The following is a 115343-nucleotide window of genomic DNA, read 5'->3' as shown; positions in this document are numbered from 1 at the left end:
TGCATGGTGTGCGCGCGCCCATGGGCGCGCGCCCGACAGCCACCATGGATCAAGCCGCCGCTCCGCTCCTCGCTCGCCTTCCGCCGTCGCCTCACGACTTCACGGCCGACGACCTCCTGAACGGCTTCCTCGACTACGTCGCCGAGCGGGGGCTCGAGCTCTACCCGGCGCAGGAGGAGGCCATCCTCGAGATCTTCGGCGGCAAGAACGTGATCCTCAACACGCCGACCGGCTCGGGCAAGTCGCTCGTCGCGGCCGCCATGCACTTCAAGGCGCTCGCCGAGGGGATGAAGTCGTACTACACGTGCCCGATCAAGGCGCTCGTCAGCGAGAAGTTCTTCTCGCTCTGCAACGACTTCGGCCCCGATAACGTGGGCATGTTGACGGGCGACGCGGCCGTGAACCGCGACGCGCCGATCATCTGCTGCACCGCGGAGATCCTCGCGAACATCGCGCTCCGCGAGGGCGAGAAGGCGCTCTGCGACTACGTGATCATGGACGAGTTCCACTACTACTCGGATCGCGATCGCGGCGCGGCCTGGCAGATCCCGCTGCTCACGCTGCCACAGGCGAGGTTCTTGCTCATGAGCGCCACGCTCGGAGGCACCGAGTTCTTCCAGGAGGAGCTCACGCGCCTGACGGGCGAGCAGACCGCCGTGATCAAGTCGACCGTGCGCCCGGTGCCGCTCGACTTCGAGTACCGCGAGACGCCGCTCCACGAGACCGTCGCGACGCTCGTGAAGAGCGGCAAGGCGCCGATCTACATCGTGAGCTTCACGCAGCGGGGCTGCGCCGAGGAGGCGCAGAACCTGATGAGCCAGGACTACTGCACCAAGGAGGAGAAGCGGGCGATCACCGCCGCCCTCGCGGGCGCAGGGCCGGGGTCCGCGTTCGGGGGCCCCTTCAAGTTCTCGAGCCCTTACGGCCGCGAGGTGCAGCGCTTCGTCAGGCACGGGATCGGGCTCCACCACGCGGGGCTCCTGCCGAAATACCGGCTGCTCGTCGAGAAGCTGGCCCAGCAGGGGCACCTCAAGATCATCTGCGGCACGGACACGCTCGGCGTCGGCGTCAACATCCCGATCCGCACGGTGCTGTTCACGAAGCTCTGCAAGTTCGACGGCGAGAAGACGGCCATCCTGAGCGTGCGTGATTTCCAGCAGATCAGCGGCCGGGCCGGCCGGAAGGGGTTCGACAACCAGGGGAGCGTCGTCGCCCAGGCGCCGGAGCACGTCATCGAGAACATGAGGCTCGAGGCGAAGGCGGGGAACGACCCGGCCAAGCGGCGGAAGATCGTCAGGAAGAAGCCGCCGGAGAAGGGCTATGTGCACTGGGACCGGCAGACGTTCGAGAAGCTGATCCAGTCGCCGCCCGAGCCGCTCGTGTCCCGGTTCCAGGTCACGCACGGCATGCTCGTCAACGTGCTCGGGCGCGAGGAGGGCGGCTGTCTGGCGCTGAAGCGGCTCATCCGCAGCACCCACGATCGGCCGGCGGTCCGGCGCCAGCACGGCAGGACGGCGATGCTCCTCTTCCGCTCGCTCGTGGAGGCGCGCATCATCGAGTTCGTCCCCAGGGAAGACGGGCCGGGCAAGCGCATCCGCATCAACGCGGATCTCCAGGAAGACTTCTCGCTGAACCACGCCCTCTCGCTCTACGTGCTCGAGACGGTGGGCAAGCTGGATCCCGACAGCGGCACCTATCCGCTCGATCTCTTGACGCTCGTCGAGTCGATCCTCGAGAACCCCGACCTCATCCTGCAAAAGCAGCTCGATCGGCTGAAGACCGAGAAGCTCGCGGAGCTGAAGGCGGCGGGCGTGGAGTACGAGCAGCGGATGGAGGAGCTCGAGAAGCTCGATTATCCGAGGCCGAACCGCGAGTTCATCTACGGGACCTTCAACGACTTCGCGCGGCGGCACCCCTGGGTGGGGCAGGAGAACATCCGTCCGAAGGGCGTCGCGCGCGAGATGTACGAGCAATACCTGTCGTTCGGCGAGTACATCCGGGAGTACAGCCTGGAGCGGGCGGAGGGGCTGCTCCTCAGGTACGTCTCCGAGGTGTACAAGGCGCTCGTCCAGACGGTGCCCGAGTACGCGAAGGACAGCGACACCATCGACATGATCGCCTATTTCCGGGCGCTCATCCGCGGCGTGGACTCGAGCCTGCTCGACGAGTGGGAGCGGCTGCGCGACCCGTCGTTCCAGCCGCGCGCGGCGGCCCCGGGCGGCGCCGTGGAGCAGGCCGCGTTCGACGTCACGCGGAACGTCAAGGAGTTCACGGTGCTCGTGAGGAACGAGCTCTTCTTCTTCCTGCGCGCGCTGGCCCGCCGCGACTACGAGGTCGCCGCCGAGATGGTGGAGGGGGAGGAGGCGCCCTGGACGGCGGAGCGGCTGGACGAGGCGCTCCGGGGCTATTACGCGGAGCACGCAGCGATCCGCACCGATCCGGCGGCCCGGAGCCCGAGCAACACGATCATCCACCCCGCCGAGGACGGCGGCTCCTGGGTGGTCCAGCAGATCATCGCCGATCCGGAGGACCACAACGACTGGATGCTCGACTGCAAGGTGGATATCGATCGCTCGCGCGAGGCGGGGCGGCCAGTCATCGTGCTCCGGCGCATCGCGAGCTGACCGAGAGGGAGCGGCAGCGCTGACGGGGATCGACCATCGCATGGGATGCTCCAGGGCCGAGACGGAGCAACGCGCGGAGAAGGGTAGGGTTGAACGATGCTGAGGCGGGTCCGCCTGGTACGGTTCAAGAACTTCGAGGACGCGACGCTCTCGCTGGGTCCGTTCACGCTGCTCGTCGGGGCGAACGCGGCGGGGAAGAGCAACGTGCGCGAGGCGCTCCGTTTCCTGCACGGGGTCGGGCGTGGGTACACGCTGGCAGAGATCTTCGGGGGCAAGTACACGGCCGGCGAGCGGCAATGGGACGGGCTGCGCGGTGGCGTGCGGGAGGCGAGCTTCCGGGGGGGCGGGGAGCTTTGTCCTTGAGGTGGACATCGATCTGGCCGCCGAGGGGGGCGATGTCCATGATGCGGGACGATACTCCATCGAGGTGGAGATAGCTCCGTTGCCACGGGTTGCTGCGGAGTCGCTTCGCTCTGGCGGAACGAGCCCCATCCTCGTCTACGAGGCACGCCCGTCCCGCAATACGTCCGGAGGACAGCTGCCGGAACAGCTGATCATCACGGTCAATGAGCCCGACTCGATCGAGGGGCCCGACTCCTGGATACAGTCCGAGCGCTCGGATGCTCCAGTGCTGACGAGGCTCCTTGGCGAGCTCCCTGACGCCGTGATCAGCGCCGAGCGCGCGCTCGGGTCGATGCGCTTCATCGACCTCGCTCCCGCCGCCATGTGCCAGCCGAGCGTTCCGGGACAAGCCAACCTCTCCGATCGTGGGGAGAACTTGTCCTCCGTCCTGCAGACCCTTTGCTCGCGCGAGGACACCAAATCGGAGCTCCTGCACTGGCTCCGCGCGCTGACGCCGATGGACGTGGTCGATCTGAAGTTCCCAGCGGATCTTCGAGGGCAGGTGCTGCTCGTCCTCGTCGAGAAGGACGGGACCGAGCTGTCCGCGTACAGCGCCTCGGAGGGCACGCTGCGCTTCCTCGGCCTCCTCGCCGCCCTCCTTTCACCCGAGCCGACGCTCTTCTTTCTAGAGGAGATCGAGAGCGGCCTCCACCCGAGCCGGCTGCGGCTCCTGCTCGACCTCATCAGCGCACGGGCGCGCGACGGCCGCGTCCAAGTCGTCGCGACGACGCACTCGCCCGCGCTCCTCGCGCAGCTCGACGACGAGCTCCTCGCGCACGCATCGCTCGTCTACCGACTGGAGGGAGAGCCGTCCGGTCGCATCGTCCGCCTCGTCGATGTCCCCGACGCGGAGCGCGTCCTCCGCGGCCACGATCGCGGTGATCTGCTGGCGTCGGGGTGGTTCGAGGACATGATGGAGTTCGCCGCATCCCCGAGGGAGCCCACGAGAATCCTTTTTCGCGAGCTTCCTGACACAGCACCGCAAGATGGCTGCTGATGCTGCTGGCCGGGCTATCGTCGCGGAAGATGCGGCGCGCTCGATACGACGTATCCTCCAGCTCTGCCCGGAGGACCTCGGGCGCCTCGCCGCGCGGATCCGCGCGCGGATCTGACCCGGACGACGCGGCGGGCAGCACTGTTTGACATCTCGGCGGCAGCGGGAGAGATAGCGGACATGCGAAGTCCGCTGCTCCCCGCTCGCTGGTGGTCGCTCTCCGTTCTCCTGGCCGCCGCCTGCGCCCCGCCCACCGGCTCGTCCCCGCCGAGGGCCGCCCCGCCCGCCAAGGCCGCCCCGGCCGGGGCCGCCGCGGCGGTGAAGCAGGCCGCCTCGCCGGACAAGGCGCGCATCGCCGGGCCGGAGGCGAGCCGGATCACGTACGCCCACCTCGGCCGGCAACCGCCGCTCGGAGCGCGGCTGCCCAGGGCGATCGAGTACGCGCCAGGCGGCAAGCTGATCACCTACCTCCAGCGGCAGGCGGACCGGCCGGAGCAGTCTCTCTTCGCCTTTGACACGGCGTCACGCGAGACACGGCAGCTCGTCGCCTCGGGCGACCTGCTGAAGGACGCGAAGCCGCTGTCCCGCGAGGAGGAGCTCCGCCGCGAGCGACAGCGCATGTTCTCCAGGGGGATCACGGCCTATTCGTGGGCGAAGCGGGCAGAGGTCCTGCTCATCCCCTTCGGCGGCGACCTCTTCGCGCGCGACGTGCGCGACCCGAAAGGGGCGATCGCGCGGCTCACCGACACGCCCGAGCCGGAGATCGATCCGAAGGTGTGCGACGGCGGCGAGCGGGTGGTGTTCGTCCGCGGGCGCGAGCTCTTCATGATCGACGTCGCCTCGCGCCGCGAGACGGCGCTGACCCGGGGGGCGCCCGAGGGGGTCTCGCGCGGCCTGAGCGACTTCAACGGTCAGGAGGAGTTCGATGAGCCGAGCGGCTTCTGGATCTCCCCCGGCTGCGACCGGGTGGCTTACCTGGAGGTCGACGAGCGAGAGGTCGAGAAGGTGCCAGTCCTCGGCTTCCGCGACGGCAAGGAAGATCTCATGATGGCGCGTTACCCGCGCGTCGGCGGCAAGAACCCCCGCGTCAGGGCGGGCATCCTCGATCTCGCCACCAGGAAGACGACCTGGCTCACGTGGAAGGGCGGCGATGGCGAAGACGAGCGCTACCTCGGCCGGTTCGCCTGGGCGGAAGACGGCAAGGAGCTCTGGTTCCAGACCCTCTCGCGCGACCAGAAGCGCCTCTCGCTCCTCCGCGCGAGGCCGCGCTCGGGCGAGGCCGCCGAGGTCGTCGTCGAGACATCGCCGACGTGGGTGGACTTCGCCGACATGCGGCTCCTCGAGCGCTCGCCGAGGTTCCTCTGGTCGACCGCCGAGGGCGGCCACCGCCACCTCGCGCTGCGGGACGCCGGCTCGGGCGCCGAGCTCGCGAGGCTCACCGCGGGCGACTGGGACATCACCTCGCTCCTTCCGCCGGACGAGGAGCGCGGCCTCGCGCGCTTCGTGGCGACGAAGGACGGCCCGACCGAGCGCCACCTCTACACCGTGCCGCTCGCGGGCGGCGAGGTGAAGCGGCTCACGTCCGACCCGGGGATGCACCAGATCACCGTGGATCCGAGGGGGCCGGGGTACGTCGAGCTCCACGCGGCCCTGGATCGCCCGTGGAAAGGGGCGGTGAGGGGCGCGGACAACGCCGAGGTCAGCGCGCTGCCGGCGCCCGTGGACCGCGAGCTCGCGGAGCTCGAGCTGCGCGCCCCCGAGATCGTCGAGGTGCGCGCCGCGAGCGGCGACACGCTCTACGGCGCGCTGCTCGCGCCGCGGAGGATCGAGCCCGGCCGCCGCTATCCGGTCGTGGTGAGCGTGTACGGGGGGCCCGGCGTCCAGACGGTCTTCAACTCGTGGTCTCCGTGGCTCCTCTGGAATCACCTCGCGGACCGCGGGGTGGTGGTGTTTCAGCTCGACAACCGCGGCTCGGCGAACCGCGGGCGCGCGTTCGAGTCCGCCATTTACGGGCGCCTCGGCGAGGTCGAGCTCGCCGACCAGATCGCGGGCCTCGATTTCCTGAAGACGCTGCCTTACGTCGACGCGGGCCGCGTCGGGATCTACGGCCACAGCTACGGCGGCAGGATGGCGCTGGAGGCGCTCCTCATGGCGCCGGACCGCTTCCACGTGGGCGTCGCGGGATCACCGGTGAGCGACGATCGGCTCTACGACACGGGCTACACGGAGCGGTACATGGGTCTCCTCGACAAGGAGGCCGCGCGGTACGAGGCGACCGATCTCACGAAGCGCGCGGGCAACCTGCGCGGCAAGCTGCTCCTCATGCATGGGCTCATGGATGAGAACGTGCACTTTGCGCACACGGCGAAGATGATCGAGGCGCTGATGGGAGCGGACAAGCGGTTCGACACCCTCGTGTTCCCAGGCGAGCGGCACGGCTACCGGTCGCCGGCCGCGAGCCATTACGCGAACCGCGCCATCGTCGAGTACCTGACAGAGCACCTCTGATCGCTGCGCGCCGCGCCCGGCCGGCGCTCTGCCCGCCTCGCAGGCGCGGCGCGCGGCGGCCTGCGAATCGCATGCGCCCCGGTCGGAGGCATTTTATGAAGAAGCTTGCACAGATGAACAGGGACAAGGCCATCGACCTGCTCAGCGAGCGGCTGACCTTCGAGCGCGCAGGCGTCAAGCTGTACGACTCCATCGTGGAGAAGATCGGCCGCGCGGCCGATCCCCTCCTGATGACCCGGCTTGGTCAGCTCAAGGAGCACCGGGACCAGGAGAAGGAGCACGAGGAGTGGCTCGAGGCGCAGATCCGCGCGCTGGGCGGGGACGCGCACGCCGAGACGGACATGTCGCGGCTCGTCACGGTCGAGTCGCGGGGCATCGAGCAGATCGTGCTCGACGGGGACATGAACCCGACCCACCTCTTCCACGCGCTGCTCACCGCGGAGCTCGTCGACAACTCCGGCTGGCAGCTGCTGCTCGAGCTCGCCGACGAGGCGGACGACACCGAGGCGAGGCAGGCGTTCCGGCGCCGCCTGCACGAGGAAGAAGATCACCTGATCTTCACGCGCAAGGTCGTCGAGCGGCTCACCCGCAAGGAGCTGCTCGGGTCGCCAGGCGAGCTGTTCACGACGTCGCACCCGTGATCCAGTGCCGGACGGCGCGTGTGGCGGAACTAGCGGGCTAGGCTCGCTTCGCGGCGGCGGCCTTGGCGGGCTTCGCAGCGGCCTTGGCGGGCTTCGCAGCGGCCTTGGCGGGCTTCGTGGCAGCCTTGGCGGGCTTCGCAGCGGCGGCCGGCTTCGCCGGCTTTCTGGCCCAGATGTTCTCGATGTAGGCGGTCGCGTCGGGCGTCTTGCAGCTCGTCTCGCCGTGGTCGATCTCGACCTTGCCGATGCGCCGCGCCGCCGTGAGCGCCATGCCGCGCAGCGGCTCGTTCCGCGCGCCGATGCTGATGAGCGCGTTGTTCATCCCCTCGCGGACGCGGTTCCTGGCCCGGTGGATCGACGCCTCGATCGTCGATAGCCGCTCCTCGAACACGCTGTCGGGCAGCGACGGGTCCTCGGTCGCGAGCAGGCCGAGGAGCGTCCAGCCCGCGCGGCCGAGCCACTCGTCCTTCGACGCGGTCCAGCGCGCCATCGCGTCCCGGGCGAACGGGGTCTTCAGCGCGACGCGCTTCATGAGCAGGTCGATGAGCACCGGAGAGCGCAGGCCGTCGAGCCACGCCTCGAGCTTGTCCCAGGTGAAGCGCTCCGGATCGGCGATCGCCACCGCCAGCGTCCTCGCGTCGGCGTTGCCCGTCGCCCAGAGCGCCTCGGCGAGCTCGTGGTCGCGCTTGATCCGCTTCTCCAGCGCGTTCATGTGAGCGAAGCTCACGCCGAAGAGCGGATCGGTCATCCCGTGACGCCGGTACACCTTGCGGTTCTGCTCGGTGCCGAGCCGCTCCAGCTCGCTCATCACCTCGGCGAGATCCATGGGCCACACCTAGCCCTTCTGGCCATCGTGCGCCATGGCGCGCTCGCGCCGCCGCGCCCTCTGCGGCGCCGCGGTCTCGGTCCGCTCCACGAGCGGCCGCTCACCGCGTCGGCGGCAGCCGCGTCCCGGGGCGCTTCGGGCGGGCGCTCCCTGTCGGCCCGTTCCCCTCGCTGATGCCGAGCAGCGCCCGGCGCACCAGGACGCCCCGCTCCTCGGCCACCCGGACTTTTTCCTCGAAATGAGCCAGCAATTGCGGTTGGTTCCGCTCCGCCGCGCGCGCCGCCATCCTGCGCGCCAGCGCCGCGCTGTCCTCGATCGTGCGGAGCGCGATCCACAGCGCCGCGTCGAGCGCCGAAGTCTGCTCGTCCTCCAGGCCCTCCGGAGAGTAGCGATGGCCGACCTTGCACCTGAAATGGAGCATCGCGCCGTCGTCGCTCCGGATCAGGTTCCCGCCGCACCCCGGACAGGTGAAATCGCTCTCGATCGCATCCACCGTCGCTCCCCCCGCCCCCGCCGGCGCCTCCGCGGGAGCTCCGCCAACCTTCTGGTGCACCAGATCCATGAGCAGCGGCGGCAGCCGCGCCAGCGGGACACAGTGGTCCACCGGGACGTTGTCGAGCGCGCTCTGCGGCATCTCCGAGAACAGGGCGTCCTTCGGATCCTGGACCACGGCGATGCCGCCGCGGCGCTTCACGTCCAGGAGCCCGGCCGTTCCGCAGTCGCGCATGCCGGAGAGGATCACGCCGATCACGCGGTCTCCGTACACCTCCGCCGCGGTGCGGAACAAAGGACCCCCAGCCGACGCTCCGATCGTGATGATGTCGTGTTCCGGCACAATGCGCCTCATGGAGAAGAGGGGAAGAGGCGAAGAGGAGAGAAGAAAGACCCGGCCTCGCTCGCAGGCGCTGCCTACGAAGATGGGCCGATCACCCGTGCCATCGTGGAGAGGAGCACGCCCATGCTCGCCGGCTTCTGGATCACCGCCGCCGCCGAGAGCTGCTCGGCCGCTATCCGGAGATCATCGGGCGTCCGCGCCGAGAAGATCACGATGGGCGGCCGCTCCGACAGCCCCCGCAGTCGCTCGATCAGCTCCTCGGTCGTCGCGCCGGCCACCGTCAGATCGAGCAACGCGGCGTCATAGCGCCGCTCCGTCATCGCGGCGATCGCCTGGTCGGCCGTGTCGGCGGACTCGACAGCATAGTCGGCCATCCGCAGCATCTCCCGGAGCATATCGATCGAATCGCTGTCGTCTTCCACCACCAAGATCGTCCCCTTCATGAGCCTGGTCCCTCCCCGCAGCACCGCTCGCCCGGCGGTGCGCGAGCGCAGGAGCGCAGCGTCGATTCAACGCATCGATCGCGTGCCTATCGGTTCTCGATCAGGGGCAGCCTGACCGTGAAGGTCGCCCCCTTGCCTTCCGTGCTGCGCACGAAGATCTGGCCGCCGTGCGCCCTGACGATCTCCCTGCAAATAAAGAGCCCGAGGCCCATGCCTCCGCCGGAGGAGTGGCCGGCGCTCTCCACCTGGTAGAAGCTCGAGAACACGTGCGGCAGGCTGGCCGCGGGGATCCCCGGGCCGTAGTCCTCCACGTCGAGCTCGGCGCCCCCGCCGGCGCGCCGCAAGCGCACCTCGACCTGGGGGGTGCCGTTGGCGTGCTTGAAGGCGTTGACGAGCAGGTTCATGAGGACCTGCTCGAGGCGCGCGGCGTCGCCCTTCACCACGAGCGGCTCTGCGGTGTCGGGGGGCAGCGCGACGTGGACCTTCGGCGTCGCCGCGATCGACTGGGCGCTCTCGGCGGTGCTCGCGACCAGAGGGACGAGGTCCACGTCCGCGAGCTGGAAGAGCTCGCCATTCAATTGAAGAGCACGCGGGCTCATGGTCCGCTCCTCGAACGAGCGCTGTTGCGCCTGCGCGGCGTCGACCCCGCGCACCAGGTCGCGCCTCGACTCTGCGGGACAGCGATCCCCTTTATCCCGCCTGGCTCCCCCGGCTCACCCGCTTCCGCTCCGCGCCTCGCGCTCCTCCCGGAGCGCTTCCGGCAGCGCCGACGCCACGGCGGTCCTGCACGCCTCCATCGCGGCGCGGAGCTCCTCGAGCGACGGCCCCGGCGGGTCGAGCGGCGGGTGCACCACGACCCGCACGACGCCGGGCGCGGCGGCATAACGGCCCTTTGGCTGCAGCGCACCCGCGCCGTCGATGGTCACCGGCAGGACGCGCGCGCCCGCGGCCGAGGCGGTCCGGAACGCGCCCAGCCGGAAGGGCAGGAGCCGGCCCGTCGCGCTCCGCGTCCCCTCCGGGAAGAACACCGTCGACCACCGCTGCATCACGTTGCGTCGCGCCTCGCCGAGATCCGCCACGGCGCCGCGGGCGCGCCGCCGGTCGACCGGCGTGTGGCCGTACAGGCGCATGCCCCAGCCGAGCACCGGCACGTGGAACAGCGCGCGCTTCGCCAGGAACCGCATCGGCGTGCGCCCCTGCAGCACGACGAGCAATGCGAGGATGTCGAGCGTGCTCTGGTGGTTCGCCGCGATCACGTAGCGCTCGCCCTGCCGCACGTGCGCCACGCCCTCGGCCTCGACGCGCACCCCGACGAGCCAGAGCGCCCCGCGCGCCCAGACGACCGAGAGGCGGTCGTGCATCCGCTGCCTGGGATCGAAGGGAAAGCAGATCAAGCCGATGGGAAGCAGCACGACGAGGAACAGCATCGCCCAGGCGTGGGCGAGCGCCGTGCGCACGACCTCGACCGCACCGGCCGGCGCCACCGCGGCGCCCACGTCACGCCCACACCTTGCAGCCGAGGCCACCTGCGCGACGACCGGCGGCCCCTGCTCGCGCAGCCCTGCTTGCTCGGCGTCCCCGGGCGCCCGCTCGGCGCCGTCGTCCTCCGCCGTCACTTGGCGACCGGCGGGGCCTCCGGCCCGTCGAAGCGCGGGACGAAGCCCTCCACCGAGGCCAGCGTCTCCAGCAGCGTGACGTGGCGGAGGCGCGGGATCGCCACGATCGTCGGCCCGCCGAGGTCCTCCTCCGGGACCGCGATCGTCGCCGCCGCCGCGAGCTCCGCCACCGTCGCGCCCACGACCTGCGTCGTGCCGACGTTGCACGGGCCCGCGCTCCGGACCTCGCGCGGCAGATCGGCCCAGTACACCCGCGGGTGGCCCTGGAACGCCGCCTCGGCCGGTACGCGCGGCCAGAACGTCGGATCCGTCAGGCCGAGCTCCTCGACGAGCGCCGCGCGCTCGGCGCGGACGCCGCTCGCCGCCCCCTCGTCGCCCAGCGCGTCGAGCGCCTCGGCGCAACGCTCGAGCGCTGTCACCAGCAGCGTCCGGTTGCCCGACGCGCGGATGAGATCGAGCGTCTCCCGGCCGTACGCGGCGAGCTCGCCGGCATGGCCAGCGTCGCCGGCGTCGTCGGCGAGCAGCGCCCGCGCGTGCATCCGGCCGACCCGGCCGAGGCTCACGGCGTACGCGTCGCCCGTCCCCGCCGAGCCGATCTCGATCGCCCGCTCGTAGGCGGCGAGCGCCTCGCGAAGCAGGCCCTGCACGAAGTACACGTCGCCCAGGTACCCCTCCGCCCAGCCGCGCCCCATGCCGATGCCCAGCACGCCGCTCAGGTTGACCGCGTTCGCGATCAGCACGCGGGCCCGCGTGAGCTGGCCCATGTGGAACTGGTGCCGGCCCGCGTACATCGTCCCCATGTACAGGTAGAGCCCGCTCAGGCCGTGCTCCTCGGCGTACGAGAGCAGCTGCGCTGTCGACCGGACCCCGAGATCCCAGTCGAACCGGCCCTCCGCGAGCACCGCGTGGTAGAACCACGTGCCGAGCAGCCGCACCGGGTCGCGCAGGCGCTCGGCGAGGCGCGCGGCGTCCGCGGCGTTCTGCTCGGCCTCGGCGTAGAAGCCGGACTGGCTCAGCGCGACGCAGAGGATGCCGCGTGAGTGGCAGAGCTCGACGTACTCGCCCGCCGCCTCCGCGAGCTCGCACCCGCGGCGGAGCGGCTCGGTCGCCGGGCCCACCTTGCCGGCCGCGCACAGCGCGCGCCCGAGGATGTTCGCCGGCAGGCACTGGTACGGGCGCAGCTCCGGGCTCGCGCCGATCGCCTCGAGCGCCCTGCGGCTGTGCGCCACCGCGTCGGCGAACTCGCCCCGCACGTAGTGCACGCGCGACAGCGCGCTGGAGAGGGCCGCCGTGACGAGCGGCGTCTCCGGCAGCGCCCCCTGCGTGCGGCGCAGCAGATCGAGCGGCTCCGCCGTGCTGCCGAGCAGGCACGCCACGCGCGCGAGCTCGTGCGCGCAGCGGGCCCTGAGCTCGATCCGCGCCGGGTCGAGCGGCAGCCGCTCGAGCAGCGCGAGCGCCTGCTTCAGCCGGCGGCTGGCGCCGTGCGGATCCTGGAGCCGATCGGCCTCGCTCGCCGCGAGCAGGTACGTCGACGCGGCGCGGTCGAGCTCGCCGGCGCGCTCGACGTGGTGCGCGAGCGTCCCCGGATCGCCGCCGCGCAGCTCGATGCGCCGCGCGATGCGCCCGTGGTAGTCGGGGCGCTCGTCGGGCGGCACGCGGGCGGCGAGCTGCTCGCGCGCCGCGTCGTGCGAGAACGACGCGAGGCCTCCGTCCTCGCCGAGGCAGACGTAGTGCGCCGCGGCGTTGCGCAGGGCGCTGTCGACCTCCGCCGGGTCGAAGAGCCCGAGCTCGACCAGATCGTCGCGCAGGAACTGGCGGCCGATGAGCGCGGCGACGCCGAGGACCTGGACCGTCGTGGCATCGAGCGCGTCGATGCTGCGCGAGAGGACGTCCGAGACCGAGGCGGGCGCGAGGTAGTGCGCGTCGGCGCGGGAGATCTCGAGCGCGCCGCTCCGGCTGCGCTGCAGGAAGCCCTCGGTCTCCATGTTGCGGACGACCTGGATGTTGAAGAGCGGGTTGCCCGCGGCGAGCAGCGGGACGCGGCGCACGAGCTCCTGGACGAGGTCGTCCCCCGCGCCGCGGCCGAGCGCGGAGAGGAGCGCCCGGTTCGCCTCGGGCCGGAGCGGGCCGAGGTCGAGGCGCTCGACGTCCTTCCACGCGAGCCACCCCGCCGTGCGCGGCGTCATCGGCGACGAGCCCGGGCCGCGCAGCGCGGACGAGCCGGGCGGAGGCAGCGACGAGCCGGGCGGAGGCAGCGACGAGCCGCGAGCGAAGGGCGGCCGCGCCGTGCCGAGCAGCAGCACCGGCATCTCGCCGAGCTGATCCGAGAGGCGCAGCAGCACCTCCTGCGTCGCCTCGTCGGCCCAGTGCACGTCCTCGATCGCGAGGACGACCGGGATCTCCTCGGAGATCGCGCCGAGCAGCCGCAGGATCAGCTCGGCGATCCAGCGCGTTCCGCCCGGGCCGATGGCGCCGCCCTCGTCGGCGAGCCCGACCGCGCGCGTCAGCTCCGGCACGAGCCCCCGGAGGAGGGCGGCGTCGTCGGCGATCACGAGGCTCACCAGCCGGCGGATGCGCGCCGCCCGGCTGTCGCCGTGCCGCTCCAGCCAGAGCGCGATCTGCGTCAGCGCCTCGCGGATCGCGGAGTAGGGCACGAGCCCGGAGAGCTCCCTGCACCGGCCGTACGCGACGATCGCCGTGCCCGCCTGCTCGGCGCTCCGGAGCAGCTCGGCGACGAGGCGGCTCTTGCCGACGCCCGTGTCGCCGACCACCACGGCCGGCCGCGGCTCGCCGCGCACCGCGCCCTGGACGAGCTCGATGAGCCGCCCGAGCTCCTGCTCGCGGCCGACGAAGGGCGCGTCGTGCGCGTCGTCGAAGGTCTCCGGCGCGGCGGCGTCGCGCCCGTGCGCTTCGTCCTCGGCCCCGGCCGGGGGCTGCGAGGTGCCGTGGAGCGTGACGTAGTAGAGCTCCTTGAGCCGAGCGCAGAGCCGGGCCGCGCTGGAGAAGCGCCGCGCCGGGTCGCGCTCCAGGAGCTCCTCGACGAGCGCGACGACCGGCGCCGGCGTCTCGGGCGCCGCGTGGGCGAGCGGCACGAGCGTGCCGTAGACCTTCTGGTTGATGACGCTGTTGACGGTGCCGTCCGAGAACGGGAGCCGGCCGGCGAGCAGCTCGTAGAGCATGACGCCGACCGCGTAGAGGTCCATCCGGGGGCTCGGGCGCCCGAGCGCGCCCCGCTTCAGGCACTCGGGCGCCAGGTACGCGATGGTGCCCGCGTTGACGCGGGCGTGCTCGGGCTGAAAGCTCACGGTGAGCGTCGCCAGGCCGAAATCGAGGATCTTGAGCCGGGGCTCGTACGGATCGGTGAGGACGATGTTGCTCGGCTTGAGGTCGAGGTGGAGGACGTTGAGCGCGTGGCAGTGCGCGAGCGCCTCGGCCACGCGGCGCGCGATGCGCAGGGCCTCGATCGTGTCGAGCGAGCCCATCCGTGCGAGGTACCGGTCGAGCGTCTCGCCCTGCACGAGCTCCATCGCGAGGTAGAGGCCCACGCCGTCCAGGACGCCGTACGAGGAGAGCTTGACGAGCGAGGGGTGGCGCAGGCGGAGCAGCGCCTCGATCTCGTTCTGCTGTGCGAAGAGCTGCCCGGCGTTCTGGGCGCTCACGTCCTTGAAGATCTTGATGGCGGCGTCGTTGCCGGCCCCGTCGCGGCCGCGGAACACGGCGCCGAAGCCGCCCTCGCCGAGGCGATCGTCGATCGTGTACTCGCCGATCCTGGCGCCTCGCTCGATCAAGGGATCGCCGACCATCGCTCCTGCCCTTCCGAGTACCCCGTCATCGTTCGCCGACGCACCATGATACTCCGGACGAGCGCCGCGACAGCGCGCAATGGCCTGGCCGCCTCCCGGAGGCACGCCGCTTTGACGGCTTGCCGCATCGCGGCTGTCTGGCCAAGAAACCTGCCTGCAACGTTGGGCGGCGCATCCGGCGCCGATCTCGACCATCGTGCGCCGCGCGCCGCGCGACCGGAAAGGTGAGCTCGCATCCAGATCTGCGCCGCGAGCCCGGATTCGGCGCCTGAAATGACGACGGCGGCAGCCCCCGGGAGGGGACCGCCGCCGCGTCCGCGCTCAGGCCGCGCCGGGGATCAGGTCCCGCCGCTGGCCGAACCGCTCGCCGAGCCGCTGACGCTCGCGCTCGCCTTGATGTTGACGTCGATCGAGGCCGTCGCGCTGGCCGACGCGTCGACCGCGGCCGCGACGCAGGCGACCGCCTTGCCGCCGGCCTTGAGCGCCACGTCCTTCACCTCGACGCCGGCCTTGCCGACGCCGGACACGGCCGCCGCCAGCTTCTTGCCGGAGCCGAGCTGCACCTTCGCGATCGCCGGGAGCGACGTCCGGAGCGCGGCGACGAGCTTCTGCGCGTCGGCGTTCACCTTGCCGCTCGCCACGATGCGGACGTTCGGCGCATCGCACTTCGCCTCGCCCGCGGTCTTCGCCGTGCACTGCATCTGGCAGCTCGGGTCGACGCTCGGGGGCTTGAACTCGCCCGAGCACTTCGGCTCCTTGATCTCGGCGCTGCAGCCGCCCGAGCAGGAGCCCGAGCACTTCGCCGCGGCCTTGACCTCGCAGGAGCCGGAGCAGCTGCCCTCGCAGGTGCCCGAGCAGGAGCCCTCGGCCTTGGCGTCGCACTTGCCCTCGCAGGTGCCGGCGCACGCCGCGCCCTTCGAGTCCTTGCCGTCGCACTTGCCGTCGCACTTGCCGCCGCAGGTGCCCTTGAAGCCGACGTCGCACTTGCCCGAGCAGCTCGCGTTGCAGGTGCCGGTGCACGCCGCGCCGGCCTCGACGCTGCACTTGCCCTTGCACTCGGCGTCGCACTTGCCGCTGATCTCGCCGCCCTCACAGCTCGCCTCGAGCTTGCCGGGCTGCACCGGCGACCCGCAGTCGCCGAGGCACTTCTGCATGGCGGTGATGTCGGCGTAGCACTTCGGCGGATCGATCTGGACGGTGATCTTCGCCTCGGCGTTCGCCTTCACGGCGGCGTTCACCTTGGCCGAGACCGCGCCGCAGACCTTCTCGGCGCCCTTGCCGCCGCCTGCGTCGGCCTTGAGCTCCGCCTCGCTCATGCCGAGGTCCTTGCCGAGCTTGCCGCACGAGGCGATGAGGTCCGCCTCCATGGCGACGGTGAGCTTGTCGAGCGACGCAGCCGCCTCGAGGAAGCCCTTGATCTTGCCCTCGACCTCGGCGCCGCCGTCGAACTTCAGGTTCGCGATGCCGCCGTTCTTCATCTCGTCGCAGCCGCCCGCGGCCGACGCCAGGTCACCGGCGGGGCCGGGAAGGCTGTCCGCGCCAGGGATCCCCTTGCCGCCGCAGTTCACGAGGAGAGGCGAAGCCAGGCCGAGAAGGGCCACGGGCATCGCAAACAACTTCCATCGATTGACGCTCATCTCAGAATCCCTCCGGCACCTCGATCGGTACCCCATGGAGCGCGGACCCTACACCAGCAGCCGCGACCTTGAAAGCTGGGACAGCCGCGATCTTGCGCGACGGTCACTCGTAATGCCGAGCAGCCCCGCACCGCGGGCTCCAGCGACGGACGGCCCTCATTGCCCCAAGTCAGGATGGCTGTAAAGAATCAAGCTGAGCTCATCGCGCGGGGACGGCGGTCTGCATCGCAGGTGGCGCGAGGCGTTTCACATATATATATCGCCCGAGGGGCTTCCCATGGCGCGCGCGGCATCTCGCCCGCGGCGTCTCACGCGCGGCGTGCCGCGCTTCGAGCGCCCCGTCCCTTGCCCGCCGCGCCCTCTCGGGCGCCGCTCACTCGTCGTCCTCGTCGAAGGGGAGGTTCAGCTGAGCGAGCGGGCGCGCGCCGACCGTGGGCCCGCCCTGCTTCTTGAAGAGCAGCTGCTCGCGCGCGATGTCGGCCTCGATGAGGTCCTGGTTGTCGTACGCGAACGCGAGCGCGTCGAGCACGCGCGCGGGCCCGAGGTTCGGGTACCGCTTGAGCAGCGTCTCCACCGACGCGCCGCCGCGGTGCCACGCCCAGAGCCGCCGGACCGGGACGCGCGACCCGAGGACGTGGGGGCTCCCGGCGAGCACCTGGCTATCGCTTCGCACGTGGGGGTGGGGGACGCGGATTCGCGGGAGCACCGGCGCGGCCATCGCGCGGAGCAGCCTAGTACCGGTCGCGATCGGATGGAAGGGCGCCGCGAGCCGGCGGGCACGCTCGGCGCGGGCGGCGGGGCTGCGCGGGCACACTCGGCGGGCGCGCTCCGCCGGCACGCCCGCGCGAGGTCGTCGTCGCGCTCGTCGCGCTCGTCGCGCTCGTCGCGCGACCTCCGGCATCGTTCTCGCATCGTTCCGCGCCCGCGCGTGCGATCCGGACTACCCTACGCCGCGGAGGCGCGCGAGCATCGTGCCCGTCGTCGTCACCGACCGGAGCTCACCCACCATGACCCAAGCCGAGAAGAACCCGCTTCGCGAAGGGATGCCCGAGGAGCGCACCGCCTCGCCGGCCGCGCTCGTCATCTTTGGCGCCTCGGGCGACCTGACGCGGCGCAAGCTGCTGCCCGCGGTCTACAACCTGACGCTCAGCCGGCTCCTCACCGGCGGCTTCGCCGTCGTCGGCGTGGCGCGGCGCCCGAAGCCGGATTTCGCGAAGGAGATGCGCGAGGCCGTCGGGAAGTACTCGCGGCGCCCGCTCGAGGAGGCGACCTGGAGCGAGCTCGAGAAGGGCATCAGCTACGTCCAGGGGGCGTTCGACGAGGCCGAGACCTACACCCGGCTCGCCGCGGAGCTCGAGCGGCTCGACGCCGAGCGCGGCACCCGCAAGAACCGGGTCTTCTACCTGGCCGTCGCCCCCGACCAGTTCGCGCCCATCGTGCGCGGCCTGCGCGCGGCGAACCTCGTCGCGCCGCCGTCGCACGAGAAGGACGCGCCGTTCCAGCACGTCGTCGTCGAGAAGCCGTTCGGCGAGGACCTGGAGAGCGCCCGCGCCCTCAACCGCGACCTGCTCGCCCACCTCGCGGAGTCGCAGATCTACCGGATCGACCACTACCTCGGGAAGGAGACCGTCCAGAACCTCCTCGTCCTGCGGTTCGGCAACACGATCTTCGAGCCGCTCTGGTCGCGCCAGCACGTCGATCACGTGCAGATCACCGTGGCCGAGGAGATCGGCGTCGAGGGCCGCGGCAAGTTCTACGAGAAGGTCGGCATCACGCGGGACATCGTGCAGAACCACGCGCTCCAGCTGCTCACGCTGGTCGCGATGGAGCCGCCGTCGTCGTGGGACGCGGACGCGGTGCGCGACGAGAAGGTGAAGGTGCTCCGCACGCTGCGGCCGATCGCGGGCCCGGACGCGCTGTCGTCGACGGTGCGCGGGCAGTATGCGCCCGGCATGGTGCGCGGCGAGAAGGTGCCCGGCTACACGGAGGAGCCGGACGTCGCGAAGGACTCGACGACGGAGACCTACGTCGCGATGAAGCTCCACCTGGACAGCTGGCGCTGGGGCGGGGTGCCGTTCTACCTGCGCGCCGGCAAGCGGCTGGCGAAGCGGGTGGCCGAGGTGGTGCTGCACTTCAAGCCGCTCCCGCACGGCCTGTTCAAGGGCGCCCCCGGCGCGACCGAGGAGCCGAACGCGCTCGTGATGCGCCTCCAGCCCGACGAGGGCATCTCGCTCCGCTTCGCGGCGAAGATCCCGGGCGGCGGCATCGCGATCCGCGGCGTCACGATGGATTTCCGGTACGGCGCCGCGTTCGGCTCCAGCACGCCCGAGGCGTACGAGCGGCTCCTGCTCGACGCGTTGCGCGGCGACGCCACGCTGTTCACGCGCGCCGACGAGGTCGAGGCGCAGTGGGGCTTCGTCGATCCGATCTTCGAGGGGTGGCGGACGCAGAGCGCGCCGATCGCGCGCTACGCCGCGGGCAGCTGGGGCCCGCCGGAGGCCGACGCCCTCGTCGAGCCGTCGTCGGATGACGTGCGCGCAGTGTGCGGGGCGGGCGACGGGGGGAAGGCGCCCGAGCGGGCGTGGAGGCGGCCGTGAGCGCGGTCGCCGAGATCATCAAGCGGGTCGAGTCGGAGCTCGCCGAGTTCTGGTCGGCGCCGGACGAGTCGCGGGCGGAGCCGGCCCCGAAGACGCGCGCGTCGACGATGAACTTCGTCGCGGTGGGCAGCCGCGCCGAGGTCGAGCGCCTGAAGGAGCAGGCCGAGGACCTCGCCGAGACGCACGCGGGGCGCACCCTGCTCATCACGCTCGACGACCGGCTCGACCCGCTGAGCGTCCAGGCCGACTGGTCGGCCACGTGCCGCCGCGCCGGCGAGGTGCCGATCTGCTACGACCGCGTGGAGCTCACGTTCGGGGTGGCCGCGGCCGAGCGCGTCGCTTCGGTCGTGAGCGCGCTCACGATCTCCGACGTGGCCGTGATCGTCGAGCTCGCGCCTGGCGCGCCGAACGTGCTCGGCGACGCGCTCGCGCCGATCTGCGATCGGCTGGTGTTCGACTCGGCCGAGACGTGCATCGAGCGCATCGCGGAGGTCGCGCGCGGGACGAGGGCGCCGCTCGCGGACCGGGCGTTCGTGCGGACGTTCTCGTTCCGCGAGCTCGTGGCCCGGTTCTTCGACGACATGCCGGAGGCGTGCCGGGCGATCCGGCGGGTGGAGATCGCGCGCAGCGCGGGGGCGAAGCCGGATCCGGCGGCGCTGTTCCTCGGCTGGATGGGCTCGCGGCTAGGCTGGACGTTCGAGTCGCGGGGGCCCACGCAGCCCGGCGGCGGCGTGGTCGGCCGCGCCCGCGGCGCCGATGGCGCGCCGATCGAGATCGCGCTGATCGACGGGCCGCCGGCGCCGGCGGACGCGCAGGCGTGGCGGCGGCTCGACGGCGTGCGCCTGTGGACGTCGCTGCGCGGCGAGCCGCTGACGCTCGGCTGCGTGCGGCTCGACAAGGCGCCCGGCACGGTGCGTTGGACCATGGAGGGGGCGCGGTCGGCAGAGCACCTGCACCCGCTCGGCTACCGGGACGAGACGTGGGTGCTGGCGAAGACGATCGACTCGCTGGAGGGCGATCGGCTGCTGCGCGAGGCGGTGCTCGCCGCGGCGAAGTGGAGCGCCCTTTGACGAGGGCCGACAGGAGGACCGAGATGAACGGTGGTGAGGAGACCCTCGTCGCGGCGGACGCGGCGGAGCTCTCGCGGCTCGGGGCGGAGCTCATCGCGCGCGCCATCGCGGCGGCCGTCGACGCGCGCGGCGTCGCGCGCGTCGCGCTGTCGGGCGGGAGCACGCCCTCGGAGGCGTACCAGCGGCTCGCGGCGCTCTCGCTCCCGTGGGCGCAGACCGAGTGGTTCTGGGTGGACGAGCGCGCGGTCGCGCCCGATCACCCCCGCTCGAACTACGGCGCAGCGCGCCGGGATCTGGCGGCGGCCCCCATCCCGGAGGAGCGCTTCTTCCGCATGGAGGGCGAGTCGCCGGACCTCGCCGGGGCCGCGGCGCGGTACGGGCGGCTCCTGCGGGCGCGGTTCGGGGTCGCGTCGGCGGTCTCCTTCGACGTGATGACGCTCGGGATCGGCGACGACGCGCACACGGCCTCGCTGTTCCCCGGGACGGGGGCGGCGGGCATCGAGGACCGCCTGGTCGCCGCGATCCCGGCGCAGCCGGACAAGGGGCTGGAGCCGCGGCTCACGCTGACGGCGCCGGTGATCCAGGAGGCGCGGCTGAAGCTGCTCCTGGCCCGCGGGGCGGGCAAGCGCGGGGTCGTGGCGCAGGCGAAGCGGCCCGGCCCGGCCGACGAGGTGCCGGCGCGGGTCGTGCGCGGCGGGCCCGGGCGGCTCGTCTGGCTGCTCGACGCCGCCGCCGCGCAGGCCGGGTGAACGTCACGTCACGACGGGGATCGCGCACTGCTCGCGCAAGAACTCGGCGAGCGCCTCGGTCTTCATGAAGCCGCGGTCGCTCCCGTCACGCAGCCGGACGGTGGCGCCCTTCGCCTCGACCTCCTTGTCCCCGATGACGAGCATATGCGGGATCTTCTCGACCTGCGCTTCGCGGATCTTCGCGCCGAGCTTCTCCGAGCTCCGGACGAAGCTCGCCCGGATGCCGTGAGCGCGCAGCGCCTGGGTGACCTGCTCGGCGTGGTCGTTGTGCTTGTCCGACACCGTGACGACGCGCGCCTGCTCCGGTGAGAGCCACGCCGGCAGGGCGCCCGCGTGGTGCTCCAGGAGCACGCCGATGAACCGCTCGATCGAGCCGAGGAGCGCCCGGTGGAGCATGATCGGCTGCTCGAGCTCTCCCTTGGCGTTCACGAACCCGAGGGTGAAGCGCTCGGGGTTGTTGAAGTCGTACTGGAGCGTCGAGCACTGCCACCTGCGGTCGAGCGCATCGACCAGCTTGATATCGATCTTCGGCCCGTAGAACGCTCCGCCGCCCGGGTCCACCGTGTACTCGAGGCCGAGGGCCTGGAGGGCCCCCGCGAGGGTGCTTTCGGCCTTGGCCCAGTCCTCCAGGCCGCCGACGTACTTCTCCGGTCGTGTCGAGAGGTTGATGTCGAACTGCTCGAACCCGAACGTGCGGAGCATCTTCAGGATGAAGCGGAGCACGCGGTGGATCTCCTGCTCGACCTGGTCCGCGCGGCAGAACAGGTGCGCGTCGTCCTGGGTGAACCCCCGCACGCGCATCAGGCCGTGCATGACGCCCGCGGCCTCGTACCGGTACACGGTCCCGAGCTCCGCGAGGCGCATCGGGAACTCGCGGTAGCTCCGCGTCCGGCTCTTGACCATGAGGATGTGAAACGGGCAATTCATCGGCTTGCAGCAGTAATCGTGGCCGTCGACCGACATGGGGGAGAACATCCCCTCCCGGTAGAAGTCCCAGTGGCCCGAGGTCTTCCACAGGTCCGCCTTGGCGATGTGCGGCGAGTAGACGATGTCGTAGCCCTCCTCGAGGTGCATCTTGCGCCACTGGTCCTCGATGATGGTGCGCAGGAGCCCGCCCTTCGGGAGCCACATGACGAGGCCGGCCCCGATCTCCTCGACGAAGTGCGGCTCGAAGTGCACCTCGACGTCGGCGTCCTTCCGGGCGCTCACCGCGGCCCTGAAGGCGCTCTTCGACTCCTGCGCCGCCGCGCCGCGGAGCCGGACGTGCAGGCGCGGGCGCGCCTCGTCGCCGCCGCCCGCGCCGCCCGGAGGCGCCTTCGGCGCCTCGCCGAACTTCACCGTTCGCCGGAGGGTCCGCCCCGGGAACGCCGAGGCCGCGGCGCCGAGGGTGTGCTCCACGAGCGCGCGGTCGAGGGGCGCCTCCGCGTCCACGCCGACGTAGAGGTCGATCTCGTCCTTCTCGGAGTACGCGTGGGTGTCGTAGCGCTCGGAGACGAGGTAGAGCTCGAGATCCCGCCCGAGCGTCCTGTGGTCGCGCTTCTTCGCCTCCTCCAGGCGGCGCACGTACTTGTCGAGGTCGTCCTTGTTGGGGAAGGCCACGCCGCGCACGCGCTGGAGCGACTGCTTCGTGGCGTCGGCGCGCCAGTAGGCCGCCGAGGACGACGTGATCTTGAACCCCTTGATGAACCCCGCGTGGGGCAGGTGCGGGCCGCGGCAGATATCCACGAACTCGCCGCAGCGGTAGATCGACACGCTGTCATCGGGGATCCAGGACAGGATCTCCGTCTTGTATTCGTTCTTCTGCCCGTACCCCTCGAAGACGTCCAGCGCGTTGTTCTTGGCGACGAGCTGCCACTCGAACTTGATCTTCTCCGCGATGAGCTTCTTCACCTCGGCCTCGATCATCTCGAGGTCGGAAGGGGTGAAGGTTCGGCCGGCAATGTCGAAGTCGTAATAGAACTCGTCACCATGGCTCTTCGGGCCCATCGTGACCTTGGCGCCCGGGAACAGCCGCAGCACGGCCGTCGCCATGAGGTGCTCGGCCGAGTGGTTGATCGTGTCCCTGCCCTCGGGCGTATCGGCCTTCAGCAACTCCAGCTTCGCGCCGTCCCGGAGGGGCACGCGGAGGTCCTGGATCTCCCCGTCGACGCGCGCGACGACGACGACCTCGGCGAGCCTCGGCGAGATGGCCCGGGCGGCGTCGAACGCCGTGTTGCCATCCTCGAGCGCGAGGACCTTCCCATCAGGTAGAACGACCGAAGTTGCCATGACGTGACCTTCTTTTCTCTTTCCCCCGACTGTACGAGCGTCAGGTGTGTCGGTCTTAAAGCACCATGGCACCAACGTGTCAACGCCGCGAGGCCGCGCGCGGCCGCTCGATTCAAGCCAGAGGCCAAGCCTGGGGCCAAGCGTGAGGCCGAGCGCGAGGAGCTCGTCCGCTCCTGCTCGGAGCCTGCCTGCCACGACGCGGCGCCGCGCGATATGGCCTCTCGGCACCTCGGGGCGAACTGGCGCTCATCCGCCATGGACCGCCGGCGCCGACTCGATCGGAGGCATGGAGTCGCGCGCGCGACTCCAACCCTCCGTCGTGGGCACGAGGACACGGGGCGTCAGGACCTCCGGGCCGCCGGGCGGGCCCGGGGCTGCTCCGCGGCGGCGAGGTCTCTGGCGACGGCGAGCGCGCCCCGAACGCCGACCAGGGGATCGGTGACCACCGCGACGGGCACCTCCTCGAGGAGCGGCGTGAGGCGCCCCTTCTTCACGAAGGACTTCATGAACAGCTCGCGCCGCTGGGGGACGAGGTTCCTCGCGATGTTCCCGAGGACGAAGACCCCGCCGAGCGCGAGCTCGCGCAGGGCGAGGTTGCCGGCCTCGGCGCCGTAGATCTCGACGAACAGGTCGACCGCGCGCGCGGCGGGCCGGAACGCGCGGGCGAGCCCGAGCTCGGCGATCGCCGCGTTGCGGTCGCCCTCGGCGAGGCGGCGCTCGATCGCGCGCGGCACGCGGGCGGCGCGGGCGAAGAAGTCGAAGAGGGCGCCGAGCCCGTCGCCCGAGAGGACCCGCTCGTAGCTCACGTGGTCCGGGTGGCGCTCGGCGAGGAACTGCCACAGCTCGGCCTCGACCGCGGAGCGCGCGGCAAAGTCGGCGTGACCTCCCTCGGTCGGGAGCGTGACGTGGCGGGCGCCATTCCAGAGGAGCCGGGCCTCGCCGAGCCCCGTGCCGGCGGCGATGACGGCCACGTTGTTCCCCTTCGGCCGCGGCCTGCGCTCCGTGAGCGGCTCGATGGACGCGCGGGCGACGTGCAGGCAGCCCGTGGCGCCGACGACGAGGTCGTTCACCAGGAGCACGCGCGCGATCTTGAGCCGGCGCGACAGCTCGCGCTCCGCGAGGCGCCAGGGCAGGTTCGTGACGGTGGCGACCTGGTCCTTGATGGGGCCCGCGACGCCGAGCACGGCGACGGCGGGGTGAGGGGCGTCGCTACGCACGAGGAACGGGAGGGCGATCTCCTCGAAGCTCGCGTGGTCGCGGCTGCGGAAGACGGCCTCGGAGAGGGGGCGGCCGCCGGAGCCGGCGTAGAGCGCGAGCCGGGTGTTGGTGCCTCCGATGTCGCCGACGAGCAGCGACGGGGCCACCGATCTGTTGGTCCTTGCCACGCGGGCGCCCTGCCAGCGCCGTGCCTCGGCGGCAAGGCGATCGATCGTCGAGCGAGCGCGGGGATCGAGGATTCCGGGCGGACTCGAGCGCGCGTGATCGCCTGGAAGCGACGACGCGTGGCTCGCGGGCTGCCTGCCGAGGCCGTTTCGCGTCCTGCGCCGCTTGACCGGCGGCCTGCCTCCGGCCGAGAGTGCCTGGGTGCAGCGGCTGTTCTCCGCGCTCCTGGTCGCGCTTGCCGGCCTCCTCGCTCCCGCTGGCGCTGTTTTCGCCGGGCCGGCGCAGGCCGCGCCGTCGCAGGCCGCGTCCGCGCCGTCGCAGGCCGCGTCCGCGCCGTCGCGGGCCGCGTCGGCGCAGGCCGCGTCCGCGGCGGCGCAGGCCGCGTCTGCGCCGTCGCAGGCCGCGTCCGCGCCGTCGCAGGCCGCGCCCGTGCCCTCGCAGCTCGCGCCCCCGCCGGATTCTTCGGTCCAGCCGCCGCTCGTACAGGTCTTGCCACCGCCCGCGGAGGCCCCTCCGGCGTCTGCGCAGGTCGTGCTGGCGCCCGCCCCGGTCGCGCGGCCTCCCGCGCGGCCGCCTGCGCCGGTCGCGCCGGCGTCCGCGTCGGTCGGGCCGCCGGCCCCCGCCCCTGACCAGGGCGAGCCGGCGGCTCCCGACCCCCAGCCTTCGCCTCCCGTGGTCGAGCAGCCCGAGGCGCGTGTCGAGCTGCTCGGCAGGACGGTCTTCGCCCTCCGCGTGCACCGGGGCAGCCTCTCTCCTCCGGAGCGCGCCCGTGAGGCGGCGCGCGTGCTGGAGCGCGCCGCCCAGGAGAAGGCGGTCCCCGAGGTCCGCGTCGACGAGCAGGACGGCGTGGCGGTCGTCTACGTCGGCGACCGCCCGCTCGTCCACCTCGGCCCCGAGGACGCGGCGGCGGCAGGCCACACCACGGTCGCGGCCCACGCCGCCGCGGTCGCCGGCACGGTGCGCGACGTCCTCGCCAAGGAGCACAGCAGGAGCCGCCTCGCGACGAGCGTCTTCTCGTTCTCGCTGCTCGTCTTCTCGGGGCTGATCGCGCTGCTCCTGCTCCGCAAGGTCGGCGAGCTCGTCGAGCGAGGGCGCGCCTGGGTCGCCGAGCACCCGGAGCGGCTCCCGGCGCTGCACGTCCGCGGCATCGAGATGCTCCGGCCCGCCGCGTCCCAGGGCGCGCTCTCGGTCGCGCTCGGCGCCGCCGGCGTCCTCGTTCGGCTGGGCATCGCCTACATCTGGATCCTCTTCGCCCTCTCCTTGTTCGCCTCCACGCGCGGCACCAGCGAGAAGCTCACCGGCTTCGTGCTCGCGCCCATGTCGGAGCTCATGGGGCGCATCGCGCGGAGCGTCCCGGTGCTCGTGCTCGCGATCCTCGCGACGCTCGCGGTCATCGTCCTCATCCGCTTCGTGGGGCTGTTCTTCGGGAGCGTGGGCCGGGGTGAGACGTCGCTGGGGTGGCTCCCGTCCGATCTCGCGGTCGCCACCGGCGTCCTTGTCCGCTTCGGCATCCTCGTGGCCGCGCTGCTCCTCGCGGCCCCGCTCATCACCGGCACCGACGAGGGGGCGTTCACGCGGATCGGCTTCGTCGTGCTCGCGGCGGCCGGGCTCGCCAGCACGCCGCTCATCGCGTCGGCGGCCGTCGGCCTCTCGGTCATCTACGGGCGGCGCCTGCGCGTCGGCGATATCGCCGACGTGGGCGGCCGCGCCGGGCGGGTCCGCGAGCTGACGCTGTTCGAGGCGCGCCTCGAGGACGAGGACGGCTGCGTCGTGCGCGTGCCGCACCTGCTCAGCCTGTTCCACCCGACGCGCATCCGCGGCCGCCCTCCGGTCGTGGCCGTCGAGATCAGCGTCGACCCCGCCGCCGATCTCGATCGGGTGCGCGAGCTGCTCCTGAAGACGGGCTCGGGCCTCGGCAGCCGCGCCCGCGCCGCGCTCGTCGCGATCGACGAGGGGGGCGCTCATTTCCGGGCCACGATGGCCTGCGACGGCGACGACGTGCGCAGCCGCTGGCTCACCGCGGTGGCGCAGGCCCTCGTCGCCGCGGACATCCCGCTCGGGCGTGCGCCGGCGTCCTCCGTCGGCGCGCGGCGCGCCGCGCCCGCGCCCGCGCCCGCGCCGATCGACCGGAGCGCCGCCTCGTGAACGCCGTATGGCTCCTGATGGGGCTCCTCGTGCTGTCGTACCTCGGCAGCTCGCTCGTCAGCGGCCGCGTGCTCCGGGGCATCGGCCTCCCTTCCGGCGCCGAGTACGTCGTGCTCGGCTTCGTGCTCGGGCCCTCGGCGCTCGGGCTGCTCGAGCCCTCGTCGCTCGCCGCGTTCGAGCCCGTGGCGGGCGTCGCGCTCGGCTGGCTCGCGGTGGTCGTCGGCCTCGACTTCGGCTTCGTCGGCAGCCGCCGCGTGCGGCCGTCCCGGATGGCGCTCTGCGTGCTCATGAGCCTCCTGACCGGCGGCGCGGTGGCCGCCGCGGTCTGGTTCGCGGCGGCCCACGTCGCTCCCTCGCTCGATCGCGGCGACCGCGTGCTGCTCGCGGCGGGCGTGGGCGCCGTCTCCGCCGAGACGACGCGGCACGCGGTGCTGTGGGTCACGCAGCGATACAGCGCGAGCGGCAAGCTCTCGGACCTCATCGCCGACATCGCCGACTGCGACGATCTCGGCCCGCTGCTCATGATGGGCGGCGCGTTCGCGCTCGTCCCGCAGGCGACGGCCCAGTGGCCGATCCCGTTCTGGGGGTGGACGGTCGTGACGGCGCTCATCGGCGTGGTGCTCGGGCTCATCGCGGTCGTGCTCCTCGGGAGCGATTTCCGCCTCATCCAGAGCTGGGGCGTGCTGCTCGGGGCCTCGCTGTTGACGATGGGCACGAGCGCCCGGGTCGGCCTGTCGCCGCTGTTCGCGGCGTTCGCGATGGGCGTGACGATCGCCGCCTTGTCGCGGCACCGCGACGAGATCGTCGCCATGGTCGCGCCGACCGAGCGGCCGGTCATCCTGCCGGCGCTCCTGCTCGCGGGCGCGCACGTGAACCCGAAGGCGGCGCCGTTCCTGCCCTGGATCGTGGCGATCGCGCTCGGGGCGAGGCTCGTGGGCAAGCTCGCGACCGGGCTCGTCTTCCGCGTCGTGTCGCCCGACGCGCGCGAGACGTCGCCGTGGCTCGGCCTCGGGCTGCTCTCGTCCGGCGCGGTGGCGATGAGCGTCGGCCTCGCCTTCGCGCTGCGCTTTCCGGGCCCGGTCGGGCACACCGTCCTCTTCGCCGCGACGGCCGCGGCCGTGTTCGGCGAGCTCGTCGGGCCGCAGGCGCTTCGCGCCACGCTCCGCAAGGCCGGCGAGCTCGCCGCGCCCGAGCGGGAGTCGCTCTTCTTCGGCCGCGGCCTGGCCCGCGCCGGGCGCGGCGCCGCGCCCGGCGAGGGAGGCGGCCCGCCGTCGCCCGCGGCGCCGCGTGGGGGAGGGATGAGGAATGAAGAGGTGTCACCGTGAGCGCCGCAGCACTCCCTGACGTCGAGCCCGCCTCGCCCGCCGGATCGGCCGCGCCGGCCGATCCGGTCGCGCCCGCCGAGCAGCAGGGCGCGCCCTCCGCGCGCCACCACGGGTCGGCCCCCAAGGGGCCGCTGAACCACCTCACCCACGCCGTCGCGCTCGTGATCCTGTTCGGGCTGCTCTACGCCACGACGCGCGCGGTCCCTCACGAGCACGGGCCCGCAGGGGCGGTCGCTTCGATCGGCTTCCTCCTGCTCGCGGGCACGCTCGCGAGCGAGCTCGTCGAGCCGCTCCGCCTGCCGCACATCTCGGGCTACATCTTCGCGGGCATCGTCGCCGGCCCGCACGTCTTGAAGCTCGTCGACCACCACGCCGTGGAGGAGATCTCGCGGGTCAACGCGCTGGCGCTGGCGCTCATCGCGCTCGCGGGCGGCGCCGAGCTGCGGATCGACATCGTCAAGAAGAGCCTGAAGAGCATCCTCCTGCACAACCTCGTCCAGACGGCGCTCGTCTTCGTGGTGATGACGGGCGTCTTCTACGCGGCGCGCTCGCTGGTGCCGTTCGCGGCCGAGCTCTCGACCACGGCGGCGTTCGGCGTGGCCGTCCTGTGGGGCGTCATCGCGGTGACCCGCAGCCCCTCGGCCGTGCTCGGGATCCTCTCCCAGACGCGCGCGACCGGCCCCGTCGCGATGCACACGCTCGCGTTCGTGATGACGTCGGACATCATCGTCATCGTCGTGACGGCGGTCGCGCTCTCCACGGTGCGGCCGCTCATCGAGCCGGGCGCGACGATGTCGATGCACGAGATCGAGCTGCTCGGCCGCGAGATCCTGGGGAGCATCTCGATCGGCACGACGCTCGGCCTCGCGCTCGCGGCCTACATGCGGCTCATCGGCCGCCAGCTCATCCTCGTGTTCGTGGCGCTCGGCTTCGGCGCGACGGAGGTGCTGCGGTACCTCCGCTTCGACGCGCTGCTCGTGTTCGTGGTGGCCGGCTTCGTCGTCGCGAACCTGTCGAAGCAGGGCGAGAAGCTGGTGCACGCGGTCGAGGACGCCGCGAGCGTGGTGTTCGTGCTGTTCTTCGCGACGGCCGGCGCGCACCTCGACCTGCCCCTCTTGCGGCAGATGTGGCCTGTCGCGCTGCTCTTCGGCGTCTCGCGCGCCCTGGTGACGTGGGTCGCGAACCGCATCGGCAACCGGCTGGCGGACGATCCGCCGCTCTTGCGGAGGTGGTCGTGGTGCGGGCTGGTCTCGCAGGCCGGGCTGACGCTCGGGATCAGCCTGACCATCGAGCGCGCGTTCCCGAGCCTCGGCGCCGGCTTCCGCGCGCTCGTCGTCGGGTGCGTGGCGCTGAACGAGGTGTTCGGCCCGATCCTCTTCAAGTACGCGCTCGACCGCGCCGGCGAGACGGCGGTCGAGGCCTCGCGCGGGTCGCTGCCGAACCTCGGGCGCCACGGGTGAGCTGAGGCCCTGTCACGGGGTGAACCGGAGCGAGTAGCTCACCACGGTGGCGCCTCGCCTCGGCTTCAGGAAGTCGATCTGCTCGAAGACGCCGACCACGCACTTCGTGAACGCCTGGCCCTTGAGCGCCGTCCGCGGCTTGCGCACCTCGGCCTTGCCGCCGTCCTTCTCGATGCGGAGATCGATGCCGAAGTCGCCGCCCTTGGTCGGGTCCTCGGCGAGCGCGAAGCAGCGGCGGAGCTCGTCGAAGTGGGGCGCGACCGAGCGCTTGATCGGCTCCTTGGTGAAGTCGTCGTGCGGGCCGCCGCCGATGTGCATGCCGATGTTGGCGACCTTGACCTTCGGGAGCGGCCCGGCGTCGGCTGGCGCCGCCGCATCGGGCGCGGCGCTGGCGGCGGGCGCGGCGCTGGCGGCGGCGACCGTCGTCTCGGCGGCGGGCGCTGCGCTGGCGGCGGGCGCGGCGCTGGCGGTGGGAGCAGCGCTCGAGGCCGAGGCGGCGGGGTCGGGGGGAGCGGACGGAGCGGCGGTCGCGGAGGCGGCCTGCGTCACTTCGGCCGGGGGCGCGGTGCGGGGCGAGCAGCCGGCGGTAGCGGCCGCGAAGGCGAGGGGAGCGGAGAGCGTGAGGAGGAACGGAGCGGGACGGCGCATGATGGCGCGCGAATCTACACCGCGGCGCGCGCAGATCCAGGAAGCGGGGCGCGGCGCGACCAGGACCGAGGCGAGGAGAGGAACGACGCCCCGATCTCTCGAGGATCCGAGGGCGGGTCAGTAGGGCTGGTCGCCGACGATCCCGGCGCGCTCCATCTTGCGCACCGCAGGCCAGTAATCCTGGACCGCGTAGTGCTGGGTGCAGCGGTTGTCCCAGAGCGCGACGCTGTTTTTCCTCCAGCGGAAGCGGACCTGAAGCTCGGGGATCGCCGCCTGGCTGATCAGGTAGCTCAGCAGGTGGCTCGCCCCGGGCGCGAAGTCCTGGCCGACGCGGACGTTGTCCGGCGTGTGGAAGTTGACGAAGTGCGTCGTGAAGCTGTTGACGAACAGGACTTTTTCGCCGGTCTCCGGGTGGGTGCGCACCACCGGGTGCTCCGCGTCGGGGTAGCTGGCCTTGAGCGCGTGGCGCTTCGCCATCGGCAGGGCGGCGCCGAAGGTGGCCTCCGTGCTGTGCCTGGCGCGCAGCCCGGCGATCTGCGCTTGATGTGCTCGGGCAGTCGCCGGTACGCCTCGACCATGTTGACCCAGATGGTGTCGCCGCCGACGTCCGGTGTCTCGACGCAGCGCAGGACGCAGCCCATCGGCGGCGCTTCGCGCCATGTAGCGTCGCAATGATAGGAGTTCTCGTAGTGCTCCGGCGGGCTGTTCAGGTCCTTGTAGATGCGAACCAGCCCCGGATGATCGGGATCGCTGCCGACGACGGGGTGGTCCTCGAGCTCGCCGAAGCGCCTCGCGAACGCGACGTGGTCGGCGCGGGTGATGTCCTGGTCGCGCACGAACAGGACCCGGTGCTTCAACAGCAGCGCCTTGATCTCGGCGAAGAGCGCGTCGTCGCGCGCGGCGTCGGCCAGGCTCACGCCGCGGAGCTCGGCGCCGATGGTGCAGGTGAGCGGCTCGACCTGGATGGAGCCGCGCGTCACCGCGCGGACGGCGCCCGAGCCGGCGGTTGCTGAGCTTGTCATGTCCGGTCCTCCTGGATGCGTTGGCGTCGGCGCGGCGATCTGCGGTCGCAGCACGCGCTACACGACGAAGATCGACGAGCCCGTCGTCTTGCGCGACTCGAGATCCCGGTGCGCCTGCGCCGCGTCCTCCAGCCTGTAGCGCTGGTTGATCTCGATCCGGATCCGCCCCGCGGCGACGTGGTCGAACAGCTCGCCTGCGAGCGCTCTCTTCTCCTCGGGATCGGCGATGTAGTCGGCGAGCGCCGGGCGGGTGACGAACACCGACCCTTTGGCCCCCAGCAGCGCCACGTCGAGCGGCGGCACCGGGCCCGAGGCCGCGCCCAGGCACACGAGCAGGCCGCGCCGCTTCAGCGAGCCGAGCGAGCCGGCGAACGTGTCCTTGCCGACGCCGTCGTAGGCGACCGTCACGCCGGCCCCGCCCGTCAGATCGCGCACGCGCCTGGCCACGTCGCCGCGGCCATAAATGAGGATGTGATCGGCGCCGTGGGCGCGGGCGATCTCCCCCTTGGCCTCGGTCGACACCGCGCCGATCACCGTGAGCCCGAGGAGCTTTGCCCATTGCGAGACGATCAGGCCCACGCCGCCCGCCGCCGCGTGCAGCAGGATGCTGTCGCCGGCCTTCAGCGGCCAGATGCGGCGCATCAGGTACGCCGACGTGAGGCCCCGCATGGTCATCGCAGCGGCCGTCTCGTGGCCTATGCCCTCTGGCAGCCGGATCAGCGGCGCCGCGAGGACGATCCGCTCGGTGCAGTATGCCCCGAGCGTGTCCAGGAAGCCGGTGTACGTCACCCGGTCGCCCGGCGCGACGTTCGTGACGCCCTCGCCGACGGCCTCGACCACGCCGGAGGCCTCGACCCCGATGCCGCTGGGAAGCGGGACGGGATAGACCCCGGCGCGAAAGTAGGTATCGGCGAAGTTGAGCCCCACCGCGACGTGCCGGACCCGCGCTTGGCCGGGGCCCGGGCTGCCGACGACGGCGTCTTCGCAGCGCAGGACTTCCGGTCTGCCGGTCTCGTGGAATCGGACTGCCTGTCCCATGAAACGTCCCCCCCATTCCGCGCCGCAGCGCTCTCTCTCGTCCCCGGCGGCTCGGAACGCAAGGGCACCGCGTGGATGAGCACGTCCGAGGGCGCAGCTGCGCTATCCCTTGGACGGGCTCGTCTCGTTCGACGGCTCGCTCTGGACGGCTCCGCGTCGGTGCCCGAGGGCGCCGCCTCGCGCAGGAGAGCTGCCGTGTCGCGCCGCCCGCGCCTAGGGCGCCGTCGCGTCGCGGCGCTTTTGCACGGCGTCGTTGTGGTCGTCCAGGCTCTCGCTGAAGCGATGGCGACCGCCGCCCGCGGCCACGAAATAGAGGTACTTCGTCGCCGCGGGCGCCAGCACGGCCGCGATCGACGGCGCCCCAGGGTTGGCGATCGGCCCGGGCGGCAGCCCCGGGTGCGCGTAGGTGCTGTAGCGGTTCTTCGGATCCCGCACCACGGCGGGCGTGGGCTTGCCGCTCCACTCGGCGCACGACGGCGCCTCCTCGGGCCAGGCGACGCAGCCGTAGAGCGCCGTCGCGTCGGACTGCAGCTTGCGAGAGCGGAAGCTCGGATCGAGGAGCCGGTTCAGGAACACGCTCGCGATGAGCGGCCGCTCCTCCTCGACGACCGCCTCCTTCTCGATGATGGAGGCCAGCGTGAGCACCTCGCGGCGACCCCAGCCGAGCGTCGCCTGGAGCGCCGCGAGCCCGTCCTTGCTCTGCGCCGCGAGCGCGCTCCACCGCCGGTCGGACTCGGCGACGAGGCGCCGCGCCACGTCGCGCGCGTCGGAGTCCAGCGCGAGCTCGTACGTCGCCGGGAAGAGGTATCCCTCCGCGCTCTCCGCGCCCACGGCGCCGCCGCGCTCGATGCCGAGCGCGTCGAGGAACGCGCCGTCGGTGGTGGCCGCGAGGAACGTCTTCCGGCCGGCGATGCGCAGCTTCTCCAGCCGGGCGGCGATGTCGAAGCGGCTGAAGCCCTCGGGGATCGTGAGCTTCGCCGTGGGGCGCCCCTCCGCGCGCGAGAGCAGCTGCCGCAGCTCCCGCGGCGTCGCGCCCTCGAAGAGCAGGTGAGGGCCCGGCACGAACGCCTCGGTGCCGCCGGTCGCGCCGAGGTAGAGCGCCATGGCGCGCTCGCTCTCGACGAGCCCCTCGGCCGCGAGGAGCGCGGCGGCCTCGCCCGCGTCGAGCCCGCCCGGCCAGTTGATCTCCACGACGCGCCCCCGGTCCGGCGCCCTCGCGCGCCCGAAGCCGAACACCAGCGCGAGGAGCGCGGCGCACGCCGCCATGACCACGCCCGCGAGCCCGAGGAGCAGCGCGCGCCCGCGCCCGGCCCGGGGCTGGACAGGGCGCCGCGACGCCGGCGAGCGCTGCCCCGCGCCGCGCGAGCGCCGCGCGGGGGTCGCCTTCCGGGTCGACGGCGGCTCGCGCGGCGGCGAGCCCTGCGCGCCGTCGCCACCCGTCCGGCGGTTTCCCGGCCGGCTCGCCCTAGGTCGAACGCCCACCGCCGGGAGTCAAAACCCGAAAGCCCGACGCGTGTCAACGCCCCGCGTCGCCGCGGGGCAGGGGCCGGAGCGCGCCGTCCGCGTCGCTCGCGCCGAGCGCCGCGCGTCAGCGCGCCAGATCGAAGGCCTCCGCCTCGTTGCGGCGGACGGCGCTCTTGCCCTGGCGGGACTGCGCCGGGGCGGGCCGCGGCGCCGCTGCCGCCGGGGCCTGCGCGAAGCCGCCCGGCTCCGCGCCGGCGGCCGGCGGCGGCGTGGCGAACGCCGGCGGTGTGGCGAAGTCCGTGCCCGCCCGCTCCAGCGCGGCGAGCTGGCCCTCGAAATCGGACGCCACGTCCTTCGCGCGGTTCGCCGGGGCGCTGCGCTTCGCCTTGTCGGCCGCCTTCTTGAGCGACTGCTGCTGCGCGTCGAGCTTGCTGCGCGCCTCGTCGAGCCGCCCCTGCTCGAACAGGAAGTTGGCCTGCTTCAGCGCCGCCGCCGTCTCGCTGCGCTGCGCGCGCCCCGCGACGAGCGCGTCGAGCTCGCTCGCGTCGGCGTCGCTCTCCGCGATCGCGACGCCGAGCTTGCCCACGCACCGGGCGTCGGTCCTCGCGACGAGGTCCCGGTAGGTGAGGCCCACGTCGGCGATGGGGGAATCGCCGCGCGCGTCGCCGCCGGGGCCGCCGAGGCCGCCGAGGCGCACCTTGAGCAGGACCGTCTTCACCTCCCCCGCCGCGAACGCGCCGAGCGGCACGATGACCTGACCGCCGGCCCGCCGGAACGAGCGATCGAAGACCCGGTCGAGCTCCACGCCGGGCGCGAGGTCGATCGCGAGCTCCGCGCCGCTCGCGACCGACGTCGTGAGCTGCTCGGCCTCCGCCTCGAAGATGCGCGCGAGCGCGGCGTCGTTCTCGACGAAGTAGTGCCGGCCGTTCGAGTCGAGCGCGATTGCCGACAGGATCTTCTCGTTGTAATCGACGTCGACCCCGATCGTCGTGATGGCGACGCCGCGATCGCGCGCCCGCTGCGCCATCGCGCGGAAGCCGGGGACGTCGCGGACCCCGTGGTTGGCGTCGCCGTCGCTGAGGACGAGCATCCGGCTCACGCCGGCGCTCGTCTGACCGAGCAGCGAGAGGCCCTCCTCGATGCCGCACGAGATGCACGTGTCGCCGCCGAGCGAGATGCCGCGGACGCTCGCGAGGATGCGGCCGCGCGTCTCCGGCCCGACGGTGGTGGGCGGTACGACCACGCTGGTCCTCGTGTCGAAGGTGACCACCGACACGACGTCGCCGTCGTTCAAGCGGCTCACGGCGGTCGTCGCCGCCTGGACGGCGTTGGTGAGGCGGGTGCCCTTCATCGAGCCGGAGCGATCGATGACGAGCGAGAGGTTCGCCTGCGCCTGCGACCTCGCGGGCGACCCGTCGCCGCGGACCTCGAACATCAGGAACGTCTCCTGCGCCGAGCGAGGCAGGCGCGCGTGACCGACGCGCCCCTCCAGCATCAGCCTCGACCCGGTGGTGAAGCGGCTCGGATCGACCGCCGCCACGGCGCCGCCCGTCACCTCGGGGACCTGGCGGGGCGGCTCGGTGATCACCTCCGGGACCGCCGTGACGGAGCTCCCGCCCCCGGACGGGGCCAGGGAGTAGACGGAGAGGCTCGTGAACATCATGCCGAGGGCGGAGAACAGGGCGACGTGGGTCGGCTTCATGGCTCCTCCAGAGAACGGCCTGGGCTCCCCGAGCTTACGATGGACTCACGGCGCGGGGACCGCGGGCGTGGTCCCTTGTACGTCGCCGAGCTCGGAACGATCTGAGGGCTCCGCGGTCGGCCGGACACCAGCGGCGCGGAGGGCGCTCCACGGCGGGATGCTCCCGATCAGGACGAGCACGGCGTCGCAGGGGTGCGTCCGGGCCCCCGACGGCGACGCGAGGGTCGCCACGAGCGCGCCGCCCCGATCTGCGGCGAGGGCGGAGACGTCGGTCTCGAACAGGAGCGAGAGGCGAGACGCCGCCGCAAGCCTGCGTAACTCCTCGATGTTTCGGGTCTTCCCGCGGCGGAACCCGGCGCCCCGGTAGACGACGGTGACGTCGGTGGCCGGCTGGCGGGACAGCGCGATCGCCGCTTCCATGGCGACATCGCCGAGGCCGACGATCAGCACGCGACTTCCGGCGAGGCTCCGGGCGTCGGCGAGGTGGTAGTACACCCGACCTTCCACCTCGGCGGGTAGCTCGAACGGAAGCCGGCGCGGTGAGCCGCGCTGGCCGATGGCGAGCAGCACGCGCCGTGCATGGCGCTCGGTGCGGGGTCCGCCCTCGCGCGGCTCGGTGACGACGACGAAGCCGGCCGTGGCCTGCGCCTCGGCGGGCGCGCCTCTGCCGGCCGCCGCGCCGACGGCGGGCGCGTGGGCGCCGGCCGCGCGGGCGACCGACACCATGCGGGTGTCCTGCAGGATCGGGAGCCGCTCCTTGCGCACGACGCGGAGCCAGTGGGAGAGCAGCTCCTCCTTGGTCGACTCCTTCAGCCACAGCTTCCCGGTCATCGGCAGGTCGAGCGGCTGATCGAAGACCAGCTTGCCGCGAGGGAAGCTCTGGATGCTCTGCGCCACGCTGCCCTGCTCGATCACCTCGAACGAGAGGCCGAGCTCCTTGGCGCGCAGCGCGGCGCTGATCCCGGCGGGCCCCGCGCCCACGATGATCAGATCGAGCTCCTGACGGCTCGCGCCGCGCGGGCCGGCCTGCCGCAGGTCCTCCGCGATGCGCGTCGCGGCGTGCGCGCCCTGGTGGATGGCGTTCTTGATGAGCGGGAGCCCGGTGACGTCGCCGGCGAGGTGCAGGCCTGGCACGTCGAGGCTGCCGAGGTCGTCGCCGAGGCGCGGGCGATCGGCGATCGGCGCGCCGCCCTCGATGGTGAGCGACCCGTTGGGGCAGCGCTGCTCGCACAGGGTGAGGCCGCAGCACGCCTCGGGGCGGGCCACGACCGCGACGTACTTCTCGATGGCGAGCACGTCGTACGGGCACGCGTCGACGCACGCGTAGCAGCCGAGGCAGGTGGTCGTGTCGATCCGGGGCAGGCGCACGCGCGCCGCGGGGCGGAGCATCGCGTCCTCGCCCCCGGCGTCGCGCCCCGCTCGCCGCGCGCGGCGCGCGCGCAGCGCCTGGCCGCCGCGGGCGCCCGCGAACGCGAGGGCGGCGGCGGCGAGGCCTGCGCCCATCCAGAGCAGGGCGGGCGCGCCGGGCGTGGCGCCGGCCTTCACGACGGGCAAGGCCGCGGCGGCGTCGCGCGCCGCGTCCCAGGCGAGGGCGCGGTCCTCGGTGTGCTGGCCGCTGCAGACGCCGGCGGGGCTCGTGTCGCCGCCTGCGCGACCGGCGTTGCGGCCGGCGGGGCGTGTGCCGCCGCCTGCGCGGCCGGTCGCGGCGTCCTCGGGGAGGGCAGGGCGGTGCTCGTCGAAGCAGGTGATCGGACGGGCGTCGCCGAGCGGCGCCTGCGCCGCGACGAGGCAGCGCGCGATGGGATCCCGCGGCGCGGCGAGGTCGTGGCACGGCGCGCAGCTCCCGGCCGTGACGATCGCCACGGTGGCCGGCTGGCCCGGGCGGAAGGCCGACCTCGGGAGCTCGGTCTCGGCGCCCGGCGCGAAGCGCACCGGCGGCCTCGCTGGATCGAACACGACGCCCTGATCGCCGCGGTGGATGGGGTGGCAGGTGGCGCAGCTCAGCGCGCCGCTCGCGAGCAGCTGCCCGTGGCTCCTGCGGGTGGAGCCGTGGGCGCCGTGGCACCCGACGCAGGCCTGATCGATGCGCGCGCCTGCCGCGGCTCCGCGCGAGGGCGCGGCTTCCCGGGCCGCGGCGGCCTCCCGCGGCGCGGCGGGCGCCTGTTCGGCGTGGCACGACGCGCACGCGAGCTGCGCGCGCGCGTGGGGCAGCGAGAGCGGCCCCGGCGCCGCGTGCCCGCCCGGCGGCGGGAAGAGCAGCGCAGCCGCGCCCGTCGCGACGGCGCCCGCGAGCGTGGCCGGCAGCACGCCCCGGAAGCGGGTGACGTCGGAGGTCGCCTCGGCGCGGCGCGCGGCGCGCCCCCGCACGACCTCCCGCGGCTGGGCGGCGCGCTGGCGCGGATCGGAGAGATCGGCGCGGTAGAGCGTCCTCGAGGGATCGGGAGGGCGCGCTGCGTCGTCCGCGCCGCCGACCGGCGGCGCCGCCGGACGGCGGCCTCCGCCGGTCGGGCTAGAGGAGCGTGACATTCAATCGATAGAAGAAGGTCGCGTCGGGGACGAGGGACGCGGCGCGGAGCCTCACATAGTACGTGCCCGCGGCGAGGTCGGTGAGCGAGGCGTAGGAGCAATTGCCGACCCCTCCATCGTCGTCGGATGCGAGCACGGTGGTCCCGTCCTCCCCGAGGATCTCGATGTAGCTATCGATCTGCCCCTGCTGGCAAGCGTTGGTGCCGTTGTCGATGACGTTCGCGTGCAGCGTCGAGCGCGGCCCTGGCACGGTCACGGCGATCACGTCGACGTCGCCTGCCGGCGCGATCTCCGCGAGCCACGGGTCCGCATACGCATTGGCCTGCGCGGGGGCGTTGTTGGGCTCCGTCTCGTGGAGCTCGAAGCGGCAGGTGGCGCTGCATCCATCGAGGGGATCCGTGTTTCCGTCGTCGCACTGCTCGCCGGCGCTCATCGTGCCGTCCCCGCAGATCTCGGGGACGAGCGTCACGTCGAGGCGGTACGGGAACGTCTCCGCCACGGAGCCGAGCACGGACGTGACGCGAACATAGTAGTCGCCCGCCGCGAGCGCCGGCGCGACGGCACGGGCACAAAGGCCGTTGTCCCCGCGGTCGCGTCGCACGATCAGCCGGCCGCTTCCATCGAGGATCTCGATGACGCTGTCGAGCCGGCCGGTCAGGCAGTCGGAGCTCGTGACAGCCGCGGTCTCCGCGGTGAGGACCGTCGGCCCGCTCGGCACGGTGACGCGCACGACATCCACGTCGTCGGCCGGATCGATCGCGGCGAAGAACGGCGCGTCGTAGGTGTTGGCGGAGGCGATCTCGCCGTTGGGCTCCACCTCGGTCGGTTCGAGCTCGCAGCTATCGCTGCAGCCGTCGCCCGGCTGATCGAGGGGGTTGTCGCACTGCTCCGTCGGATCCTGGATGTTGTCCCCGCAGACGGTCTGTCGGCTTCGCACGCCGAGGTCGAACGCCCCTGTCTGGCTCGCGTCGGCTCCCGTGATGATCACATAGAATGCATCGCCCTCGCGGACGGGCACGGTCAGCCGGTTCTCGATCCCCGCGCCGGCGCTGGGCCTGCCGCACTCGCCCACCCTCGTCGAGGGGTCGGCGCAGGCGCTGCGCAGCTCGGCGACGAGCTGCGCGTCCGTTCGTGGGGTCAGCACCACGTCGAGGAACCCGGTGGTCGTCGCCGTGAACGTGTAGGCGACGCCCGGGCTCCCCGGCCAGCAGTCGCCCTCGACAGCCGCGTGGCCGAAGGTATTGCCGGTCGCGGTCCCGGGATCCGGGAGCGCCACGGGCGCGGCGCACATGTCCGCGCACGCCGCCTCACACTCCGGATCGCCGCAGTCGATGCTGTCGTCTCCGTCGTTGTCCCGCCCGTCCTGGCACACCTCGACGCCCGAGCAGCTCGACGCGTCGAGGGTGCACTCGGGGCTGCACCGGACCTCGCCGCTATCGAACCCGAGGCTCTGGCAGGTCGCGCCCCCGAGATCGGGTCCGTCGCACGCCTCGTCCTGCTCGGCGACGTCGTTCCCGCAGTCGCCCGGGGGGGCGCCCCCGCCGCCCGCGCCCCCGCCGCCGCCTCCGGCCGCGCCGGCGCCGCTCGAGGCCGACGGGGGCCGCGGCCGCGACGCATCGTCATCTCCGCTGCACGCCGCGACCACCCCCGCAGCGCAGAGCAGCGCGGCCACCATGGTGCTTCGGCTCATTCGGTATCTGGACATGAATACGTGATCTCCCAGTCCTGCACCTGAACGCCGCCCCCTCCGCTGCTCGTCGGATTGAGCCTCATCCGGACCTCCAGGTACTCTGTTCGAGCGTCCGGCAGCTCTTGCAGCACGTCGAAGAGATCGATCGCGCACGCCGGCATCGAGCCCTCATCGCAGATCCGGGTGTCGGTCGGCGTGGCGTGGGCGGTCGCGGCGAGCCTGACCGTCGCCGAGGCGAGGTCGGCGGGATCATCCGCCGCTCTCACGAAGAACTCGACGCTCGAGTCGCCAGGGGTCGTCGTCCTGTACCTGAGGTATCCCCACTGGGTCTTGGTCCCCGGCGGGCAGACGCCGTGGTACTGCTCCCACGCCGTGGTCATCGCCGTGACGCTTGTCGTCGTGCACGGCACGACGGCCCGGACCTTCCCGCCCGGGTTCTCGCGGACGGTGGAGCACGTCGCCGGACAGAGCTTCACGTTCGTGTTCCCGGAATCGAAGTACCAGCCCCCCGCGCCGCAGCTGCCGACCCCGGCCCGGGGCGTGAGCGTCGTCTCCACGCCGGCGGCGTTCTCGTAGACGACGGACACCGACGCTGGATCCGAGACGCCCGCGATGGGGACGGTGACGTCACAGGGCAGCGCCTCTCCGCGGATCGAGAGCAGCGCATTGAGGAGGGTACCTTCCAGGCTGGAGCCAGCGCTGAGGTTGAACGCCTGTCCTCCGCCTTGGTCCGCGATGAGGTTGATGATCTCCGCGTTCGAGTTGCCGAAGCCCACCGCGTGCACGCGGACGCCGTGGTTCACGAAGGCGTTTCGCGCCAGGTTTCCGATCGCGTTGGGGACGGTGTTGCAGCTCGACGGGATGCCGTCGGTGACGAACACGACCGCGACCTCCTCCTCGGGATGGGCGTCCTTGTAGTTGTTCGCCCAGGTGGTGGCGCCGTCCAGCGCCGGGTACATCGGCGTTTCGCCGTTGGGCGTCGGGAAGTTGATGAAGGCCTGCATGAGCTTGATCTCTTGCTGATCCCCCATCGCCGCGGACTCCTCGGTCAACCTGTCGGCCGCGGCGCCGTTGAACGGGACGAGCGGCAGCGCGCAGCCGCCGCCGCCGGCAGGCGGACAGGAAGGGGTCTCGTTGCACGGGCCCGGGTTGTCGAGCGGCCAGAACCGGAACGCGACACCGAGCCCGGCCGACGCCGGATCCTGGAAGAAGGACTTCAGCGCGTTCGTCGCCGGAATCCATCGATCCGCGCTCACGTCCACCCCCGACAGCGTCTGCCGCATCGAGGTGGATCGATCGAGCGCCACGAACAGGGTGACCGGCCTGACCAGCGACACGCTCGCCGTCGCGATGCAGGCGGGCGACTCGCACATGGCCGATTGATAGATGCTCCCGTTGTTCCCGCACCGGCACTCGGGGATCTGCATAGCGCCAGGGGGATTGACGATGAGCTCCATCCCGTCGGTGACGCCGGTGCAGCCGGCCACGCTGATGCACTCACCCGGGGCGATCGGCTGCGCCGTCGTGCAGGCGAGGGTGCCGCCCGTCGGGTTGCACGCGTTCAGGACCCGGCTCGGGGCGGAGGACGGCAGCTGGTTGGCGGTGGAAGCATACCGGTGGATGGCGATTCCCGCCGGGGCCGGGGTGGTGCCGCGGTTGCAGACCGGGATCGTCCCGCCGCAGGGCACGCCGATTGTGAGGTCCGGCTGCGTGCACGTGGAGTCCGTCTCGTTCGGCTGGTACGATTTGCAGAGGCCCTTTTGCGGACAGGTCTCGCCGCAGACGCTCTCCACGAGGTCGACGCAGCTCTGTGTCCAGGCGCCTCCCGGCGCGCAGCAGCTCGGCGACACATCGCAGATCTGCGTCACGCACGAGTTGCACCCTGAAATGAGCCGTTCGCCGGTGAAACACTTGTCGTGCGCGCAGCCGGGATCGGTGTCGCATGTGGAGCCGCACAACGACTCGGCCAGGGCGACGCAGCTCGCGTCCCATCGCGGGGTGGTCGCGCTGCACGTCTTGGGGGCGCACTCCGTGGCGACATAATCCACGCAGGTCGAGCTCCAGGTCCCGGTGCAGCGGCCGCCCGACAGCACGGTTCCCGTGGGACATATGCCGCCGGGCGCGGTGCAGCGGCCTGGGAAGACGCAGGTGCTGCCCGCTCCGATGATGGCAGTGCACTGCGCCGTCGTGCTGCACGTGATATCGCAGCAGCGCGGATGGTTCGCGCAGATGGTCGCGATGCACGCGTCGCCGCACGACGTGGTCATGTTGGTCGCGGCGCCGGGAGCCTCCACGCAGGCGTCGTGACCGCAGTCGCCCGGTATGGTCGTGAAGGTGCAGCAGCTCGGGTTCGCGTTGCAGACCTTCGTGGCGCAGCCGCTGCAGTTCGACAGCAGCGATAGGCCTGTCGCACACGGGTCGTGCTCGCACGCGCCCCTCGCGGGGTCGTCGCAGTACTGGTCGAACTGGCAGTCCTCGCTGGTCGTGCACGGCTGGTGCGTGCCCTCCCGCGCGACGGCCTCGGGCAGCTCGTTGATGTCGCCGACCGACCACGTGTACGTCGGGCCGGTCCCCGCGAGGTTGATGGGCCCCCCGTCCGGCGTCTCTTCGAACGACTGGCACGTCGGGTCGCACGGGTTGGTCGCGCACAGGCCGCCGTCGGAGGCATCGGAGTTGGCGAGCGGGCGCGGATACCCGCCCTCACCGCTCCCCCGCGGCGCCGAGCCGAACGGCGACCTCCGCATCGTCATCGTCCCGTCGCAGCTGCCGTAACGCCCTTCCTCGCAGCGCCTGATCCCGTCGAGGCACGTCAGCACACCTTCGTGCTCGCCGACGGTGACGTGACACTCCACCTCTTCGCCTTCGACGCACGGGTCGCCCGTTCCCGGCCCAGCGTCGGGCCAGTCCGTCCCCTGTTGCGGCGGCTCACCGGCGTTGTTGCCTCCACGGCACGATCCGGCGATGAGGGCCGACGCGGTGAGCAGCGTCACGAGCAGCAGCGCTCTCGGCGCCCATACGCTGGGGGAGCCTGATCGGGAGAGCGCTCCCATCCACTTGGTCGAAGGACCAGCCATCGGCTTCTCTACCTTCCACTAGGGTGCTGTCGGGAAAATTGTACCTGGGCGCAGAAGGCAAAGTCCAGGCCTCTCGGCTGCGCGTTGCGTGATGCGCGAAAAGCGGTCGCGGCGCACACGCGTGCGCGCCGCCGCCCGCGTCGCCGCGCCAGTGGAGACGCGCGCGGCGCACAAAGAAATGCCGTGCCTCGCAACCATTTCATAGCGAGTCCGGGATATCTCGGTGCTCCGTCGCGCGTCGCGGCGGCGTTGTGGGGCGGCGTGCGCGCGCTCCCGGTCCGGCGCGCGCTCATCGGGGCACGCTCGCCGCCGTCATCGCGTGGAGCACGAGCAGCGCCGCGGCGACGCCGAAGGTGATGATGTGGGCCGGCAGCCCTCCGCGGAGCGCGGCGAGGAGCGCGCGCTGGGCCGGGAGCGCGCGCAGCTCCACGGCGAGGCGGATGAGCTCCGCCAGGCCGGCGAGCCGCTCGGCCCCGCGCCCTTCGAGGACCGCGTCGATGCGGGCGCGCAGCGCGCGCTCCTCCTCGCGCAGGCCGCGCCCCGAGGCGAGCAGCGCGAGCGGGCCGAGGGGGCTCTGCAAGTAGGGCACGAGGATCTTCTCGACGATCTTCTTGACCAGATCGCTGCGCCCGCTCACCTCGCGGTAGAAGCGGTCGAGCAGCTCGCGCCGGGCGGCGCTGAAATCCTCGGGCAGCGCGGCGGTGCGCTCGATCCGGGCGAGGCGCCGCGGCGTGAGCCGGTACGCGATCGCCGTGAAGGCGCCGGCCGCCGCGGTGGCCCAGAACACGAGGTGCAGCGCCGCGCCCAGCGTCGGGCGGCCGGACCGCGGCCACGGCGCGTGCGCGAGCGCGAGGCCGGCCGTGACGAGGCCGATCGCGAGGTGCCCGGCCAGCTGCGGGCGGAGCTGGCTCTTCACGGGCGCGGCACCGCCGCCCTCCACGGCCGTGTCGCCGCGCCGCCTGGGCCGCATCCACGCCCATCGCCCCGCGCGCTTGGGGACCGCGTAGAGCAGGAGCAGCGCCATGCCGACCGCGGCGGCGATGCCCGCTGCGAAGGCGGCGCCTTCGCCTGGGCGCGCGGCGCCGCGCGCGTGCGCCGACAGCCCCGCCGCGCCGAGCCCGGCCGCCGCGAGCGCGCTGCCTGCGACGAGCGCCGCGCCGCTCCGTTGCGCGGCGGCGCGCTCCTGCTCGCGCCGCGCCCCGCCGAGCAGGTCGCGCACGTCGGCGATCTCCTCCGCCGGGTTGACGCGGAAGATCGAGCCCGTGGGGCAGGCCTTCACGCACGCGGGGCCGTCGTAATCGCGGCAGAGATCGCACTTCACGGCGATGTCCGCGAAGCCTGCGCCTCCCGGGCGCGGCGCGGCCGCGGGGCGCGGCGCCATCGCGATGTTCTCCCACGGGCACGCCTTCGCGCAGGCGCCGCAGCCGGTGCAGAGCGCGTCCCGGATGAACACCTCTCCCCCGGTGTCCTTGCCGATGGCGCCGGTGGGGCACTCGATCATGCAGGCGGGGCTCTCGCAGTGCTGGCAGGAGTTCGGCAAGAGCAGGCTGCGCGGCGCCTCCTTCTGCGCGGCCTGCTCCGCGTCGTCCACCCGCGCGCGCACCTTGTCTCCGCGGCGCACGAGCCGTGAGACCCCGTGCACGTCGGCGCACGACCACGCGCAGTGTCCGCAGCGGGCGCACGTCTCGAGATCGATGACCAGGAGCGACCGCGCGACCTGAAGGCGATAGAGGTCCCTGAAGATGTGCGCCGTGTGATTGCGCGCATGGCCGGCGATGACCGCCTCCTGACTGGCGTGGTGCTCGCCGGTGATGCGCCGGAGTCGGGGGATCAGATCAGGGTGCTTCCGCGCGAGCGCGGCGAACGTCTTCGACGGTACGGCCAGGAGCGCCGTGGCGCCGCTGGCCATGGCGCTTGCCGCCCGGCAGCGGCCCTCGTCGAGCTCGACGTCTCCAAAGAAATCACCTCGGGTGAGGTACGCGCGCACATGAATCCGATCTCCGTCCTCGGTCTGAATTTGCACCATCCCTTCAGCGATGAGCCAGAGCTCGGCGGCCGGATCGCCTGTGCGATAGATGGCCTGACCGCGCTCGAAGTGCCGATGACTCACTGCGTCAAGCAGAATTTCGACGTCGTCCGAGTCCAGGTCACGCGTGAAGGCGAGGGTGCTGAGGAGGTCGCGTGTCGCGCTCCTCCGCAGCGCGCGCTCGAGCCTCTCGGCGATCTCGGCCTTGCCGGAGCGACCGGCGGCGCGCCGGAACAGGTGGACCGGGATCTCGGCGAGCACGCTGGGGGCGAGCGCGACTGCGGTGGTCCTGCGCGACATCCCCACGACCGCCTCCTCGCCGATGACGTCGCCCGCGGCGGCGGTGCGCACCTCGGTATCGCGATCGTCTCCGCGGCGCGTCGCGCGCAGGGCGACGCGCCCGGACGCGACCACGAAGAAGGCGTCGCCGGCGTCGCCCGCGCGATAGGCGACCTCGTCCAGCGACAGGGAGCGGAGCCGCCCCGCCCCGGCGATCTCACGCCGGGCGCGCTCGTCGAGCCCTCGCAGCAAGGGGGCGTCGAACACCGCCGGCGGCCACGCCTCGGGGCGGTCAGACCCTGCGTCGCGCGCGCCGCCGTGGGTGTGGTCCGATGAGGGCATCAGCAGGTCTCCTGGTCGAAGGACGCAGCCCGCCGCTCCTCCCGACCCGCCCTCGCCGCGCGAACACGGCCCGAGCCGCCCCCCGGAGCGAGGTCGACAGGAGCGGGGCAAGCTGGGCGAGGAGCGCAAGGAGCGCAAGGAGCACAACCGGCGCGAAGAGCGCGGACGCGGACGTGGACGTGGACGTGGACGCGAAGCAGACGAGGCCGGCGTGTCATGGCGTCGGATACCGTCGCTCCACACCGTCGCGCATCCGCTGTCTTAAGGGACGACATGGTCTTACTTCACGTTCAAGAAGGTGCAGAAAAAGGACGAGCGTCCCGAAAATGCCTTGACACCCAGGCCGATTACAGTGAATATCCATCCTGCTAGACTCGGCATCTTCGGCGCCAGGGTTCGTTTGAGGGTTCGGCATGAAATGACTAGCATCTGTTCTTGAGTGCACATGCAATGTCATTCCAAATCAACGAGGTAGAAGTATGAGTAGGCGCACGACGAGTTTGGCTGTTGCTTCCCTGGCTGCCGCGTCTTTCATCACGCTCGCTTCGGCTTCCGCGAGCGCGAAGGGCGCCGAGGACTGGGCGCTCGAGTTCATCGACAACGCCGTCAGCAACGAGTGGGGCACTGATCCCGAGTGCTTCATGAACTGGGACGACGCTGACCAGTCGGTGGCGTGGACCGGCATGACCAAGGGCGCGTGCTTCTTCACGCTGTCGCTGCAGAAGGCGATGGGGTACGCCCAGCAGGACATCTATGCGATGTGGGGCAAGAACAGCCCGTCGTCCGATTATTATTTCGACATCGTCAACGAGAGCCCGAAGGTCGGCGCGACCCCTACCGGGTTCGAGACGTACTTCCGCCGTGTCGAACGGGCGGTCGACATCCAGAAGGGTGATGTCTTCACCATCGGCGCCGTGCCCGTGGTCAACCCCGATGGCACCACCGGCACCTACCCCGGTCACACGATGATCATCATCGGCGCGGCGCAGGAGATCCTCCCGCAGATCAACCCCAGATACTCGGGGACGAAGCAGTACGCTGTGCCGATCGCGGACTCGACCAGCTCGGAACACGGGTGCGATGGCAAGTACAAGGACAGCCGGTTTAGCGGGACGTGCAACAACGGCGACATGGCCGAGGGCGCCGGGACGGGCTACGTGCGCGTGTACACCGACTCGTTCTCGGGCATCCTGCTCGGCTACACGTGGAGCGTCACGGCGTCGACTACGAGCTACTACTCCCCCTCCAAGCGCCCCTACCGGATCGGCAGGCTGGCCAAGCTGCCCGATCCGCTCCCGACCGAGCCGCCCCCGCCCCCTCCCTGATCGACGGCGACGCTCTTCATGACCACGGCGCGCTGGGCTCGTCAGCGCCTGACCAGCGAAGCCCTTACCCCGCAGGCCGGGGTAGGGGCTTGCCCCTTTTTGTCGGCCGGCGTGTCGAGGGGCCTGCCTCGTCCGTTGCGTCGTTGGCGTCCGTTGCGTCCGTTGCTCCATCGCGGCGACCTCGGTTCAGGGGATCTCGACCTCGGCCCGCGCGAGCTCGACGATCTCGAGGCGTTCGAGCATCGCGTCGGTGACCAGCGGGCCGGTCGGCCGCAGTCCGCGCCGCGCCTGCTCCCGCTCGTACGCGGCGAAGGCGCGGATCAGGAACGGGGGAAACGCCCGGAAGAGCAGCCTCGCCTCGGCCCGGAGCGGGCCGCGCCGCTGGCCGGTGCGGAGATCGTAGGTGTACCGGATCGGCACGCCGGGCGGTACGGAGCGCGTATCGATGATCGCGTCCGGCCCTTTGATGACGCCCCGGCTCGCGTCCAGGGCGCCGACCGGGAAATAGGTCTCGAGAAAGGCGTTCTGCCCCGACAGGTTCGAGCCGCAAGCGCCGGTGTCCAGGTCGTAATCGCCGTCCGTGAACCGGTCGGCGTGGTGCAGCCCCTGGCCGGGCCCGGCCTGGCAGGTGCCGTCTGCGGCCACGACGCCGATGCATCGGACACAGCGCAGAAAGCCGTTCTGAAAGTTGATGAGCCCCCGCCCCCGGAACGATGTGCCGCCGAGCCGTGGAGGTGGAGTCCAGAGCGGGACATCAGGCCCGTCACGCACATCCGCGCCGAACAGCCCGCCTGGAGCGCCCGCCGGCGCGAAGGGGCTGTTCGCCTCTGGATCGGTGGTCACCCGGGCGAACACCTTGTCTCTCAGATCCTCGTCGGCGCGGTCGATCCGGCCGACCTCGTAGACCACCCGCCCCTCTCCATCCCTCACCACGAGGTGAACCCAGAACTCGCGCTCCTGGCTGAAGCCGGCTGGCACCTTGTGCCCGGCGCCGGTGTTCTCGATCTCGACCGGGATCTCGATGCGATCCCCGGCCGCGCCGGCGCGGCGCGCGGCGCCGAGCTCGAAGCGGAACGTGTGGCGGAGCAAGAGATCGCGGCGGCGGCGCGCGCTCGCCGGAATGCCGTGCACGTCGAGCGACGGCTCATCGATGAGCGCGTCGGGGAACTCGTCCGACAGCGGCACATCCACGCCGGAGAAGTAATGGGTCGCGACGTCCGCCGGAGCGGTGGAGTGATCCGCGATCCGGCCCCGCGGGCGCGCGCCAGGCCTCCGCGGGGCGAAGCGCGTGTCGGGCGGGCACTCGGGATCTCCCGGCGACGCCTGCGCGGCGCTCGCAGGGGCGGCCTCGCAGACGCCCGGGTAGGTGCTCATGTGGCAGTCCTGGCAGGTCGCCGCCGGGCGGCCCGCGCGCTCCTCGGACCTCGCCCAGTCCGACCACTCGGTGTAGGCGTTGCGCAGCCGCTTGAAGTGCTCGCCCCGCGCCGCGGCGAGGCTGTCGCTGCCGAAGAGGCGCACGTCGTGGCAAGCCCCGCAGAACTCGCTGGAGCGCAGGTACGCCCTCGCGCTCGCCGACGGGCGACCGTGCACCACGGGCTCGACCGCGCCCGCCGATCCCGTCGGCTGGAGCCCGGCGCGCGCGGCCGCGCCCTGACCCGAGGGGAGCAGCAGCTCCTCGGGGCGGAGGTCGTAGCCGCTGTTCGCGATCCCGAACAGGCCGCGGCCGTCCTCGGGACGCGCAGGGAAGACGGCGCCTGTCACGAAGGATGTCCACGTCGGGTTGCCCTGGTACCCGGCGCGCCCGCGCGGGCCGACCGGGCCGTGCACCTGATGGCAGAAGCTGCAGGAGATCCCCTCCAGGCCGCGCCGGGTGAGCAGGTCGCGCACGGGGAGGCGCGCGCGGGGATCGCCGCCGGCGCGGCCGTCCCACGCGGGCATCGCGGCGTCGAGGTTCTCCGCCGGGCTGTGGCAGTTCACGCACCAGTGCTCGCCGCCCGAGCCGGTGACGGCGACGCCGCTCCGCCCGTCGCGGCAGGCGCGCGCGGGATCGGCCTTGCGCAGGATGCCCGCGCCGTTCGGGCAGTCGGCGGTGCGCCCGACCTGCTCCTCGATGAGGCTCTCCAGCGCGTTGAAGAGCGGGCTCTTCACCGAGTGCGCCATCACCGAGCGGCGCCACTCCGCGGCCTGGCGGCCGTGGCACGCCGCGCAGTCCTCCGCCGCCGTCCGCGCCTGCGCGAGCGGCGCGACCGGCGCGACGGCGACCGCGCGCGGCGCCGCTGGACCGGGCTCACCCCGCGAGAGCGCGAGCGCGGCCGACGCGATCAGCGCGCCGGCGCCGAGCGGCGCGATCCGCCACAGCCGCGCCGCGGCGCCGGCTGGGCCGCGCGGCGGGGGGGGGTCGCCCGCGTCGCCCGCGTCGCCCGCGTCACCCGCGCCGCTCGCGTCGCCCGGGCGCGCGCGCTCGCGCGGCGCGGGGCCGGTCCTCGCCGAGGTGGCCGCGCCAGCGCGACGGGAGGTCCGGGCGGCGTGCACCGGAAGCGCCGGCGGGCGCTCTTCGAGGAACCCGCTCAGCGCATCGGCGATCTCCTCGGCGCGCGGCGGCCGCTCCGACGGATCCGGATGGAGCAGCCGCAGCACGTAGCCCTGCAGGCCCGCGGGGAGCGAGGTCGCGACGCCCTCGATGAACGGCGGCGGCTCCGCGCGGGCGGCCTCGCCGAGCGCGTGCCGCAGGCCAGCGCCCGCGAACGGGTGCTCTCCCGCGAGCAGGCGGTAGAGCACGAGCCCGAGCGCGTACCGGTTCGCGGCGCTGTCCCAGATCGCGCCGTCGGCCTGCGCGGGCGGCGTCCAGAGCGGCGGGATCTCCGAGGACACCTGCGCGCCCTCGGCGCGGGGCGCCGTGGCGGCGCCGCGGCTCGCCGACCCGCCGACGAGGGCGGCGACGAGCGCGCTCGCGGGCAGCGTCACGCGGCCCGCGCCGTCCACGAGGACCGCGTCGGGCGAGAGCGGACCGGGGAACAGGCTGGCGCGCTCGCACGCGGCGAGCGCGCGGGCGACCTGGATGGCGAGCCCGAGCGCCTCCTGGAAGGGGACGGGCCCGCGCCGCGCGCGCATCCAGTCCGAGAGGGGCGCGCCCGCGAGCCGCCGCGCGAGCCAGACGCGCGCGCCGTCCGGGCTCGCCGCGGCGGCGCGCTCGCCCTCGGCCGGCGGGGCGACGCCGCCGTCGATGAAGCCGCCGACGCCGGCGCTCCCGAGCGACAGGAGGCGCGTCGCGACGGCCTGGGGCTCGGGCCCTGCCGGAGCGTCCTGGTCCGCCGCGCCGAGCCGCCACAGCTCTTCTCCTGCGCCCGCGCCGCAGCGCCATCGCGCGGCGCATCCCACGGCCGGGAGGGGCGCGCCTTCCGTGTAGCCTGCCTGCTCTGGCGACGCTCGCCTCACCGCGCCCCCTCCGGGGCGGCCGGCGTCGCGGTGCTGGCGGGCGGCTCCGGCGCGCCGTTCGTCGAGCGCAGCGCGCAGGTCCCGAGGCCCGCGAGCGCCGACAGCGTCGCGATGATCGCGATCGCGAGCCGGGTCGGGACGTCGCGCGGCCGGTCGATCTGCTCGACGAGCGCGATCGTGTCGGCGCGAGGCGCGTCCGCTCCGCCTGTGACGCGCGCGGCGCCCGGCGAGCTCGCGCGGTCGTGGTCGTCGGCGCGGTGCGGCACGCTGGCGCGGCCGCGATCGCCGGTGCGGTGAGGCGAGCTCGCTCGGTCTCGGTCACCGGTGCGGAGCGGCGCGCTCTCGCGGTCTCGGTCGCCAGCGCGGAGCGGCGCGCTCTCGCGGTCGTGATCGCCGGCGCGGTGCGGCGCGCTCGCGCGGACGCGGTCACCGGCGCGGAGCGGCGCGCTCACCGCGGTCTGGAACGGCTCCAGCCGATCCATGATGTCCTGAGCGAGGTACGGCCGATCCTCGGGCGCCTTCTCGAGCAGCTGGAAGAGCAGCTGCTCGACGCCGCGGGGCAGCCCGCTCCGCACGTCGTCGCTGAGCGGCGGCGGCTCCGCCGTGCATTGCAGGTTGAGCAGCTCCCGCGGCGACGCCGACTGGAACGGCGGGCTGCCGGAGAGCGCCTCGTACAGGATGAGCCCCAGGCAGTAGAGATCCGAGCGGTGATCGATGGATCGCGCGTCGATCTGCTCCGGGCTCATGTACTGCAGGGTGCCGACGCTCTGCGTGTTGGTCTGGTTCATCGCCTCCACGACCTTGGCGATGCCGAAGTCCATCACCTTCACGCCGCCATCCCGCTGCACCATGATGTTCTCGGGCTTGAGATCGCGGTGGATCACGGGCGGCTGCTGCCCGTGGGCCGCCGCGAGGGCGCTCGCCACGCTGGCCGTGATCCGCACCGCTTCCGGCCAGGGAAGGCGGCCAGCGGCGCCAAGGACGGACCGCAGCGTCTGGCCGTCCAGGTACTCGAGCACCATCACGAGCTCGCCGGAGGCCTCGATGCTGGCGAGGCTCCGGACGATGTTCGGGTGCTCGAGGTGCGCGAGGATCTGCATCTCGTTCAGGAAGAGCCGGCGTCCCTGCTCGCTCCGGGCGAGCTCGGGGCGGAGCACCTTCAGCGCGACGCGCCGGCGCGACAGGCGCTCCTCGCCCTCGTAGACCTTGCCCATCCCGCCCTCGCCGACGAGGCGTCGAACGAGGTACTCGCCGATCTGATCCATGCGCGCCGTCTCCTCTCCCTCTCCCTGACCGGGGCGTCTCTTCTACGTGCGAGCAGGGCCGATGGCTTACACCCGAGCCCGCGCCCGGATCGCTGCCGGGCCCCTCCAGCGAGCGCGACGTCCCCCGCTCGGGCGGCTCGTCGCCGGAGGAGAGGATCGCGGTTCCCTGCGGCGCGGGGTATCGAAATCCTGCGCCTCGATGGAGGGCGCGGTGGTAGAACCGCCCCCATGCTCCCACGCCGGATGTCGTTCGCTCGAGCGGCGATGATGGCGCTCGCGGTCTCGGCCTGCTCGAGGACCCCGGCGGAGCCAGAGCCGCCGCCGGCCGTCTCCAGCGCGCCATCCGCCGCGCTGCTCGCGTGGGACGTTCCGGGGAGCTGGGCTGCGCTCGACGTGCCGCGCGCCGGCCCGCGCAAGGCCCTCTACAAGGTGCCGAGGGCGGCGAACGACAAGGAGGACGCCGAGGTGCAGGTCCTCTCGTTCGGTCTGGGGAGCAAGGGAGACGTCGACGCGCGCTTCAACGAGTGGTTCGCGCAGTTCGATGGCGACGTCGGGGCGAGGGCCAGGCGCGCGTCGCTCGATGTGCGCGGCATGCCGGTCGAGCTGGTCGAGGTGGCCGGCACCTACAAGATCGCGCTCGGGCCGCAGTCCGGCGCTCGCAAGCGATCGCCGGTGGAGATGGTGAAGGACAACTACCGGCTCGTCGGCGCGGCGGTGAGGACGCCGGATCGCGGAAACTGGTTCTTCAGGATCGTCGGGCCTGACGAGACCGTGCAGTCGGCGCGGTCGGCGTTCCGGAGCATGATCGAGTCCGCGCGGTGAGCGAGCGAGAGGCCGAGCGGCTGCGAGCGCGGCGCTCGCGGCGCGCGCCGAGCACATGATACGTTGCGCGCCATGGACGACCGAAAGCGAGAGGCGCGCACGCCGGCCGAGATCTTCCGTGTCGAGGCGGAGGCCGAGGCGGAGCAGAGCCGGCTCTGCGAGGAGAGCAAGCACCAGCTCGCCAACCGCTGCCCGGAGTGCGGCAGCCTCGGTAGCATGGAACTCGTCGACGGGCTCATGCGCTGTATCGATTGCGACGAGGTGGTGGCCGCAACCCGCCAGCTGTCCGGCTTCGGCCGCCGCTGAATCCCTGTCGCGCTGCCGCGTGACCTCCCGCGGAAATCCCGATGAAATCCCAATAGATCCCAGTTGAAACGAAAACCGACGCCTGAGCCTCTGCCGGAAAGAACTCGCCGGGCGTGGCGCTTTCCAGGTGATTTTCAGTCGGATCCGTGACTATTCTGCGAACATTGGCGTTCTCGCGCCCGGTTCAGTTTTCGCCCCAGACGCGGTGCACGGAAGTCCACGCAGGTCAGCCGGCCGGGGCGTTGACAGCAGGACTGAAGTCTTGAAGGAGTTGGAGATGAAGCGGATCTCAGCGGAGAGCTCGGACCACCCGTCGCGGGAGACAAGCCAGGGATCCCGGGCGAGGACGGCACGAGGCGCGAGCGGGGGTCTGCTCATCCTGATGATCGAAGACAGCGCGATCACCAGCTTCGCTACGACGCCAGAGGGCGAGTCGACCAACGGTCCGCGCCGGTCCCGTCCGAAGCACTGACCCGGAGCGCCGCGAGGCGCCTTGCGGACGTGCGCTCCCATCGGAGCGCCGGCACATCGCGACGCGGTGCTGTCACACATCAGGGATTTCCTGATGAGAACTCGGAGCCTCGGGATGGCTGCGTTCTGGACCCCACGTCCAGCGTGCGGTGACGAGCCCTCGTGAGCCTGGCGCGGGCCGCTGGGTCGCTGGCTGTCGGGTTGCCGTTTTTTCGCCCCCTCCGCTGAATCGTGGCACCTCGTCGGTGTGGACACCCGGGGAACGACACGGAAAACCATGGTCCTGGCGCTCGTCGCCGCTGCTCTCGGCGGGGCGGGGCTCGGTTGCAGCGATCCGAGCGAGGCGATCGCGCGGATCTCCCGGGAAGAGCTTCCCGCGCTGAGCCGCGCGGCGGAGGGGAGGCCGGGCGGCGGGTCCGAGGGGCAGGCGAGCGCGGCGGCGGCGGGCGAGGCGCGATCGGACGCGGCGGTGCCGATCCGGGCCGCGGCGAGCGGCGCTGCCGCGGACGAGGGCCGCAGCGACGCCGACCGCCTCGACGCGGCGGACGCGTCGCCCGCCCGCGGCCCGGCGCGGGAGCGTCGCCGCAGGTCGGGGTCGGCTCAGGAGGCGCGCTCCGCCGCGGGCGCGGCGCAGGGCGGCGTGGGAGAGGGCGCCGCTCGGGCGCCCGAGCTCCAGGTGATGCGGCTCGTCGTCTCGAAGGGCATCGCCGGCCGCGAGCCGATCGAGCCGGCGACCTCGTTCGCGAGCGCGGAGATCGACCGCCTCTACGCGTTCGTCGAGCTCTCGAACAAGGACCAGGCCACCTCGGAGATCAGCGTCGCCTTCACGCCGCCCGATGGCAGCGCGCCGCTGCGCATCCCCCTCGCGGTCGGCGCGCAGCGGCGCTTCCGTACGTGGGCTGCCACGCGGAAGGCGCGCGCGGCGGGGCTCTGGTCGGTGACGGTCAGCGACGCGGCGGGCAAGGAGCTCGCGCGCGCCTCGTTCACGATCACGAAGTAGGAGGCGCCCGTGGCTCGCATGTTGTGCTCGCGCTCCTCCGCTCTCCAGGGCGCTCGCCGCGCCGCCGTCATCGCCCTCGCGCTCGCTGCGGGAGGCTGCGTCTCCCGGGCCGCGCCGGCGCCGGAGCCTGTCGGGACGCCACGCCCGCCGGCGACCGCCCCCGCCCCCGGCGCGCAGGTAGGGTGGTTCGGCTTCTGGGTCCCCGACGGTCCCGCCGCCAGGGTGCTCTCGCTGCACGTCCAGGAGAGCGACGAGGACGAGCCCCCCGACGCCGAGCCGCCCGCGCGCACTCCGGCGCCCGGCACGACGCCGGCGGAGGCCGACGAGGAGCGCCGCTACGTGGTCCTGCCTGGCGTCGAGCTCGCGCCCGCCGTGGAGCAGAAGGTCGCGGAGATCGCGTCCGCCTACTTCCGGCGGACCGGAAAGGAGCTCGTGGTCACGAGCGGCACGCGGGATCCCGCGCGGCAGGCCGAGGCGATGCACGAGCTCTTCCGGCACGGCGCCGATGTCCTCGGCCTCTACAAGGACAAGACGGCGGCGCGCGAGATCAAGAGCGCCTACGAGGAGGGGCGCTCGGCCGAGCACCCGCCGGAGGCCATGATCGCCGCCCTCGAGCGGGTGATCCGCGCCCAGATCGATCGCGGCGTGTTCATCTCGGCGCACCTCCGGGAGGGCGCCGTCGACATCCGGAACCGGGACATGACACCCGCGGAGAAGCGCGCCTTCCTCGAGGGGGTCGACGAGGTCGGGGGCGTGTTCGCGCTCGAGGAGTCGCGGCCGCCCCACTACCACCTGCAGATCGATTGAGCCCAGGAGGACCCAGCGGTCCGCGCAAGGCGACCGCCAGGCTGGCGGCTGCGCGTCACTCGTCGTTGAAGCGGACGATCTGTCCCGAACCGGAGTTCGTCCAGTAGACGCCCGTCCCGTCCGCGGCGATGCCCGTCGGGCCCTCTTGATTCGCCGCGATCTCTTGCGGACCGCCGGCGCCGTCCTTGCGGAGCCGGTAGACGCTCTTCGCCTCCTGGACGGTGATGTAAAGGTAGTCCCCATACGTCGCGATCCCGGCGGGAGGGCTCGGCAGCTCTTTGTCGAGGAGGAGCACTGCGGCGTCTCCGTCCGCTCCGCTCCGCGGAAACCGCATGACGTTGTTCCCGTGGAGCCAGTAGAGGTTGGCCTCATCCAGCACGAGCAGCCCCGGCGGTTCGAGCTCCGAGAAGAGCTCCTTCTTGGGGGCATCACCGCTGATATCGATGACCGAGAGCGTCTTGTTCTTGGGATCGGTCCAGTAGACGAGGGAGCCGTCGATCACGACGTAGAGCGGCTCGCCGCCCTCCGTCAGATTCGTTCGACTGCCGCCTTGCTTGGACACCGAGGTGATGCGGTTGGCGTTCGGCCGAGCGCTGTAGACGTTGTCGGCGCTCAGCGCGATCGCGCTTGCGGCGCCGCAGCTACCCCACAGCATCTCCCCGCCAGCGGCGGGAATCGGTGCTGCTTTCGGTAGCCTCAGCAGCTTGTCTCGGGTATCCCCCGCGTCGGGGTCGCAGTCGCCTTCGAAGGCGGCGTCGGTGCTCGACCAGTAGACGTGAGTCGCGTCCAGCGCGATCGCGTCGGGCACCTCGTTGGAAGGCCCGAGCAGATCGATGACCGCCCAGTCATCCTTGATCTGCCTCCGGAGCGCGCCGCCCGTGAAGCTCCCCTGACTCCCGTCACTCCCCCTGTTGATCCAGTAGATCGCTTCCTCGTCGAGCGCGATGGCGCGAGGGTCCGCCTGGTTTTCGGCGATCGTCATCAGCTGGATCACCTGGCGATCCTCGAGCCCCGCGATCTCGGCGCAGCCGTTGAGGCCCGGCGCGAGCGCGGCGAGCGCCAGCGTCACGGCAGAGCACTTCGAGCTTCGCATCACCAATGGCCTCCGAGCACCACGCGCCCCCCGTCCGAAGCGACGCTGGGCGCGACCCACACGCGCTCGACCGTGGCAGCCTGCTCCGGCGAACGAGGGGACATCAGCACCATCGCGAGGCCGGCCCCGAGGCACACAAGCCCGGCGCCGACCGCGATGTTCGAGACCATCGCGGTCGTCCGGGCGCTCTCGTTCGCCTCGACGTCCGCGTGGCTGCAGCGGAAGCTGCCGCTGCACCCCTCCTCGACATCCCCCGCTTTCTGTATCGTCAGCACCCCGAACACCGCCCCCACGCCGATCCCGGCGATCCCGACGCCGCCAGCGACGAAGCCGAGCGCGCGCATCGGGTTGCCGGTCGCCTCGGGCTTCGCGGCCTCCGGACGGGCAGGCGGCGGGGCAGGGGGAGCCGCCTTCGCCTCCTGAACGGCGACGTCCGCGAGCGGCGGGATGGTCACCCGCGTCGTGCTGGGCCCGGGGTCGAGCGTCACCCGCTGCGACCAGGGCTGCTTGCCCGGCGCCTTGGCCTCGACCGTCGCCGTGCCCGGATCCACGGGGATGCCCGAGCCCGTGGCCGCGGTGGCGCTCAGCTCCTTGCCGTTCAGCGTGATCGTCATCGCAGGAGCCGCCTGCGTCGCCTGCGCCGCGTCCAGGACGAGACGCGTCAGCCTGGCCTCCAGCTCGGACGCGCGCTTGGCCGCGAACTGGGCGCGATCCTGCTGTCCGGCGCTCGCCGCGAGCGAGGACGCCTCCGTGAACTCGGCCCATGCGCTGGCCGTCTTGCCCTCCTTCTCGTGGCAGACCGCCAGGTTCAGCAGCGTCCCGACCGTGGGATCCACGCGCTGGCTCTCTGCGAGCTTCGGGCAGGCCTCCTGGAGCTTGCCCTCGTCCATGAGCTTCTTGCCGTCCTGGAACAGCCCCTCGGCGAGCGCCTTGTCCGCCGCGGTCGGCTGCGCCAGGAGCGGTGAGGTCAGGCTGGTCCCACAGAGCAGCGCGAGCCATGCGCCCGCGTGTCGCGCTCGTAACGATCTCAATGGCGGCTCCTCAGCATCTCGTCCTCGCTGGTCGACCTCGGCGGTCTCGGCGGGTGGCCCGGCTTGAGCGGCGCTCCGGAGGCGGTCGCCTTCGGGCGCGCGTCGGCCGCAGCGCTGCCCGTGGGAGCCGCGCTCGGCGCAGGGACCGGCGGCGCTGCCGGGCTCGACGCCTCGGTCGTGGCGCTGGCGGTCGCGGCCGGAGCGCCCGGCGCTGCAGCGGGGGACTCGGGCCCGAGCGCGTCGACCGCGGCGCGCTCGGGCTGTTGTGACACGGCGGCGCTCGGCGCCTGCGACGCCACGCGCACGCTCGCGACCAGCCACACGCCCGCCCCGGCCGCGCTGGTCAGCAACGCGGCCACGCCGGCGGCGACGAGCAGCCTGCGCCGCGAGCGGCGCCGGTTGCTCGTGTGCGACCATGACGCGCCGGACAGCCTGTCGCTGTCCTCGGCCGCCCTCGAGTTGAGCAACGTCTGTCCGGCCGGCGACGCCGCGCCGATCGCGCTCTGGATGCGCGAGGTCGAGAGCTTCGCGAAGCTCGACCCGAGCGGCTCGAGGGCCTGCGCGAGCTTGCCGACGTTGGCGTACCGCTCGCTCACGTCGCGCTCCAGGCAGCGCGAGACGATCCGCTCCAGCGTGGCCGGCGCGTCGCTGCGCTTGTCGCGGAGCCGCGGCACCGGCTGGTGCAGGATGTTCGCCATCACCGCGGCGACCGTCTCGCCCTGGAATGGCGGCTCGCCCGTCACCAGCGTGTAGAGCAGCACACCGAACGACCAGACGTCGGCGCGCCCGTCGACGGTCCTCGGCGCCATCATCTGCTCGGGCGACATGTACCCGGGCGAGCCCATCACCTGCTTCGTCGACGTGAGCCCCGGCTCCGCGGGCGAGTCGAGGCCTTGCCCCTTCGAGATGCCGAAATCGAGGACCTTGATGTGCCGTGTGCCGTCCGCGTGCTCGGCGAGGAACAGATTCGAAGGCTTGATGTCCCGGTGGACGACGCCGGCCGCGTGCGCCTCGGCCACGGCCTCGAGCGCCTGCAGTACGTAATCGACAGCGTCCTGGATGGACAGCGGACCGTGGGTATCGATGACCTGCTGGAGATCGAGCCCGGTCAAGAACTCCATCACCATGAAGGGCACGCCGGTCTCGGTGGTGCCGACGTCGAACACGCGCGCGACGTGCTCGCCCGACAGGCGCGCCGCCGTCCGCGCCTCCCGCAGGAAGCGCGTGACGGCCTCCTGGTTCGCGAGGGCGTCCTGGCGCAGGATCTTGATGGCGACCTTCTGGTCGAGATCCTCGTTGCGCGCCGCCAGCACGACGCCCATTCCGCCGATGGCCACGACCCGCTCGACGCGGTACTTGGCTGCGATGAGCTCTCCCGGCTGGGCCAGCGGTGCGAGGAGCTGCGCGGTGCGGTCGGGGGTCACGGCTGGCGTTCAAGCCTACATGAACGGACTCGGTTTTCCGAGCGCCGCGCGAGGCCCAGCGCCCTTTGTCGCGCGCCCGCTGGTTTTGGAGCGCCGCGCGCCGCCCGCTCGGGCCATGGGCGCGCTCCGGACGTCACTGCACGCCACGGCGCCGCCATTCTCCTGCGGTTCGCCTGTCAACCGCGCGGCCCATCAACCACGCGGCCCATCAACCACGCGGCCCATCAACCACGCGGCCCATCAACCACGCGGCCCATCAACCACGCGGCCCATCAACCACGCGGCCCATCAACCACGCGGGAAGAGACCGTGCCTGCCCGCCGCGCGGAGCTCGTCCAGCCCGGCCTCCATGCGCTCGACGATCCGCGCGAATGCGCGCTCGACCTCGTCCGGGTCGCTCGCGGCCTCTCTCGGGAGCCCCAGGTGCAGCGGGCGGAGCACCCTCGTGTGGATCTTCACCGGCAGGGGCACATGGGGGATCGGGATGCCGGCGATGAGCCCCCACGGCAAGGCGAGGCCGAGCGGCGCGACGTTCGAGCGCGCGAGCTCGGGGAGGCGGAGCCACCTGGCCAGCCTGCTCCCATCCGTGGCGATGTAGAGGGACTGGTGCGCCCCCACGCTCACGATCGGCACGATCGGCACGCCCTCGCGGATGGCGAGCCGGACGAAGCCGCGGCGCCGGCCGAAGCGGATCGTGTACTGCGCCGAGGTGGGCTTGCACGCGTCGAGATCGCCGCCGGGGAAGACCAGGACCGCCGCGCCGCGGGCGAGCGCTCGCCGCCCGTTCTCCGGGCTCGCGGCGATGGCGCCGCAGGCGTTGAGCCAGGCGCCGGCCTTCGGGACGTTGAACGGGAGATCGTGCATCAGCCCGTAGGACAGCCGCGAGGGCCCATAAAGGCGCCAGAACGCCGTCATGTGGCAGTACATATCGGGCATTCCCGTCATCGCGTTGTGGTTGCTCACGGCGAGGAAGGGGCCGTCGGGCAGCTGCTCTTCGAGCTCTGTCTCGCAGCGGAAGTAGTCGTCGTAGAGGAAGCCGAGCAGCGGGAGCACCCGGGCGATGAACGCCGGGTCGCGCGCGTCGAGATCGTCCGGGCGGGCGCGCCCGCGGCCCTTGAGCGCGAACGCCGCGATCGCGTCCTTCACGAGGTCAAGGCTGGGGCGAGGCTCTCTCGGTAAGGTCAGCACCGTTCACGGTGCCCTAGCGTGCGGCCGAACCGAGGGGAAGCGGTTCGTTCAGGACACCTGCCGCGAGGCCTCGGCGCGGGTTCGCGTCCGTTACCCGCGACGCGCCGCCTGCGGTCGCGCCGAACGCCCGCTGCGCGCCGCGCCCTCGAGCCGCGCGCGTGTGGGCCGGAGGGCCGGATCGTCGCCGCCGGCTCGCTCACTCGACGTCACGGCAGCACCGGAAGCCGGTCTCGTAGTAGCGGAACCCGTCCCCGTGCGCCGGGTTCGTGGAGCCGCACCGCGGCTTCGCGCCGCCGAAGCAGCCGGACCAGTAACAGCCCTTGAGGACGTGAGGATACTCGTTGACGTGGTATCGGGTGCGCACCACCCACTCCTCGACGTTCCCCGTCATGTCGTGGACGCCGAACGCGCTCGCGCACCCGGATCGCGAGCCGCTCGGCTCGGCCTGGTACAGCGCCTGGACCTCGGCCAGCGCCTCGTCGGAAGGCCAGGAGCCGAGCGCGCCCTCGTCGGGCGCTCTCCACGTCTTGTTGTCGTTGCAGCGCTCCGCTTCGTGGGTGTTCCCGTACGGATAGACGAACGCCTCGGGGCCCTGGCACGCCGTGTCCCACTCGTCCTCGGTGCAGAGGCGCTTTCCGCGCTCCTCGCACCAGGCGCGCGCCGAGACGGCGCTCTCCATGACGAGCGGCAGGGCGCCTTCCACGTTCGGCGCCTCGAAGCGATCGATGCAGTATCCCTGGACCTCGGCCATGTCGGGCGGGCAGGGCGCCGGGGGCGTCGTGTCGAGAGGGAAGTCCTGCTCGTCGGTTCCGTCGCTGCCTCCCCCGCCGCCGCCTTCTCCGGGGCCCCCGCCGTCTCCCGCGCCGCTGCCTCCGCCCGATGTCACGGACGCCGACGAGGAGGACGAGGACGACGCCGCCGCGCCCCCGCCGCCCGGGGCGTCGTCCATGCCGGCGCCGAGACCGCCGTTGCAGGCAGCGCTGAAGAACGCCACGAGCCCTAGCAGCGAGGTGAGCCGAGCGGCGAGGGGGAGAGCTCCAGAGCGCATTGCGGGCTCCTCATCGGACAACGTGTCAGAGCGGCCGTCGCGCGTCGAGCGTGCGCCGCGCTTCCCGTGCTCCGCGCCGTGGTTCATCGCGTCAGATCGTCCTCGACATCGACATTCGTCCTCCGCCTTCCTCCCTCATCGATCCTCGTGGCGCTCGGACGGAGTTCACCCGCAGAGGGCGGCAACGCGCGACAGCGGTGCTCGGACGCGACAGCGCCGGGAAAAAGCAGTTCAACCGTCGAGCCGCGACCGGGGTACCTTGAACGCCAGGAAGAGAAAATTCCACGGATTGTTCGCTTCGTTGGTGCCGTACCGATCTCTCCTCCCGGGATTCGGGTTCTCGGTTCCGGGTCGCGGGACCCGGCGCGGCCGAGCGACGCGCTAGAAGCGGAGCTTACATCGGAGGATCGCGCTCGGTGTGACACGCGCGGCGGTCAGCCGGCTCGCGCGCGCGTCGACGCGGACCTGGACCGCCACCGAGCCCGCGAGCGCGCGGCCCACCAGGTCGCGCGCGAGCAGCCCTACGGCGCCGGTCAGGTGCGACATCGCGGCAGAGCCAGCCAGGAGCGAGCATGGGATGGATCCAGATAGATCCATCCCGATCGCGGCGTCCGCGCCGTTGCGCTCGACGGTGCCCGTTCCTTTGAGCTTCAGCGCGCCGGCGGCGACCTCCACGCCGCTCAGCGCGACGCGCTGGCGGTCCGCAGAGAGGCGCGCGTCCGCCTTGATGGTCGTGGTGTTGCCGAAGAGGAGCCCGTCGAGCTCCTTGGGGTGGGGCAGGGTGAAGCCCTTGACCGTGAGCGCGATCGGCCCTTCGAGCGGCGCCTTGGACAGGGCGGTCCGGTCCGCCCCATCCGCGAGCCGCAGCTCGAGCGCTCCGGCGACGACCATCGTCGAGGCGCCGACGTCGACGCCGAGGAGCGCGCCCACCGCGGAGAGCGGCGTCGGCGCGAGCTCGATCGAGGCGCTCGGCGAGGGGCGCGGCCGGAGCTCGGCCCTGAGCGGCGCTGAGACGAGGTCCTCGCCGCCGAGGCCCAGGGTGATCGACGCTGCGCCGATGGACCAGGCGATGTCGGTGCGCGCGATCTCCTTGCCGGCGACGAGCACGCGAGCCTGCTTCAGGACGCCGAGCTCCGGCCGCGGCGCGCCGGGCGGCGCGGCGGCGCCCTCGACCGGGGCGGCCGCGCGCCGCTCGAGGGCGCCGTCGGCCAGCGCGAGCACCTCCGGTCCGCCTTCGTGATCCCGGAGACCCAGGCGGACGCGGCCCGTGGTGAGCGGCAGCGCCGCCGCGCGCGGGCCGTACTGCGCGACCCACGCAGGCAGATCCTCCAGGGCGTCGGTCCCCACGAGGGTGAGCTCGACGCCTTCCGTCGCGATCCGCGCGGGCGAGAGCCCGCGCAGCTCGATTGTGGCGCGCGCGACCGTGCCCGAGATCCCGCGCACCCCGAGGAGAGAGAAGCGGCCGTCGCGCAGGCGGATCGAGCCGAGATCGACGTCGATCTTCCCGGGATCGAGCGCGACGCCGCGCGCGCGGGCCTCGGCGATGATGCGCCGGCGGAGCGCGGGAGGACCGAGCACGACGAGCGCGGCGACGGCGGCCGCGACGACGGCGACGACCACGAGCGCCGCGATCAGGGCGCGGCGGCGCCGCTTGCCGCGCGCGCCTGGCGGCGCGCCGCCGCTCTCGCCGGGGGCGCGCGGCGCACCGTTCTCGCCAGGGGCGCGCAGCGCGCCGCCGCTCTCGCCGGGGGCGCGCGGCGCGGCGAGCGGCGCCTCCGCGTCGGTGTCGGGGGAAGAGGCAGAAGCGGGGCGAGGGGAGGGCGCCACGAAGTGGGATCCCTGTAGCGTCGTTCGGGCGCCGTCGCGAGCGCTTCGCGCGGCTCGGCGCGCTTGCAGCCGAGCCCTCGCCTGCGCTACGGGTCACAGAGCCGCCTGTAGTCCGGTCCCGGAGCCCGGTATGAAGATCACCATCATCGCGAGCGGGAGCGGAGGCAACGCCACGCTGTTCGCTTCCCGCGGCACGCGGGTCCTCGTGGACGCCGGCGTCGGGCCGCGGGTGCTCGAGCAGTGCCTCTCGGCGGCGGCCGCGGGCGGCGCGGACGGCAGGCTGCTGCCCGACGCGATCGTCATCACACACGCGCACGCCGACCACGTCGGCGTGGCCGCCAGGTACAACAAGAAGCACAAGATCCCGATCTACGCCTCGGAGGCGACTGCGCGCGCGGCGGAGCTCGGCGATCCAGAGCGCGTCCGGGCCTTCTCGTCGCGCGAGCCGTTCGCGGTGGGCGCGCTCACCTTCTCGCCGAGGCCGCTGCCGCACGACGCGGCGCAGGTCGCGCTCGTCGTCGACGACGGCGCGCGGCGGGCCGCGCTCGTGACGGATCTCGGCGAGGTCCCTCCGGGGCTCCTGGAGCACGTCGCCGGCTGCGATGTGGTGATGCTCGAGTCGAACTACGACGCGGGGTTGCTCGAGGCCGGCCCGTACCCGCAGCACCTCAAGCGCAGGATCCGCTCGGCGCGGGGCCACCTGTCGAACGCGCAGGCGTGCGAGCTGCTCGCGGCGCTGCCCGGGGGCACGCACACGGTCGCGCTGATGCACCTCTCCGAGGTCAACAACCGCCCGGAGCTCGCGCTCGACGCCGCCCGTGACGCGCTCGTCGGCCGGCGCACGCGCCTCGTCGCCGCGCCGCCTCGGGGGCCGCTCGTCCTCGACGCGGCGGCGCCGCCGGCCCCTCCGTCCGGCGCGGCGCGCTCGTCGCTCGGGCCGCCGGCTCCCCCGCGCCAGCTCGGTCTGTTCACGGGGATATGAAACGACGCTCCGGCCGAGGCGCCGCCGCTCGGGCGCGCGTCAGATCCCCTCGAGCCGCACCTTCTGGCCCGCGACGACGCCGTGGCGCCGCGCCCAGCCGGCGTTCAGCTCGAGGACGTACGTCGACGGACATCCGACGTCGAAGGTCGAGTCGTTGAGCGTCGGGGTGTTCTCCTCGATACCGACGATCGTACCGTCGCTGTCGATGAACAGCATGTCGAGCGGGATGCACGTGTTGTGCATCCAGAACGAGTGATTGTTCCGCTGCTGGAAGACGAAGATCATCCCGCGGTTCTCCGCCATGCTCGTCCTGTACATGAGGCCGCGGGAGCGCTCTTGCTCTCTCCTGGCGATCTCGACGGTGACATCGGGGGCCTTGGCCTCGAGGAAGGTCACCTTGCCGGTCGCGAGCTGGAACGGGCCGGTCGGGTCCTCGGGGCACGCCGGATCCGGGCCGGTGAGCTTTGGAGACGGCCGCTCCGGCATCGACGGCGTCGGCTGGATGCAGCGGCCGGCGTCCCGCTCCCCGGTCGAGGCGGGCGGCGTCCCGGTCGAGGCGGGCGGCGCAACGTCGCCCACGTTGCTGCTGGGCGTGAGCGAGAGCGGCTCGTCGACGCGGCGCTCGCACGCGCCAAGGGCGATCCCGAGCAGCAGCGCGCCCAGGGCGGGAACGAGCGAGGCGAGCGCGGCGGGAATGGCCAGCGAGGCGGACGTGGTGGACGTGAACGGACGGGTCGCGAGGGCGCAGCGCGAGCTCATGCCGCTTCCTACCACGGCGACGCTCGTCCTTGACCGCTGGACCGCGACGCGGGAAATCGTCGCACGATGAACGCTCGAACCCTCGCCATTCAGTCCCTCGCCACCCTCGCCACGCTCTCGGCCCTCGCGGGATGTTCGAAGACCCCCGAGCCCACGGCCGAAGAAGCGCCGAAGCCGAAGACCACGCCTGCGTCGACGGGGCTGGCCGGAGGCAAGGCGGAGACGGCAGAGAAGGAGCGCCCTCAGCCGCAGAAGCGCAAGGTCACCGCGAAGCCGGTCGCCGAGGTCAAGCCCAGCGAGGACGACCCGGTCAAGGGCAAGTGGACGCTCGACGACGCCACCAAGGGGCTCCCGCCGGGCAAGACGTTGACCGCGTCGATCGAGACCGATCTCGGCACGCTGTCCTGCAAGCTGCTGGACGACAAGGCCCCGATCACCGTCGCCAATTTCGTCGGCCTGGCGCGAGGGATCAGGCCCTGGAAGACGCCGGAGGGGACGTGGGACAAGAAGCCCGCTTACGACGGCACCATCTTCCACCGCATCATCAAGGGATTCATGATCCAGGGCGGCGACGCGAAGAAGAACGGCACCGGCGAGGCCGGTTACGTCATCCCCGACGAGGTCTGGGAGGACGGCAGCCACGATCGCGCAGGGCTCCTGTGCATGGCGAACCGCGGCAAGAACACGAACTCCGCGCAGTTCTTCATCACCGACGCGGCGGCGTTCCACCTCGACAACGGCTACACCATCTTCGGTGAGTGCGGGCCCGAGGAGCTCGTCCACAAGCTGGCCGGCGTCGAGGTCAAGGGCGAACGCCCGGTCACCCCGCCGGTCATCAAGAAGGTGACGATCACCCGGCAGTGATCGGTCCGAGGCGCCCCGCGCCGAGCCCGGGCTCCCGCCGCCCCGCGGCGAGGAGCCGAGCTCGGAGCGGGCGCGCTCACGGGCAGTCGTTCTCTTCGCCGGGCGTCGGCGTGGACGCCACGGTGAAGCTGACGTCGAGCCACTCGCTCGTCTCGTCGTGCCCGCTGATGCCGTTGCCTTCGGTCAAGAGCTCGCCGGACTCGAGATCGCTACAGCGGACCATGCTCGCCCCGCTGCCGGCGGCCGCGGCCGGCCGCTGGCTGCCGCGCGCGGTGTCATCGGCATAACCGGTCTTGCCTGTCTTGTACACCATCGCCGAGTTCCCCAGCTCCTCGCCCCAGATGACGTAATCGACGTCCTTGAGCGGGCTGCGCTCCGTGCCGTCCCACTTGAAGAGAATCACCATCTCTCCGCCGTCGGTGAGCAGCGCGCCGGATTGCGCCCCGAGGGCGCCGTTCGTGGGCGCGATCATGGGCGGCACGTCCGCCCCCTCGCAGGGGATGGGCGTCTCGTCCAGGGCGAAGTCGGCGCACCGCTGGTACGCGAGCTCGAAGCCGTCATCGCTCGCCAGCACGAGGCGGGCGCCCGCCGCGATCATGGTCCCGGGGGGGAACTGGACGAGGAAGTCCGTCCCTGCGCTGCCTGTCGGCGCGAAGGCCGTACCCGTGGTGATGGCATAATAAACGCTATTGTCCGAAAGGTAGTAGTTGGTGAGGTCGATCTCGGCCTCGGTCGGGTTCCAGATCTCGATGAACTCGCCCGCTCCAGGTCTGACGGCGACCTCCGAGATCAGCAGGTGGCCGGCGGGCTCACCGGGGACCACGCCGCCGCCGCCGCCGCCGTCTCCACCGCCAGCGCCGCCAGCGCCGCCAGCGCCGCCTTCACCGCCCCCGCCGGCCTCACCGCCGCCGCCGCCTTCGCCGGAGCTGCTCGAGGTGGTGCTGGAGGAGCTCGCTCCACCTCCTCCCGTCTCGTCATCGCCGCCGCACGCCATGAGGGGGGCGAGCGCCAGAGGGGGAGCTGCGAGGAGTGCGATGGTGAGCAGGTTGCGCGTGTGCATTGTTGAGAGATACATCAGAGCGCCGGCCAACAGGCAAGTGGGATTGCAGCCTGGGGGAAACGATCCACCGCTCGTCGTGGCGTCAGGACACTGCCATCGCTGCCAAATGCATGGCGGGCGCGCGAGGAATCGATAGCATGGCGACATGCGACGGTGCTCCTCGCTCCTCCTGACACTCCTCTGCGTTCTGCTCCCTGGGCTCGGTCTCGCTGTCGGTTGCGGCCAGACAGTCATCGTGGACGATCCGTCCGCAGACGGCGGGGGCGGCGGCGAAGCCGGCGCTCCGCCGTCTGCGGACGGCGGGGGCGGCTCGGACCCGGGGAAGGATCCGCTCGAAGAGTACGAAGACCCCGGCTGTCCTGACACCGGGCCGCCGGTCACCGATTTCGCGTGCGATCCGTACGATCAGTCGAGCGACTTTTGCGCCCCGGGAGAGGGGTGCTTCATCTACGTGCAGTATCCGGACGAGCCGTGCGGGCAGGAGATTTACGGCGCTTACTGCGCGCCGGCCGGTCCAGGCGGACAGGGCGATCCGTGCAGCGGCGGCAGCCAGTGCGGCGCCGGTTTCGCCTGCGTGGTGACCGGCTCGGGCACCCAGTGCGTCGAGCTCTGCGCGCTCAGCGGCGACGACAACTGCGATCCGGGGTTCGTGTGCGAGCCGATCGACGTCGCGGGGATGGGCGGATGTCTGTGACGACGTACGCCCTGGGTCGGCGCGCGCGCCGGAAGGCGGCGCTGGCGGCGGCCCTTCTCGGGACGGTTCTTGGCGGCGGGTCGCTCTCAGGAGGGTGCGGGGCGCGGACGGGGCTGAACATCCCGCCGCCCGCGCCGGAGTGCGAGGTGGACGCCGACTGTCCTGGCATCGAGGACCTCTGCAAGCCTGTGTTCTGCCAGCTCTTCGAGGCGGGGCAGCCCGACGGCGGCGCGGCGCCCTCGTCCGAGGGCGCGGCCCCGCGGCGCGGCGGGGAGTGCGTCGCGCTGGAGCCGGTGGAGTGTGACGACAGCGATCCCTGCACCAAGGACACGTGCGAGAGCGCGACCGGAGCGTGCGTCTACGGGCCGTCGACGCTCGACATCGACGGCGACGGCTTCCGCGCGGCGCTGCCCGGCACGATCCCTGGCGAGCCGCTCGCGTGCGGCGACGACTGCGACGACGCGAGCGCCGCGGCCTTCCCTGGGGGGATCGAGATCTGCGACGGCGTCGACAACGACTGCGACGGCACGGTCGACAACGGGGCGCGCTTCGTGCCGCTCGACACCGACGCGACCCGCATCTCGGGCGACATCGCGCCGGCCGGCTCTGGCGGGCTCGCCTGGAGCGGGGCGTCGTACGCGTCGCTCTACACCGGGACCACGCAGGGCTTCAACGTGTACCGCTCGATGATCAGCGTCGACGGGCAGCCGCTCGCGCCGGGCGAGGAGATCATCACGCCGAAGAACGGCGACGCCTCCGGCGGGCCGATCGTGTGGGTCGGCGATCGGTACGGCGCCGCCTGGCAGGACCGGCGCGACGGCGACTACGAGGTGTACTTCTCCCTCCTCGACGAGGACGGCCAGAAGGTGGAGGGCGGGGATCGGCGGCTCTCGAAGGCGCCCGGCTTCTCCGTCAACGTGACGCTCACCTGGAACGACGCGGAGTTCATCCCCGTCTGGCAGGACGAGCGCAACGGCCTCTTCGATCTGTTCGCGCAGCGCATCGACATCGACGGCAACCCGATCGGCGACAACGTCCAGCTCACGGAGGCGTCGAACGGCTTCGGCAACGAGGCGCCCTCCGCGGCGGCCGGCCAGGGCGGCATCGGGGTCGCGTGGTCCACGGGCGACGCGGCCACGCACTTCATCCAGTTCCGGACGTTCACCGCCGAGCTCGATCCGCGCTCGGAGATCGTCACGCTGACGACCGGCGAGACCGACGCGGTCTATCCGACGGTGGTCTGGAACCGCGATCGCTATGTCATCGCGTGGTTCGACAAGTCGGCGAGCCTCAAGGCCATCTACGCGGCGGCGGTCTCGGAGGACGGCGAGCTCCTCACGCCGCCCACGCCCATCTCGGACCCTGGGCCCTTCCGCTCCAGGTACCCGTTCCTGCGCCCGCTCGGCGATCGGCTGCTCGCGATCTACTCGGACGACCGCGATCAGAACGACGGCTACGAGCTCTACGCGGTCACGGTCAACGCGGATCTCGCGCCGATCAGCGCGGAGCAGCGGCTCACCTTCGCGCCCCGCGACAGCATCAGCCCGGTCGCGACGTTCGGGCCGGAGGGCGACGTGGGCATCCTCTTCCGCGACGATCGCGAGGGCGGCGAGCACCACGTCTTCTTCACGCGCCTCGGGTGCATCGCGGGCGACTGACGGCGGCCTCGCGGGCCGGGCGCGGCGCGTCGGTCGACGCCGGCCCGGCGCCCCGCTGGGCCGCGCTCAGTCCCGGGTCGGCTGGCGGCGCAGCCGGAACGGGCCGGCGCGGTGGACCTTGCCCGGGAGCGGGCGGCCGATGACCTGCTCGGCGACGTTCCCCGCCTCGATCACCTTGTCGAGATCGACGCCGGTCCGGACGCCCATCCCGTGGAGCATGAACACGAGGTCCTCCGTCGCCATGTTGCCCGCCGCGCCCGGCGCGTAGGGACAGCCGCCGACGCCCGCGACCGACGCGTCGAAGTCGCGCACCCCGAGCTCCAGGCCGACCAGGATGTTCGCGAGCGCCGTGCCGCGCGTGTCGTGCAGGTGCAGCGCGAACCGCTCGGGCGGCATCGCGTCGAGGAAGCGGCGGACGATGTCGTGCGTCTGCCGCGGGGTGCCGACGCCGATCGTGTCGCCGAGGGAGACCTGGTAGCAGCCGAGGTCGATGAGCCGCTCCGCGATGCGCACGACCCGGGCAGGGTCGACGTCGCCCTCGTACGGGCAGCCCCACACGGTCGAGACGTAGGCGCGCACGGCGAGGCCCGCCTCGCGCGCCGGAGGGACGATCTCCGAGAACACCGAGAGCGTGTCGTCGATCGACTTGTTGATGTTGGCGCGGTTGTGCGCCTCGCTCGCGCTCAGGAAGACGGCGATCTCGCGCAGGCCCACCGCCAGCGCGCGCTCGAGGCCGCGCGCGTTCGGGCACAGGGCGCTGAAGGTCACGCCCTGCTCCGCCGGGAGCGTCCGCGCGAGCTCCTCGGCGTCGGCGAGCTGCGGCACCCACTTCGGCGAGACGAAGCTCGTGATCTCGATCCTGCGGAGACCGGCGCCGACGAGCGCCGCGATGAGCCGCCGCTTGCCCTCGATCGGGATCATCGCCGCCTCGTTCTGGAGCCCGTCCCGCGGGCTCACCTCGTAGATCGAGACCTCGTCGGCGACGCGGGCGAAGAGCGGCGCCGAGGCGGCGGCGCGATCCGCGCTCTCGTGATCGGCGGTCCCCTCGGTCATCGGAGGACCCTCGGCGCCGGAGCGGGGCAGCTCAACCGCTCACCATCCGTAGCTGCCGGTTCGGCGCGGCCGGCGTGAAGGCGATCGGGTAGCTCCCGGAGAAGCACGCGTGGCAGTAGCTCTCCGCCGACGGCCGCGCGCCCGAGGCGTCCCCGGCGCGCGCCTCGAGAGACCGCACGCTCTCGACCAGGCCCTCCAGCGAGAGGTACCCGACGCTGTCGGCCGTCAGGTAGCTGGAGATCTCGTCCACCGAGTGGCTCGAGGCGATGAGCTCCGACCGCGTAGGTGTGTCGATCCCGTAGTAGCAGGGCCATCGCGTGGGCGGGCTCGAGATGCGGACGTGCACCTCGCGCGCGCCGGCGTCGCGGATCATCTTGACGATCTTCCGGCTCGTCGTCCCGCGGACGATCGAGTCGTCGATGACGACCACCCGCTTGCCCTCGATCACCGCCCGGTTCGGGTTGAGCTTGAGCCGGACGCCGAAGTGCCGGATCGACTGCTGCGGCTCGATGAACGTGCGGCCGACGTAGTGGCTGCGGATGAGCCCCATCTCGAAGGGGGCGCGCGCGCGGTCGGCGAAGCCGATCGCCGCCGGCACGCCCGAGTCGGGCACGGGGATCACGACGAGATCGTCGCCGGGCTCGACCGGCTGCTCGGCAGCGAGGCGCCGGCCGAACGCCTTGCGGACCTCGTAGACGCTCACGCCCTGGATGGTCGAGTCGGGCCGGGCGAAGTAGACGTGCTCGAAGATGCAGAGCTTGCGCTGCTCCTGCGCGAAGGGGAACTCGGAGCGCACGCCGTCGGCGCTGACGATCAGCATCTCGCCCGGCGCGATGTCGCGCACCTTGCGCGCGCCGATGAGGTCGAACGCCGTCGACTCGCTCGCGACCACGTGGGCGACGCCGCTCCCGCTCGCCATCTCGCCCAGGCAGAGCGGCCGGATCGCGCGCGGATCGCGCACGGCGATGAGCTCGCGCTCGGTCAGGAAGAGCAGGGAGTACGCGCCCTCCACCTGCGTGAGCGCCTCCGCGATGCGGTCGCGCAGCTCTTCCTTCCTGCTCATCGCGATGAGGTGGACGATCGACTCGGTGTCGCTCGCGGTCTGGTAGATCGAGCCGCGCGCCTCGAGCCGATCGCGCAGGGCCTCATGGTTCGTGAGGTTGCCGTTGTGCGCGACCGCCAGCGAGCCGCGCGCGTAGTCGACCCCGAGCGGCTGCGCGTTCTTGAGGTGCGAGCCGCCCGCGGTGGAGTAGCGGACGTGGCCGATGGCGCGATCGCCCGGCAGCGTCGCGAGATCGGTCGGAGAGAAGCCGGACTGCACCCGCCCCATGGCGCGGTGACCGAAGAGGCGCTCCCCGTCGCTGCTGACGATACCCGCGGATTCCTGCCCTCGATGCTGGAGCGCGTGCAACCCGAGGTAGGCCATGTTGGCCGCCTCGGGGTGGCCAAAGATTCCGAACACACCGCACATGCCGCCTATCTAGTACGAAAACGGTGCATGACCCACCGTCATGGCGATCTGTCGTCGATGATGAGGCGGCCGAGCGCCGGCGCAGGATGGAAGTGGACGCTGGTACGAGATCGCAGCGCAGGCAGGCCTCGAGGCCGCTCCTGCTGAAAGGTAAGACGGCTAACGAACGTCCGACGGGCACGGCGAGGGGGCTTCGCCGGATTCCGTCAGGCTCCGCTGCTGGACCAGCGCCTCGCGCGGCGTCCAGGCGGCTCCCGTCATTTCGGGATGTTCCAGAGTTTCTCGATGATCTTGGTCTCCATGGCGTCGCCGTGACACGTGCCGCACTCCATGTCCTCCTTGTTCGCCCGGGAGACCTTGTTTTGGTACTCCTCCTCCATGAACGCCTGCAGGGCCTTCTTGTCCTTGCGGTTCAGGACGTGCTCGTTCCCGGCGTGGCAGCTGTCGCAGAAGAGGGTTCCGCCGCTCTCGCTGCGGAGCGGCACCACGAAGTTGCGCCACATCTCGCGGGCGATCTTCATGTCCCGCGTCTCTTTCTTGAAGTCGCCCTCGACGTGGCAGCCCTCGCAGGTGTCGTAGCCGAGCGCCTTCTGGAGCAGCGGCATCACCTTCTTCTTCTGCCCCGCCGGGAGCTTCTCGAGCTCGGGGATCTTCTTGAGGTTGATCCCGATCTTCTTCAGATCCGCCTCGAACTTGGTCGCCTGGAGCGGCGTCGACTTGGCGGGAGCCTCGTGCTCCTCCTCGTGCTCGTGCGCCTCCGCGGCCTTCTCCGGCTTCGCAGGCTTCGCGCCCTCGGCGTCGGCGGTCGCCTTGCCCTCGTCCGGGCTCGACTCGCCGTCGAAGTCGTTCTTGTCGGCCGCCGTCTCGGGCGGCGGCGTGCTGGAGCCACAGGCTCCTGCGAAGGCGCCCATCCAGAGCGCGAGGGCGAGCGCTGCGTGCTTCATTCTGGCTGCCATAGTCCTCCAAGGAACGTTGAGTTCGAGCCGAACGGCCGCCCCCCGTGCGGCAGGCCGCGCCGCGCTGGCGCGCTCCCACGGTCGCCGGGCGATCTGGCCGGCACTCTACTCGAATTTGCCTGAGACGGAGAGGAACGTGAGCTTGTTGTTCGTCTCGCGGAGCCGCTGGACGAGCATCCGGACGACGTTCCAGAGGACCTCGTACGCGAGCTCCTTGTGCAGGAAGAGCAGGTCCTCGAACGCGTCCTTCGACACGGTGAGCAACCGGCAGCGCTCGTGGACGCGCGCGTCGGCGGAGCGGGGGGCCTCGTCGAGCAGCGCCATCTCGCCGAACACGGCGCCCGGGCCGAGCACCGCGAGCGCCTCCTCGCCGATCCCGGCGATCTCTCGGCTGATCCGGACCTTGCCCTCGAGCAGGATGTAGAGCTTGTCGCCGGGATCCCCGTGCTGAAAGATCTTGGTGCCGAGGGCGTGCGTCTCTTCGCTCGCGACGCGCGAGATGAGCTCCAGCGCGGCCGGGGTGAGGCCCTTGAAGAGGGGGACCTTCGAGAGCTGCTCGATCCGTTCGGGGACGATCACAAGCCGTCGACGAGGATAACCGAGGCGAAGGGCGCGGAGCGAATTTAAAGGGAGCTCGCGGCGAGCAGCTAGCGCGTGAACGTCACCGTGATGGGCGGCGTCGTGGCGGCGATCGAAGCGCCCGAGCGATCTTTGCCGGGGTTGTAGCGACGGCCGAGCGCGCACATGCGCGCGGAGCGACCGAAGCCGTGTCCAGGATCACTGACGACCTTGACCGAGAGCGGGCTGCCGTCGGGGCGCACCGTGACCATGAGGACGACCTTCGCCTGGTCGATCTGGTCGACGTCGGCCTCCGGAGGGAAAGGACAGTTCCAGTTGCTGCTGCCGATCAGCCCGGGCGGCGCGGAGCGGTCCGGCCCGGCGGGGGGCGGGGGCGGGACGGGGTCGCCCGTGCCCTTGCCGCCGACGACGCCTCCGACCTTCGCGTTCGGGTTGAACGTGGGGGTCTTCGCCGTGCCCGCGCCGGCCACCTGGCCGTAGCCGACGCCCTGCCCCTCGCCGCTCGCGATCCCCTGATCGGTCATGTCGAGGACCTCGTCCGGATCCGGCTCTTTCGTCAGGACCTTCGCGGCCTCGGCGGCGGCCGGGGGCGGCTCGTACGGGTCGTCCTTGGGCGGCGGGGTGTTCGCCTGGGGAGGCGGCGCGACCTTGGGGACGGGCTCGGGCTCAGGCGCCGGCGGCGGCGGCTCGGGCTCCGGCGGCTTGGGCGCCTCGACCTTCGGCGGCGGGATGTCGACCTCGTAGATCGCCCAGAGGTAGTCGTGGATGCCGGTGCGCATCTCCTCGACCACGTGCCGCATGTCGCGCAGCGACCCCGAGACGATGGCCCGGGCCGAGGCCGCGCCGTGGCTCGTGACCGCCAGCGTGACCCCGAGGAAAGCGCCCACGCGCGACGCGCGGTCGCCGAGGGCGAGCACCGCGGCGAGCGGATCCGCGCCGCGCCGACGATCGCCGGCGCGGGCAGGCGCCGGCGAGGCGAGGGGGGTCGAGGGATCGAGGGCGCCCCCGGGCTCAGCGCCGCTGCGCTTGCCCCGGCGGCGCCCGTCGTGGACCGCCCCCGCGGCGCGATCGCTCGTGACCTGGCTCATAAGGTCTCGCTCGGCGCGCTCACGGCGCGGGGCTCGGGGTTGCGGGCGCGGGGGCTGCCGGGGGAGGCGCGGCGGGGGAGCCCGGCGCCGTACCCGGGGCCGCGCCGGCCTCGGGCGCGATCGGCGTCACGCCGAACGCGATCTTGGAGACGCCGGCCTGCTTCAGCAGATCGAGCGCGCGGATCACCCGGCCGTGCGGGACCGTCGTGTCGGCGCGGATCACGGCGCGGAGCTCCGGGTTCTTCGCCTGGGCCTCGCGCGCGATCGGCAGGATGGCGTCCTCGTTCGCGAGCCTCTTGCCGTCGGCGAGCGTGTCGCCGTTCGCGTGCAGCTCGAGCCCGAAGATGAGCTGCACCTCCTGCCCCTGCGCCGCCTTCGGCAGGTCGAGGGGGAGCGACTGCGAGACGATGATCTTCGCCGTCACCATGAAGATGATGAGGAGGACGAGGGTGATGTCGACGAGCGGCGTGACGTTGATGCCGCTGATCATCTCGTCATCGTCGTTGCGGCTCGTGGCGGCCATCAGCGCTCCTCCTCGCCCGCGCCGCCCTTCTTGTGCTCGTCCTGCCGCGACGCCCTCGCGGCCTTGCCGCGCGGCTGCTCGACGGCGGCGGCGGGCGCGGCCCCGGCGAACGCCGGATCGATCTTGAGGTGCGCGAGCAGGACGCGCGTCAGCGCCTCGGTGTTGGCGAGCGTCGACTTGATCATGCGCTGGAAGAAGTTGTTCGCGGCGACCGCCGGGATGGCGACCGCGAGGCCGACCGCGGTCGCGACGAGCGCCTCGGCGATGCTCGACATGACCGCCTGCGGCGCCATGGCCTGCGACGTGGCCTGCGCCACCGGCGTCTTCGCCGCCTGGCCGAGCGCGTCGAAGGCGCCGACGACGCCGATGACGGTGCCGAACAGCCCGATGAACGGCGCGTTGTTGCCGAGCGTGCCCAGGTAGGCGAGGCGCCGCTCGAGCTTCATGCGCTGGAGCGCCGCGGCGCCGGCCATGGCCTCCTCGGCCGCCTCGGGCCCCTGGTGCGCCACCGCGAGGCCGGCCGCGACGACCGCCGCCTCGGCCGAGGGCGAGGCGTCCATCCGCCGCCGCGCCGCCTCGATCGAGTCGTCGAGGGACGTCCTGAGATCCCGCGCGAGGACGGTGAGATCGTCGCGGAGCGACCAGAAGAACCAGGCGCGCTCCAGGATGATGGCGACCGAGACGACGCTGAGGGCGATCATCAACCACATGACCCAGGCGGCCCCGAATCCGACCATGATGCGCTGCAGCCACTCGACGAGGTTCATCTTGTTCCTTGGTGCCTTTCCGATGGGGGGTGGGGGGGAGCCGCGCTTCGAAGATCCTCTACGGGTCGACGGCGGGCTGCCCTTCCTCGACTTCGTCCTCCTCCGGAGGAGGGGCGCTGCCCGCCCCCGGCCTGCCGATGGAGGGCCGGGGGGCGGAGGCGTCGACGAGCCGGAAGACTCGCCCAAGGACGGTCGTCGCGTAGCCGCCCTTCGGTAGCACAAACGAGACGACGATTCCGTGCCGTACATCCGGATCGTCCGCTGCTCCTGGAGTCGTGGCGCTCACCGCCGCCTCCCCGGCGGCCGCCTCCAAGGTGGATACCTCGAGGCCGTCCACCTCCAGGCGCAGCGGGCGCCGCGTGCCTTCTCCGGCGTGGGCGAACGCGTCGAGCCTGCGAGGATCGCCGATCGCCGCCGCGAGCACCTCGCGCTCCAGCGCGCCCGGGGCGCCCTCGGGCCAGCGCATCTTCCGGCCGAACATCGGGCCCGTCGCCGAGATCGCGAGCGCGGCGGCGCGCGCCTCGGCGTCCGCGAGCTCCGGGCCCTCGAGCGGCACGAGGAACAGCCCGCCGCTGTCGCGCTTCTTGGCGAGATCGCCGGGGAGCACGGCGCTCCAGGTGCCGTCCGCCTCGCGGCGCGCGAGCACCTCGTTGAACCAGAGCGACTGGAGCGCCGAGAAGAGCAGCCGCTGCTCGCGCTTGTCGCGGGGCCCGCGCTCCCGGCCCGCGATCCACGCGAGCGCGCGCTCGGGGTTGTCGCCGTTCCTTCCGAACCGCTGGGGCCCGAACGCGTTCGGCACGCCGGCGCGGCCGATCTCGGCGAGGCGGCGCTCGGCGAGCGGGAGCGCCGCGAGAGCGATGCCCCGGAGCGCGATCCGGAACCGGTTGCCGAGGAGGTGCCCCGGCTTGAGCTTGTTGTCGTGCCGGGCGACCGCGAGGACCTCGATCCCGGGCAGCTCGGCCTTCTCGAGCAGGGGCGCCGGATCCTGCGCGAGGGGGAGCTGGAACGATGCGGTCTGCGTGGTGATCGCGTGCCGGTCCTTCATGCCGGCGAAGCCGGCGCCGCCCGGGTCGGCCCCGAGCGCGAGCGCGATGGCCCGGACCGCGTCGAGCGTGGTGCGCCCCGTCTTGCGGAAGGTCACGAACACGTGCTCGCCGCGGCCGCTAGGCGCGTAGGCGGGGAGCTCCTCGACGATGAAGTCGGCGGGGGAGCTCCGGAGCAGGGCCGTGGGAAGATCGCCGGGCGAGCCCGCGGGCGCGGGGAGGTCGCCGCGCGAGCCCGCGGCCGTGGCGCCGGCGGCGGGCGGGGCGGTGGCTGTCATGGGAGCGCCAGCGTGACCGAAATCGCCCGCTCGTCCAGCGCCAGCAGCGCGCGCGTCCGGGCCCGCCTCCACCAGCTGCGGCGATTTGCCCGCCGCGCCGGGGATCGGCTATGGCCAGGAGCTCGCCCCGGGCCTGGGCCTCTCCGTGATGCGACCGCCTCTCCCGCCTCACCCCCTCGCGCGCCGGCCCGTCCTGTCGCTCGCGCGCTCGCCGGCCTTCGCCGCGGGCGTCGCGGCGCTCGGCCTCGCGGTCCTCGGGCTACCGAGCCCCCGGACGGCCGCCGCCGCGCGCGCCGCGTGCCCCGCGGGAATGGCCTCGGTGCGTGGGACGTTCTGCATCGACCGCTTCGAGGCGAGCACCGTCGAGCTGCTCTCCGGCGGCGGAAAGCGCCGGCACTCGCCGTTCGAGCCGGTCGGCAAGCTGAAGGTGAAGGCGGTGAGCCGGCGCGGCGTGAAGCCGCAGGCGTACGTCAGCCGGGATCAGGCCGAGGCGGCCTGCCAGAACGCCGGCAAGCGGCTCTGCACGGACGACGAGTGGGTCACCGCGTGCAGGGGCAAGCGCGCCACGGTGTTCCCTTACGGACGCGAGCGGGAGCGCGGCGCCTGTAACGACAGCGGCGTCTCGTCGTTCAACCGCTACTTCGGCCAGGGGGGCGAGGCCCCGCAGTCGGCGTTCACGTGGGCCAACATGAACGACGCCCGCCTGAACCAGCTCCCGGGCACGCTGGCGTCCTCGGGCGCGTTCCGCCGCTGCAAGAGCAGCTTCGGCGTCCACGACATGGTGGGCAACCTGCACGAGTGGACGAGCGCGCCGCGCGGGACCTTCCGCGGCGGCTACTACCTCGACAGCGCCAAGCACGGCGACGGCTGCGAGTACAAGACCACCGCGCACTCGCGCGGGTACCACGACTACTCGACCGGCTTCCGCTGCTGCAAGTGACGCGGCGCAGGCGCGCACGCAGGCCGCGCGCTGCGCCTCCAGGCTACTTGGGGATAGGGGGGCGTCCGCCGCCGGCGCTGCCGGACATCGGCCCCTGCACCGTCGTGCACTCCTCGTCGCCGGTGTCGACCGTGGTGACGTCGTAGCAGCAGAGCTCGCCGTCGAAATCCGCCTCGCTGTCGATGGACTCGATGGCGCTCACGCAGCCTGGGTTCTCGAAGAACACGCGCGCCTCGTCGCTCGACGGGCACGCCCCTTCGAGCGCGGTCCAGTGAAAGCAGGCCCGCTTGCCGCAGCCGGCGGAGCCGGCGACGAAGAGGGCGGGGGCGACGAGCGCGACGAACAGCGGGCGGGGGCGGGCGATGCTCATGGCGATCTCCTCATGCGGCGCCCGCGCACCGGCGCGGAGGCCTCGGCGATCAGAGCTCGTGCGGCATCAGGTCGCGCGGGCTCCGGAAGTACTGCAGCGGCGAGTAGGCGAGCAGGTTCGAGACGCGGGACGTGTAGATGCAGGCGTACTCCTCGACCTGATCGCCGAAGCTGGACGTCTCGTTCGCCTCCTTGAGCAGCGAGCCCCAGTAGGGGTGGAAGCGGCGGGCGATCTCGCGCTCCAGCTTGCCGACCTCCGCGTCGACGGCCCGGAGCTGGCCGCGGATGCGCTCGACCGCGCGCTTGGTGCGGCCCCGCTCGGCCTCGTAGAACGACGTCGCGTAGTCGATCTGGACGTGCTCGCCGTTCGCCTCCGCGAGCAGCGGCGCTCCGCCCCCGTTGGTCGCGCCGTTCCTCTTCTGCTGCTCCTCTTCGATCTTGCGGGTGAGGTCCTTGTAGCGCTGCTGGTAGAAGCGCAGCTGGTCCTCGAGCTCCTCGCGGCGCCCCTCGAGCAGGGCGCTCTCCATGTGCTCGCGGCGGCACGACTCGTGGGCGGCGACCTCCGCCTCCATCTCCTGGATGATCATCGCCGTGCGCCACGCGCTCTCCTTCTTGGAGCGGAGGATGTCGCCGTAGATGTGATCGCCGACGTAGAGGACCCGGTCGCCGGAGATGTTCAGGAACTTCTCGAAGTCGTTGAGGTTGCCGCCCTCGTAGATGGCGCCGCGCTCGAGCGGGGCCGTGGCGGGGCGGGGCTCGGCGCCGTCGCGGATGAGGAGCGGGCGGCGCTCCTGGAAGAACGCCGGCTTCTGCGCGGCGACGACGATGACGTCGAAGTAGTGCCGGAAGCTCGGGTACTCCGGCATCGCGTCCCCGAGCAGGTACGTCATCATCTTCTCGGTGAACGGCCAGCGCGAGTTCGTGAGCAAGAAGAGCTTCTTGCCCGCCGAGCGGAACTTGTGGAGCGTCTGCGCCAGGTTCGGGTCGCGCTCGACGAAGCGCGGCAGGTCGGACAGGACGACGTCGAGGATGGTGCCGTCCCGGTGCGCCTCGTCGATGCACTCGCGGATGTCGGTGAACAGCCGCGCGTAGTCGAGCGCGACGCCGCGCTCCTCGAGGGCGTCGACGATGCCGGCGTAGAGCGTGGCCTCGCTCAGCGCGTAGAGCGTGTCGATCCAGTGGTAGCGGGCGGTGTTCGGCCGGATCTTGCGGTGCTGGTAGAGCGACCGGAGCTCGTCCTTCGTGAGCTCCCGGAGGCCGTGGTACCCGCGCTGGACCACCTTGAACCGGTCCATCTTGAGCACGTGGCCGAAGCGCTTGTCGATCAGCAAGCCGCGGATCGGGAAGTGGATCGGATAGCGGAGGCGCCGCAGGAGCTCCTCGGGGTAGCCTCGCGCGGCGAGCTTCGTGACGGTCCCCTGGATCGAGAGGTTGTCCATCTCGGTCTGGTTGTAGATCGCCAGGGTGTAGTCCATGTCGAAGCCGACCCAGTCGATCCCCGCCAGCTTGAGGTTGCGGTTGACGAAGACGCGCCGGGTCCGTGGGATGCGCGTGGGCTCGGTCTGGGGATAGAGCCCTCCGAGGGGGAGCTCGAGCTGCTCGAAGAACACAGTGGGTCGACTATGGTATCCCACCCGGAGGGGCGTACAAAGCGCGCCACGGCGACGAACGATGCCCCCCGGGTCGTCCGCCCGTCGCCCCCCGTCGCCCCCCGTCGGCCCGTCGATCGAGCGCGCAGGCGAGCGCGCAGGGATCCGTCGCCCCCGAGCAGCCTTCCGCCCTCGACGCGCGCTCGGGCGCGCGGCGCTCCCGGGTGCGCCGCGCCGAACAACTGCGCTATGGTGCCGCCCGTCCCGTCCCGTCGTGTGCGATCGAGGAGGCGGCTCCTCATCCGTCACCGACGGGGTCCTTGCCCGATGCTTTTTGCAGCGTCCCAGCCGATCTCCCGCAAGCCCCCCGTCCAGCGCGCCACCTCGTGGTGGCTCAGCATGCTGCGCCGCCGCGCGGAGCGGATGTACGACGAAGAGCTCGACCTCTCCCGGCCGATCCCGTGGGAGAGCGAGGGAGAGCGCCAGGCCGCGATAGCCTTCTTCAACGCCGCGTTCCGCGCCGAGGAGTCCGGCCTCATGCAGGCGCATGCGCTGGCCGACGAGGTGAGCGGCTGGGACCCCGAGCTCGGCGAGTGCCTGCGGCTCTACGGCGACGAGGAGGGGTGGCACCGCGAGCTGCTCACGAAGTTCCTCGCGCACATCGGCGGCGAGGTCCGGCCCATGGGCCGCGTCACCGGCACCTTTTATCGCCTGTACGGCCGCGCGAAGCGGGTGGAGACGATCGTGCTCACGAACCTCATGTTCGAGACCATCGGCTCGACGACCTACCGCCTCGCGCTGCGGGAAGCCCGGTACCCGGCGGTGCGCCAGATGCTGACGATCCTGACGCGCGACGAGTCGTTCCACGTCCCGCTCAACGTCCACTTCCTGCGCGAGGCCCTGAAGCGCAGCCCGGCCTCGATGCGGATCAGGCTCCGCGCCATCTACACGATCCTCTTCGCGGCGCTGCTCGGGTCGGCGGCAGCGAGCCGCCGGCGCGCGCTCGCCTTCGACAGGATCCCTTTCCAGGTGCTCGCCAGCGCCTACGCCGAGCACCTCGGGCGGCTCTTCGTCCACGAGAGCGACCTCGACTTCGCCCCGCCGGAGCTGCTCCTGCGCCTGTTCGGGCACAGCCGGCGCGCGCTCGCGTCGTCCGAGGACCCGTCGGCCGTCAGCGTGCTCTCGGCGGAAGCGGCGGTCGATCGCGAGCGCGTCGTCGTGACGGCGCTCGGGGACGCGCGTCCCCCCCCATGCGCCTCGCGAACCGTGGGAGACGCCGCCGAGCACCCCCGCCGTGGCGCGGGGCGCGGGAGCTGACGGACGCTGACATTGCGTGAATGGCGCGTAAAAGAGGCGTAAAAGAGGCATAAAAGAGGCGTAAAAGACGCGTAAAAGACGCGTAAAAGAGGCGTAAAAGAGGCGTAAAAGAGGCGTAAAAGACGCGTAAATGGCGTGTAAATCGCGCGTGCTTGGCGCGCGCACGGCGCGGAGCGGTCGTCGTGGCGCGCACGGCGAGCTTCTCTCCGGGGCATTGTAAGCAGTACACTCGAAGCTCCGGCGTCGTGGGGTCCGCGTGGGGCGGGCGACCACGGCGTGGCGGGGCGTCGATGGCAGGCAAAGAGCAGCGCCGGAGCGGTCCAGAGAGCAGCCCCGGCACGAGGAGCAGCGAGTCCGCGGAGCGCGCGCTCGCGCCGCAGGGGCCGGCCGCGCGGCCATGGGCGCTCGCCCATGAGGAGGGTGAGGCGAGCGCGGTCACGCAGATGCGGCACGAGATCCGGACGTTGCTCAGCGGGATCGTCGGATTCAGCAGCCTCTTGCTCGACAGCGAGCTCGACCCGGAGCAGCGCGCCTGGGCGCGGCGCATCCGGAGCAGCGGCGACGCGGTGCTCTCGATGGTCGACGATCTCATCTCGCTCGGCCAGCCGGACGGCAGCGGGCCGCACGTCGATCACGCCGACTTCGATCTGCGGCGGGCGATCGAGGACGCGGCAGAGCTGCTCGGCGATCGCGCGCATGACGAGGGGACCGAGCTCGTGCTCGACGTCGAGCCGGACGTGCCGGCGGCGGTGCGCGGCGACGCCGCGCGGCTGCGGCAGATCCTGCTGAACGTCGTGGCGACCGCGATCGGCGCGGCGCCCCGAGGCGAGGTGCTGGTGCGCGCCGCGCTCGACGCGGCCCGCAACGACGAGGCGAAAGGCAGGCTTGACGGTGCGCCCGAGCGATCGCGCGCGCGGGTGCGCTTCGATGTGCGCCTCGCGGGCGGCGCAGGGCGCGCGGACGGCGCGGAGGCGCCGGGGGCAGCGGGCGCGCCGGGCGACGGAGCGCGGCTTGCGTCCGGGCGGGACCTCGGCGTGGCGTCCGGCATGGCCGTCGCGAAGCGCCTGGTCGTCGCGATGGGCGGCGATCTCTGCGAGCCCGCGGACATCGACGCGCGCCGGCATGGGATCTCGTTCGCGCTGCCGTTCGAGCGGCGCGCGCGCGGCGCGGAGCGCGCGCTCATCCCGCGCATCGACCTGCCCGGGAAGCGGGTGCTCGTGGTCGACGACAGCGGCTCGGTGCGTCAGGTGGTGCGAAAGCTGAGCGAGGAGCTCGGGCTCGCTTGCCGCACCTCGGGCAGCGGCGCCGCCGCCCTGGCCGCGCTGCGCGAGGCGGCGGACGCCGGCGCCGCTTACGACATGGTGCTGATCGACCTCGAGCTGGCCGATCTCGACGGCCTGATGCTGCTCCAGCGCATCAAGGCGGACCCCGCGATCGCGCCCGTTCGCGTCGGCCTCATGACCTACGCCGGCAGGGAGGCGCCCAGCCGCGCCGAGGTCGCCTCCGTGCTCATCAAGCCGATCCGGCGCGCGCAGCTGCACTCGAGCCTGCGGCTGCTCGCAGGGCTGCCGCCGGAGCACGTGTCCGCCGGGGCGCGCGCGCACCCGCCGAGGTCGCCGCGAGCGACGGCCTCGTCGAAGCCGCCGAGGCAGGACGAGGCCGACCGCGGGCGGCGGCCTCCCGGCGCGGCGTCGCGATCCGGCGCGTACGAGGCCGCCCACCCCGACGGCGCGCCGCCGAGCGTGGAGCTCGCTCCGCCGACCCTGGTCACGCCCTCGCCCCCGCCGACGTCGAAGCGCGGCCAGCCCGCCTCCTCGCGGCCGCGGGGCGGGCTGCGCGCCGTCGAGCCCGACGTCGTCACCGAGGTGATCGAGCTCTTCCTCACGGAGGCCCCGACCCGGGTGGCCTCGATGCGCGAGGCGGCTGCGCAGGGCGCGCTCGGGGAGCTCGAGCGGCTCGCCTGGGCGCTCTACGAGAGCGCCGACGCGCTCGCGGCCTCCAGCCTGAAGGAGCTCTGCGCGCGGCTCGATCGGGAGGCGCGCGCGGGGACGCTCGAGAGCGCGACGGAGGCGGTGCGGGCCATCGGCCGGGAGGTCGAGCGCGTGCAGTCGTCGCTCGCCGCGGAGCTCAAGAAGCGGGGGTTCCGGTGAGCCGGGGGGCCCTTCCGTTCAGGTGAAGCCGACGAGTCTCGAGCTCATCTCCCAGAGCCGCGAGGCCGCCTCTGCGTCGGTCGCCATTCCCTTGAGAGGCCTCGCCGTGGTCCGCTCGAAGAAGGCTGGGCTCCCGGTGGGCGCCGTGTCGGCCAGGATCGCGAGGAGGTTCGCGGCCGCCTGCGCCGGTGTCGCGCCCACGACGTCGATCAGCGCCTTGAGGACGCGCGAGGTCCCCTCGAACAGCCCTGAGCGCACGAGGCCAGGGTAGTAGCAGAGCACCTGGGCTCCTGTGCCCGAGAGCCTCTCCGCGAGGCGGCGCGCCGCGAGCACGAGCGCGAGCTTCGACCGCGCGGAGGCGGAGAGGAACGAATAAGAGCGCTTCGACATGAGATCATCGAAGTCGAGCCGGATGCTGTCCACCGGCGCGACCATGTTGACCACGCGCGCGTCGCGCGCGGCCTTGAGCCGGTCGAGCAGCAGGTTCGACAGCAGGAAATGCGACAGGTAGTTCACCTGGAACGTCATCTCGAGGCCGTCGGCCGACTCCGCGCGTTCGCGCAGGAACACGCCCGCGTTGTTCACGAGCAGGTGAACGACCCCGCACCGATCGGCCACCTGGCGGGCCGCCGCGCGCACGGACGCGAGCCGGCCGAGGTCACACTCGACGAGGTTGACCTCGCCGAGCACCTTCAGCGCGGCGAGCTTCCTCGCGCCGTCGGAGCCGGTCCGGCGACAGAGCACGGTCACCCGGGCGCCCTGCCGCGCCAGCGCGGATGCCGTCGCGAGCCCGATCCCCGAGGTGCCCCCCGTGATCACGGCGACTTTCCCCCTCATGCTCCCCGCACTCCCCATCCCCCGTCTCCTCGTCCTCGTCCATCTCATCGCCTGCGGCGGGCCGGTCCCGACGCTCCGGGAGCTCGTCGGGACAGAAGCACGCGCGGGCGGACGTCGATGCGCCGGCGGGCGCGGTGCCTGCCGAGAACCCCAAACAGGAAGAGTCGTCGCCCCCGCCCGCGTCACAGGTACGACCGTGCGTGCATCACGTCAAGAAAGCTTTGCGCAATGCAGCACAGTGGCAGAGAAAACCATGTTCCAGGTTTTCTGGTGCAGGAAGCCGATCTGTCCGCGTCACAGCCGTGCACGTGGACGGCGCCCGGGAAGCGCCCGGCGAGGAGCGTCAGGGGGCGGGCGTCTCCTCGAAGACGCGCAGGCCGTACTTCTCGAGACACCAGAGCACGCCGATGATCAAGCTCCGCTTGTCGTCCACGAACGACGGCTTCTTCCCCTCGAAGCAGTGGCCCGCGAGCTGGAAGCCCCAGCCGGTCGCGAACATCGCGGCCGCGAGCGGGAGGCCGATGAGCGTCGCGCCCACGGGGAAGCTCGCGACGATGAGCGGTATGCCGACCTGGTGACACGCCTGGTTGCGTGGATCCTGGTGGTCTTCCTTGTACCGGCGGAGCACCTGTGTCCATTCGGCGTTGAGACGCAGCATCCAACCTCCTTACCATGCGGACGCCCCGCGCGCGCTTTCGTCGAAGACCGGGGGCGCCGCCGCTTCCCGGTTGCCGTTGGGAGGAATGAGGCGTAGTTGGGCAGTGTGAGCGGTTACAGGACCGGCCCCATGGCGACGACCGCGCCGCTGTCCATCAAGACAGGGGAACTCCTCCAGGGCGCGCGCTCGGAGAAGCGGCGTGTGCTCCTGCTCGTCTATCATCATGACGGCGTCGAGATGGCCCCGATGAGCCCCGGCGTCGGCGTCGTCGTCGGCAGGGAGGCCCCGGCCGACGTGGTGATCCGGGACAGGAGCATCTCGCGGCGGCACGCGCGCTTCACGCTCGTGGGCGGCGAGGTCGTGGTGGAGGACCTCGGCTCGCGCAACGGGACGCGCATTTCAGGGCAACGGGTCGAGAGCGGCGTGGTCAAGGCCGGGGACGAGGTGCTGCTCGGCGGCATCGTCGCGTCGGTCCATGTGCTCTCCGGGGGCGAGATGCCCCCGTTCGGCCTGGAGGGCTCCGACGCGCTCCGCTTCGCGCTCCAGGCCGAGATCGTGCGGTCCAGGTTCTTCGGCCGCAGTTTCGCGCTCGTCGTGGTCCGCTCGCTCGGCGCGCAGGCGAGCCACCTCCGTCACTGGGGGCTCCGCGTGCGCGAGGCGCTTAGGCCCGTCGATCGCGTCGCGTTCTACAGCGCCGACACCCTCGAGATCCTGCTCCCCGAGGTCACCCCCGAGCTCGCCGAGGAGCTCGCGAAGGCGATCGTCGCGCGCCGCGAGGGCGAGCCCGTGCTGGTCGCGGGGGTCGCCGTGTCCCCCGACGCCGCGACGTCCATCGACAAGCTCATCGAGGTCAGCCACGAGGCGTCGCGGAGCGCCACCCCCGCCGAGCCCGTGCGCCTCGCGCCCCCGGAGGGCGCGCTGGTCTACGTCACGCCGAAGGTCGACAGCACCCGGCCGCCCGACGAGGCGGGCCCGCCGGGCGCGCCGCCGGAGAGCCAGTGGGAGGCCGACGGCCACCTCCTCGCGACCAAGAGCCCGCTCATGCGATCGCTCGTCGAGGTGGCGCTGCGGGCCGCGCGCTCCTCGATCCCCGTGCTCCTGCGCGGCGAGACCGGGACGGGCAAGGAGGTGCTCGCGAGGTTCATCCACGACGGCAGCCCGCGCCGCGGCGAGCCGCTCATCTGCGTGAATTGCGGCGCGATCCCGGCGCTGCTCGTCGAGAGCACCCTCTTCGGCCACGAGCGCGGCGCCTTCACCGGGGCGAGCCAGCAGCACAAGGGCGTCTTCGAGGCGGCCGCCGGCGGCACGGTCCTGCTCGACGAGATCGGCGAGCTGCCCGCGGCAGCGCAGGCGGCGCTCCTGCGCGTGCTCGAGACCAAGCGGGTGACGCGCGTCGGCGCGACCAAGGAGCTGGAGGTCGACGTCCGCGTGATCGCGGCGACGCACCGCGACCTCGACGCCATGTGCGACGCGGGCACGTTCCGGCTCGATCTGCTCTACCGGCTGAACGCGATGACGCTGAACATCCCGCCGCTCCGCGCGCGCCGCGACGACATCGCGACGCTCGCGGCGGGCTTCCTGGCGCAGGCGAACTCGGCGAACATCAGCAGGGTCCAGTCGCTCGCGCCCGAGGCGCTGGCGCTCCTGAAGTGCTACTCGTGGCCCGGCAACGTGCGTGAGCTCCGGAACGCGATCGAGCGGGCGGTGGTGATCGCGGAGGGCGACGCGATCATGGCGCGCGATCTCCCGGAGCGCATCCGCCTGGCGGTGACCTCTCCCAGCTCGCCGCCCACGCCCTCTCGCGCCGTGGACGTCTCGCGCTCGTCCGAGCCCGGCGTCGCGCCGGCCCTCTCCCAGCGCGCGTCCGAGCCGCTTCCCTCGCGCGCGTCCGAGCCGCTCCCCCCGCGCGCCTCCGATCCGGGGCAGGCGGCGGCCCCCGCGGTCGGCCTCAAGACGCGCCTGGAGCAGATCGAGGCCGAGCTCCTGCTCGAGGCGCTGCGCGCGTCCGACTGGAACCAGACGGAGGCGGCGCGTCGCCTCGAGCTGCCGCTGCGGACGCTCCAGCACAAGATCAAGGTCTACGGCATCAAGAAGCTCGGGTACGGCGTCGCTCGCTAGGTCCGCCCGCCGCCCGCCCGGAACCCGGCCAGCGGGATGGCCGGACTCCGGCGCCGCTCTCGTCGTTTTGCCGAGATCACTGAGAGAACCCTTCCAGCATGTAGTGCGCCTCGATCCGCTTGAGCGCGAGCACCATCGCGGCGAGCCGCATCGGCAGGCGCTTGCCCAGGACGAGCCCGGTCGAGTCGTGATCTTCCGAGCGGCGCGGCCGGTCCTCCGCGATGTCGCAGATCAGGCGGTAGTTGCTCTTGATGGCGCGCTCCAGCCGCGCGTTCACCTCGCCCTCGGTCCAGTGCTCCATGCGCTTGTTCTGGATCCACTCGTAATAGGAGACGGTCACGCCCCCCGCGTTGCCGATGATGTCAGGGATGACGCTGATGCCGCGCTCCGCGAGCACCTTGTCGCCCTCGGTCGTGGTCGGGCGGTTGGCGCCCTCGGCCACGAGCTTCGCCTTCAGCCGCTCGGCCACCTCGCCGGTGATGGCGTCGCCGAGCGCGGCCGGGATGCAGATGTCCGCGTCCACGCTCCAGAAATCGTCTCGCGCGATCGCCTGGGCGTCGCTGTAGCCGGCGACCGACCGCCGGAGGTTCTGCGGGTTCTCGTTGACGTGCGCCATCAGCGCGCCCACGTCGATGCCGTTCGGGTCGTGGATCGCGCCGTCGGCGTCCTGCACGGCCACGCACCGCGCGCCCATCCGGCACAGGATCTCGGCGGCGGCGGAGCCGACGTTGCCGAAGCCCTGCACGATGAAGCGCGCCCCCGCGAGGGTGGCGCCGCGCTGCGCGTACCACTCCTCGATGCAGTACGCGAGCCCCTGCCCGGTCGCCTTGACGCGCCCCTCGGAGCCGCCGATGCGCACGTCCTTGCCCGTGACGACGCCGCGGTGGTTCACCCGCTCGCGCTCGCCGTCGCTGTACTGGCGCAGGAGCCACGCCATCACCTCGGCGTTCGTGCCCACGTCGGGCGCGGGGATGTCCACGTTGGGCCCGATGAGCTGCTTCAGCCGGTACATGTACCGGAGCGAGATCGCCTCGAGCTCCTCCTTGCTGTGCTCGCGCGGGTCCATGCGAATGCCCCCCTTGGCGCCGCCGAACGGGACATCGGCGATGGCCGTCTTCCAGGTCATCTCGGCGGCGAGCGCGTTGAACAGGTCGAGCGACACGGCCTTGTGGAAGCGCAGCCCGCCCTTGTAAGGCCCTCGCGCCTGGTTGTGCTGGACCCGATAGGCCTTGAAGCGCACGAACGCGCCGGGCTGGATGCGGTAAAGGCCCTGATCGGCGAGGCGGATCGTTCCGTCCTGCATGTGGATCGAGCCGCTCCGGAGCGCCTCGGGGCGGAGGATGAGCTTGCCGTTGAAGAGCGGGGTGATCGCGGCCCGGTTCGGGATCACCGACGCAGGGAGCCGCTCGTAGGCCGCGGCCGCCTCTCCGCGGAAGGGGACGAGGCGGTCCTGGAGCTGCGTGGTGATGTAGAAGATGTGCTCGTAGTCGGGCTGCTCGAGCTCCAGCCGGATGCGGGGAGCCAGGCCGATGAGGTCCGCGGCGGTGTGAAACACCACCATGGATTCGCCGAAGATGTTGGTCTCCGGTTCGCGCTCTAGGAGGGGGGCGTCTTCCATCGCCGTATGCTGCCTCGACCGCGCGGCGGGGGTCCAACGTTTCGCGGGCCCCGCGCTCGATGGAGGGCGCCCGCTCTCCAGAGGCAGGTCGACGGACGGGCCGCCCGCCTCGCGGGGAGCTCGGGTGACTCTCCCCGCAGGTTCGGGCGGACCCTCGTATCGATTCACCGCGGCTCGCGGCGGCAGCGTGGCCGTCGCGCCCAGGGAACGACGTCAGGGAAAGAGCGATCCAGGGAAACCACCTCCGCCGCAGCACCCAGCGCCGCCGAAGCCGCCGAGCGGCGCGCCGAAGCCGCCGGGGAAGCCGAAGCCGCCGTACGGATAGCCGCCCATGCCGAGCGGCCACCCGAAGCCGCCCATGCCCGGGGAGCCGCCGAGGCCGGGGATCCCGCCCATCTGCCCGACGGGGCCGCCGGGCATCTGCCCGACCTGGCCGACGGGGCCGCCGGGGCCCTGGAGCGGGCCGCCGCCCTTGATGGGGCCCTGTCCGATGTCGCCGGGGCCCTGGAGCGGGCCACCGGGGCCCTGCCCGACGCCGCCAAGGCCGCCCTTGATGGGGCCCTGTCCGACGCCGCCGGGGCCCTGGAGCGGGCCGCCGCCCTTGATGGGGCCCTGTCCGATGTCGCCGGGGCCCTGGAGCGGGCCACCGGGGCCGCCGAGGCCGCCCTTGAAGGGTCCCTGTCCGATGTCGCCGGGGCCCTGAAGCGGGCCACCGGGGCCGCCGAGGCCGCCCTTGAAGGGTCCCTGTCCGATGTCGCCGGGGCCCTGAAGCGGGCCACCGGGGCCGCCGAGGCCGCCCTTGATGGGGCCCTGTCCGATGCCGCCGGGGCCCTGGAGCGGGCCACCGGGGCCGCCGAGGCCGCCCTTGATGGGGGCCTGGCCGATATCGGTCTTGCCCGGCACCCCGGGCGCGCCGATCAGGCCGCCGCCCCGCGTCTCCTCGTCCGTCGCTTCCTCGTCCTCCAACGCCTGCTCACTCGACGCCACGTCGACGTCAGCCTGGTCCAAGTCGGCCTCTTGCGGAGCCACCGCGTCGACTGCGCACCCGGTCATCAACACAGAAAAGAGCATCGCCGCGTGCGCCATCTTCATATCGATTGAGCGAACCATCCGTCCTCCTTCCATGCCCTGCTACGGCCCTCGGGCCCGCGCCGGCATGTTGAACGGCGTGGAGAGCAGGCTGCGTGCCTGACTCTTCGTGTGCAGAGCCTGCCGCGTCGGCGACGGCGAAAGTGCATTGTCTGAATCCGCGCCGGGTGAGCGTTCTGCCCCGTTTCATCGCGCCGGGGAGCCGCCGCGTCGGCGCCGCCTCGCAGCGCCGATGTGGGCGCCTTTCGAGCGCTGGAGAAAGGCAAATGTCGACGTCCATCGCAGGGCGCCCCGCGCGCCGCGCGCGGCGGGACGGCATGAAACGGGGGGAGGACGACCCGACTTGCGGCTTTATCGCGCTCGGCAAGCCGCATTTCCGAAGACCTGGTGGATCCCTGCAATCAGGGGCTGCAGCGACTCGACATCTGCGCTCGTCGGCGGCGATGTTCTCATCGCTTGCGGCCATCTGGTCACGCCGTGCGCAGCCCACTTCGGCCGACAAGGGCCCTGCGCGGCGCTCCTCCTGCGGCGACCTCGCCGTCGTCGCGCGGGTGTGCCGCGCTCTGCGCCGCGCCGCGCGTCACCCCGTCGTCCGGAACGACGGCGCGGTCGCCGCCTTCAGCCGCGGACGGCGGGCCGGCGATGCAGCGGGAGCGGCCGCCCTCGCGGGGCGTCTCCGCGCCGCGTTCGCCCGGTTCAACGTGGTTGACAGAAGACGTCTGACCCACACGCTCGGCCGCGCGCGAGCCTCGGTGTCAGCGAGGTTCGCGCGCGCCCACGCCCGGGAGACCCGGCGCGGCGCAGCCGTCCGTGGCGCTGCAGCGAAGGGAAAGTCGGCGCGATCACGGCTCCTTTGCCTGGCAGGAGCGCATCTCCCGTTGTAGGATTCATTACGCTAAAGGAGCTCGCGCGGCGCCGCACAGGCGCACAGGCGCACAGGCGGCGTCCTCGTCACCCCTGGCGCGGGCTCCTCGACGATCTCGGGCGCTCGGGGCGCCTGTTCATGGAGGCTACGCGCGGTCTCCGCGCTGCTGCGGGAGCTCTGGAGAGCTGTTCGCCCGAGGAGCGGGAGCCCGCGGCGCGCGAGGCAGCGCTTTCCAAGGAGGGGATTGCATGCGCTTCTGCGCGACGCGCGCGGGTTCATCTTGCCTGGCCGCCTGCATCGCGGCCCTCTTGCCGCTCGTCGCGGCGTGCAGCGACGCCTCGGGGAGCTCCGGCGCCCCGCTCGCATGCGAGGGCGTCGCGCCGCGCGCGCCTAGCTGCGCGCCTGGGCACGTCCTCGGCCCCGCGGAGGCGTGCATGCCGGTGGGCATCCAGGGGTGCGCCGAGCTGTTCGTGGAGGACGACGGACTCTGCCATCCATCGATGGCGAAATGCCCCGCGGGGACGATCCCGAAGTTCGATGAGGGCTGTATTCCCGCTGGCATCCCCCGCTGCGCTCCGGAGCTCGCGGGCGACGACGGGCTCTGCAGGCCGGCCATGGCGAGGTGCCCGACAGGCACGTTCGCGACGCCGGAAGCGGGGTGTGTGCCGGTCGACGGCCCCGTCGGCTGCGGGCGCGGGCCGTGGGGGAGCGTCCCGCGCGTGTCCGGGAACGTCTATGTGGATCCGAGCTACTCCGGCGCGGACGGCGACGGATCCGAGGCGAGGCCGGTCACGACGATCGAGGCGGCGCTGGGGCTCGTCGCCGACGGCGGGACGATCGCGCTCGCGGCGGGGACCTACGACGAGCCGGTCGTCATCACGAAGCCGCTCGAGATCGCCGGCCCGTGCGCCTCGCGCGTGCGGATCCGCGGGGTCAGCTCGGCCGTGAGTCCTCCGGCGATCGTGGCCGTGCTCGACGCAGGGGAGGTGACGCTCCGGGGGATCGAGATCGGCGGAGACGGCGCCGGCGTCGTGGCGACCGGCGCGAGCGCCGTGACGCTCGAGCGCGTTCACATCAAGGACGCCATGCATGCCGGCGTCCTGTCGGGCGACGGCGCCCGCCTCTCGGTGGCGCAGAGCTGGATCGAGGGGACGCGCGACGGCAGCGCAGGAACCGGCATCGGCGCCCTTGCGGAAGCCGGCGGCGCGCTCCTCGTGAAGGAGAGCGCCGTGACGGGCAACCGCGCGGCGGGCGTGGCGGCGCTCCAGGCGGGCGCCACGGCGTCCGTGGTGGGCAGCCTCGTCGAGGGGACCTTGTCGTCGGGGCGCTACCCGGCGGACGGCCAGGGGATCGTCGTGCAGGACGGCGCCGAGGCGTCGATCGAGAGCACGGCTGTCGTTGGAAACCAGCTGTCCGGGATCCTCGTGGCGGCCAGCGCGTCGGCGACCCTCTCCGGCGTCCTCGTCGAGGGGACGAGCCCCGGGAGCTCCGACCCGCCTTACGGCGTCGGCGTGTATGCGGCGAGGCAAGCGCGCGTCGCGATCGACTCGAGCGTGGTCCTCGGCAACACCGAGATCGGCGTCGCCGTCATCGGCGAGGGCAGCGCGGCGACGATGACGCGGAGCCTGGTGCAGGGCACGGTGGCGGCCCCGACCGGGTCGTTGCTCGGCGGATTCGGCGTCGCCGTCACCCGCGGCGCGGCGATGCGCCTCCACGAGAGCGCGGTCGTCCGGAACCGCGGCACCGGGGTTCACGTCGGCGACTCTTCCGCCGAGCTGATCGCCGGCGGCAACCTCATCGAAGGCACCATCGCCGAGGGCGGCTGGGGGGACGGCGCCGGGCTGACCGTGGCGGAGGGCCGCGTGACGCTCGTGTCGAATGCCATTCGCAGCAACGAGGGCACCGGCCTGCTCGTGGGATATGACGGGTCCGAGGCGACCGTGACAGGCAACCTCGTCGAGGGGCATGTCGCGCCGGACCGCCGCGCGCCGGTGGGGCAGGGGATCGTCATCTACCGGGGCGCCACCGCGGTGCTCGCGGGCAATGTCGTGAGCGGCAACCGCTCCGTCGGCGTCTTCGCCGGCACGGAGATCCTCGGCAGCAGGGTCGAGATCATCGGGAACCTGATCGACGGCACCGCGGGCGGCGAATCAGACGACGATGGCGACGATGACGGCGACGACGGCGATGACGACAGCACGGGCATCGGCGTCGCCGCCGCGGGGTACGAGATCCGGCTCGCTTCGTCCCTCGTCCGCGGGAGCCGCACGGCCGGCGTGGTGCTGTTCGCCTCCGAGGCGGAGATCTCGCAGACGGTCGTCGACGGGGTGACGGGTGATCCCCGCGCCGCACAGGGCAGCCGGCGCGACGAGCTCGTCGCCGACGGCGTCCTCGCGCTCGCCGGCTCCACCGTCGCGCTCGATGACGTGCGGGTGGAAGGCTGTGCGCGCGCCGGCATCCTGTACGACCGGAGCACGGGTCGCCTCTCCCGGGTTCGCGCCCTGGACAACCGCTTCGGGCTGGTCGTGCAGGGCTCGCCCGAGCCTCAGCTGAAGCTGGGTAAGGAGAGCGCGTTCCTCGACAACTGCACCGCCGACGAGCTCTTCGGCGGCGAGCTCCGCGTGCCAGCGTCCGCTCCCCCGCTCCCATGAGGCGCGCTCGCGGCCGCCCGCCTGGCCCGCGCCTGCGCGCGAAACATTGATGACATCGAAGGGAGCCTTTCCTGATACGTGGTACTCACGGCCACGGCGGAGAGGACCAGCCCATCAGGCGTCGAACAGCGGCCCGCACTACAACGCTGACCGCACCCGACGCTCCGCCCGCGTCCGCCCCTGACGCGGCCTTCCCTCTCTGCCCGCCCAGGAGGTGTCCGCGCTCGCCCTGGGAGCGCGCCCCCTGTCCACCGGCGCGAAGTTGGAAATTTCTGGTCTTGTAATCGCCCGCGGACGTCTGTATAGACCTGCCCCGGACGCGCGTGGACAGCGGCGCACCTCAGGTGCCTGAACCGACGCAGTCTGTGACGGCTTACTTTCTTACTGCGGTCAAAGAAAATAACAGTGCAAGTGCTTAAGCCATCATTCCTCATGACGCGTGATGACACCATGAGCACCACATGAGACGGAGTTGCTGCTGCGAGACATGACGCACCACGATATCTCCCTTGAAAACGCGCCTGAGTAAGCGGCGCGAGAACTTGACAGCGACCTCGAATCCCCGTTGACACTGCTGTGCGAAAACGGCTACAGTGCCGACGCCTGGATGCTGGTATGGCGCACTGCGTCGCGGTGTCGAATTCCGGCGAGCCGCTCTGCCGCGTGGTGGCTTCCAGGGAGATTGAGGAGTGGGAGAGGGACGGTGGGCGCTCGGGCGTATCCACGAGGGCCCCGCGAGGAGCATTCTCATGAGGAACTGGTTGTTGCCGCGTCGGACGTTCGTGTTGTCGACGTTGCTTCTTTCGGTCGGTGTCACAGCGGGGTGCGGGAAGACCGAACCGACCAAGGAGTCCGCGGGCGGCGCGAGCACCGCGCCGGGTCCGGGCAAACCCTCTCCGGCCGCCGACACCTTCCTGACCGTCTCGATCGAGCAGCAAGCGTCATGGGTGCGGAACTTCAATCCTCTGCTCGCACCAGGCAACGTTCGCTGGCCAACCGTCGCTGGCATCTACGAGCCGCTCCTCGTTTACAACACGATGAAGGGCGAGTTCACCCCCTGGCTCGCATCGAAGTACGAGTGGGGTAACGGGAACAAGACGCTCACCGTCACGACGCGGCCCGGCGTCAAGTGGTCCGATGGCCAACCGTTCACGGCGAAGGACGTGGCCTTCACCTTCGGGCTCCTGAAGAAGCACGTCGCCCTCGACCTGCAAGGCGTCTGGAAGTGGCTGACCTCGGTCGAGGCCAAGAGCGACTCCACGGTCGAGTTCACGCTCACGCGGCCGTACGTCCCCGGGCTCGTCTTCCTCGGCCACCAGCCGATCGTGCCGGAGCACAAGTGGAAGGACGTGGCGGATCCGGTCACGTACACGAACGAGAACCCGGTCGCGACGGGGCCCTTCACCGAGGTGAAGACCTTCCAGAACCAGATCTACGAGCTCGGCCGGAACCCGAACTACTGGCAGCAGGGCAAGCCGGCGATCAAGGGGCTCCGCTTCCCGGCGTACCCGGGCAACGACCAGGCGAACCTGGCGCTCTTGAACGGCGAGGTCGACTGGGCCGGCAACTTCGTCCCGGAGATCGAGAAGGTCTACGTCGGCAAGGACCCCACGAATCACCATTACTGGTTCCCGCTCGTCGGCAGCACGGTGTTCGTCTACACGAACACGGCGAAGAAGCCCCTCGACGACGCGCGGGTGCGCAAGGCGATCAGCATGTCGCTCGACCGCGAGCAGATCGTCAAGGTCGCCATGAACAACTACACGCGGCCGGCGGACGCGACGGCGCTGAGCGACGCGCACGAGCGCTGGCGCAGCCAGAAGACGGTCGAGGCGGGCGACTGGGTCAAGTTCAACGTGGCCAAGGCGAACCAGATCCTCGACGAGGCGGGTTATGCCAAGGGGGCCGACGGCATCCGCGTGAAGGACGGGAAGCCGCTGCGCTTCGATCTCAACGTCGTCACGGGCTGGTCCGACTGGGTGCGCGCGGCGCAGATCGTCACGCAGCAGGTCAAGCAGATCGGCGTCGAGGCCACGCTGAAGACGTACGACTTCAGCGCGTTCTTCGAGGCGCTCCAGAAGGGCACGTTCGACCTGTCGATGGGCTGGTCGAACGAGGAGCCGACCCCATACAACTTCTACCGGGACCTCCTCGGCACCGCGACCGCGAAGCCGGTCGGCGAGACGTCGGCGCGCAACTGGCACCGCTTCGGCGCCAAGCAGGCCGACGGCCTCTTCGAGGCGTTCGAGGCCGCGACCGAGCCGGCGGAGCAGAAGAAGATCATCGAGCAGCTCCAGGAGATCTTCTCCGAGACGGCGCCCTCGATCCCGCTGTTCCCCGGGCCGTCCTGGGGCGAGTACAACACACGCCGCTTCACCGGGTTCCCCAGCAAGGAGAACCCGTACGCGAAGCTGTCGCCCAACAACCCGCCCGAGTACCTGCTGGTCCTCACCGAGCTCAAGCCGAAGTGAAGTTGGGCGTGACCTGATCCGGAGAGCAGGTTAAAAGAGAGAGCTTCTGTGCGTTACCTTCTGCGACAGCTGGGCTTGTACTTCATCGCGGCGTGGGCTTCGCTCACCCTGAACTTCCTCATTCCGCGCGCCATGCCGGGCGATCCAGCCTCGGCCATGTTCGTGCGCTTCCGGGGGCAGCTGCAGCCGGAGGCGATCGAGGCGCTGCGGAAGGCGTTCGGGTTCACGGGTGAGCCGCTCTACAAGCAATACATCACCTACCTGAGCCACACGCTGGCCGGCGATCTCGGCACCTCGGTGGCGCACTTCCCGGCGAAGGTGACGGAGGTCATCGCGACGGGGCTCGGCTGGACGCTGCTCCTGTCGGGCGCCGCCGTGATCGTCAGCTTCGGCCTGGGGACGGTGCTCGGGATCGTCGCGACGTGGAAGCGGGGCGGCTGGCTCGACTCGGTCATGCCGCCGGTCCTGATGTTCCTCGGCGCGTTCCCCTACTTCTGGCTCGCGATGGTGTCGCTCTACGTCCTCGGGTTCGTGCTCGGGGCCTTCCCGCTGCGCCACGCCTACAGCGACACGCTCTCGCCCGATTGGAGCCTGGAGTTCATCGGGAGCGTGCTCTCGCACATGGTCCTGCCCGCCCTGTCGATCGTCGTCGCCACCATCGGCGGCTGGATGCTCGGCATGCGCAGCGCGATGGTCACCGTGCTGTCCGAGGAGTACATCACGATGGCCCAGGCCAAGGGGCTCTCGCAGTGGCGGGTCATGTTCACCTACGCCGCGAGGAACGCGCTCCTGCCCAACGTCACGGGCTTCGGCATGGCGCTTGGCTTCGTGCTCGCCGGCTCGCTGCTCACCGAGATCGTCTTCTCGTATCCGGGGCAAGGTTATCTGCTCATCCAGGCGGTTCGAAATCAGGATTACCCGCTCATGCAGGGGATCTTCCTCACCATCACGTTCGCCGTGCTGGGGGCGAACTTCCTGGTCGACGTGATCTACGTGTTTCTTGATCCCCGCGCCCGCGGGCGCTGACGGCTGGGTCCAGGAGAAGCGATGGCTGCGCAACAAGGCAACAGCGGGGGCGGCGCCTCCCGTGCGGCGGGATGGCTCCGCCTGCTCCTCTCGAATCGCAAGGCGATGGTGGGCACGCTCATCGTGCTCTTCTTCCTGCTCCTCTCGCTGCTCGGCCCCTCGCTCGTGGGCCAGGACCCGCACGCGTTCGTGGGCATGCCGCACGAGGCTCCCTCCGCCGAGCACCTATTCGGCACGAACGGCCAGGGGCAGGACGTGCTCGCGCAGACGATCGTCGGCGCGCGGACCTCGCTGGCCGTCGGCTTCGCCACGGGCTTCGCCGTGATCGCGATCGGCGCGGCGATCGGCATGGCCGGAGGCTACTTCGGCGGCTGGATCGACAGCGTTCTCTCGCTGCTCACGAACGTGTTCCTGATCATCCCCGGCCTGCCGATGGCCGTGGTCATCGCGGCCTACCTGCCGGCCGGGCCGCTGACGATCCTGTTCGTCCTCGTCCTCACGGGCTGGGCGTGGAACGCGCGTGTGCTCCGCTCGCAGGTGCTCGCGCTGCGCGACAAGGACTTCGTGTCCGCGGCCCTCGTGAGCGGCGAGGGGAGCGCGCGCATCATCTTCGTGGAGATCCTGCCGAACATGACGTCGCTCCTCATGTCCGGCTTCATCGGCGCGACGGTCTACGCGATCGGCGCCCAGGTCGGCCTCGAGTTCCTCGGGCTGGGCGACCTGAGCGCCGTCACCTGGGGCACGAACCTCTACTGGGCGAGCAACAACGCCGCGCTCCTCACGGGCGCCTGGTGGACCATCGTGCCCACCGGCGTGTGCGTCGCGCTGGTCGGGTTCGCGCTCACGCTCATCAATTACGCGATCGACGAGATCTCGAATCCGCGGCTCCGCGCGGAGGGCGCCTGGTCGCGTCTCCTCAGGAGCCGCAAGGTCACGGCGGGTCCGTCTACGCCGGTGGTGAGGACTCATGGCGCCTAGTCCGCTTCTCTCGGTTCAGGATCTCCGGGTCGAGTTCATCACCCCGACGGGTCCGGTGTGCGCGGTCGACAACGTCTCCTTCGACATCGCCCCGGGCGAGGTGCTCGGCCTCGCGGGCGAGTCGGGGAGCGGCAAGTCGACGGTGGCGATGGCCATCATGCGGCTGCTCCGCCCGCCGGCGGTCATCACGGGCGGGCACGTGTACTTCGCCGGGCAGGACGTCCTGGCGATGAACGAGGAGCAGCTCCGCGCCTTCCGCTGGCGGAAGATGGCGCTGGTGTTCCAGAGCGCGATGACCGCGCTCAACCCGGTGCTGACGATCGGCGAGCAGATCGCCGATCCGATCATCGCGCACGACGGCGTGACGCCCGCTCAGGCGATGGAGCGCGCGGCCGCGCTGCTCAAGCTCGTGAACATCGACTCGTCGCGCCTGAACAGCTACCCGCACCAGCTGTCGGGCGGCATGCGCCAGCGCGTGGTGATCGCCATCGCGATGGCGCTCAAGCCGCCGTTCCTCATCATGGATGAGCCGACGACGGCGCTCGACGTGGTCGTGCAGCGGGAGATCCTGCAGCAGATCGCCGAGCTCAAGGAGCGCCTCGGCTTCTCGATCCTCTTCATCACGCACGACCTCTCGCTCATCGCCGAGTTCTCCACGCGCATCGCCATCCTCTACGCCGGCAAGCTCGCGGAGACCGCCCGCGCCAAGGACCTCTTCAGCGATCCGAAGCACCCGTACACGCAGGGGCTCCTCGGGTCGTTCCCCTCGGTCCGTGGGCCGCGCCGCAAGCTGCAGGGCATCCCGGGCTCGCCGCCCGACATGCGCAACCCACCCGCCGGCTGCCGCTTCCATCCCCGGTGTCCGCAGGCCTTCGCGACCTGCCAGAACGAGCTGCCCGCCCTTCGTGAAATCGCGCCCGAGCACCGCGGCGCCTGCCACCTCTACTGACGATGACGATGACGCAACCTTCTGTCTCGCCTGTCCTCGACGTGGTGCGCCTGGGGAAGTACTTCCCTGTCGGCGGCGGGCTGCGATCGCAGCAGCTCCGGGCGCTGCACGACGCATCGTTCTCGCTGGCAGAGCGTGAGGTCATCGCGCTGGTCGGCGAGTCGGGCAGCGGCAAGAGCACGATCGCACGGCTCCTCGCGCGGCTGATGCCGCCGAGCAGCGGGCAGATCGTGTTCAAGGGTCGCGACGTGCTGAAGGAGGAGCCGACCCGCGCCTCGCTCGCTTACCGCGGGCAGGTGCAGATGATCTTCCAGGATCCGTTCGGCTCGCTCAACCCGGTGCACACCATCGGCTACCACCTCGAGCGGCCGCTCCTGCTCCACAACAAGGCGCCCACCCCGGCGATCCTCCGGGAGAAGGTGCACGCGCTCCTCAAGACGGTCGATCTGAACCCGCCCGCGGAGGTCGCGCTCAAGTTCCCGTACCAGCTGTCGGGCGGTCAGCGGCAGCGCGTGGCGATCGCCCGCGCCCTCGCGGTGGATCCCAGCGTGATCCTCGCGGACGAGCCGATCTCGATGCTCGACGTCTCGATCCGCATGGGCGTCCTGAACCTGATGGAGAAGCTCAAGGAGGAGCGCGGCATCTCCTACCTCTACATCACGCACGACATCGCGAGCGCGCGCTACGTCGCGGATCGCACGATGGTGATGTACGCAGGCCACATCGTGGAGGGCGCGCCGAGCGAGGAGCTGATGCAGCAGCCAGCGCACCCGTACACGAAGCTCCTGCTCTCGGCGGTTCCGGATCCGAACGGCTCGATCCGCGGCGATCTCCCGGCGCGCTCCGGGGCGCCGAAGCTCATCAACCCGCCGCCGGGCTGCCCCTTCGCGGACCGCTGCCCGAGCGTGATGAACACGTGCCGGGAGCAGATGCCGGGGGCCGTCGACGTCGGGTCGGGGCACTGGGTCCGCTGCCACCTCTACGCGCCCGGCTCCGTCATCGCGCCCTCCGCGCTCTACGATCGCACGGTGCCCGCCTCCGTCGAGGCCGGACCTATCTAAGGAGAACCACGAACCGACATGCCGTCTCTGAGATTTCCCGACAATTTCGTCTGGGGGACCGCGACGTCCTCCTATCAGATCGAGGGGGCTACGAACGAGGACGGCCGCAGCGAGTCCATCTGGGATCGCTTCGCGAAGACGCCCGGTCAGATCGTCGACGGGACCAACGGCGACATCGCGTGCGACCACTACCACCGGTGGCCTGAGGACATCGCGCTGATGAAGAGCCTGGGCATGATGGCCTACAGGTTCTCGATCGCGTGGCCGCGCATCCTCCCGAACGGCCGGGGCGCGGTGAACCAGAAGGGGCTCGACTTCTACAGCCGGCTCGTGGACGGCCTCCTCGCGGCCGGGATCGAGCCGTACGCGACCCTCTTCCACTGGGACCTGCCGCAGGTGCTCCAGGACCAGGTCGGTGGCTGGCAGCACCGCTCGACGGCGGACGCGTTCGTGGAGTTCACCGACGTCATCTCGCGGAAGCTCGGCGATCGCGTGAAGAAGTGGATCACGCACAACGAGCCGTGGTGCACGGCGTTCCTCAGCTACGAGAAGGGGATCCACGCGCCGGGCATGCGCGATTTCAAGAAGGCGCTGGCGGTGAGCCACCACCTCTTGCTCTCCCACGGCCTCGCGGTGCCCGTGGTGCGCCAGAACTGTCCCGGCGCCGAGGTGGGCATCACGCTGAACATGAACTACGCGATGCCCGCGTCCCCCAGCGCCGCCGACTACGACGCGTGCCGCCACTACGACGGGTATTTCAACCGCTGGTTCCTCGATCCGCTGTACGGCCGGCGTTATCCGGCGGACATGATCGAGGACTACATCGCGCTGGGCTACCTCCCGCCGGAGGGGCTGACCGTGTGCAAGCCGGGCGATCTCGAGATCATCGCCACGCAGTGCGACTTCCTCGGCCTCAACTACTACTCGCGGGCGGTCCTGCGGAGCAGCAAGGTGCCCGAGGAGCAGAACCTGCCGAGGACGGTGCACGTCGCGCCCCCCTCCGAGCAGACGGAGATGAGCTGGGAGGTCTACCCGGAAGGGCTGCGGCGGCTGCTCCTCCGGCTGCACGTGGAGTACGGCGTGCCCAAGCTCTACGTGACGGAGAACGGCGCGGCCTACTCGACCGAGCCGGACAAGGACGGCCGCATCCCGGACACGCGGCGGCTTCAGTTCCTGCGCGATCATTTCGTCGCCGCGCGGCGCGCGATGGACGCGGGGGCGCCGCTCGCGGGGTACTTCGTGTGGTCGCTCATGGACAACTACGAGTGGGATCGCGGCTATTCGCAGCGGTTCGGCATCGTCTGGGTGGACTACGAGACGCAGCGGCGCATCCCGAAGGACAGCGCGCTCTGGTACAAGGGTGTCATCGCCGCCAACGCGGTCGACGACGGCTCCTCGCAGGCGACCTGACCGGCGACGCGCCGCGGATCGCACGGCGAACCGCTGCGCGCCTGGCCGACACGCTCGGCAAGACCTCCTCCAGAGCGGGGAGCGTCACGTCACGCGGAGCACCTCGTCCAGGGAGGTGAGCCCCTCCTTCACCTTGGCGAGCCCGGCCTCGCGCAGCGGCACGAGCCCTACCTTGCGCGCGGCGTCCCGGTACGCGCGCTTCCCCGCCCGCGCCTTCACGAGATCCCGCAGGTCGTCGTCGAGCTCCAGCATCTCGAACAGGCCCATGCGCCCCCGGTAGCCCGTCAAGTGGCATGTCTGGCACCCGACGCTGCGCTTCAGCTCGGCGCCCTTCTCGATGAGGACCTTGTCCTCTTCGCCCGTCACGGCGGTCTCGAGCTCGTACGTCTCCGCGCATTCCTCGCAGAGCTTGCGGACGAGCCGCTGCGCGACCACGGCGAGCAGGGCGTTCGCCACGATCCACGACTCGGCGCCGAGGTCCACGAGGCGCGCGACCGTGTCCACCGCGTCGGAGGTGTGCAGCGTCGACAGCACGAGGTGCCCCGTGAGGCTCGCCTGCAGCGCGATCTGCGCCGTCTCGGGATCGCGCATCTCGCCCACCATGATCACGTCCGGGTCCTGCCGCAGGATCGCGCGCAGGCCCGTCGCGAACGTGAAGCCCTGCCTCGGGTTGGTCTGCCCCTGCGTGATGTCGGCGAACTCGACCTCGATCGGATCTTCCAGCGTGACGATGCTCAGCTCGCTCGTCTTCATGACCTTGATCAGCGAGTAGAGCGTCGAGGTCTTGCCGGATCCGGTCGGCCCACACACGACGATCAGCCCCGAAGGCCGGTCGGCGAGCCGCTCGAGCCGCGGCAGGTCCCCCTCGGCGAGCCCGAGCTTGTCGAGGGCGATCAGCTGGTGGCTCAGCAGCACGCGCAGCACGAGCGTCTCGCCGTGGATCGCGGGGAACGTCGAGGCGCGCAGGTGGATGAGCGGGTGGCCGTGGAGCTCCAGGCTGAACTGGCCGTCCTGCGGCAGGCGCCGCTCGGTCATGTCCATCCGCGCGAGCACCTTCACGCGCGAGGTGAGCGACGGCGCGATCTCGATCGGGATCTGCCCTTGCGCCACCATCACGCCGTCGACGCGGTAGCGCACGCGGATGCCGTCGCGCTTCGGCTCGACGTGGATGTCGCTCGCGCCCATCGAGACCGCGCGGCGGACCAGGTGATCGAGCACCTTGACCGCGTCGAGGTCCTCGGACGCCGTGGGGGGGCGGCTCTGGCTCATCGCGCGCCTCCCTTTCCGACGACGTCGATCGTGCGGAGCGAGACCATCTTCAGCTCGTCCGAGGGGGGGAATGTCGCCCAGACGCTGACGCCGTAGAGCCCGGGCCGCCCGCGGTCGTCCAGCGGGACCTGGATGTCGAATCGATTGCCGGTCACCTGGAGAGGAATAGGCGTCTTGAAGCCCTTCGGGAAGAACGTCGCGTAGGGGGGCGGGATCGGGTATCCGCCCATCTTGAGCAGCTTCTCCGGCTTGATCGGCTTCCCCGGCTCGACCCGCGAGATCCCGACGCCCGCGATCTTCGCCGGCGCGGCGATCTCGCCGCTCACCCGGATCCGCTCGCCGACCGTCGTCCGCCTGGGCAGCGGCTGGTACGTCCCGTAGTCGTCGACGAACTCCTGCGCCACGCAGGCGATGTCGAACCCCTTCGCCTTGGCCAGCCCGACCCCGAGCGACGTGTGCGACGCTGTGAGCACGTTGCGCCGGTGCCCGTCGGCCGGGGGCTTCTCGTTCATGAAGGCCTGGTGCACGCGCTCGAGGCTCTCCGCGGAGAAGCGCGGATCCGGATCGAGCTCGCGGGGGATCGCGTCGGCGAAGCAGCCGGCGTTCTCCATCGGGAACCCGTCGCCGCCCGCGGCCGTGTAGCGCTCCTCCGGGACCGAGCCGTCGCTGCCCCAGTGGCCGGTGAAGCCGATCCGGACCATGTCCTCGGCGTGCCGCCGTCCTGCGCGCGCAGCGGTCTCGTCCCACCGGACGGGCGGCAGCTTGTGCGCCGCGCGATCGCGGTTCACGAGGCCGAGCACGTACCGCGCTGCCTCCGCGCGGGTCATCTGCTGACCCGGCGCGGGCGGGGCCTGAGCGCCCTGGGCCTCGCCGCCGGCCTCCACGCCGGCGGCCTTGCCCTCCGAGGGGCGCGCGCTCTCCTCCTCCGCCGCCCCGCCTCTGGCCTTGCCGCCGGACGGCTCCTCCGCCGGCTCCTTCGCGGCGCTCGCGCCGCACCCGAGCGCGTGGGCGCCCGCGGCGACGAGCCCGAGCCAGAGCGCCCAGGACCGGCGCTCCCGCTGACCATCCATCGCTCCTGTCCTGCTTCTCCTTGTGACTCCGATGATCGCGCGCATCGTTGCGACCGTAGCGCTTCGATGTCGCGCGCGCACCCGGGAGCGCCGACGCCTTCGGGCGCACGGCGGCGTGTACGGCGGCGAGGTCGAGGTGGTAATCGATGCGCTACGTGAGCACGTCGTCATCGTCGCAGGGCGCGGTCGCCGCGCACCCGCCCGGGGCCTCCGCGATCGTCCTCGCCGCGGAGCGCGAGGGGCGCGCGGCGCACCCGACCGCGGGCGTCCTGTGGATGCTCCTGGCCCAATCGCTCTTCGCCGCGATGAACGTCCTCGCGCGGCTCTCTTCGGAGCACGCCCCGTGGCCCGAGGTGGCGGCGTCGCGAACGCTGGTGGGCGCGGCCACCGCGCTCGGCGTCGCGCTCGTCCGCCGTGCGCCGCTCTCCGTGGGTCGGGGCGACCGGCGGCTCGCGTGGGCGCGCTCGCTCTGCGGCACCGGGGCGATGCTCTGCGGCTTCTACACGCTCGGCACGCCGCAGATCGCGCTCGGCGACGCGGTCACGCTCGGCGCGACGAGCCCGATCTTCGTCGCGCTCCTCGCGCCGCGGCTGCTCGGCGAGCGGACGAGCCCGCGCCTCTGGCTCGCGACCCTTCTCGCCTTCGCCGGCGTCGGGCTGGTCGCCGCGCCGAGGCTCGCGATCGCGGGCGAGATCGCGCTCATCGCCACGCTCGGCGCCGTCTTCTCGGCGTTCGCCATGATCTGGCTGCGCAGGATCGGCGCAGGCGGGGAGCGCGCGAGCCCCGAGGCGATCGCGCTGCATTTCTCGCTCGTGGCGAGCGCCGCGATGGTCGCGCTCTCGATCCCGGTCTGGCGGACGCCCGACGCCCTCGGCGCCCTCCTCCTGATCGGGACGGGGCTCGCCGGCGGCCTCGCGCAGCTCGCGATGACGCGCGCCTACGCGCTCGACAGCGCGGCGCGCGTCGGCGCGATCGGTTACGTCGGGGTCGTCCTGTCGCACGTGCTCGCCGCCGCTTGGCTCGGCGAGAGCCCGTCGGCGGATCAGCTGCTCGGGGCGGCGCTCGTGACGGCGGCCGGCCTGTGGCTCGCTGCCCAGGCGCTGCGCGACGCGCGGCGGCCAGGGCGTCGAGCGGCGCGTTGACCGGCCTCCACCCCGCGTGGGATAGCGGATCTCCGCTCAAGGAGGATCTGCATGAAAGCGTTCGCTCTCCAGGGTTCGTTCGGTCTCGACGCGCTCCGCCCGATCGATCTTCCGGATCCTGAGCCGGGGCCTGGGCAGATCGTCCTCCAGATGAGGGCGGCGTCGCTCAACTTCCGCGACCTGCTCGTGGCGAAGGGGCTCTACAACCCGAAGTTCTCGCTGCCGCTCGTCCCGCTCTCCGACGGGGTCGGGGAGGTCGTCGCCGTGGGGGACGGGGTGACGCGGGTGAAGGTCGGCGATCGCGTGAGCCCGATCTTCCACCAGCGATGGATCGACGGGGAGCTCTCCGCGGACAAGGCGCGGGGGGCCCTCGGCGGGGAGCTGCCGGGCGTGGCCGCGGAGCGGGTGCTGCTCGATGCGGAGGGGGTCGTCGCGGTCCCGCAGCACCTCACGGACGAGGAGGCCGCGTCGCTGCCGTGCGCCGCGGTGACCGCATGGAACGCGCTCTTCGTGGCGAGCCACATCAAGGCGGGCGACACGGTCCTCGTGCAGGGCACGGGCGGCGTCTCGATCTTCGCGCTGCAGTTCGCCCGGCTCGCGGGCGCCCGCGTCATCGTCACCTCGAGCAGCGACGAGAAGCTCGAGCGCGCGAGGTCGCTCGGAGCGTCGGAGACCATCAACTACCGCGCGAACCCCGACTGGGACGCGCCCGCGCGCTCGCTCACCGGCGGCGCGGGGGTGGATCACGTGATCGAGGTGGGCGGCGCGGGCACGCTCGCCCGTTCGCTCCGCGCGGTCCGGTTCGGCGGCCGCGTGAGCCTCATCGGCGTGCTCACGGGCGGCGCGCTGGGGGATGTCGGCCTGTTCCCCATCCTGATGAAGCAGATCACCGCGCAGGGCATCTTCGTCGGGTCGCGGGCGATGTTCGAGGACATGAACCGCGCGATCGCGGCGAGCGGGCTCCGGCCGGTCGTCGATCGCGTGGTCCCCTTCGCCGAGGTGCGCCAGGCGATCGAGTCCATGGCGAGCGGCGCACACTTCGGGAAGATCGCGATCCGGTTCTGAGCGGGCCGACCGCGACACGATGCGTCCCTCCGGCGCCGCGGCGTCCCCTCCGGCGCACCGGCATCCCTCGGAAGTGGCCTCGTCGGCCCAAGTCGTTTACGAGTCGTCTACGAACGGATTCCGCGGCCGGCCACTCGCCTGCGCCGCGCGAGAGGTGGTGGACGATGCGGCTCGATCTGGAGCTCGAGGTCCTGTGTGGTCAGCTCATCGTGGGCGGCTTCGACGGCGCGGAGCCGCCGGCCCGGTACCTGAAGGCCCTCGCCGAGGGGCGGCGGGGCGGCGCGATCCTGTTCCGGCGCAACGTCCCTGACGTGGCCGCCACGGCGCGGCTCTGCCAGGCGCTCGCCGCGGCGGGCGGCCCAGATCGGCCTCCCTTCATCGGCATCGATCAGGAGGGGGGCCGCGTCACCCGCTTGCCCGCGCCGTTCCTGACGCTGCCGTCGATGCGCTCGCTCGGCGAGCTCGCGGACCTCCCGTTGCTGCGCCGCGCGGCGCGCGCCGTCGCGTCCGAGCTCCGGGCCGTCGGCATCAACCTGAACTTCGCCCCGGTGCTCGACGTCGACTCGAACCCGGCGAACCCGATCATCGGCGATCGCGCGTTCGGTCGCGACCCTGGCGCGGTCGCGCGGAGCGCCGTCGCATTCCTGGAGGGGCTCCAGGAGGAGGGCGTGCTCGCCTGCGGCAAGCACTTCCCGGGGCACGGAGACACGGCGCTCGACAGCCACCTCGCGCTCCCGACCCTCTTGCACGCGCGCGGCCGCCTCGACGAGATCGAGCTGCCGCCGTTCCGCGCCGCCTGCGGCGCCGGGGTCGCGTCGCTCATGACGGCGCACATCGTCGTCGAGGCGCTCGATCCCGGCATCCCGGCGACGCTGTCGCGCGCCATCTGCACCGACCTCCTGCGCGGCGAGATCGGCTTCGAGGGGGTGCTCTTCTCGGACGATCTCGAGATGGCCGCGATCGCGGCGCACCACGCCGTCGAGGAGGCCGCCGCCGCGGCCGTCTGGGCGGGCTGCGACGCGCTGCTCGTCTGCCACCGCGAGGACCTGCAGGACCGCGTGCACGAGGCGCTCGTGCGCAAGGCCGAGCGCGAGCCCCGCTTCCGCGAGCGCTGCGTCGAGGCGGCCGCGCGGTGCATGGGCCTGCGCCGGCGGTGCCCGCCGCGGCCGGCCTCCTCGCCGGCGGCGTTCGCCGAGATCGTCGGCGGGCCCGCGTCCCGGGCGGTGATCGAGGACATCGCGCGGGCGCGCGCCGCGAGGGCACCGACGTGACGGCGCCACCGGGTGCCGCGCGAGGGGAGGCCGCGCAGCACCCCGAGCGCCCGTTCGCCATCACCGCGCGCCGGCTGGTCACCTGCGACGCGTCCCGCGCCTCGGCCGGCGATCCCCTCGGCGTCATCGAGGACGCCGCGATCGTGGTGCGAGGCGGCGCGATCGATGCGGTCGGCCCGCGGCGCGAGGTCCTGCGGTCCGGGGCCGGCGTGCCGATCGCGATCGAGGCCGCGGGGGTCGTCACGCCCGGGCTCGTCGACTGCCACACGCACGCGCCCTGGATCGGCTCGCGGGACGCCGAGTACGCGATCCGCATGGCCGGCGGCGACTACGAGGCGATCGCCGCGGCCGGCGGCGGCATCGTCGCGAGCATGCGCGCGGCGCGCGCCGCGACCGCCGGCGAGCTCGCGGACACGCTCCGCGCCCGCCTCCGCCGGATGGCCGCGCTCGGCGTGACCGCCGTCGAGGCCAAGAGCGGCTACGGCCTCGACGAGGCGACGGAGCGCAAGCAGCTCGAGGCGGTCGCCGAGGCGGGGAGGGACGCGCGCCTGCCCCGCGTCGTTCCGACGTACCTCGCGCTGCACGCGTTGCCCCCGGAGGCCGGCGGCGACCGCGCGGCCTACGCGGGGACCGTCGCGCGCTCCTGGCTGCCCGCGATCGCCGCGGCCGGCCTCGCGCGCTACGTCGACGCGTACATCGACCGGAGCGCGTTCTCGGTGGACGAGGCGCGGCCGGTGCTCGAGCGGGCGCGCGCGCTGGGGCTCGGCGTGCGGGTGCACGTCGGGCAGTTCGCGGACGTGGGCGGCGCCGAGCTCGCGGCCGCGCTCGGCGCCGCGTCGGCCGACCACCTCGAGCACGTCGCGCCGGCGGGCATCGCGGCGCTCGCCCAGGCGGGCGTCGCCGCCGCGCTGCTGCCCGTGGCGAGCTTCACGCTGCGGCAGGAGCCGCCGCCCGTCGCCGCGCTCCGGGCCGCAGGCGTCCCGCTGATCGTGGGCAGCGACGCGAACCCCGGCACGGCGCCGACCGAGAGCCTTCCGCTCGCGCTCGCGCTCGCGGTGCGGCTCTACGGGCTCACGGTCGCCGAGGCGATCCTGGGCGCGACGCGCGAGGCGGCGGCCGCGCTCGGCCTGGGCGGCGTGTGCGGCGCCGTCCGTCCGGGGCTGCGCGCCGATCTCGCCCTCTGGGACCTGCCCCACGAGAACGCGATCGTGCAGCCCTGGGGCGCGCCGCGCGCGCGGGCCGTGCTGCGCGACGGCGAGGTCATCGCGGCGGCGGGCTGAGGCAGACCTCAAGTCAAGCCTGGACGCGCGTGCACCCTGCGCGTATGCCGCGCCCATGACTGAGACGCAGAGCCCTGTCGCTGTCCCGAGCCGCGCGGACAGCTCGTTCGATCCGGTCCCACTCCTGGCCGAGGAGCTGAGCCTCCCGCGCCAGGGGGTCTCGGCGGTGGCCAAGCTGCTCGCCGAGGGGGCGACGGTCCCGTTCATCGCTCGCTACCGCAAGGAAGCGACCGGCGGGCTCGACGAGGTGCAGATCCGCGCCATCGAGGAGCGCCGCGCCTACCTCATCGAGCTCGAGGAGCGCCGCGCCACGGTGCTCACGGAGATCCAGAAGCAGGGCAAGCTCACCGACGCGCTCGCCTCGAAGATCCGCGCCTGCGGCACCAAGGCGGAGCTCGAGGATCTCTACCTCCCCTTCAAGCCGAAGCGCCGCACGCGGGCCATCATCGCGAAGGAGCGGGGCCTCGAGCCGCTCGCGGATCGCATGTGGTCGCAGCCGGGCGACGGCAGCCCCGAGGAGGAGGCCCGCGCGTTCGTCAGCGCCGAGAAGGAGGTCCCCGACGCGGCGGCCGCCCTCGCCGGCGCGCGCGACATCTGCGCCGAGCGCATCGCCGAGCACGCCGACGTGCGCAAGCTCGTCCGCGAGGCCTACGCGAAGGAAGGCGTCATCAAGGTCCAGAAGAACGAGGAGCACGCGGCCAAGCAGACGAAGTTCGACATGTACGGGAGCTTCGAGGAGCCCGTCGCGAACATCCCGTCGCACCGCTACCTCGCGATCCGCCGCGGCGAGGCCGAGGGCGTCCTCCGCGCCGCGATCGAGCTCGCGCCCGAGCCGCTCGTCCCGCCGATTCACGCCGCGGTGGGGCTGAAGCCGAAATCGCCGTGGGCCGGCGAGCTCACGAAGGCCGCCGACGACGCCGTGAAGCGGCTCCTGCTCCCCGCGGTCCAGAGCGACGTGCGTGTCGACCTCAAGATGCAGGCCGATCGCGCCGCGGTCGATGTCTTCGCCCAGAACCTCCGCGAGCTCCTCCTCGCCGCGCCCTTCGGCACGAAGGCGGTGCTCGGCATCGACCCCGGCCAGCGCACCGGCTGCAAGTGCGCCGTCGTCGACGAGACGGGCAAGCTCCTCGAGCACACGACGATCTACCTGGTCGGGAGCGGCGACTCGCTCGAGCGCGCGCGCCAGGACCTGCGCCGCATCTGCCGCAAGTACCCGCTCCGCGCGGTCGCCGTGGGCAACGGCACGCACGGCCGCGAGACCGAGGCGTTCGTGAAGGACGTGCTCGCGTCGGAGGCGTTGACGGAGCTGTTCTGCGTCCCGGTGAGCGAGGCTGGCGCGAGCGTCTACTCGGCGAGCGACGTCGCGCGCGAGGAGTTCCCCGAGCTCGATCTCACGGTGCGCGGCGCGATCAGCATCGCCCGCAGGCTGCAGGACCCGCTCGCGGAGCTCGTGAAGGTCGACCCGAAGAGCATCGGCGTCGGCCAGTACCAGCACGACGTCTACCAGGGGCTGCTCGCGCGGAAGCTCGACGAGGTGGTCGAGAGCTGCGTGAACCGGGTCGGCGTCGAGCTCAACACCGCGAGCGCCCCGCTGCTCGCCCGCGTCGCCGGCATCGGCCCGAGCCTCGCGAAGAAGATCGTCGCGCACCGCGATCTGAACGGCGCGTTCAAGAGCCGCAAGGCGCTGCTCGACGTGCCCGGCGTCGGCCCGCGGACGTTCGAGCAGGCGGCGGGCTTCGTGCGGGTCCGGGGCGGGGAGCACCCGCTCGACGCGAGCGCCGTGCACCCGGAGCGCTACGGGCTCGTCGAGCGCATCGCGGCGGATCTCGGCGTGCCGGTCGGGTCGCTCATCGGCGACACGGCGGCGATCGCGCGGATCGATCCGAAGAAGTACGAGGCCGGCGACGTCGGCTCGTTCACGCTGAACGACATCCTGAGCGAGCTGAAGAAGCCGGGCCGCGACCCGCGCGCCACGTTCGAGCCGCCGAAGTTCCGCGACGACGTGCGGACCATGGAGGATCTCAAGCCGGGCATGGAGCTCGAGGGCGTGGTGACCAACGTCACGGCGTTCGGCGCCTTCGTCGACATCGGCGTCCACCAGGACGGCCTCGTGCACGTCTCGCAGCTGGCGGACAGGTTCGTGAAGGACCCGAACGAGGTCGCGAAGGTGGGCGACAAGATCAAGGTGCGGGTGCTCGAGGTCGACCTCGTGCGCAAGCGCATCTCGCTCACCGCGAAGAAGGGCGGCGCTCCCGCTGGCGCGCGTCCCCAGGCGGGCGGCCCCTCTGCAGGCGGCGACGCGCGCGGCCGCAACGATCGCGGCGACGGCCGCCGGCCGGCCCAGGGGCAGCAAGGGAAGGGGCAGGGGAGCTCGTCGGGCGGCTTCCGCAACAACCCGTTCGCCGATCTGCTCCGGAAGTGAGCGGCGCGCCCGCCTGGCCCTGGGCCAGGCGGGCCGCGCTAGAACCCGTGGTCGGCGAAGAAGCGCTCGATCCGGAGCGACACGAGCTCGGGGAACTCGACCGCGGTGGTGTGGCTCCCGCCGCGGACCACGAGGATCTCCGCCATCGGTATGCGGCGCGCCATCGACTGCGCCAGCGCCCGCGGGGTGAACGCATCGCGGTCGCCGGTGATGAGCAGCGTCGGGACGTCGATCTGCTCGAGCACGTGCTCGGCGTCGTGGGCGTCCAGCGCGCGGAGGTTGCGGCAGAGCGCGTCCATGTCGAGCTGGCCGAACGGCTGCACGAGCTCGGCGAACGCCTCGCTGTCGAGCGTCCTGCCGAGCAGCCCCATTCGCTTCAGCCAGAGCACCGCGTCCGGCGGGCCGAAGGTGCTGCGCGTCACCCTGGCCGCCAGCGTGTGAGCGCGCGCCGCGAACGCCACGAACGGCGGAAACAGCCGCCCGAGCCCCGGCAGCGGCCCCATCGTCTCGAGCGGCCGGCGGTAGGTGCCGTTCAGCAGGACCAGGTTCGCGGCGAACCCCGGGAGCCTGCGGAACGCCTCCAGCGCCACCTGGACGCCCACGCTCCATCCCATCAGCGCGCCGTGCCGGATCCCTTCGACGGCGAGGATCGCCTCCAGGTCGCGGACATGGTTCGCGACCGCATAGGCGCCCGGAACGTCCGGTGACGGGCGCTTCGACGCGTACATCCCGCGGTAATCCCACGTGATGAACCGGTACTGGTCGGAGAGGTACTCGACCTGCGCCCGCCAGGCGAGGTACGGCCCGCCCAGCCCGTTGACCAGGACCACCGTCTTCGCCCCCTCGAACGGCGGCGGCGTCACGCGGTAGGTGATGTCGGTTCCATCGAAGCTCGTGACCCGCCGGGTCTCCATCCGGAGCGATGGCCGCCGCGAGGGCGGCCCCCGCCGGCCCCCGCTGGAAGGCGGGGGGGGCGCCTGCCGCCCGTCGCCCGAGGAGGCCGCGGGCGGCGCCTGCGGTCTGTTGCCGGTGGATGAAGCTGGCAGCGCGTGCGGTCCACTGCCGGAAGGAGAGCGGAGCCGCGGCGGCCGACCCCCGCCGAACTTGAACGAGACCATGAACCCCCTGCTTCCTACCCGGTCCCTTCGCGGAGGGCCAGGCTGCCGGCGGTCGCCCGCAGGATGGGCGGGGGACGCCGGCGCAGACCCGGCGAGGGCGCAGCTGCGGGCCGGCGGGGGCTGCCGTGGGGCCGGGTGGCCCGTGTGGCCTGGCGATCGCCTGTCGAAACACATCCTGCGCTGCGATCGCCATCGCGTTGACATTCCAGGCGGCGCGCCGCTAACGTGCCCGGCGGGTTGTCCGCTCGCCCGGCGCTCCCGTCGTGTTGCTGATCTTTCCCTCCCCGCTCCCATGTCGGTCTGTTGGAGGCCGGCCCGTGTCGTCTTCTGTTGCCGCTCGCGCAGGGGCAGCTCCGGTTCGGGCCGTGGTGGGTCGATTCCCTCGGGCGGGCTGGAGTTTTCAGCGCGAAGTGGTGCAGCGATCCCGTCCTCGAGGAGCCGATGGCTGAAGAAAAGAAGAAGAGCAAAATCGATCTGAAGGCTCGGCTTGGCAAAACGGCGATAGGCGGGGCGCCAGGAGCGGCCGTCCCCCTTCCCGTGCCTGGCTCGCAGCCCGGATCGGGGCCGCCTCCCGACATGAACGCGGGCCCGGTCGGCATGCCCTCGCCGCATCCGAGCGCGCGGCCGCCGATGCCCTCCGTGGGGGGCATCGCGCCTCCGCCCGGGATCTCGCCAGGCATCCCGCTGCCTCCGTTCGCGCCGGCGCCGCGTCCTGTGATCCAGACGCCTCCGCCCAAGCCGACGGCCGCCGCGCAGACCATCAAGGTCGAGGTCGGCGAGGAGGTCGAGCAGGAGCGGCGGAAGGCCTCCAAGAAGACGGCGCTCTACGCCGGCCTCGCGGCGGTCGTCGGCATCGGCGTGGGCTTCGCCATCGGCGGCGCGAAGGAGCGCGGCGATCGCGGCAAGCTCGCGGTCGACGGCGCCGCGGCGCTCGCAAAGGACGTGAAGGCCGCGAACGAGAAGATGGTGGAGCTGAAGGAGAAGCTCGATGCGGGCCGGACGGCGCTCGAGGGGAAGAAGTTCCCCGCGCAGCTCGTGGCCGAGCTGGGCGGCATCAACGTCCCGTTCGATGCCACCAACCTGGAGGGCAAGCAGATCGGCGGCCTCCCGGGGCGGGTGATGCGCCAGGTCCTCGCCTACACCACGGCGGTCCAGGATCTCAACAAGACCAAGGACAGCCTCAAGAACGTCCTCTCGGCCGCGCAGGCTCCCGTCGAGAAATCGTGGAAGGAGCAGGAGGAGCCGGTCGTGAACTTCTCGGTGGTCTTCCGCCGGGACGGCGACAAGACGCTGGCCGAGCTCGTTCCCAACAAGGCGCCGTTCCCGTTCGGCAAGGACTGGCCGGCGAAGTACACGGTGAGCCGCCTCGAGCGCACGCAGCAGGGCTTGAAGCCCGCCGACAAGGAGGCCACCCGCTGGACGAAGGGCGACATCGCCGGCGGCGATCTGCAGGCCCTCCCGGTCGATCCGCAGTCCGTCGCTGGCCTCACGAGCGAGCAGATGGTCTTCAGGCTCGCCAGCGCGATGGCGGACATCCGCAAGCTGCTCGAGGGCAACAAGGACAACCCCGTCGAAGAGACGCCCGGCCTCATCAAGGAGGGCGACGATCTCGCGAACGAGCTCCGCAAACTCTCCCTCGCCCGCTGAGCGGCACGCGCCCGCTTCGGATACGGGCCCATCTCGACGTTTTCGGTGCTCGGCGTACGGGAGTACGCCTGCGCGCCGAAAACGCCGATCTGGGCCCGTCTCCTGTGCGGGCGCGCGCCGCTCGGCCGGCGCAGATCTGAAGGACTGCGGCGCGCGAGGCGGGGCGTACCTGGTTTCGTGGTCTAGGGGAGGGGAGGGAGCGACGATGGCCCCCTCCTGCGCGGTGGGTCGGCGCTGGGGGCTTCAGGCGGCGCCGCCGGCGCCCATGGCGCGGGGGCGGACGATCTCGACCTTTCCGATGTGACGCTCGTCGCTGTCGCGCACGATGAAGCGCAGGCCGAACTTGCTCACGGCCGTGCCGACCTCGGGCACCTTGCCCACGTGCTGCGTGAGCATCCCGCCGAGAGATTCGTACTTTCCCTCACGGTCGAGCTCGGCGCCAAGATAGGCCGAGAGATCGCTCATCGATACGGCCGCGTCGGCGACCAGGCGGCCGTCGCCCAGATCCTGGATGGCAGCGCCGTCGTCCGTCTCGTCGTGCTCGTCCCGGATGTCTCCGACGATCTCCTCGAGCACGTCCTCCAGGGTGACAATCCCCGACATCCCGCCAAACTCGTCGACCACGATGGCGAGGTGCTGTCTCCGGCTCTTCATCTCCCGGAGCAGCGAAGAGAGGGGCTGCGACTCGGCGACGAAATTTGCCGGGCTCCGCGTGATCTCCCGGAGCGTCGTGTTCTTGAGCCGGCGCTCCTCGAGGACCTTGAACAGGTCCTTCGCGTAGAGGAGACCAGCGATGTTGTCGGTCTGATCCTTGTAGACCGGATACCGCGAGTGCCCGCTCTCGGTGACGATCTCCAGCACCTTCTCCAGCGGAGTGGAGATCTCGATGGCCTCGACCTTGGATCGCGGCACCATCACGTCCCGCGCCGTGAGATCGGCGAACTCGAGCACATTCCGGATCATCTCCGCCGGCTCTCGCCCGAAGAGACCAGAACGCTCGACCTCATCGACGAGGATCTCGACCTCCGCCTCGGCAACCCTCGGATCCGACGGCTGCTCACCATCCCGCGGCCCCAGCTTGGAGCCGATCCAGCCGAGCGGTACGGCGAGCGGCAGCATCGCGATTTCGAGAGGGCGCAAGAAGCGGACCGCCATCGATGCGGCCCGATCGGCGTGTTTGCGGCCCAACGTGGAGCTGACCTCGTAAAGGGCTCCGCTGAGGACGATGGTGGTCGCCAGCCCGAGATAGAGCGCAGCGCCTGGGGCAATCCGCCGGAAGAAGAGGTCGAAGCAGGCGGCCGTCAGGCTGGTCGATACGACCCAGCCGAGCAGGTAGCGGGAACGGAGCTTGGCGTCTTCCTGACGAATCCGCTCGTAGGCGGCCTTCGTGGGGCCCGTCGCCTGCTCTATCAGCGCGCCGAGCCTCGTCGCGCTCAACGTCGTCAGTGCGGTGTCGGCGCCGACGAACAGCGAGCCAAGTACAGCGGAGAGAACTGCAGCGCCGAGCGCTGGCAATGGAACGAAATCGGGACTCAAACAGAGGCTCCTAACGGACGAATCGTAACGGAACAGGCGAGGGGAGCGCAACCGGACCGGGACGCGAAATCTCAGGAGATGACGGAACCACGCGTTCTTGCCGCTCTCGCCCGAAGGCGGACTCCCCAGCTCGACCGATTCTGCCGAGCGATGCCAGTGACATGCGCCGTAGATCTGCCGAAGTCCAGGGAATTGCCGTGTGCTGTGGGTTTCTCTTATCTAGCAGCATTCCCACGCATGTCGGGCGCTTCGGAAAAACCGCGCAGGACGGAAAACCGAGTCGGCGATGGCGCTGGAAGGCTCTCACCGGCGTTCCCATCGGCGACCTCCGACGCGCCGAGCGCCACGACAACCCCGTCCGGATCGAGCCATACAGCGGCGCCAGGGTGCGCAGGAGCCACGGAGAAGTCGGATTCGGTGAGCGCTTGTCCCATGCGCGCGCGCCGGGCGCCGTGCTCGGTCAGGCGGGCGACCGGGAGGCTCGCGGCGGCTGCGTCGGCGAGCGGGCGCAGCGATGCGCGCAGCGCCTCGGTGCCGGCGTCGAGGGACACGGCCTGCTCCACGGTGAAGCTGCCGCTCGCCGTGCGCCGGAGCGCGGACAGGTGCGCGGGGACGTCGAGGTGCGCGCCCAGGTCGCGCGCCAGCGAGCGCACGTAATAGCCCTTGCTCACCCCGAGCTCGAGATCGAGGGTGGCCGGCGCCGCGCCCGCGGCCGGCGCCGCGCCCGCGGCAGGTGCACCAAACACGCCGCGCGAGGCGCCGGTCACCTCGAGCGACCGGACCTCGACGGCCCGCGCCGACAGCTCCACCGCCTGGCCGGCGCGCGCCAGGGCGTAGCTGCGCTGCCCGGCGACCTTGATGGCCGAGTAGGCCGGCGGCGCCTGCTCCCGCCGCGCCCGCTCCGCGTCGATCGCGGCGGCGATGCGCGGCGCCGCGCGCGCGAGCGCCTCACCGCCGGGAGGCCCGCCGGCCCCGGCGAGGGCGCCGAGCTCCGCGTCGAGCCACGGCGGCAGGGGCTGCGTCGCGGTGATCTGCCCGTCCGCGTCGAGGGTGTCCGTCCCCACGCCGAGGACGACGCGCGCCGTGTAGCGCTTGTCCTGCGCGGTCAGGTACGGGGCGAGCTTGGTGGCCTCGCCGACGAGCACCACGAGGACGCCGGACGCCATCGGGTCGAGCGTCCCCGCGTGCCCGATGCGCTTCACGCCGAGGGCGCGGCGCAGGCGGGCCACGACGTCGTGGCTCGTCGGCCCGCGCGGCTTGTCGATCACCAGCACGCCCTCCGGCCGCGCGCCCCTGGTCGTCGCTCGCTCGGGCTCGGCGGGCGGATCGCCTTCGTTTGTATCTTCGGGCATGGAGTGAGGATTCGCCTCGGGAGATCGCTTCATCCGAACCAGATCGACTTCCGGGTGGCCAGGGTCTCGTCGATGAGCCCCTGGATCGTCGCGCGCACGCGCTCCGCGAGGCGCCGCACCA

At 72.0% G+C, this 115343-nt stretch carries 84 protein-coding genes and 2 pseudogenes (1 of these 86 only partly in view); 37 read left to right on the top strand and 49 right to left on the bottom strand.

The genetic code is table 11. The features are described from left to right. Positions 1-44 precede the first annotated feature (44 nt). The 5 genes from WMF12_RS23125 (at position 45) to WMF12_RS23105 (ending at position 7169) form a co-directional block, all read left to right on the top strand. Complete coding sequence (locus tag WMF12_RS23125; protein ID WP_437873666.1) at positions 45-2624, top strand: DEAD/DEAH box helicase; 2580 nt, start codon at positions 45-47, stop codon at positions 2622-2624. A 96-nt stretch (positions 2625-2720) separates the two neighbouring features. Next, positions 2721-2987 (top strand): AAA family ATPase, encoded by a 267-nt coding sequence (locus WMF12_RS23120; protein WP_437873665.1) that lies wholly within the window; start codon positions 2721-2723, stop codon positions 2985-2987. A gap of 79 nt (positions 2988-3066) precedes the next feature. After that, positions 3067-4023, top strand: a complete 957-nt coding sequence (locus WMF12_RS23115; RefSeq protein ID WP_437873664.1) for an AAA family ATPase — start codon at positions 3067-3069, stop codon at positions 4021-4023. Between the two features lie 177 nt (positions 4024-4200). Then, positions 4201-6528 (top strand): alpha/beta fold hydrolase, encoded by a 2328-nt coding sequence (locus WMF12_RS23110; RefSeq protein ID WP_437873663.1) that lies wholly within the window; start codon positions 4201-4203, stop codon positions 6526-6528. Between the two features lie 95 nt (positions 6529-6623). Then, a complete protein-coding gene (locus WMF12_RS23105) occupies positions 6624-7169 on the top strand; it encodes a DUF892 family protein (RefSeq protein WP_437747792.1) in 546 nt (181 codons plus the stop codon). A gap of 124 nt (positions 7170-7293) precedes the next feature. Here the strand turns inward: WMF12_RS23105 and WMF12_RS23100 are convergent. The 8 genes and pseudogenes from WMF12_RS23100 to WMF12_RS23065 all read right to left on the bottom strand — a co-directional run. Further along, positions 7294-7995 (bottom strand): annotated as a pseudogene (locus tag WMF12_RS23100) (DNA alkylation repair protein); the annotation flags it as partial. 100 nt (positions 7996-8095) lie between these two features. Next, positions 8096-8746, bottom strand: a complete 651-nt coding sequence (locus tag WMF12_RS23095) for a chemotaxis protein CheB (RefSeq protein ID WP_437873662.1) — start codon at positions 8744-8746, stop codon at positions 8096-8098. Positions 8747-8904: 158 nt separating this feature from the next. Further along, entirely contained in the window at positions 8905-9273 is a 369-nt protein-coding gene (locus WMF12_RS23090) for a response regulator (RefSeq protein WP_437873661.1), read from the bottom strand. Between the two features lie 86 nt (positions 9274-9359). After that, positions 9360-9926 (bottom strand): sensor histidine kinase, encoded by a 567-nt coding sequence (locus WMF12_RS23085; protein ID WP_437873660.1) that lies wholly within the window; start codon positions 9924-9926, stop codon positions 9360-9362. A gap of 60 nt (positions 9927-9986) precedes the next feature. Further along, positions 9987-10889 carry a lysophospholipid acyltransferase family protein gene (locus WMF12_RS23080; protein ID WP_437873659.1) on the bottom strand — a complete coding sequence of 301 codons (903 nt, stop codon included), beginning with the start codon at positions 10887-10889 and terminating at the stop codon, positions 9987-9989. Then, on the bottom strand, positions 10886-14692 hold the full coding sequence (locus tag WMF12_RS23075) for a serine/threonine-protein kinase (protein WP_437873658.1): 3807 nt from the start codon (positions 14690-14692) through the stop codon (positions 10886-10888). Before WMF12_RS23075 ends, WMF12_RS23080 begins: the two co-directional genes overlap by 4 nt. Before the next feature lie 338 nt (positions 14693-15030). Next, positions 15031-16299, bottom strand: coding sequence for a hypothetical protein (locus tag WMF12_RS23070; RefSeq protein WP_437747786.1), 1269 nt, complete (start codon positions 16297-16299; stop codon positions 15031-15033). A gap of 403 nt (positions 16300-16702) precedes the next feature. Beyond that, positions 16703-17002 carry a DUF433 domain-containing protein gene (locus tag WMF12_RS23065; protein ID WP_437747785.1) on the bottom strand — a complete coding sequence of 100 codons (300 nt, stop codon included), beginning with the start codon at positions 17000-17002 and terminating at the stop codon, positions 16703-16705. Between the two features lie 334 nt (positions 17003-17336). Here WMF12_RS23065 and zwf point away from each other — a divergent pair, with 334 nt between their 5' ends. From zwf to pgl, 3 genes are read left to right on the top strand one after another with little or no spacing between them, the layout of a single operon-like run. Then, the gene (gene zwf / locus WMF12_RS23060) at positions 17337-18926 is read left to right on the top strand and encodes a glucose-6-phosphate dehydrogenase (RefSeq protein ID WP_437555057.1); all 1590 of its coding nucleotides are present in this window, start codon (positions 17337-17339) and stop codon (positions 18924-18926) included. After that, positions 18923-19996 (top strand): glucose-6-phosphate dehydrogenase assembly protein OpcA, encoded by a 1074-nt coding sequence (locus tag WMF12_RS23055; RefSeq protein WP_437873657.1) that lies wholly within the window; start codon positions 18923-18925, stop codon positions 19994-19996. The genes zwf and WMF12_RS23055 overlap by 4 nt, the downstream gene beginning before the upstream one ends. 23 nt (positions 19997-20019) lie before the next feature. Beyond that, entirely contained in the window at positions 20020-20745 is a 726-nt protein-coding gene (gene pgl, locus WMF12_RS23050) for a 6-phosphogluconolactonase (protein WP_437873656.1), read from the top strand. 3 nt (positions 20746-20748) lie between these two features. Here pgl and thrS read toward each other — a convergent pair whose 3' ends face one another. Both thrS and WMF12_RS23040 read right to left on the bottom strand, forming a co-directional pair. Then, positions 20749-23013 (bottom strand): threonine--tRNA ligase, encoded by a 2265-nt coding sequence (gene thrS, locus WMF12_RS23045; protein WP_437873655.1) that lies wholly within the window; start codon positions 23011-23013, stop codon positions 20749-20751. A gap of 341 nt (positions 23014-23354) precedes the next feature. After that, a complete protein-coding gene (locus tag WMF12_RS23040; protein ID WP_437873654.1) occupies positions 23355-24398 on the bottom strand; it encodes a glucokinase in 1044 nt (347 codons plus the stop codon). Positions 24399-24597: 199 nt separating this feature from the next. Here WMF12_RS23040 and WMF12_RS23035 point away from each other — a divergent pair, with 199 nt between their 5' ends. The 3 genes from WMF12_RS23035 to WMF12_RS23025 are packed head-to-tail and all read left to right on the top strand — an operon-like array spanning position 24598 to position 29326. Then, positions 24598-26541, top strand: coding sequence for a mechanosensitive ion channel domain-containing protein (locus WMF12_RS23035; RefSeq protein ID WP_437873653.1), 1944 nt, complete (start codon positions 24598-24600; stop codon positions 26539-26541). Beyond that, positions 26538-27866 (top strand): cation:proton antiporter, encoded by a 1329-nt coding sequence (locus WMF12_RS23030; RefSeq protein WP_437873652.1) that lies wholly within the window; start codon positions 26538-26540, stop codon positions 27864-27866. Before WMF12_RS23035 ends, WMF12_RS23030 begins: the two co-directional genes overlap by 4 nt. Then, the gene (locus WMF12_RS23025; protein ID WP_437747764.1) at positions 27863-29326 is read left to right on the top strand and encodes a cation:proton antiporter; all 1464 of its coding nucleotides are present in this window, start codon (positions 27863-27865) and stop codon (positions 29324-29326) included. The genes WMF12_RS23030 and WMF12_RS23025 overlap by 4 nt, the downstream gene beginning before the upstream one ends. A 12-nt stretch (positions 29327-29338) precedes the next feature. Here the strand turns inward: WMF12_RS23025 and WMF12_RS23020 are convergent, their stop codons facing one another. The 9 genes and pseudogenes from WMF12_RS23020 to WMF12_RS22980 form a co-directional block, all read right to left on the bottom strand. Beyond that, positions 29339-29974, bottom strand: coding sequence for a hypothetical protein (locus tag WMF12_RS23020; RefSeq protein ID WP_437873651.1), 636 nt, complete (start codon positions 29972-29974; stop codon positions 29339-29341). A 117-nt stretch (positions 29975-30091) separates the two neighbouring features. After that, positions 30092-30996, bottom strand: a pseudogene (locus WMF12_RS23015) (TauD/TfdA dioxygenase family protein). 57 nt (positions 30997-31053) lie between these two features. Continuing rightward, positions 31054-32034 carry a quinone oxidoreductase family protein gene (locus WMF12_RS23010; RefSeq protein ID WP_437873650.1) on the bottom strand — a complete coding sequence of 327 codons (981 nt, stop codon included), beginning with the start codon at positions 32032-32034 and terminating at the stop codon, positions 31054-31056. A 213-nt stretch (positions 32035-32247) separates the two neighbouring features. Continuing rightward, the gene (gene mltG / locus WMF12_RS23005; protein WP_437873649.1) at positions 32248-33516 is read right to left on the bottom strand and encodes an endolytic transglycosylase MltG; all 1269 of its coding nucleotides are present in this window, start codon (positions 33514-33516) and stop codon (positions 32248-32250) included. A gap of 106 nt (positions 33517-33622) precedes the next feature. Beyond that, positions 33623-35200, bottom strand: coding sequence for a vWA domain-containing protein (locus tag WMF12_RS23000; RefSeq protein ID WP_437873648.1), 1578 nt, complete (start codon positions 35198-35200; stop codon positions 33623-33625). 45 nt (positions 35201-35245) lie between these two features. After that, positions 35246-37726, bottom strand: coding sequence for an NAD(P)-binding domain-containing protein (locus tag WMF12_RS22995; RefSeq protein WP_437873647.1), 2481 nt, complete (start codon positions 37724-37726; stop codon positions 35246-35248). Further along, the gene (locus WMF12_RS22990) at positions 37710-39416 is read right to left on the bottom strand and encodes a pre-peptidase C-terminal domain-containing protein (RefSeq protein ID WP_437873646.1); all 1707 of its coding nucleotides are present in this window, start codon (positions 39414-39416) and stop codon (positions 37710-37712) included. The genes WMF12_RS22995 and WMF12_RS22990 overlap by 17 nt, the downstream gene beginning before the upstream one ends. Further along, complete coding sequence (locus WMF12_RS22985) at positions 39413-42490, bottom strand: vWA domain-containing protein (RefSeq protein WP_437873645.1); 3078 nt, start codon at positions 42488-42490, stop codon at positions 39413-39415. Before WMF12_RS22985 ends, WMF12_RS22990 begins: the two co-directional genes overlap by 4 nt. Before the next feature lie 289 nt (positions 42491-42779). Then, positions 42780-45137: a cyclic nucleotide-binding domain-containing protein gene (locus WMF12_RS22980; protein WP_437873644.1), complete on the bottom strand. Its 2358-nt coding sequence runs from the start codon at positions 45135-45137 to the stop codon at positions 42780-42782. 500 nt (positions 45138-45637) lie between these two features. Here WMF12_RS22980 and WMF12_RS22975 point away from each other — a divergent pair, with 500 nt between their 5' ends. Then, on the top strand, positions 45638-46462 hold the full coding sequence (locus tag WMF12_RS22975; RefSeq protein WP_437873643.1) for a hypothetical protein: 825 nt from the start codon (positions 45638-45640) through the stop codon (positions 46460-46462). Between the two features lie 186 nt (positions 46463-46648). Here the strand turns inward: WMF12_RS22975 and WMF12_RS22970 are convergent, their stop codons facing one another. Continuing rightward, positions 46649-49897 carry a serine/threonine protein kinase gene (locus tag WMF12_RS22970; protein WP_437873642.1) on the bottom strand — a complete coding sequence of 1083 codons (3249 nt, stop codon included), beginning with the start codon at positions 49895-49897 and terminating at the stop codon, positions 46649-46651. Beyond that, positions 49894-51162: a serine/threonine protein kinase gene (locus WMF12_RS22965; RefSeq protein ID WP_437873641.1), complete on the bottom strand. Its 1269-nt coding sequence runs from the start codon at positions 51160-51162 to the stop codon at positions 49894-49896. The genes WMF12_RS22970 and WMF12_RS22965 overlap by 4 nt, the downstream gene beginning before the upstream one ends. 228 nt (positions 51163-51390) lie before the next feature. Here WMF12_RS22965 and WMF12_RS22960 point away from each other — a divergent pair, with 228 nt between their 5' ends. From WMF12_RS22960 to WMF12_RS22945, 4 genes are all read left to right on the top strand, one after another. Then, entirely contained in the window at positions 51391-51984 is a 594-nt protein-coding gene (locus WMF12_RS22960; RefSeq protein ID WP_437873640.1) for a hypothetical protein, read from the top strand. 72 nt (positions 51985-52056) lie between these two features. After that, positions 52057-52290 (top strand): hypothetical protein, encoded by a 234-nt coding sequence (locus WMF12_RS22955; RefSeq protein WP_437555038.1) that lies wholly within the window; start codon positions 52057-52059, stop codon positions 52288-52290. A gap of 748 nt (positions 52291-53038) precedes the next feature. Then, on the top strand, positions 53039-53761 hold the full coding sequence (locus WMF12_RS22950) for a DUF2914 domain-containing protein (RefSeq protein ID WP_437873639.1): 723 nt from the start codon (positions 53039-53041) through the stop codon (positions 53759-53761). 18 nt (positions 53762-53779) lie between these two features. After that, on the top strand, positions 53780-54568 hold the full coding sequence (locus WMF12_RS22945) for a hypothetical protein (protein WP_437873886.1): 789 nt from the start codon (positions 53780-53782) through the stop codon (positions 54566-54568). Between the two features lie 55 nt (positions 54569-54623). On the opposite strand, the gene WMF12_RS22940 is transcribed toward WMF12_RS22945, so the two are convergent. From WMF12_RS22940 to WMF12_RS22915, 6 genes are all read right to left on the bottom strand, one after another. Then, entirely contained in the window at positions 54624-55661 is a 1038-nt protein-coding gene (locus WMF12_RS22940) for a hypothetical protein (protein WP_437873638.1), read from the bottom strand. Beyond that, positions 55661-56692: a hypothetical protein gene (locus WMF12_RS22935; protein ID WP_437873637.1), complete on the bottom strand. Its 1032-nt coding sequence runs from the start codon at positions 56690-56692 to the stop codon at positions 55661-55663. The genes WMF12_RS22940 and WMF12_RS22935 overlap by 1 nt, the downstream gene beginning before the upstream one ends. Then, positions 56689-58116 (bottom strand): serine/threonine-protein kinase, encoded by a 1428-nt coding sequence (locus WMF12_RS22930; protein ID WP_437873636.1) that lies wholly within the window; start codon positions 58114-58116, stop codon positions 56689-56691. Before WMF12_RS22930 ends, WMF12_RS22935 begins: the two co-directional genes overlap by 4 nt. 288 nt (positions 58117-58404) lie before the next feature. Beyond that, positions 58405-59262, bottom strand: coding sequence for a 1-acyl-sn-glycerol-3-phosphate acyltransferase (locus WMF12_RS22925; RefSeq protein WP_437747746.1), 858 nt, complete (start codon positions 59260-59262; stop codon positions 58405-58407). Between the two features lie 238 nt (positions 59263-59500). After that, positions 59501-60352: a formylglycine-generating enzyme family protein gene (locus WMF12_RS22920; protein ID WP_437873635.1), complete on the bottom strand. Its 852-nt coding sequence runs from the start codon at positions 60350-60352 to the stop codon at positions 59501-59503. Between the two features lie 381 nt (positions 60353-60733). Next, positions 60734-62179 (bottom strand): hypothetical protein, encoded by a 1446-nt coding sequence (locus WMF12_RS22915; RefSeq protein ID WP_437873634.1) that lies wholly within the window; start codon positions 62177-62179, stop codon positions 60734-60736. A 130-nt stretch (positions 62180-62309) separates the two neighbouring features. Here WMF12_RS22915 and WMF12_RS22910 point away from each other — a divergent pair, with 130 nt between their 5' ends. Next, positions 62310-63161, top strand: coding sequence for an MBL fold metallo-hydrolase (locus WMF12_RS22910; protein ID WP_437873633.1), 852 nt, complete (start codon positions 62310-62312; stop codon positions 63159-63161). A gap of 39 nt (positions 63162-63200) precedes the next feature. Here the strand turns inward: WMF12_RS22910 and WMF12_RS22905 are convergent, their stop codons facing one another. Next, positions 63201-63920 (bottom strand): DUF192 domain-containing protein, encoded by a 720-nt coding sequence (locus WMF12_RS22905; RefSeq protein ID WP_437873632.1) that lies wholly within the window; start codon positions 63918-63920, stop codon positions 63201-63203. Between the two features lie 66 nt (positions 63921-63986). Here WMF12_RS22905 and WMF12_RS22900 point away from each other — a divergent pair, with 66 nt between their 5' ends. Next, positions 63987-64784 (top strand): peptidylprolyl isomerase, encoded by a 798-nt coding sequence (locus WMF12_RS22900; protein WP_437873631.1) that lies wholly within the window; start codon positions 63987-63989, stop codon positions 64782-64784. A gap of 76 nt (positions 64785-64860) precedes the next feature. Here the strand turns inward: WMF12_RS22900 and WMF12_RS22895 are convergent, their stop codons facing one another. Continuing rightward, the gene (locus WMF12_RS22895) at positions 64861-65844 is read right to left on the bottom strand and encodes a lamin tail domain-containing protein (protein ID WP_437873630.1); all 984 of its coding nucleotides are present in this window, start codon (positions 65842-65844) and stop codon (positions 64861-64863) included. A gap of 235 nt (positions 65845-66079) precedes the next feature. Between WMF12_RS22895 and WMF12_RS22890 the strand changes: the two genes are divergently transcribed. Beyond that, a complete protein-coding gene (locus tag WMF12_RS22890) occupies positions 66080-66538 on the top strand; it encodes a hypothetical protein (protein WP_437873629.1) in 459 nt (152 codons plus the stop codon). Continuing rightward, positions 66529-68196, top strand: a complete 1668-nt coding sequence (locus WMF12_RS22885; RefSeq protein ID WP_437873628.1) for a putative metal-binding motif-containing protein — start codon at positions 66529-66531, stop codon at positions 68194-68196. The genes WMF12_RS22890 and WMF12_RS22885 overlap by 10 nt, the downstream gene beginning before the upstream one ends. Before the next feature lie 66 nt (positions 68197-68262). Here the strand turns inward: WMF12_RS22885 and WMF12_RS22880 are convergent, their stop codons facing one another. The 8 genes from WMF12_RS22880 to truD all read right to left on the bottom strand — a co-directional run bounded on the left by WMF12_RS22880 (position 68263) and on the right by truD (position 75954). Further along, the gene (locus WMF12_RS22880) at positions 68263-69249 is read right to left on the bottom strand and encodes a hydroxymethylglutaryl-CoA lyase (RefSeq protein WP_437873627.1); all 987 of its coding nucleotides are present in this window, start codon (positions 69247-69249) and stop codon (positions 68263-68265) included. A 31-nt stretch (positions 69250-69280) separates the two neighbouring features. Next, positions 69281-70720 (bottom strand): amidophosphoribosyltransferase, encoded by a 1440-nt coding sequence (gene purF, locus WMF12_RS22875; RefSeq protein ID WP_437873626.1) that lies wholly within the window; start codon positions 70718-70720, stop codon positions 69281-69283. Positions 70721-70977: 257 nt separating this feature from the next. Next, positions 70978-71664 carry a hypothetical protein gene (locus WMF12_RS22870; protein WP_437873625.1) on the bottom strand — a complete coding sequence of 229 codons (687 nt, stop codon included), beginning with the start codon at positions 71662-71664 and terminating at the stop codon, positions 70978-70980. A gap of 117 nt (positions 71665-71781) precedes the next feature. Further along, positions 71782-72255, bottom strand: coding sequence for a cyclic nucleotide-binding domain-containing protein (locus WMF12_RS22865; protein ID WP_012236950.1), 474 nt, complete (start codon positions 72253-72255; stop codon positions 71782-71784). Positions 72256-72323: 68 nt separating this feature from the next. Then, complete coding sequence (locus WMF12_RS22860) at positions 72324-73343, bottom strand: energy transducer TonB (protein WP_437873624.1); 1020 nt, start codon at positions 73341-73343, stop codon at positions 72324-72326. A 19-nt stretch (positions 73344-73362) separates the two neighbouring features. Continuing rightward, positions 73363-73866, bottom strand: a complete 504-nt coding sequence (locus WMF12_RS22855; RefSeq protein ID WP_437747733.1) for an ExbD/TolR family protein — start codon at positions 73864-73866, stop codon at positions 73363-73365. Beyond that, complete coding sequence (locus WMF12_RS22850) at positions 73866-74633, bottom strand: MotA/TolQ/ExbB proton channel family protein (RefSeq protein ID WP_437747732.1); 768 nt, start codon at positions 74631-74633, stop codon at positions 73866-73868. Before WMF12_RS22850 ends, WMF12_RS22855 begins: the two co-directional genes overlap by 1 nt. 58 nt (positions 74634-74691) lie before the next feature. Further along, a complete protein-coding gene (truD, locus tag WMF12_RS22845; RefSeq protein WP_437873623.1) occupies positions 74692-75954 on the bottom strand; it encodes a tRNA pseudouridine(13) synthase TruD in 1263 nt (420 codons plus the stop codon). Positions 75955-76039: 85 nt separating this feature from the next. On the opposite strand from truD, the gene WMF12_RS22840 reads away from it, so the two are divergent. Further along, positions 76040-76894 carry a formylglycine-generating enzyme family protein gene (locus WMF12_RS22840; protein WP_437873622.1) on the top strand — a complete coding sequence of 285 codons (855 nt, stop codon included), beginning with the start codon at positions 76040-76042 and terminating at the stop codon, positions 76892-76894. A 43-nt stretch (positions 76895-76937) separates the two neighbouring features. Here the strand turns inward: WMF12_RS22840 and WMF12_RS22835 are convergent, their stop codons facing one another. Next, positions 76938-77264, bottom strand: coding sequence for a hypothetical protein (locus WMF12_RS22835; protein ID WP_437747729.1), 327 nt, complete (start codon positions 77262-77264; stop codon positions 76938-76940). A gap of 49 nt (positions 77265-77313) precedes the next feature. Continuing rightward, positions 77314-78873: an HAD-IG family 5'-nucleotidase gene (locus tag WMF12_RS22830; protein WP_437330962.1), complete on the bottom strand. Its 1560-nt coding sequence runs from the start codon at positions 78871-78873 to the stop codon at positions 77314-77316. A 306-nt stretch (positions 78874-79179) separates the two neighbouring features. Here WMF12_RS22830 and WMF12_RS22825 point away from each other — a divergent pair, with 306 nt between their 5' ends. Beyond that, the gene (locus WMF12_RS22825; protein ID WP_437873621.1) at positions 79180-80169 is read left to right on the top strand and encodes a ferritin-like domain-containing protein; all 990 of its coding nucleotides are present in this window, start codon (positions 79180-79182) and stop codon (positions 80167-80169) included. A gap of 290 nt (positions 80170-80459) precedes the next feature. Beyond that, positions 80460-82319: a response regulator gene (locus WMF12_RS22820; protein ID WP_437873620.1), complete on the top strand. Its 1860-nt coding sequence runs from the start codon at positions 80460-80462 to the stop codon at positions 82317-82319. An 18-nt stretch (positions 82320-82337) separates the two neighbouring features. Here the strand turns inward: WMF12_RS22820 and WMF12_RS22815 are convergent, their stop codons facing one another. Next, complete coding sequence (locus tag WMF12_RS22815; protein WP_437873619.1) at positions 82338-83156, bottom strand: SDR family NAD(P)-dependent oxidoreductase; 819 nt, start codon at positions 83154-83156, stop codon at positions 82338-82340. A 343-nt stretch (positions 83157-83499) separates the two neighbouring features. Then, complete coding sequence (locus WMF12_RS22810) at positions 83500-83814, bottom strand: Mpo1-like protein (protein WP_012236939.1); 315 nt, start codon at positions 83812-83814, stop codon at positions 83500-83502. Positions 83815-83919: 105 nt separating this feature from the next. On the opposite strand from WMF12_RS22810, the gene WMF12_RS22805 reads away from it, so the two are divergent. Then, positions 83920-85932, top strand: coding sequence for a sigma 54-interacting transcriptional regulator (locus tag WMF12_RS22805; RefSeq protein WP_437873618.1), 2013 nt, complete (start codon positions 83920-83922; stop codon positions 85930-85932). Positions 85933-86008: 76 nt separating this feature from the next. On the opposite strand, the gene WMF12_RS22800 is transcribed toward WMF12_RS22805, so the two are convergent. Together WMF12_RS22800 and WMF12_RS22795 are read right to left on the bottom strand one after the other, a co-directional pair. Beyond that, a complete protein-coding gene (locus WMF12_RS22800) occupies positions 86009-87550 on the bottom strand; it encodes a Glu/Leu/Phe/Val family dehydrogenase (protein ID WP_437873617.1) in 1542 nt (513 codons plus the stop codon). A gap of 213 nt (positions 87551-87763) precedes the next feature. Further along, positions 87764-88558, bottom strand: coding sequence for a hypothetical protein (locus WMF12_RS22795; RefSeq protein ID WP_437873616.1), 795 nt, complete (start codon positions 88556-88558; stop codon positions 87764-87766). A 1194-nt stretch (positions 88559-89752) separates the two neighbouring features. Here WMF12_RS22795 and WMF12_RS22790 point away from each other — a divergent pair. The 7 genes from WMF12_RS22790 to WMF12_RS22760 all read left to right on the top strand — a co-directional run bounded on the left by WMF12_RS22790 (position 89753) and on the right by WMF12_RS22760 (position 100050). After that, the gene (locus WMF12_RS22790; protein ID WP_437873615.1) at positions 89753-92155 is read left to right on the top strand and encodes a right-handed parallel beta-helix repeat-containing protein; all 2403 of its coding nucleotides are present in this window, start codon (positions 89753-89755) and stop codon (positions 92153-92155) included. A 749-nt stretch (positions 92156-92904) separates the two neighbouring features. Continuing rightward, positions 92905-94626, top strand: a complete 1722-nt coding sequence (locus tag WMF12_RS22785; RefSeq protein ID WP_437747720.1) for an ABC transporter substrate-binding protein — start codon at positions 92905-92907, stop codon at positions 94624-94626. A gap of 48 nt (positions 94627-94674) precedes the next feature. After that, a complete protein-coding gene (locus tag WMF12_RS22780) occupies positions 94675-95652 on the top strand; it encodes an ABC transporter permease (protein ID WP_437873614.1) in 978 nt (325 codons plus the stop codon). A 21-nt stretch (positions 95653-95673) separates the two neighbouring features. After that, the gene (locus tag WMF12_RS22775; RefSeq protein ID WP_437873613.1) at positions 95674-96630 is read left to right on the top strand and encodes an ABC transporter permease; all 957 of its coding nucleotides are present in this window, start codon (positions 95674-95676) and stop codon (positions 96628-96630) included. Continuing rightward, positions 96620-97579, top strand: a complete 960-nt coding sequence (locus WMF12_RS22770) for an ABC transporter ATP-binding protein (protein ID WP_437873612.1) — start codon at positions 96620-96622, stop codon at positions 97577-97579. Before WMF12_RS22775 ends, WMF12_RS22770 begins: the two co-directional genes overlap by 11 nt. A 2-nt stretch (positions 97580-97581) precedes the next feature. After that, positions 97582-98640 carry an ABC transporter ATP-binding protein gene (locus tag WMF12_RS22765; RefSeq protein ID WP_437873611.1) on the top strand — a complete coding sequence of 353 codons (1059 nt, stop codon included), beginning with the start codon at positions 97582-97584 and terminating at the stop codon, positions 98638-98640. 18 nt (positions 98641-98658) lie between these two features. Continuing rightward, positions 98659-100050 (top strand): GH1 family beta-glucosidase, encoded by a 1392-nt coding sequence (locus WMF12_RS22760; protein WP_437873610.1) that lies wholly within the window; start codon positions 98659-98661, stop codon positions 100048-100050. A gap of 84 nt (positions 100051-100134) precedes the next feature. Here WMF12_RS22760 and WMF12_RS22755 read toward each other — a convergent pair whose 3' ends face one another. Beyond that, a complete protein-coding gene (locus tag WMF12_RS22755) occupies positions 100135-101319 on the bottom strand; it encodes a GspE/PulE family protein (protein WP_437873609.1) in 1185 nt (394 codons plus the stop codon). After that, complete coding sequence (locus WMF12_RS22750) at positions 101316-102389, bottom strand: CAP domain-containing protein (RefSeq protein ID WP_437873608.1); 1074 nt, start codon at positions 102387-102389, stop codon at positions 101316-101318. Before WMF12_RS22750 ends, WMF12_RS22755 begins: the two co-directional genes overlap by 4 nt. A gap of 146 nt (positions 102390-102535) precedes the next feature. Here WMF12_RS22750 and WMF12_RS22745 point away from each other — a divergent pair, with 146 nt between their 5' ends. From WMF12_RS22745 to WMF12_RS22725, 5 genes are all read left to right on the top strand, one after another. Further along, complete coding sequence (locus WMF12_RS22745) at positions 102536-103531, top strand: DMT family transporter (protein ID WP_437747712.1); 996 nt, start codon at positions 102536-102538, stop codon at positions 103529-103531. 51 nt (positions 103532-103582) lie between these two features. Continuing rightward, positions 103583-104596, top strand: coding sequence for a zinc-dependent alcohol dehydrogenase family protein (locus WMF12_RS22740; protein ID WP_437747711.1), 1014 nt, complete (start codon positions 103583-103585; stop codon positions 104594-104596). Positions 104597-104760: 164 nt separating this feature from the next. Next, positions 104761-105867, top strand: coding sequence for a beta-N-acetylhexosaminidase (gene nagZ, locus WMF12_RS22735; RefSeq protein WP_437873607.1), 1107 nt, complete (start codon positions 104761-104763; stop codon positions 105865-105867). Further along, positions 105864-107147 carry an imidazolonepropionase gene (hutI, locus tag WMF12_RS22730; RefSeq protein ID WP_437873606.1) on the top strand — a complete coding sequence of 428 codons (1284 nt, stop codon included), beginning with the start codon at positions 105864-105866 and terminating at the stop codon, positions 107145-107147. Before nagZ ends, hutI begins: the two co-directional genes overlap by 4 nt. Positions 107148-107202: 55 nt before the next feature. Beyond that, positions 107203-109569, top strand: coding sequence for a Tex family protein (locus WMF12_RS22725; protein WP_437747708.1), 2367 nt, complete (start codon positions 107203-107205; stop codon positions 109567-109569). A gap of 38 nt (positions 109570-109607) precedes the next feature. Here the strand turns inward: WMF12_RS22725 and WMF12_RS22720 are convergent, their stop codons facing one another. Further along, positions 109608-110687, bottom strand: a complete 1080-nt coding sequence (locus tag WMF12_RS22720; RefSeq protein ID WP_437873605.1) for an alpha/beta fold hydrolase — start codon at positions 110685-110687, stop codon at positions 109608-109610. 576 nt (positions 110688-111263) lie between these two features. Between WMF12_RS22720 and WMF12_RS22715 the strand changes: the two genes are divergently transcribed. Further along, positions 111264-112334 (top strand): formin, encoded by a 1071-nt coding sequence (locus WMF12_RS22715; RefSeq protein ID WP_437873604.1) that lies wholly within the window; start codon positions 111264-111266, stop codon positions 112332-112334. A 243-nt stretch (positions 112335-112577) separates the two neighbouring features. Here the strand turns inward: WMF12_RS22715 and WMF12_RS22710 are convergent, their stop codons facing one another. From WMF12_RS22710 to WMF12_RS22700, 3 genes are all read right to left on the bottom strand, one after another. Further along, entirely contained in the window at positions 112578-113921 is a 1344-nt protein-coding gene (locus WMF12_RS22710; RefSeq protein ID WP_437873603.1) for a hemolysin family protein, read from the bottom strand. Positions 113922-114085: 164 nt separating this feature from the next. Continuing rightward, positions 114086-115222 (bottom strand): tRNA pseudouridine synthase B, encoded by a 1137-nt coding sequence (locus tag WMF12_RS22705; protein ID WP_437873602.1) that lies wholly within the window; start codon positions 115220-115222, stop codon positions 114086-114088. A 29-nt stretch (positions 115223-115251) separates the two neighbouring features. Further along, positions 115252-115343, bottom strand: partial view of a lysophospholipid acyltransferase family protein gene (locus WMF12_RS22700; RefSeq protein WP_437873601.1) — the final stretch only. The gene runs 1174 nt beyond the window's last position; only the last 92 of its 1266 coding nucleotides appear in the window; its start codon lies off the right edge, out of view — the gene reads right to left on this strand; it ends in the stop codon at positions 115252-115254.

It is taken from the genome of Sorangium sp. So ce363, assembly GCF_051520435.1.
Classification (GTDB): domain Bacteria; phylum Myxococcota_A; class Polyangia; order Polyangiales; family Polyangiaceae; genus Sorangium; species Sorangium cellulosum_B.
Note: the sequence above shows the minus strand (reverse complement) of the source record. Positions and strands in the feature narration are given on the sequence as shown.

Excerpts from the sequence above, each read along its gene's own strand:
- WMF12_RS22720 (WP_437873605.1), bottom strand. The coding sequence starts at position 110,687 with ATGGTCTCGTTCAAGTTCGGCGGGGGTCGGCCGCCGCGGCTCCGCTCT.
- WMF12_RS22860 (WP_437873624.1), bottom strand. The coding sequence starts at position 73,343 with ATGAGCCAGGTCACGAGCGATCGCGCCGCGGGGGCGGTCCACGACGGG.
- WMF12_RS22870 (WP_437873625.1), bottom strand. The coding sequence starts at position 71,664 with ATGAAGCACGCAGCGCTCGCCCTCGCGCTCTGGATGGGCGCCTTCGCA.
- nagZ (WP_437873607.1), top strand. The coding sequence starts at position 104,761 with ATGCGGCTCGATCTGGAGCTCGAGGTCCTGTGTGGTCAGCTCATCGTG.
- WMF12_RS22765 (WP_437873611.1), top strand. The coding sequence starts at position 97,582 with ATGACGATGACGCAACCTTCTGTCTCGCCTGTCCTCGACGTGGTGCGC.
- WMF12_RS22955 (WP_437555038.1), top strand. The coding sequence starts at position 52,057 with ATGGACGACCGAAAGCGAGAGGCGCGCACGCCGGCCGAGATCTTCCGT.
- WMF12_RS22825 (WP_437873621.1), top strand. The coding sequence starts at position 79,180 with ATGCTTTTTGCAGCGTCCCAGCCGATCTCCCGCAAGCCCCCCGTCCAG.
- WMF12_RS22990 (WP_437873646.1), bottom strand. The coding sequence starts at position 39,416 with ATGAGCCGAAGCACCATGGTGGCCGCGCTGCTCTGCGCTGCGGGGGTG.
- WMF12_RS23000 (WP_437873648.1), bottom strand. The coding sequence starts at position 35,200 with ATGAAGCCGACCCACGTCGCCCTGTTCTCCGCCCTCGGCATGATGTTC.
- WMF12_RS23110 (WP_437873663.1), top strand. The coding sequence starts at position 4,201 with ATGCGAAGTCCGCTGCTCCCCGCTCGCTGGTGGTCGCTCTCCGTTCTC.
- WMF12_RS22895 (WP_437873630.1), bottom strand. The coding sequence starts at position 65,844 with ATGCACACGCGCAACCTGCTCACCATCGCACTCCTCGCAGCTCCCCCT.
- WMF12_RS22940 (WP_437873638.1), bottom strand. The coding sequence starts at position 55,661 with ATGCGAAGCTCGAAGTGCTCTGCCGTGACGCTGGCGCTCGCCGCGCTC.
- WMF12_RS22790 (WP_437873615.1), top strand. The coding sequence starts at position 89,753 with ATGCGCTTCTGCGCGACGCGCGCGGGTTCATCTTGCCTGGCCGCCTGC.
- WMF12_RS22835 (WP_437747729.1), bottom strand. The coding sequence starts at position 77,264 with ATGAGCATCGCCCGCCCCCGCCCGCTGTTCGTCGCGCTCGTCGCCCCC.
- WMF12_RS23120 (WP_437873665.1), top strand. The coding sequence starts at position 2,721 with ATGCTGAGGCGGGTCCGCCTGGTACGGTTCAAGAACTTCGAGGACGCG.
- WMF12_RS22745 (WP_437747712.1), top strand. The coding sequence starts at position 102,536 with ATGCGCTACGTGAGCACGTCGTCATCGTCGCAGGGCGCGGTCGCCGCG.
- WMF12_RS22900 (WP_437873631.1), top strand. The coding sequence starts at position 63,987 with ATGAACGCTCGAACCCTCGCCATTCAGTCCCTCGCCACCCTCGCCACG.
- WMF12_RS23125 (WP_437873666.1), top strand. The coding sequence starts at position 45 with ATGGATCAAGCCGCCGCTCCGCTCCTCGCTCGCCTTCCGCCGTCGCCT.
- WMF12_RS22850 (WP_437747732.1), bottom strand. The coding sequence starts at position 74,633 with ATGAACCTCGTCGAGTGGCTGCAGCGCATCATGGTCGGATTCGGGGCC.
- WMF12_RS22725 (WP_437747708.1), top strand. The coding sequence starts at position 107,203 with ATGACTGAGACGCAGAGCCCTGTCGCTGTCCCGAGCCGCGCGGACAGC.
- WMF12_RS22760 (WP_437873610.1), top strand. The coding sequence starts at position 98,659 with ATGCCGTCTCTGAGATTTCCCGACAATTTCGTCTGGGGGACCGCGACG.
- pgl (WP_437873656.1), top strand. The coding sequence starts at position 20,020 with ATGAACGGTGGTGAGGAGACCCTCGTCGCGGCGGACGCGGCGGAGCTC.
- WMF12_RS22910 (WP_437873633.1), top strand. The coding sequence starts at position 62,310 with ATGAAGATCACCATCATCGCGAGCGGGAGCGGAGGCAACGCCACGCTG.
- WMF12_RS22705 (WP_437873602.1), bottom strand. The coding sequence starts at position 115,222 with ATGCCCGAAGATACAAACGAAGGCGATCCGCCCGCCGAGCCCGAGCGA.
- WMF12_RS22980 (WP_437873644.1), bottom strand. The coding sequence starts at position 45,137 with ATGCCCTCATCGGACCACACCCACGGCGGCGCGCGCGACGCAGGGTCT.
- WMF12_RS23010 (WP_437873650.1), bottom strand. The coding sequence starts at position 32,034 with ATGGGACAGGCAGTCCGATTCCACGAGACCGGCAGACCGGAAGTCCTG.
- WMF12_RS23105 (WP_437747792.1), top strand. The coding sequence starts at position 6,624 with ATGAAGAAGCTTGCACAGATGAACAGGGACAAGGCCATCGACCTGCTC.
- WMF12_RS22785 (WP_437747720.1), top strand. The coding sequence starts at position 92,905 with ATGAGGAACTGGTTGTTGCCGCGTCGGACGTTCGTGTTGTCGACGTTG.
- WMF12_RS22815 (WP_437873619.1), bottom strand. The coding sequence starts at position 83,156 with ATGAGGGGGAAAGTCGCCGTGATCACGGGGGGCACCTCGGGGATCGGG.
- WMF12_RS23090 (WP_437873661.1), bottom strand. The coding sequence starts at position 9,273 with ATGAAGGGGACGATCTTGGTGGTGGAAGACGACAGCGATTCGATCGAT.
- WMF12_RS22960 (WP_437873640.1), top strand. The coding sequence starts at position 51,391 with ATGCTCCCACGCCGGATGTCGTTCGCTCGAGCGGCGATGATGGCGCTC.
- WMF12_RS22965 (WP_437873641.1), bottom strand. The coding sequence starts at position 51,162 with ATGGATCAGATCGGCGAGTACCTCGTTCGACGCCTCGTCGGCGAGGGC.
- WMF12_RS22750 (WP_437873608.1), bottom strand. The coding sequence starts at position 102,389 with ATGGATGGTCAGCGGGAGCGCCGGTCCTGGGCGCTCTGGCTCGGGCTC.
- WMF12_RS22855 (WP_437747733.1), bottom strand. The coding sequence starts at position 73,866 with ATGGCCGCCACGAGCCGCAACGACGATGACGAGATGATCAGCGGCATC.
- WMF12_RS22775 (WP_437873613.1), top strand. The coding sequence starts at position 95,674 with ATGGCTGCGCAACAAGGCAACAGCGGGGGCGGCGCCTCCCGTGCGGCG.
- WMF12_RS22740 (WP_437747711.1), top strand. The coding sequence starts at position 103,583 with ATGAAAGCGTTCGCTCTCCAGGGTTCGTTCGGTCTCGACGCGCTCCGC.
- WMF12_RS23070 (WP_437747786.1), bottom strand. The coding sequence starts at position 16,299 with ATGCCCGTGGCCCTTCTCGGCCTGGCTTCGCCTCTCCTCGTGAACTGC.
- WMF12_RS22810 (WP_012236939.1), bottom strand. The coding sequence starts at position 83,814 with ATGCTGCGTCTCAACGCCGAATGGACACAGGTGCTCCGCCGGTACAAG.
- WMF12_RS22920 (WP_437873635.1), bottom strand. The coding sequence starts at position 60,352 with ATGCGCTCTGGAGCTCTCCCCCTCGCCGCTCGGCTCACCTCGCTGCTA.
- WMF12_RS22770 (WP_437873612.1), top strand. The coding sequence starts at position 96,620 with ATGGCGCCTAGTCCGCTTCTCTCGGTTCAGGATCTCCGGGTCGAGTTC.
- truD (WP_437873623.1), bottom strand. The coding sequence starts at position 75,954 with ATGACAGCCACCGCCCCGCCCGCCGCCGGCGCCACGGCCGCGGGCTCG.
- thrS (WP_437873655.1), bottom strand. The coding sequence starts at position 23,013 with ATGGCAACTTCGGTCGTTCTACCTGATGGGAAGGTCCTCGCGCTCGAG.
- WMF12_RS22945 (WP_437873886.1), top strand. The coding sequence starts at position 53,780 with ATGTTGTGCTCGCGCTCCTCCGCTCTCCAGGGCGCTCGCCGCGCCGCC.
- WMF12_RS22885 (WP_437873628.1), top strand. The coding sequence starts at position 66,529 with ATGTCTGTGACGACGTACGCCCTGGGTCGGCGCGCGCGCCGGAAGGCG.
- WMF12_RS22985 (WP_437873645.1), bottom strand. The coding sequence starts at position 42,490 with ATGGCTGGTCCTTCGACCAAGTGGATGGGAGCGCTCTCCCGATCAGGC.
- WMF12_RS23075 (WP_437873658.1), bottom strand. The coding sequence starts at position 14,692 with ATGGTCGGCGATCCCTTGATCGAGCGAGGCGCCAGGATCGGCGAGTAC.
- WMF12_RS22880 (WP_437873627.1), bottom strand. The coding sequence starts at position 69,249 with ATGACCGAGGGGACCGCCGATCACGAGAGCGCGGATCGCGCCGCCGCC.
- purF (WP_437873626.1), bottom strand. The coding sequence starts at position 70,720 with ATGTGCGGTGTGTTCGGAATCTTTGGCCACCCCGAGGCGGCCAACATG.
- WMF12_RS22950 (WP_437873639.1), top strand. The coding sequence starts at position 53,039 with ATGGTCCTGGCGCTCGTCGCCGCTGCTCTCGGCGGGGCGGGGCTCGGT.
- WMF12_RS22715 (WP_437873604.1), top strand. The coding sequence starts at position 111,264 with ATGAACGCGGGCCCGGTCGGCATGCCCTCGCCGCATCCGAGCGCGCGG.
- WMF12_RS22755 (WP_437873609.1), bottom strand. The coding sequence starts at position 101,319 with ATGAGCCAGAGCCGCCCCCCCACGGCGTCCGAGGACCTCGACGCGGTC.
- WMF12_RS22905 (WP_437873632.1), bottom strand. The coding sequence starts at position 63,920 with ATGAGCTCGCGCTGCGCCCTCGCGACCCGTCCGTTCACGTCCACCACG.
- WMF12_RS22800 (WP_437873617.1), bottom strand. The coding sequence starts at position 87,550 with ATGGAAGACGCCCCCCTCCTAGAGCGCGAACCGGAGACCAACATCTTC.
- zwf (WP_437555057.1), top strand. The coding sequence starts at position 17,337 with ATGACCCAAGCCGAGAAGAACCCGCTTCGCGAAGGGATGCCCGAGGAG.
- WMF12_RS22820 (WP_437873620.1), top strand. The coding sequence starts at position 80,460 with ATGGCAGGCAAAGAGCAGCGCCGGAGCGGTCCAGAGAGCAGCCCCGGC.
- WMF12_RS23020 (WP_437873651.1), bottom strand. The coding sequence starts at position 29,974 with ATGCGCCGTCCCGCTCCGTTCCTCCTCACGCTCTCCGCTCCCCTCGCC.
- WMF12_RS22995 (WP_437873647.1), bottom strand. The coding sequence starts at position 37,726 with ATGTCACGCTCCTCTAGCCCGACCGGCGGAGGCCGCCGTCCGGCGGCG.